The sequence below is a fragment of the Micromonospora sp. DT48 genome, from assembly GCF_049844495.1.
Taxonomy (GTDB): Bacteria; Actinomycetota; Actinomycetes; order Mycobacteriales; family Micromonosporaceae; genus Micromonospora.
This window is the reverse complement of sequence record NZ_JBNCLE010000009.1, coordinates 55,168-169,250: the sequence shown is the minus strand read 5'-3', so window position 1 is coordinate 169,250 and position 114,083 is coordinate 55,168. Positions and strand designations below refer to the sequence as shown.

Annotated in this window: 104 protein-coding genes, 1 pseudogene and 1 riboswitch (2 of these 106 only partly in view); of the genes and pseudogenes, 68 read left to right on the top strand and 37 right to left on the bottom strand. The window is 71.7% G+C overall.

Annotation, left to right across the window (positions count from 1 at the left end; translation table 11 throughout):
* A pseudogene (locus ACLQ2S_RS12850) lies at positions 1-1,068 on the bottom strand (AAA family ATPase); its annotated part reaches 183 nt to the left of the window's first position; the annotation flags it as partial.
* A 194-nt stretch (positions 1,069-1,262) separates the two neighbouring features.
* Between ACLQ2S_RS12850 and ACLQ2S_RS12845 the strand changes: the two are divergent.
* The 5 genes from ACLQ2S_RS12845 (at position 1,263) to ACLQ2S_RS12825 (ending at position 9,771) form a co-directional block, all read left to right on the top strand.
* Positions 1,263-4,136, top strand: coding sequence for a helix-turn-helix transcriptional regulator (locus ACLQ2S_RS12845; RefSeq protein WP_425701739.1), 2,874 nt, complete (start codon positions 1,263-1,265; stop codon positions 4,134-4,136).
* Between the two features lie 183 nt (positions 4,137-4,319).
* Positions 4,320-5,099 (top strand): DUF5995 family protein, encoded by a 780-nt coding sequence (locus tag ACLQ2S_RS12840; RefSeq protein ID WP_155220213.1) that lies wholly within the window; start codon positions 4,320-4,322, stop codon positions 5,097-5,099.
* Between the two features lie 326 nt (positions 5,100-5,425).
* On the top strand, positions 5,426-5,839 hold the full coding sequence (locus ACLQ2S_RS12835) for a hypothetical protein (RefSeq protein WP_425701738.1): 414 nt from the start codon (positions 5,426-5,428) through the stop codon (positions 5,837-5,839).
* Positions 5,840-5,925: 86 nt separating this feature from the next.
* Positions 5,926-8,016 carry an amino acid transporter gene (locus tag ACLQ2S_RS12830; protein ID WP_155220217.1) on the top strand — a complete coding sequence of 697 codons (2,091 nt, stop codon included), beginning with the start codon at positions 5,926-5,928 and terminating at the stop codon, positions 8,014-8,016.
* 192 nt (positions 8,017-8,208) lie between these two features.
* Entirely contained in the window at positions 8,209-9,771 is a 1,563-nt protein-coding gene (locus ACLQ2S_RS12825) for a hypothetical protein (RefSeq protein ID WP_425701737.1), read from the top strand.
* A 139-nt stretch (positions 9,772-9,910) separates the two neighbouring features.
* Here ACLQ2S_RS12825 and ACLQ2S_RS12820 read toward each other — a convergent pair whose 3' ends face one another.
* The 6 genes from ACLQ2S_RS12820 to ACLQ2S_RS12795 all read right to left on the bottom strand — a co-directional run bounded on the left by ACLQ2S_RS12820 (position 9,911) and on the right by ACLQ2S_RS12795 (position 15,155).
* A complete protein-coding gene (locus ACLQ2S_RS12820) occupies positions 9,911-10,117 on the bottom strand; it encodes a hypothetical protein (protein WP_155220219.1) in 207 nt (68 codons plus the stop codon).
* 85 nt (positions 10,118-10,202) lie between these two features.
* Positions 10,203-11,402, bottom strand: coding sequence for a low temperature requirement protein A (locus tag ACLQ2S_RS12815; protein WP_309223557.1), 1,200 nt, complete (start codon positions 11,400-11,402; stop codon positions 10,203-10,205).
* 160 nt (positions 11,403-11,562) lie between these two features.
* Positions 11,563-12,285, bottom strand: coding sequence for a helix-hairpin-helix domain-containing protein (locus ACLQ2S_RS12810; protein WP_425701736.1), 723 nt, complete (start codon positions 12,283-12,285; stop codon positions 11,563-11,565).
* A gap of 225 nt (positions 12,286-12,510) precedes the next feature.
* Complete coding sequence (locus ACLQ2S_RS12805; RefSeq protein ID WP_155220221.1) at positions 12,511-13,860, bottom strand: FAD-dependent oxidoreductase; 1,350 nt, start codon at positions 13,858-13,860, stop codon at positions 12,511-12,513.
* Positions 13,861-13,872: 12 nt separating this feature from the next.
* A complete protein-coding gene (locus ACLQ2S_RS12800) occupies positions 13,873-14,220 on the bottom strand; it encodes a TcmI family type II polyketide cyclase (RefSeq protein WP_155220223.1) in 348 nt (115 codons plus the stop codon).
* Between the two features lie 125 nt (positions 14,221-14,345).
* On the bottom strand, positions 14,346-15,155 hold the full coding sequence (locus ACLQ2S_RS12795; RefSeq protein ID WP_309223559.1) for an AfsR/SARP family transcriptional regulator: 810 nt from the start codon (positions 15,153-15,155) through the stop codon (positions 14,346-14,348).
* Between the two features lie 406 nt (positions 15,156-15,561).
* Between ACLQ2S_RS12795 and ACLQ2S_RS12790 the strand changes: the two genes are divergently transcribed.
* From ACLQ2S_RS12790 to ACLQ2S_RS12735, 12 genes are all read left to right on the top strand, one after another.
* On the top strand, positions 15,562-15,888 hold the full coding sequence (locus tag ACLQ2S_RS12790) for a TcmI family type II polyketide cyclase (protein WP_155220225.1): 327 nt from the start codon (positions 15,562-15,564) through the stop codon (positions 15,886-15,888).
* Entirely contained in the window at positions 15,885-17,585 is a 1,701-nt protein-coding gene (locus ACLQ2S_RS12785; protein ID WP_309223560.1) for an acetyl-CoA carboxylase carboxyltransferase subunit alpha, read from the top strand. Before ACLQ2S_RS12790 ends, ACLQ2S_RS12785 begins: the two co-directional genes overlap by 4 nt.
* Positions 17,582-18,100 carry an acetyl-CoA carboxylase biotin carboxyl carrier protein gene (accB, locus tag ACLQ2S_RS12780; RefSeq protein WP_309223561.1) on the top strand — a complete coding sequence of 173 codons (519 nt, stop codon included), beginning with the start codon at positions 17,582-17,584 and terminating at the stop codon, positions 18,098-18,100. The genes ACLQ2S_RS12785 and accB overlap by 4 nt, the downstream gene beginning before the upstream one ends.
* A gap of 13 nt (positions 18,101-18,113) precedes the next feature.
* The gene (locus tag ACLQ2S_RS12775) at positions 18,114-19,493 is read left to right on the top strand and encodes an acetyl-CoA carboxylase biotin carboxylase subunit (protein WP_425701735.1); all 1,380 of its coding nucleotides are present in this window, start codon (positions 18,114-18,116) and stop codon (positions 19,491-19,493) included.
* Positions 19,490-20,203, top strand: coding sequence for an SRPBCC family protein (locus ACLQ2S_RS12770; RefSeq protein ID WP_155220230.1), 714 nt, complete (start codon positions 19,490-19,492; stop codon positions 20,201-20,203). Before ACLQ2S_RS12775 ends, ACLQ2S_RS12770 begins: the two co-directional genes overlap by 4 nt.
* Entirely contained in the window at positions 20,196-20,594 is a 399-nt protein-coding gene (locus ACLQ2S_RS12765; RefSeq protein WP_155220232.1) for a cupin domain-containing protein, read from the top strand. Before ACLQ2S_RS12770 ends, ACLQ2S_RS12765 begins: the two co-directional genes overlap by 8 nt.
* On the top strand, positions 20,591-21,865 hold the full coding sequence (locus tag ACLQ2S_RS12760) for a beta-ketoacyl-[acyl-carrier-protein] synthase family protein (protein ID WP_425701734.1): 1,275 nt from the start codon (positions 20,591-20,593) through the stop codon (positions 21,863-21,865). The genes ACLQ2S_RS12765 and ACLQ2S_RS12760 overlap by 4 nt, the downstream gene beginning before the upstream one ends.
* A gap of 37 nt (positions 21,866-21,902) precedes the next feature.
* Entirely contained in the window at positions 21,903-23,153 is a 1,251-nt protein-coding gene (locus ACLQ2S_RS12755) for a beta-ketoacyl synthase N-terminal-like domain-containing protein (protein ID WP_425701733.1), read from the top strand.
* Positions 23,150-23,461: an antibiotic biosynthesis monooxygenase family protein gene (locus ACLQ2S_RS12750; protein WP_155220238.1), complete on the top strand. Its 312-nt coding sequence runs from the start codon at positions 23,150-23,152 to the stop codon at positions 23,459-23,461. The genes ACLQ2S_RS12755 and ACLQ2S_RS12750 overlap by 4 nt, the downstream gene beginning before the upstream one ends.
* A gap of 227 nt (positions 23,462-23,688) precedes the next feature.
* On the top strand, positions 23,689-23,886 hold the full coding sequence (locus ACLQ2S_RS12745) for a hypothetical protein (protein ID WP_425701732.1): 198 nt from the start codon (positions 23,689-23,691) through the stop codon (positions 23,884-23,886).
* A gap of 73 nt (positions 23,887-23,959) precedes the next feature.
* Positions 23,960-25,057: an alpha-hydroxy acid oxidase gene (locus ACLQ2S_RS12740; RefSeq protein WP_425701731.1), complete on the top strand. Its 1,098-nt coding sequence runs from the start codon at positions 23,960-23,962 to the stop codon at positions 25,055-25,057.
* An 80-nt stretch (positions 25,058-25,137) separates the two neighbouring features.
* On the top strand, positions 25,138-25,398 hold the full coding sequence (locus ACLQ2S_RS12735) for a hypothetical protein (RefSeq protein WP_155220244.1): 261 nt from the start codon (positions 25,138-25,140) through the stop codon (positions 25,396-25,398).
* Between the two features lie 363 nt (positions 25,399-25,761).
* Here ACLQ2S_RS12735 and ACLQ2S_RS12730 read toward each other — a convergent pair whose 3' ends face one another.
* Entirely contained in the window at positions 25,762-27,198 is a 1,437-nt protein-coding gene (locus tag ACLQ2S_RS12730) for a glycine hydroxymethyltransferase (protein ID WP_155220246.1), read from the bottom strand.
* Between the two features lie 18 nt (positions 27,199-27,216).
* Positions 27,217-27,306: riboswitch (ZMP/ZTP riboswitch) on the bottom strand.
* A gap of 77 nt (positions 27,307-27,383) precedes the next feature.
* Between ACLQ2S_RS12730 and ACLQ2S_RS12725 the strand changes: the two genes are divergently transcribed.
* From ACLQ2S_RS12725 to ACLQ2S_RS12715, 3 genes are all read left to right on the top strand, one after another.
* Positions 27,384-28,253, top strand: coding sequence for a metallophosphoesterase family protein (locus tag ACLQ2S_RS12725; protein ID WP_425701730.1), 870 nt, complete (start codon positions 27,384-27,386; stop codon positions 28,251-28,253).
* A 90-nt stretch (positions 28,254-28,343) separates the two neighbouring features.
* On the top strand, positions 28,344-28,574 hold the full coding sequence (locus tag ACLQ2S_RS12720) for a hypothetical protein (protein ID WP_155220397.1): 231 nt from the start codon (positions 28,344-28,346) through the stop codon (positions 28,572-28,574).
* A gap of 110 nt (positions 28,575-28,684) precedes the next feature.
* Positions 28,685-29,656 (top strand): DNA polymerase domain-containing protein, encoded by a 972-nt coding sequence (locus ACLQ2S_RS12715; protein WP_309223562.1) that lies wholly within the window; start codon positions 28,685-28,687, stop codon positions 29,654-29,656.
* A 4-nt stretch (positions 29,657-29,660) separates the two neighbouring features.
* Here the strand turns inward: ACLQ2S_RS12715 and ACLQ2S_RS12710 are convergent, their stop codons facing one another.
* Entirely contained in the window at positions 29,661-30,167 is a 507-nt protein-coding gene (locus ACLQ2S_RS12710) for an Lrp/AsnC family transcriptional regulator (protein WP_155220251.1), read from the bottom strand.
* Between the two features lie 104 nt (positions 30,168-30,271).
* On the opposite strand from ACLQ2S_RS12710, the gene pdhA reads away from it, so the two are divergent.
* The 5 genes from pdhA (at position 30,272) to ACLQ2S_RS12685 (ending at position 36,003) form a co-directional block, all read left to right on the top strand.
* A complete protein-coding gene (gene pdhA, locus ACLQ2S_RS12705) occupies positions 30,272-31,438 on the top strand; it encodes a pyruvate dehydrogenase (acetyl-transferring) E1 component subunit alpha (protein ID WP_425701729.1) in 1,167 nt (388 codons plus the stop codon).
* Positions 31,438-32,454, top strand: a complete 1,017-nt coding sequence (locus ACLQ2S_RS12700) for an alpha-ketoacid dehydrogenase subunit beta (protein ID WP_155220253.1) — start codon at positions 31,438-31,440, stop codon at positions 32,452-32,454. Before pdhA ends, ACLQ2S_RS12700 begins: the two co-directional genes overlap by 1 nt.
* Positions 32,451-33,794 carry a dihydrolipoamide acetyltransferase family protein gene (locus tag ACLQ2S_RS12695; RefSeq protein ID WP_425701728.1) on the top strand — a complete coding sequence of 448 codons (1,344 nt, stop codon included), beginning with the start codon at positions 32,451-32,453 and terminating at the stop codon, positions 33,792-33,794. Before ACLQ2S_RS12700 ends, ACLQ2S_RS12695 begins: the two co-directional genes overlap by 4 nt.
* Positions 33,795-34,117: 323 nt before the next feature.
* Positions 34,118-35,377, top strand: coding sequence for a L,D-transpeptidase (locus ACLQ2S_RS12690; RefSeq protein ID WP_155220257.1), 1,260 nt, complete (start codon positions 34,118-34,120; stop codon positions 35,375-35,377).
* 275 nt (positions 35,378-35,652) lie between these two features.
* The gene (locus tag ACLQ2S_RS12685) at positions 35,653-36,003 is read left to right on the top strand and encodes an STAS domain-containing protein (protein ID WP_155220259.1); all 351 of its coding nucleotides are present in this window, start codon (positions 35,653-35,655) and stop codon (positions 36,001-36,003) included.
* Positions 36,004-36,099: 96 nt separating this feature from the next.
* On the opposite strand, the gene ACLQ2S_RS12680 is transcribed toward ACLQ2S_RS12685, so the two are convergent.
* Both ACLQ2S_RS12680 and ACLQ2S_RS12675 read right to left on the bottom strand, forming a co-directional pair.
* Positions 36,100-36,477, bottom strand: coding sequence for an FKBP-type peptidyl-prolyl cis-trans isomerase (locus ACLQ2S_RS12680; RefSeq protein ID WP_155220261.1), 378 nt, complete (start codon positions 36,475-36,477; stop codon positions 36,100-36,102).
* 103 nt (positions 36,478-36,580) lie between these two features.
* The gene (locus ACLQ2S_RS12675) at positions 36,581-37,138 is read right to left on the bottom strand and encodes a DoxX family membrane protein (RefSeq protein WP_196222576.1); all 558 of its coding nucleotides are present in this window, start codon (positions 37,136-37,138) and stop codon (positions 36,581-36,583) included.
* A 281-nt stretch (positions 37,139-37,419) separates the two neighbouring features.
* Between ACLQ2S_RS12675 and ACLQ2S_RS12670 the strand changes: the two genes are divergently transcribed.
* Positions 37,420-38,280, top strand: coding sequence for a DUF2726 domain-containing protein (locus tag ACLQ2S_RS12670; protein WP_155220263.1), 861 nt, complete (start codon positions 37,420-37,422; stop codon positions 38,278-38,280).
* A gap of 302 nt (positions 38,281-38,582) precedes the next feature.
* Positions 38,583-39,836: a hypothetical protein gene (locus ACLQ2S_RS12665; protein ID WP_155220265.1), complete on the top strand. Its 1,254-nt coding sequence runs from the start codon at positions 38,583-38,585 to the stop codon at positions 39,834-39,836.
* 140 nt (positions 39,837-39,976) lie between these two features.
* Here ACLQ2S_RS12665 and ACLQ2S_RS12660 read toward each other — a convergent pair whose 3' ends face one another.
* Entirely contained in the window at positions 39,977-40,324 is a 348-nt protein-coding gene (locus ACLQ2S_RS12660; protein WP_155220267.1) for a histone-like nucleoid-structuring protein Lsr2, read from the bottom strand.
* Between the two features lie 273 nt (positions 40,325-40,597).
* On the opposite strand from ACLQ2S_RS12660, the gene lon reads away from it, so the two are divergent.
* Positions 40,598-42,934: an endopeptidase La gene (lon, locus tag ACLQ2S_RS12655; protein ID WP_155220269.1), complete on the top strand. Its 2,337-nt coding sequence runs from the start codon at positions 40,598-40,600 to the stop codon at positions 42,932-42,934.
* A gap of 186 nt (positions 42,935-43,120) precedes the next feature.
* On the opposite strand, the gene ACLQ2S_RS12650 is transcribed toward lon, so the two are convergent.
* Positions 43,121-44,812, bottom strand: coding sequence for a DEAD/DEAH box helicase (locus tag ACLQ2S_RS12650; protein WP_155220271.1), 1,692 nt, complete (start codon positions 44,810-44,812; stop codon positions 43,121-43,123).
* Between the two features lie 239 nt (positions 44,813-45,051).
* On the opposite strand from ACLQ2S_RS12650, the gene ACLQ2S_RS12645 reads away from it, so the two are divergent.
* Entirely contained in the window at positions 45,052-45,645 is a 594-nt protein-coding gene (locus tag ACLQ2S_RS12645; RefSeq protein WP_425701727.1) for a TetR/AcrR family transcriptional regulator, read from the top strand.
* A 31-nt stretch (positions 45,646-45,676) separates the two neighbouring features.
* On the opposite strand, the gene ACLQ2S_RS12640 is transcribed toward ACLQ2S_RS12645, so the two are convergent.
* Entirely contained in the window at positions 45,677-46,573 is an 897-nt protein-coding gene (locus ACLQ2S_RS12640; RefSeq protein ID WP_230462740.1) for an alpha/beta fold hydrolase, read from the bottom strand.
* Positions 46,574-46,759: 186 nt separating this feature from the next.
* Here ACLQ2S_RS12640 and ACLQ2S_RS12635 point away from each other — a divergent pair, with 186 nt between their 5' ends.
* Positions 46,760-47,716, top strand: a complete 957-nt coding sequence (locus ACLQ2S_RS12635) for a DUF5715 family protein (protein ID WP_155220275.1) — start codon at positions 46,760-46,762, stop codon at positions 47,714-47,716.
* Positions 47,717-47,719: 3 nt separating this feature from the next.
* A complete protein-coding gene (locus ACLQ2S_RS12630; protein WP_425701726.1) occupies positions 47,720-49,330 on the top strand; it encodes an asparagine synthetase B family protein in 1,611 nt (536 codons plus the stop codon).
* A gap of 55 nt (positions 49,331-49,385) precedes the next feature.
* Here ACLQ2S_RS12630 and ACLQ2S_RS12625 read toward each other — a convergent pair whose 3' ends face one another.
* The 4 genes from ACLQ2S_RS12625 to ACLQ2S_RS12610 form a co-directional block, all read right to left on the bottom strand.
* Positions 49,386-49,607, bottom strand: coding sequence for a DUF2188 domain-containing protein (locus tag ACLQ2S_RS12625; protein ID WP_155220279.1), 222 nt, complete (start codon positions 49,605-49,607; stop codon positions 49,386-49,388).
* 119 nt (positions 49,608-49,726) lie between these two features.
* Positions 49,727-51,163, bottom strand: coding sequence for an LVIVD repeat-containing protein (locus ACLQ2S_RS12620; protein ID WP_375335357.1), 1,437 nt, complete (start codon positions 51,161-51,163; stop codon positions 49,727-49,729).
* Positions 51,164-51,374: 211 nt separating this feature from the next.
* The gene (locus tag ACLQ2S_RS12615; protein WP_425701725.1) at positions 51,375-52,637 is read right to left on the bottom strand and encodes a nucleotide sugar dehydrogenase; all 1,263 of its coding nucleotides are present in this window, start codon (positions 52,635-52,637) and stop codon (positions 51,375-51,377) included.
* 105 nt (positions 52,638-52,742) lie between these two features.
* Positions 52,743-54,113, bottom strand: coding sequence for a serine/threonine-protein kinase (locus tag ACLQ2S_RS12610; RefSeq protein ID WP_309223566.1), 1,371 nt, complete (start codon positions 54,111-54,113; stop codon positions 52,743-52,745).
* A 339-nt stretch (positions 54,114-54,452) separates the two neighbouring features.
* On the opposite strand from ACLQ2S_RS12610, the gene ACLQ2S_RS12605 reads away from it, so the two are divergent.
* The 9 genes from ACLQ2S_RS12605 to ACLQ2S_RS12565 all read left to right on the top strand — a co-directional run bounded on the left by ACLQ2S_RS12605 (position 54,453) and on the right by ACLQ2S_RS12565 (position 62,047).
* On the top strand, positions 54,453-55,082 hold the full coding sequence (locus tag ACLQ2S_RS12605; RefSeq protein ID WP_425701724.1) for an RNA polymerase sigma factor: 630 nt from the start codon (positions 54,453-54,455) through the stop codon (positions 55,080-55,082).
* 1 nt (position 55,083) lies between these two features.
* Positions 55,084-55,866, top strand: coding sequence for a hypothetical protein (locus ACLQ2S_RS12600; RefSeq protein ID WP_425701723.1), 783 nt, complete (start codon positions 55,084-55,086; stop codon positions 55,864-55,866).
* 275 nt (positions 55,867-56,141) lie between these two features.
* A complete protein-coding gene (gene egtA, locus ACLQ2S_RS12595; RefSeq protein WP_425701722.1) occupies positions 56,142-57,377 on the top strand; it encodes an ergothioneine biosynthesis glutamate--cysteine ligase EgtA in 1,236 nt (411 codons plus the stop codon).
* Positions 57,374-58,708, top strand: coding sequence for an ergothioneine biosynthesis protein EgtB (egtB, locus tag ACLQ2S_RS12590; RefSeq protein WP_309223569.1), 1,335 nt, complete (start codon positions 57,374-57,376; stop codon positions 58,706-58,708). The genes egtA and egtB overlap by 4 nt, the downstream gene beginning before the upstream one ends.
* 19 nt (positions 58,709-58,727) lie before the next feature.
* Positions 58,728-59,474 carry an ergothioneine biosynthesis protein EgtC gene (egtC, locus tag ACLQ2S_RS12585; RefSeq protein ID WP_425701721.1) on the top strand — a complete coding sequence of 249 codons (747 nt, stop codon included), beginning with the start codon at positions 58,728-58,730 and terminating at the stop codon, positions 59,472-59,474.
* Positions 59,475-59,539: 65 nt separating this feature from the next.
* Positions 59,540-60,505, top strand: coding sequence for an L-histidine N(alpha)-methyltransferase (egtD, locus tag ACLQ2S_RS12580; protein WP_425701720.1), 966 nt, complete (start codon positions 59,540-59,542; stop codon positions 60,503-60,505).
* Positions 60,506-60,745: 240 nt separating this feature from the next.
* The gene (locus ACLQ2S_RS12575; protein ID WP_155220291.1) at positions 60,746-61,333 is read left to right on the top strand and encodes a TMEM165/GDT1 family protein; all 588 of its coding nucleotides are present in this window, start codon (positions 60,746-60,748) and stop codon (positions 61,331-61,333) included.
* Positions 61,334-61,409: 76 nt separating this feature from the next.
* Positions 61,410-61,757 carry a DUF1622 domain-containing protein gene (locus tag ACLQ2S_RS12570; RefSeq protein WP_309223570.1) on the top strand — a complete coding sequence of 116 codons (348 nt, stop codon included), beginning with the start codon at positions 61,410-61,412 and terminating at the stop codon, positions 61,755-61,757.
* The gene (locus ACLQ2S_RS12565) at positions 61,757-62,047 is read left to right on the top strand and encodes a DUF1622 domain-containing protein (protein ID WP_196222577.1); all 291 of its coding nucleotides are present in this window, start codon (positions 61,757-61,759) and stop codon (positions 62,045-62,047) included. The genes ACLQ2S_RS12570 and ACLQ2S_RS12565 overlap by 1 nt, the downstream gene beginning before the upstream one ends.
* Positions 62,048-62,054: 7 nt before the next feature.
* On the opposite strand, the gene nhaA is transcribed toward ACLQ2S_RS12565, so the two are convergent.
* Positions 62,055-63,386, bottom strand: coding sequence for a Na+/H+ antiporter NhaA (nhaA, locus tag ACLQ2S_RS12560; RefSeq protein ID WP_309223571.1), 1,332 nt, complete (start codon positions 63,384-63,386; stop codon positions 62,055-62,057).
* Positions 63,387-63,749: 363 nt separating this feature from the next.
* Here nhaA and ACLQ2S_RS12555 point away from each other — a divergent pair, with 363 nt between their 5' ends.
* Complete coding sequence (locus tag ACLQ2S_RS12555) at positions 63,750-65,216, top strand: polysaccharide biosynthesis tyrosine autokinase (RefSeq protein WP_155220293.1); 1,467 nt, start codon at positions 63,750-63,752, stop codon at positions 65,214-65,216.
* On the opposite strand, the gene ACLQ2S_RS12550 is transcribed toward ACLQ2S_RS12555, so the two are convergent.
* A complete protein-coding gene (locus ACLQ2S_RS12550) occupies positions 65,197-65,751 on the bottom strand; it encodes a low molecular weight phosphatase family protein (protein ID WP_155220295.1) in 555 nt (184 codons plus the stop codon). The genes ACLQ2S_RS12555 and ACLQ2S_RS12550 overlap by 20 nt on opposite strands.
* 162 nt (positions 65,752-65,913) lie before the next feature.
* Between ACLQ2S_RS12550 and ACLQ2S_RS12545 the strand changes: the two genes are divergently transcribed.
* The 3 genes from ACLQ2S_RS12545 to ACLQ2S_RS12535 all read left to right on the top strand — a co-directional run bounded on the left by ACLQ2S_RS12545 (position 65,914) and on the right by ACLQ2S_RS12535 (position 69,666).
* Positions 65,914-67,161, top strand: coding sequence for a glycosyltransferase family 4 protein (locus tag ACLQ2S_RS12545; RefSeq protein WP_309223572.1), 1,248 nt, complete (start codon positions 65,914-65,916; stop codon positions 67,159-67,161).
* An 80-nt stretch (positions 67,162-67,241) separates the two neighbouring features.
* A complete protein-coding gene (locus ACLQ2S_RS12540; protein WP_425701719.1) occupies positions 67,242-69,026 on the top strand; it encodes a DUF4012 domain-containing protein in 1,785 nt (594 codons plus the stop codon).
* Between the two features lie 13 nt (positions 69,027-69,039).
* The gene (locus tag ACLQ2S_RS12535; RefSeq protein WP_425701718.1) at positions 69,040-69,666 is read left to right on the top strand and encodes a hypothetical protein; all 627 of its coding nucleotides are present in this window, start codon (positions 69,040-69,042) and stop codon (positions 69,664-69,666) included.
* 85 nt (positions 69,667-69,751) lie between these two features.
* Here the strand turns inward: ACLQ2S_RS12535 and gdhA are convergent, their stop codons facing one another.
* Positions 69,752-71,089: an NADP-specific glutamate dehydrogenase gene (gene gdhA / locus ACLQ2S_RS12530; RefSeq protein WP_425701717.1), complete on the bottom strand. Its 1,338-nt coding sequence runs from the start codon at positions 71,087-71,089 to the stop codon at positions 69,752-69,754.
* Between the two features lie 302 nt (positions 71,090-71,391).
* Between gdhA and ACLQ2S_RS12525 the strand changes: the two genes are divergently transcribed.
* A complete protein-coding gene (locus ACLQ2S_RS12525) occupies positions 71,392-72,342 on the top strand; it encodes a pirin family protein (protein ID WP_155220417.1) in 951 nt (316 codons plus the stop codon).
* 320 nt (positions 72,343-72,662) lie between these two features.
* Here the strand turns inward: ACLQ2S_RS12525 and ACLQ2S_RS12520 are convergent, their stop codons facing one another.
* On the bottom strand, positions 72,663-72,935 hold the full coding sequence (locus ACLQ2S_RS12520; RefSeq protein WP_155220303.1) for a DUF2795 domain-containing protein: 273 nt from the start codon (positions 72,933-72,935) through the stop codon (positions 72,663-72,665).
* A 155-nt stretch (positions 72,936-73,090) separates the two neighbouring features.
* On the opposite strand from ACLQ2S_RS12520, the gene ACLQ2S_RS12515 reads away from it, so the two are divergent.
* Positions 73,091-73,504 carry a DUF2267 domain-containing protein gene (locus ACLQ2S_RS12515; protein WP_155220306.1) on the top strand — a complete coding sequence of 138 codons (414 nt, stop codon included), beginning with the start codon at positions 73,091-73,093 and terminating at the stop codon, positions 73,502-73,504.
* On the opposite strand, the gene ACLQ2S_RS12510 is transcribed toward ACLQ2S_RS12515, so the two are convergent.
* Positions 73,497-74,663: a CaiB/BaiF CoA transferase family protein gene (locus ACLQ2S_RS12510; protein ID WP_309223575.1), complete on the bottom strand. Its 1,167-nt coding sequence runs from the start codon at positions 74,661-74,663 to the stop codon at positions 73,497-73,499. The genes ACLQ2S_RS12515 and ACLQ2S_RS12510 overlap by 8 nt on opposite strands.
* 244 nt (positions 74,664-74,907) lie before the next feature.
* Between ACLQ2S_RS12510 and ACLQ2S_RS12505 the strand changes: the two genes are divergently transcribed.
* The 5 genes from ACLQ2S_RS12505 (at position 74,908) to ACLQ2S_RS12485 (ending at position 79,004) form a co-directional block, all read left to right on the top strand.
* The gene (locus ACLQ2S_RS12505; RefSeq protein WP_155220310.1) at positions 74,908-75,921 is read left to right on the top strand and encodes a TerC/Alx family metal homeostasis membrane protein; all 1,014 of its coding nucleotides are present in this window, start codon (positions 74,908-74,910) and stop codon (positions 75,919-75,921) included.
* Positions 75,922-75,997: 76 nt separating this feature from the next.
* Complete coding sequence (locus ACLQ2S_RS12500) at positions 75,998-76,597, top strand: sulfite oxidase-like oxidoreductase (protein WP_425701716.1); 600 nt, start codon at positions 75,998-76,000, stop codon at positions 76,595-76,597.
* Positions 76,594-77,328 carry a ferredoxin reductase gene (locus ACLQ2S_RS12495; protein ID WP_425701715.1) on the top strand — a complete coding sequence of 245 codons (735 nt, stop codon included), beginning with the start codon at positions 76,594-76,596 and terminating at the stop codon, positions 77,326-77,328. Before ACLQ2S_RS12500 ends, ACLQ2S_RS12495 begins: the two co-directional genes overlap by 4 nt.
* A gap of 12 nt (positions 77,329-77,340) precedes the next feature.
* A complete protein-coding gene (locus tag ACLQ2S_RS12490; protein ID WP_155220314.1) occupies positions 77,341-77,622 on the top strand; it encodes a DUF6510 family protein in 282 nt (93 codons plus the stop codon).
* An 80-nt stretch (positions 77,623-77,702) separates the two neighbouring features.
* Positions 77,703-79,004 (top strand): NAD(P)/FAD-dependent oxidoreductase, encoded by a 1,302-nt coding sequence (locus ACLQ2S_RS12485; RefSeq protein WP_155220316.1) that lies wholly within the window; start codon positions 77,703-77,705, stop codon positions 79,002-79,004.
* An 89-nt stretch (positions 79,005-79,093) separates the two neighbouring features.
* Here ACLQ2S_RS12485 and ACLQ2S_RS12480 read toward each other — a convergent pair whose 3' ends face one another.
* Entirely contained in the window at positions 79,094-80,074 is a 981-nt protein-coding gene (locus ACLQ2S_RS12480; RefSeq protein WP_425701714.1) for a DUF2267 domain-containing protein, read from the bottom strand.
* Positions 80,075-80,288: 214 nt separating this feature from the next.
* On the opposite strand from ACLQ2S_RS12480, the gene ACLQ2S_RS12475 reads away from it, so the two are divergent.
* Positions 80,289-80,591 (top strand): hypothetical protein, encoded by a 303-nt coding sequence (locus ACLQ2S_RS12475; RefSeq protein WP_155220320.1) that lies wholly within the window; start codon positions 80,289-80,291, stop codon positions 80,589-80,591.
* A gap of 66 nt (positions 80,592-80,657) precedes the next feature.
* Here ACLQ2S_RS12475 and ACLQ2S_RS12470 read toward each other — a convergent pair whose 3' ends face one another.
* Together ACLQ2S_RS12470 and ACLQ2S_RS12465 are read right to left on the bottom strand one after the other, a co-directional pair.
* Positions 80,658-81,020, bottom strand: coding sequence for an STAS domain-containing protein (locus ACLQ2S_RS12470; RefSeq protein ID WP_425701713.1), 363 nt, complete (start codon positions 81,018-81,020; stop codon positions 80,658-80,660).
* Positions 81,021-81,094: 74 nt separating this feature from the next.
* Entirely contained in the window at positions 81,095-81,478 is a 384-nt protein-coding gene (locus ACLQ2S_RS12465; RefSeq protein ID WP_425701712.1) for an STAS domain-containing protein, read from the bottom strand.
* A 210-nt stretch (positions 81,479-81,688) separates the two neighbouring features.
* On the opposite strand from ACLQ2S_RS12465, the gene ACLQ2S_RS12460 reads away from it, so the two are divergent.
* From ACLQ2S_RS12460 to ACLQ2S_RS12450, 3 genes are all read left to right on the top strand, one after another.
* On the top strand, positions 81,689-83,443 hold the full coding sequence (locus ACLQ2S_RS12460; RefSeq protein ID WP_309223577.1) for a PP2C family protein-serine/threonine phosphatase: 1,755 nt from the start codon (positions 81,689-81,691) through the stop codon (positions 83,441-83,443).
* On the top strand, positions 83,440-84,471 hold the full coding sequence (locus ACLQ2S_RS12455) for a cobalamin B12-binding domain-containing protein (protein ID WP_309223578.1): 1,032 nt from the start codon (positions 83,440-83,442) through the stop codon (positions 84,469-84,471). The genes ACLQ2S_RS12460 and ACLQ2S_RS12455 overlap by 4 nt, the downstream gene beginning before the upstream one ends.
* A 127-nt stretch (positions 84,472-84,598) precedes the next feature.
* Positions 84,599-85,045: a response regulator gene (locus tag ACLQ2S_RS12450; RefSeq protein ID WP_155220326.1), complete on the top strand. Its 447-nt coding sequence runs from the start codon at positions 84,599-84,601 to the stop codon at positions 85,043-85,045.
* A 21-nt stretch (positions 85,046-85,066) separates the two neighbouring features.
* Here ACLQ2S_RS12450 and ACLQ2S_RS12445 read toward each other — a convergent pair whose 3' ends face one another.
* The 3 genes from ACLQ2S_RS12445 to ACLQ2S_RS12435 form a co-directional block, all read right to left on the bottom strand.
* Entirely contained in the window at positions 85,067-85,933 is an 867-nt protein-coding gene (locus tag ACLQ2S_RS12445; RefSeq protein WP_309223579.1) for a hypothetical protein, read from the bottom strand.
* A 359-nt stretch (positions 85,934-86,292) separates the two neighbouring features.
* Positions 86,293-86,715: an OsmC family protein gene (locus ACLQ2S_RS12440; protein WP_155220328.1), complete on the bottom strand. Its 423-nt coding sequence runs from the start codon at positions 86,713-86,715 to the stop codon at positions 86,293-86,295.
* A 60-nt stretch (positions 86,716-86,775) separates the two neighbouring features.
* On the bottom strand, positions 86,776-87,723 hold the full coding sequence (locus ACLQ2S_RS12435) for a serine/threonine-protein kinase (protein ID WP_155220330.1): 948 nt from the start codon (positions 87,721-87,723) through the stop codon (positions 86,776-86,778).
* 165 nt (positions 87,724-87,888) lie between these two features.
* On the opposite strand from ACLQ2S_RS12435, the gene ACLQ2S_RS12430 reads away from it, so the two are divergent.
* From ACLQ2S_RS12430 to ACLQ2S_RS12400, 7 genes are all read left to right on the top strand, one after another.
* Positions 87,889-88,113, top strand: a complete 225-nt coding sequence (locus ACLQ2S_RS12430; protein WP_425701711.1) for a hypothetical protein — start codon at positions 87,889-87,891, stop codon at positions 88,111-88,113.
* A gap of 115 nt (positions 88,114-88,228) precedes the next feature.
* The gene (locus tag ACLQ2S_RS12425) at positions 88,229-88,972 is read left to right on the top strand and encodes a response regulator transcription factor (protein WP_425701710.1); all 744 of its coding nucleotides are present in this window, start codon (positions 88,229-88,231) and stop codon (positions 88,970-88,972) included.
* 17 nt (positions 88,973-88,989) lie between these two features.
* Complete coding sequence (locus tag ACLQ2S_RS12420; RefSeq protein ID WP_155220427.1) at positions 88,990-90,447, top strand: sensor histidine kinase; 1,458 nt, start codon at positions 88,990-88,992, stop codon at positions 90,445-90,447.
* A 196-nt stretch (positions 90,448-90,643) separates the two neighbouring features.
* Entirely contained in the window at positions 90,644-90,793 is a 150-nt protein-coding gene (locus tag ACLQ2S_RS12415; RefSeq protein ID WP_155220336.1) for a hypothetical protein, read from the top strand.
* A gap of 9 nt (positions 90,794-90,802) precedes the next feature.
* Positions 90,803-92,305 (top strand): class I SAM-dependent methyltransferase, encoded by a 1,503-nt coding sequence (locus tag ACLQ2S_RS12410; RefSeq protein WP_230462741.1) that lies wholly within the window; start codon positions 90,803-90,805, stop codon positions 92,303-92,305.
* Between the two features lie 50 nt (positions 92,306-92,355).
* Positions 92,356-94,392 (top strand): sulfatase-like hydrolase/transferase, encoded by a 2,037-nt coding sequence (locus tag ACLQ2S_RS12405; protein ID WP_309223582.1) that lies wholly within the window; start codon positions 92,356-92,358, stop codon positions 94,390-94,392.
* A 251-nt stretch (positions 94,393-94,643) separates the two neighbouring features.
* Positions 94,644-95,927, top strand: a complete 1,284-nt coding sequence (locus tag ACLQ2S_RS12400) for a citrate synthase (RefSeq protein ID WP_155220338.1) — start codon at positions 94,644-94,646, stop codon at positions 95,925-95,927.
* Between the two features lie 121 nt (positions 95,928-96,048).
* Here the strand turns inward: ACLQ2S_RS12400 and ACLQ2S_RS12395 are convergent, their stop codons facing one another.
* From ACLQ2S_RS12395 to ACLQ2S_RS12385, 3 genes are all read right to left on the bottom strand, one after another.
* Positions 96,049-96,723: a fasciclin domain-containing protein gene (locus ACLQ2S_RS12395; RefSeq protein WP_425701709.1), complete on the bottom strand. Its 675-nt coding sequence runs from the start codon at positions 96,721-96,723 to the stop codon at positions 96,049-96,051.
* Between the two features lie 83 nt (positions 96,724-96,806).
* Entirely contained in the window at positions 96,807-98,903 is a 2,097-nt protein-coding gene (locus tag ACLQ2S_RS12390) for a M14 family zinc carboxypeptidase (RefSeq protein ID WP_425701708.1), read from the bottom strand.
* A gap of 121 nt (positions 98,904-99,024) precedes the next feature.
* Entirely contained in the window at positions 99,025-99,681 is a 657-nt protein-coding gene (locus ACLQ2S_RS12385; protein WP_309223580.1) for a response regulator transcription factor, read from the bottom strand.
* 167 nt (positions 99,682-99,848) lie between these two features.
* On the opposite strand from ACLQ2S_RS12385, the gene ACLQ2S_RS12380 reads away from it, so the two are divergent.
* Positions 99,849-100,295, top strand: coding sequence for a hypothetical protein (locus ACLQ2S_RS12380; protein WP_155220342.1), 447 nt, complete (start codon positions 99,849-99,851; stop codon positions 100,293-100,295).
* A gap of 100 nt (positions 100,296-100,395) precedes the next feature.
* Here the strand turns inward: ACLQ2S_RS12380 and ACLQ2S_RS12375 are convergent, their stop codons facing one another.
* Complete coding sequence (locus tag ACLQ2S_RS12375) at positions 100,396-101,799, bottom strand: glycosyltransferase family 4 protein (protein WP_425701707.1); 1,404 nt, start codon at positions 101,797-101,799, stop codon at positions 100,396-100,398.
* Between the two features lie 360 nt (positions 101,800-102,159).
* On the opposite strand from ACLQ2S_RS12375, the gene glgX reads away from it, so the two are divergent.
* The 3 genes from glgX to treZ are packed head-to-tail and all read left to right on the top strand — an operon-like array spanning position 102,160 to position 108,305.
* The gene (gene glgX / locus ACLQ2S_RS12370) at positions 102,160-104,277 is read left to right on the top strand and encodes a glycogen debranching protein GlgX (protein WP_425701706.1); all 2,118 of its coding nucleotides are present in this window, start codon (positions 102,160-102,162) and stop codon (positions 104,275-104,277) included.
* 1 nt (position 104,278) lies between these two features.
* On the top strand, positions 104,279-106,564 hold the full coding sequence (gene treY / locus ACLQ2S_RS12365) for a malto-oligosyltrehalose synthase (RefSeq protein ID WP_425701705.1): 2,286 nt from the start codon (positions 104,279-104,281) through the stop codon (positions 106,562-106,564).
* Positions 106,565-106,580: 16 nt separating this feature from the next.
* Entirely contained in the window at positions 106,581-108,305 is a 1,725-nt protein-coding gene (gene treZ / locus ACLQ2S_RS12360; RefSeq protein ID WP_425701704.1) for a malto-oligosyltrehalose trehalohydrolase, read from the top strand.
* Between the two features lie 287 nt (positions 108,306-108,592).
* Here treZ and ACLQ2S_RS12355 read toward each other — a convergent pair whose 3' ends face one another.
* The 4 genes from ACLQ2S_RS12355 to ACLQ2S_RS12340 all read right to left on the bottom strand — a co-directional run bounded on the left by ACLQ2S_RS12355 (position 108,593) and on the right by ACLQ2S_RS12340 (position 112,560).
* A complete protein-coding gene (locus tag ACLQ2S_RS12355; protein WP_155220352.1) occupies positions 108,593-109,033 on the bottom strand; it encodes a hypothetical protein in 441 nt (146 codons plus the stop codon).
* A gap of 362 nt (positions 109,034-109,395) precedes the next feature.
* Positions 109,396-110,529, bottom strand: coding sequence for a hypothetical protein (locus tag ACLQ2S_RS12350; protein WP_230462445.1), 1,134 nt, complete (start codon positions 110,527-110,529; stop codon positions 109,396-109,398).
* 95 nt (positions 110,530-110,624) lie between these two features.
* Positions 110,625-111,503, bottom strand: a complete 879-nt coding sequence (locus ACLQ2S_RS12345) for an inositol monophosphatase family protein (RefSeq protein ID WP_196222507.1) — start codon at positions 111,501-111,503, stop codon at positions 110,625-110,627.
* A gap of 103 nt (positions 111,504-111,606) precedes the next feature.
* Positions 111,607-112,560 (bottom strand): DMT family transporter, encoded by a 954-nt coding sequence (locus tag ACLQ2S_RS12340; protein ID WP_155216799.1) that lies wholly within the window; start codon positions 112,558-112,560, stop codon positions 111,607-111,609.
* A gap of 81 nt (positions 112,561-112,641) precedes the next feature.
* On the opposite strand from ACLQ2S_RS12340, the gene ACLQ2S_RS12335 reads away from it, so the two are divergent.
* Positions 112,642-113,574: a LysR family transcriptional regulator gene (locus ACLQ2S_RS12335; protein WP_425701703.1), complete on the top strand. Its 933-nt coding sequence runs from the start codon at positions 112,642-112,644 to the stop codon at positions 113,572-113,574.
* Positions 113,575-113,633: 59 nt separating this feature from the next.
* Positions 113,634-114,083, top strand: the start of a protein-coding gene (gene argG, locus ACLQ2S_RS12330) for an argininosuccinate synthase (protein WP_309223050.1). Its footprint extends 999 nt past the window's final position; 450 of the gene's 1,449 nt are visible here — the first part of the coding sequence; the start codon lies at positions 113,634-113,636; the stop codon falls past the right edge of the window.

Sequence of the window (114,083 nt, the reverse complement as noted above, 5' to 3'; positions counted from 1 at the left end):
CGGGTCCAGCCGATCTTCGCTCGCGCCGGGGCGGTCCACCCGCCGGACCGGATCGATGGCCGCCCCGAGCAGGTCACCCACCGTGTCCAGGGCGACCGCGAGCAGACCGGTGGGCACCACGTGCGTCAACGTGGCCGCGAGTCGGCGACGTACCGTCTCGGGGTCGTCGTCGGCGCGGGCGCGGGCCAGCGCGCGGACCAGGTCGGCGGCGGGCCCCAGCGGCCCGTCCGGGTAGGGCGGGCAGGCCGTCGGATACCACCGCACCGGAACCCCGTCCACCGTGCGGGTGCTGCGGACCAGTTCCCGCAGCAGCCGGCTGCGTCCACTGCCGGGTGCTCCGAGCAGCAGCACCCGACGGGCGCCGCGCCCGCGTACCGCTTCGGCGAGGTGCTCCCGGGCGACGGCCAGCTCCCGTCGGCGACCGATCAGCGGGCCGTCGTGCCGTGGCGGCCGGGGGCGCTCCACACCGGTGGCGTGCCACACGTCGACCGGCAGTGCCTTGCCGGACAGCGTCACCGACGGCACCCGACGCTGCGCGATCAGCCCGGCGACCGCCTGGTGCGTGGCCGGGCAGAGCGCCACCCCGCCGGGCGGGGCGTGCTCCTGGAGCCGGGCCGCCAGGGTGATGACCGCGCCGCTGGCCACCCCATGCCCGCCGTCGTGGCCGACCGAGAGGTCGACCACCGCCTCGCCGGTGGCGACGCCGACCCGGACCCGCAGCCGTGACGACAGGCCCGTCGGATGGCGGTCCAGCGCCTGCTGGATCTCCAGCCCGGCGCGCACCGCCCGGTACGCGTCCCACCCGTCAGCGCGGCGCGCGCCGAACAACGCCATCACGGCGTCGCCGACGTACTTCTCCACCGCACCGTTCCACCGTCGCAACACCGAGGCCACGGTGCAGAAGTAGGCCCGTTGCAGGGCGCGGACGTCCTCCGGGTCGAGCCGGTCGACCAATCGGGTCGAACCGACGATGTCGACGAAGAGGACCGTGACGATCCGCCGCTCCTCCGACACGGGCCAACGGGTCCGCCTGACGGCTATCGGACCTGCGACAACAGAACTGGGCATCGAGATCTGACCTGCCTCTCCCCCCGTGCGTGCCGACGATGCCCCGGAGCCTGTCACCGCTGGTCCGACGGCGGATCGGCAGAACGACGTATGTCGGCCGGACGCAACCTTTGGTCGCAATGTCGACGCGATGAGGAGGACAGAGCCGAGGCACCTGTAGAACGGGGACGGACCCTGTGACTAGGCTGCGAGCCATGGCCAGCGACGTGGACACCGCACGGCTCGTCGGTCGGGACGACCTGGTGGCGACGGTACGCTCGGCGTTGCTCGACGACGTGACGCCCGGGCATACGGCGGCGGTGTTCCTGACCGGCGAGAGCGGCGTGGGCAAGACCCGGCTGCTGCGCGAGGTCGGTGCCCGGTTGGCCGACGCGGGGGCGCTGGTGCTCACCGGGTCCTGTCTGGACATCGGCGACGCGTCGCCGTTGCACCCGCTGCGACAGGCGCTGCGCCGCCTCGACGCCGACCTCGCCCCGCCGGCCGCCGCGTCCGTGCGCGCGCTGCTCGGAGTGTTCGCCGAGGACCGGGCCGGCCCGGACGGCGCGGGCGCGTTGCTGGAGCGGGTGTCCCGTGGGCTGAACGTGATCGCCGGCGGCCGTCCGCTGGTGCTGGTCCTGGACGACCTGCAATGGGTCGACCGGACCACCCGCCAACTTCTGCTCTATCTGCTCGCCGGCCTCGGTGACCTGCAACTGTCGGTGCTGTCCGCGGTGCGGTCGGAGTCGTTGCAGGGCGCGCATCCGTTGCGCCGGGTGCTCACCGAGCTGCGCCGGCTGCGCTCGGTGCGGGTGCTGGATCTGGCCCCATTGGACCGGGCCGGCACCGAGGAGTTGGCCGCCGCCGTGCTGCGCCGGCCGTTGGCGGCCGAGGCGGCCGAGCGGTTGTGGCAGCGCAGCGGCGGCAACCCGTTCGTCATCGAGGAACTCTGCCGGGAGCTGCGCGACGGTCGTGACGGGCTCTCCGACACCCTCCGCGAGGTCTTCCTGGCCCGGGTGGACGCGCTGCCCCGACCGGCCCACCGGGTCGTCCACGCGGTCGCCGCCGGTGTCGAACCGGTCGAGCACTGGCTGCTCGCCCAGGTGGTCGGGCTTCCGGAGCACGAGCTGCTCGACGCGGTCCGGGCGGCGGTGTCGCACCGGCTGCTGGTCGGCTCCGACGACGGCTATCGGCTCCGGCACCGGCTCGTCGCCGAGGTGCTGGAGGACGAGCTGCTGCCCGCCGAGCGGGCGGCTCTGCACCGCCGCTACGCCGAGGCGTTGACCGCCGCGCCGGCGGAGTTGCACCAGGCCCGCTTGGCCCATCACTGGCGACTGGCCGGTGAGCCGGAGCGGGCGTTGCCGGCCGCGGTGGCCGCCGCCGAGGAGGCGGAGCGGCTGTACGGCTACGCCGAGGCGCATCGACACTGGTCGGTGGCGGTGCAGTCGGCCGAGGGACTGCCTGGTGTCGACCGGGCGGCGTTGCTCGGGCGGGCGGCCGAGGCGGCCCACCACTGTGGTGAGTACGCTCGCGCGCTGGCGCTGCTGGAGGAACTGGCCGGCGCCGACACCGACATCCCGGCCTGCGAGCTGCACATCCGGCGGGCCCGTTATCTGGCCGCCGCCGGTCGTTCCGCGTTGGCGGAGGTGGAGTACGAGCAGGCGCTCGCCGTCGCCGACTGCACTCCCGGGCAGCGGGCCACCGCCGCCGCCCGGTTGGCGGAGCTGCTGCTGCAACTGGGCCGGTACGCCGAGGCGGGCGAGCGGGCGCGCGAGGCGCTGGCCCTGGCCGAGCAGGTGGACGGTGCGACCACCGAGGTGGTGCTGGCCAGTGCCGCGCTGGGCTTCTCCGAGGCGTACCGTCAGGATCCGGAGGCGGGTCTGGCGGTGCTGCGGCGGGCGCTGGCCACCGCCGAGCGGGCCGGTCGCCCGGAGGACGTCGCGTTGGCCTACCTGCATCTGGCCGAGCTGCTGACCGGGCCGTTGAACATCCTCGAGGAGGGGGTGGTGGTGGCCCGCCGGGGTGCCGAACGGGTCGCCGAGCTGGGGTTGGGGCGTTCCTACGAGACCCGCCTGCTGGCCATCGCCACCAACGGGCTGTTCCGGGTCGGACAGTGGGCCGAGGCGGAGAAGGTGGTCGCCTCGGCGCTACGGCACCGTCCCTCCGGCGCGGACGCCGTCGAGTTGCTGCTGGCCCGCTGCCGCCTGTCGGTCGGCTACGGCGACGTCGAGGCGGCCGACCGGGACCTGGACGCGGTGGCGACGATCCTGGCCGGCGGTGGTGCCCGGCACGTCATTCCGCTGCTCACCCTGCGAGCGGGGTTGGCGATGTGGCAGGGACGCCATGACGTGGCCCGGCACGCCGTGCAGCGGGGGCTGACCGAGACCCGCTCGGACGACCTGGTCATCCTCGCGGTGCTGGTCTGGCACGGGCTGCGCGCCGAGGCCGAGGCGCACGCCAGCCGTACCGTCGCCGTCGACGACAACGCGGTACGCCGGCTGCGTGACATCGCCGACCGGGTGGCGGCGCGTAGCGAGCGGGCGGCCCGGCCGGTGCGTTACGTGGTCGACGGATATCTGGCGTTGTGCGCCGCCGAGGTGAGCCGGCTCGACGGGGCGGATCCGGAGCTGTGGGCGCGGGCGGCGGCGGAGTGGGACCACCGTAATCACCCGTATCCGGCGGCGTACGCGCGGCTGCGTCAGGCCGAGGCGTTGCTGGCCAGCCGGCGTAAGGCGGCGACCGCAGGCAAGCTGCTGCGCGAGGCGTACCAGATGGCGCAGTCGCTGGGCGCGGTGCCGTTGACCGACGAGATCCGTACGCTCGCCGGGCGGGCCCGGGTGACGTTGGAGGAGCGCGGGGTGATCGGCGCGCCCGAGCCGGACGGGGCGGGCGGTGAGGAACTCGCCACCCTGACCGCCCGCGAGCGTGAGGTGCTGGCCGCGGTGGCCGAGGGGTTGACCAACAAGGAGATCGGCCAGCGGTTGTTCATCAGCGAGCGGACCATCGGCGTCCACGTGTCGCACATCTTCGACAAGCTCCAGGTACGTACCCGGGTCCAGGCCAGCGCCATCTTCCTGCGTAGTCGCGCGTAGGTGTCGGATACGTCGTTCTACTGATGTCCGCGCAGCGGGCGCCTGACAGGCTGGGTCCGACGTCGCAGGGCACGACGACGTCGGCGAGCAGCTTGGAGGGGACATGCGCGAGCGCCACGAGCGGATCACCAGGTTCGGCATTGTGACGCGCCAGATCGGTACTCGGCGCGGCGGGGCGTCGGCATGAGTGGGTGTGGCGAGCCGGTCTGGGGGCCGGTGCACCGGGACATCGTCGACCTGCTGGCCGATCACCCGACTGACGTGCCCGCCGTCGTCGACCACCTGACGAAGCTCCAGGACATGCTGGTCCGGCTGCCTCCGCTGTTCGACAGCTGCCCGTTGGCCGACTTCAACAAGCTGTACCTGACGATCACCACCAGCGTGCTGGACGGGCTCTACTCCGACCGGTTCGTCGACCCGGTCTTCCTGTCCCGGCTGGACGTCGAGTTCGCGGCCCGCTACTTCGACGCGTTGCGGATGTGGAGCGACGCCAGCCCGAGTACGCCCCGGGCCTGGGCCTGCCTCTTCGAGCGGATGCGCGGACCGGACGCCCGTCCGCTGCCCTCGGCGGCGGCCGGCGTCAACGCGCACATCAACTTCGACCTTCCGTTCGCGTTGGTCACCACCTTCGACCACCTGGAGTCCGAGCCGGTCGACGGCAGCGACCAGCATCGCGACTACCTGGAGATCAACAAGATCTTCGCTGACAAGATCCCCGGCCTGCGTCGGGGCTACCTGGAGCAGTGGCAACTGCTCATCGACATGCTCAACGGTCAGATCGACGACTGGTACCAGGGCGAGCTGATCCAGTACACGCGCGATGTCGCCTGGCGCAACGCGCAGCGGATCTGGCAGTGCCGGCACGACCCGCACCAGCACGAGCGCGAGCGCAGGCGGCTCGATGACACGGCCGCCGCGCTCGGTCGGTTGCTGCTGTCGCCCCTCGGGGCGTTCTTGCAGTAACCGGGACGGGGGGTCCCCGCGCCCGGCCCGCCGGCGGGGCGCGGGGACATCGGCCCGGACCGGGCGGCAGGCCACGGGGAAGCACGGGGGACCGACGGGGAACGCGGGGGACTGACGGGGGGAACACGGGGGAACACGGGGGAGCGGGGGAACACGGGGGAAGCAGGGGTCGGCCGGCCCGGGGGGTGTCGGCCGGCCCCTGCGGGGTACGCCGCGCCCATGACCGCTGTGTCCCGGCGCCGTCCCGCCGCCCGGCCGCGACCGCGCCCCGCCACCCCACCCCGCCCCGCGCGCCCGTCAGACCGCGCCGGTCGGGGAGCCCGGAGATGACCGCCCGGGTATTCGAGTTCCGCTTCGAGTCGCGTTTCCGCGGGCCACTGGCCTTGATCGGGGTCCGGCCGGACACCGCCTGGGTACGCATCGACGCGGACCATCTGCTGGTCCGGTTCGGGCCGTGGCGGTTGCGTACCGAGCGGAAGAACGTCGCGGGTACCGAGACCGGTGGTCCGTACCGCTGGTGGCGGGTGATCGGAGCGCACCTGTCCGGCTCCGACACGGGCGTCACCTTCGGCACCACCACCGCCGCCGGGCTCTGCGTCCGGTTCGTGCGCCCGGTGCCCGCCCTGCTACCCGGCGGTTGGCCGCGTCATCCCGGGATGACGGTCACCGTTGCCGAGCCGGCCGAACTGGCCCGAGCGCTGGCCCCACCGACCGGGGCCGACGGGGAGCGGACCGGCTGACCGAGCGACGCGGTCGGGTACCGACCGTCGCGGACGGTGGCCCGACCGAGCCACCACGGGTCGTCGACAACGGTGAGGCGGGGGCAATGGGGGACGGTACGACAGCGCGACGAGGCCGGGACCGCCGTCGCCCGGCGACCGGAGCACCGGAGCCGGGGCTGCGGGCCGCGCGGGATCCCCGGCGCAAGGGGGAACGGGCCGGACGGGCGGTCACCGTCCCGGAGCGGGTGGCCGTGCCGACCGGCCCGGAGGCATCGGAGAGCCGGCTTCGTCGGTGGTTGCTCGTGCACCGGGTGCAGCCGGTCGGACCGGAGACGGCCGAGGGGCAGAGCCGGTCGTACCCCTGGTGGCGGGTGATGTGTCTGACCGGCGTCGACTACTTCTCCACCCTGTCCTACCTGCCCGGTATCGCCGTCCTGGCCGCCGGTGCGCTGTCTCCGGTGGCGACCTTGCTGATCGTGGCGCTGACCCTGTTCGGGATGTTGCCGATGTACCGCCGGGTGGCCCGGGACAGCCCGCACGGCCAGGGCTCGGTGGCGATGCTGGAGCGGCTGCTGCCGTTCTGGCGCGGCAAGTTGTTCGTACTGGTGTTGCTCGGTTTCGTCGCCACGTCGTGGATCGTCACGATCACCCTCTCCTCGGCCGACGCCACCGTGCACGTGTTGCAGAACCCGTACCTGCCGGAGTCGTTCGGCGGGACCGGCGTCGCGGTCGGGGTGACCGTGGTCCTGCTGCTGATCCTCGGCGCGGTCTTCCTGCTCGGCTTCCGGGAGGCGGTGGCGGTGGCCGTCCCGCTGGTGGTCGTGTTCCTCGGACTGAACGCGGTGGTCGTCGGGGTGTCGTTCGCCGAACTCGCCGGTGACCCCCGCCCGTTGGCCGACTGGACCGCGACGTTGACCGCGGGCGGCGGTCCGGGCCAGGTCGCGCTGACCGCAGCGCTGGCGTTTCCGCTGCTGGTGCTGGGTCTGTCCGGGTTCGAGACCGGGGTGAGCATGATGCCGCTGGTGGCGGGGGAGGGACGTGACGCACCGGCCCGGTTGGCCGCCCGGATCCGCAATACCCGGCGGCTGCTCACCACCGCCGCGTTGATCATGTCGGTGTACCTGCTCTCCACCACCTTCGTCACCGCGGTGCTCATCCCGCCCGAGGCGAACGCCTCGGGCGGCGCTGCCAACGGGCGAGCGCTGGCGTACCTGGCGCACGAGCAGCTGGGTGAGGGGTTCGGCACCGTCTACGACGTGAGCAGCGTGCTGATCCTCTGGTTCGCCGGCGCCTCGGCGATGGCCGGGCTGATCAACATCGTGCCGCGTTACCTGCCCTCGTACGGGATGGCGCCGGAGTGGGCGCGCGCCGTGCGCCCGGTGGTGATCGTCTACACGCTGGTCTGCGTCCTGTTGACAGTCGTGTTCCGCGCGGACGTCGACGCGCAGGCGGGCGCGTACGCCACCGGGATCCTGGCGATGCTGGTGTCGGCGGCGGTCGCGGTGGCCATCGCCGCCGCCGGACGCCGGCAGCGGCTGGTCGCCGCCGGCTTCACCCTGCTCACCCTGGTGCTGCTGTACGCGCTGGTGGAGCACGTGATCGCGAAGCCGGACGGGATCGCCATCTCCGGGTTGTTCATCCTCGGCATCATCGCCGTGTCGCTGGTGTCCCGGGTGACCCGGACCACGGAGCTGCGGGCGGAGCGGGTCGAGTTCGACGAGACGGCGCGGCGGTTCATCGCCGATTCGGTGGCCCACGACGGTCGACTGCACGTGATCGCCAACAAGCGGCGCCGCGGGGCGGTCAAGGAGTACACGATCAAGGAGCGGGCGCAGCGAGGGCTGAATCCGGTCCCCGGGGCGACCGATGTGCTCTTCCTGGAGATCGACGTGGTGGATCCCTCCGGGTTCCGTCACGTGTTGCGGGTCTGCGGCGTTGAGGTGGGCGGTTACCGGGTGCTGCGGGCCAGCAGTCCGGCGGTGCCCAACGCCATCGCGGCGATCCTGCTGGCACTGCGGGACGCCACCGGGGTGCGCCCGCACGCTCATTTCGAGTGGTCGGAGGGGAACCCGATCGCGCATCTGCTGCGCTATCTCATCCTCGGTCAGGGGGACACGCCGCCGGTGGTGCGGGAGATCCTGCGCAAGTCCGAGCCCGACCCGGCCCGCCGTCCGGGTATCCACGTCGGCGGTTGAGTCGGGCGGCCGGGATCCCGCGACGTAACCCGAGGGTAGATGTGAAGCCGAATGGCTTACTCATTCACTTATGCCCCGATTCACGCCATGTGTCGCCGTACGGTGGCCTCTGGTGACCGACGCGAGGTCGGTCACCCCGCGCCCGATTCGGTGCGGCCGTGTTTTGCGCACGCACGAGAGGCAGGAACGCTGATGTCCACGTACGAAGGGGGCCGCGGGTCAGCACGACCCGGTCGGCGGTTCCGGTGGTTGCTGGCCGGTGGCCTGGTGGCGGGCAGCCTGGTGGCCGGAGCGGCGGGCTTGTCCGCCGTCACCGCCTCGGCCGCCGACCGTGACCCGGCGGCGCCGAACCCGGGCCAGCCTGTAGCCATGTTTCAGCACGACGTGCCAGGAGTCGACGAGTCACCGCGAGGGAAGGACCAGCAGCGCCCGCAGTGGCGGCACGACCCGGGCACGAATCCGGACCGCGACGGGGCGGCCGACCGGCCGAGTGGTCACCAGGGACGCGCGCGGGACGACACGGTGGTGCCGGTGCCCTGTGACTCCGCCCGGCTCATCGCGGCGCTGGTGCGAGCGAACGCCGAGGGTGGCGCCACGCTGCGGCTCGCGGAGAAGTGCACCTACACCTTGACCCACGCGTTCGCGCAGCCCGACGAGTACGACGGCGGCATCCGCGACGCGCGGGAGGCCGCCGACGCCGCCGAGAACCCCGGTGACGCCGAGGCGCCGCCGCGCAACCCCGCCGACGACAAGGCCGGCCTGCCGGTGATCTACCACCGGATCACCATCGAGGGCTCCGGCGCGACCATCGTCCGGGGAGTCGACAGCCCCGACTTCCGCTTCTTCACCGTCCGTGACGGCGGCGAGTTGACCCTGCGGGACGTGACCCTGCGTAACGGTCGCTCGGCGGCGGAGGGTGGCAGCATCCACATCGTGCACGGTGCCACGGCGGTCGTCGAGCGGGTCACCGTTCTCGGCAGCACCTCGCTGTCCGCCGAGGGCGGTGGCGGTGGCATCTTCAACGACGGGAATCTCCAGATCAGCGACAGCAAGCTGATCGGTAACCGGGCCGCGGGCACCCAGGGCAAGGGCGGGGGCCTGCTCAACGGTGGTGTGATGGTCATGCACCGCACCGAGTTCCGGCACAACAGCGCGGTCAGCTACGGCGGTGGCCTGGCCAACTTCCGGGCCGCCGGCGACGTCTACTCCTCGGCCTTCGTGCAGAACAACGCCGGGCAGGGCGGTGGGATGGCCAGCTTCTCCGCCCGGACCAAGGTCTTCGACACACTGGTGGCGCAGAACAGCGCCGAGGTCGGCGGTGGTCTGGCCAACTCGGACGCGGTGCTGGTACTGCGGCAGCTGACGGTCCGCGACAACATCGCCACCCTCAAGGGCGGCGGTATCTCCACCACCCAGGGTCTGCTGCCGTTGGACGACAGCGTGGTCAGCGGTAACACCACGCGCGGCAACGGTGGCGGTATCCACTCCGAGAAGTCGAACCTGCTCGTGCGCGGCAGCGCCGTCAAGGGCAACGCCGCGGTCGGCAAGCGGTCGCAGGGAGCGGGGCTGTTCGTGACGGCGGGCTCGACCTCGCTCTACCGCAGTCACGTCGTCGGCAACACGTCCACGCTGAAGGCCGGCGGGATCCAGGCCGAGCGGGCCCAGGTCAAGATCGATGACGAGAGCATCGTCGTCGAGAACAACCCGACCAACTGCGAGGGCAGCAAGGTGCCGGTGGCGCACTGCTTCCGCTGACCGCCTCACCGTGCCAGGGGCGCGTCCGGCCGTCGTCCGCGAACCGAGCGGAGTGGCCGGACGTGCCCCCTACGCGTACGACCTCCCGGGACGACCGAGGCCCGTGTCCGACTCGACACGGGCCCGGTTTGCCGGGGGGTCACTGAGACGGCTGGGGCAGCTCGCAGTCGACCTTCGGGTTGGCGCCGACGTAGTTCAGGGGGCCGGCGGCGATGGTCACCAGGATCGTACCGACCTCGGCGCAGTTGGCCTCATCGTCGCTGTAGTAGCCGCGCTGACCGGCGGCGACGGCGCCGATGACGAGCCAGATCACCACGAGGACTCCGAATATCGACGTGCCGCGCATGGTTTCCTCCACGATTCGGGGGTGGGTTGCAAGGTGTGGGCTTTGTACCCAGCCGCGCCGAGCGGCTAACGGAGGACGGCGTGGCCTACGGCGGTGTGGGCAGCTCGGGCGGCCGACCGAGGGTGCGGCGCAGATCGGCGAGCGCCACTGCGGCGAGCACCAGCATGGCGGCGAGCGACGCGGCCAGTGTGGGCAGGAACAGCACCGCCGGCGCGACAGTCGACAGGGCCAGCACGCCGACCGGCCGCGACGGCGACACCCGGTTGAACACCTCGTACTCGAAGAAGGCGCGGCCGGTCAGGAACAGCGCGGGACCGCCCAGGATGACCGCCGCCCAGGCGGCCGGGGTCGGCGTGGGCAAATCGTGCAGCACCAGTTCGAAGCCCGCCGCGGTGGTGACCACCCCGGCCACCATCAGCAGATGGCTGTACGGGGCGGTGTTGAGGAACCGGGCCGAATCCCTCGACAGCCGCAGGGCGAGCGGCAACATTTCCCCGGACTTGTGCACGTAGATCCGCCACAGCAACAGGGTGGTGACGAAGGCGAGCAGGAGCGCGACGGTGTTCTCGGCATGCGCGTGCTCCCGGCTGTAGGCCATGCCGGTGACCAGGATCAGGTCGCCGAGGGCGATGGTGTAGAACTGCTGGTACCGCTCGGCGAGATGTTCGGCGATCACTCGCAGTTGGCTGCCGGGAACGGTGCCGATCCCGGGCACCGGATAGGCCAGCCGGAGCCCCAGATAGTCGATGCCGACGGCGAGCAGCCACAGCGCCATCCGGATGTCGTCCGAGGCGAACGCACCGGCGATCCAGGGCACCGCGGAGAGGGCGAACCAGCAGAGGACCCGGATCGCCCGGCGCTGGATGACCGGGTCGTCGCGCAGCGTCGGCACGAGGATCAGCCCGCGTCCGAGGTGGATGACGACGTACGAGCCGGCGAAGATCAACCCCCGGTCGCCGAACGCCTTGGGGATCGCGGTGCTCATCATCAGCACGCCGAACATCGCCGCGACGAGCAGCACCTTGATCTCGACGCGGTCAGGGTCGTACAGGTCGGCGACCAGAGAGGTGAGGGTCCAGGTCCACCAGACGGCGGCCAACAGGATCAGCCCCTGCCCGGCCTGGTACCAGGTGATCTCGCCGGCCAGGTCGCGCGAGATGAGCGCCAACGCGACGACGTAGACCAGGTCGAAGAAGAGTTCGAGGAGGGTGACCCGGCGTGGGGTGGACGGGCCACGGGTGGGGGGTCGCCGTGGGCCGCCGGGTTGCTGCTGGGCGAACGACACGGACGGCTCCCGGCAACCGGCGACAGTTCGGCGGACCGGCACGGCCGGCGTACTGACCGTAACCGTGCGTTCGTCGGTGCGTGCCCTGACCGCCGCCGATCACCGGAAAGACGTACCGGCCGACGCGGGCTTCGCGAGCCCCACGCCGGCCGGTCGGGTGTCAGCCCTCGGCGTCGGCCTGGGCGGCCAGCACCTTCGCCTGCTGGGGCCAGGTGACCAAGCTGGCCGTGGCGCGCAGCCCGGCGCTCTTGATGGTCGCGCGCAGCGCCGCCTCGTCCAGTTCGGCCAACTGCCGGTAGGTCCGGATCCCCGCGCCGTGCAGCGCCGCCGCCATCTTCGGCCCGACCCCCTGGATCTTGCGGAAGTCGTCGACATCGGTGCCGGCCGCCGCAGTCGCCGTGGCCGGCTCGGCCACCGCCACGGGCTCGGCCACCACCACGGGCTCGGCCACCACCACGGCGGGCTCGGCTGCCGCCACCGGCTCAGCCACGGCGGCGGGCTCGGCCTCCGCCGCGGCGGGCTCGGCCTCCGCCGTGGCGGGCTCGGTCGGTGCGCTGGTGGTCGGCTCGGTCGCGGCGGAGACCGCCGTGGCCTCCGTGAGGTCCGGCTGCGCGGTCGTGTCCGCCGACGGCTGGTCGAGGGCCGGTGCCGGTTGGACATCAGCCGTGGGTGCTTCGACGGGCTCACCGGTCGTCGGCTGTTCGGTTACGGTCGGTTCGGTCGCGGCGGTGTCGGCCTCGGCCGCCGCAGTGGTGTCGCTGGTGGTCGCGCCGCTCGCCGACGCGGGTGGTTCCGTCCGCCGGCGCAGCAGCATCCAGCCCACCGCCAGCCCTGCCAGCAGCGCCACGAGCAGTATCAGCCAGTTCCCGAAGGACTCGCCCACGGTAACCCTCCCTGAGGTTCACGTCCGGATTCGTCGCGAGAAAAACTCGCCGCAGCTTCGCACACGCGCGGCCGGGGCGACAGGCAGGCCGGGTAACAGTCCGTACCGGACGCGTGGGGGCTACGGCAGGTGGCCGACCCTGGACACACCGTGCGGTCGGCGGGAGTCGCGGCTGGACACGCCGCAGCCCCGGCACCGTCGCGGGTGCCGGGGCTGTGATCGGGATCAGTCCTGCTCGCCTCGGTAGGTGTAGAAGTCGTCGACGAACTTGCGTCGCAGCCGGGGGACCCGACTGGTGACCCGGAAGTATCCTCTGGCACCGAGGAGCGCGAGCCGCCCGAACACCGGTTGGTACATGCGGTCGTCGCCGCTGGTCCCGCTGCGCCCGAGCGAGTCGGCGACCCGGGCGAAGCCGTAGGGCACCATCGCCGCCTCGTAGTCGGCCACCGCCTGCACCAGGGTCTTCTCACCGGTGGTGGCGAGGATCAGTTGCCGCCGCAGCAGGTTCGCGTCGCGCAACGCGGTGTTGGCGCCCACGCCCCGCCCCGGCGTCATGGTGTGGATCGCGTCGCCGAGGAGGGTGACCGTACTGCTCTTCCAGGGTGGCACCGGCTCCGAGGTGGACACCCGGATCGGCAGGGCGCTGTCCGGGTCCGCCAGGCTGAGCAGTTGTCGCAGGTGAGGGTGCCAGTTGGCGGTCAGGTCCAGGGCCACCCGGAGCAACTCCGTACCCCGGCGACTCATCACGTCCGACGGGAACCGACGGGCGGTGCTCCACACCACCAGGTTGATGTTGTCGCGGGTGGGGTCGTGGCCCAGCCCCGGCCAGTCGGCGAGCAGTTTCGCGTCGGCCGAGCTGACCTCCGGCTTGAGACGTCCGTCGCGGTCCCACTTGAACTCCATCACGTGCAGCACCCCCATCACCCCGCCGGTGCCGAAGATCAGCGAGATGCCCCGCTGCACGGTCTCCGGCAGCAGGGACCGGGTGTGCTCGGTGAGCGGTACCCGGGTGGCGATGTTGATGGTGCCGGCGTCGCGGATGACGGCGTGCGGCAGATACTGACGCCGCACCGCCGAGTGGGTACCGTCCGCCGCCACGAGCAAGTCACCGGTGGCGGTCGTGCCGTCGGCGAAGTGCGCGGTGACCGTGCCGTCGTCGTGCTGGTCGTACCGGGTGAAGGTGCGGTCGAAGTGCACCACGTCCTCCAGGCCGGTCAGCAACACCTGGCGCAGCGTCATCCGGGCGACGGACCGTTCCGTGTCGACCGGGTGGGTGTCCGGCCGCAGCGGGAAGGACGCCGTGTGGCGCATCTTCTCGCTGAGCACGTTGAAGTAGCGGGGCGAGCGGGCGCAGGTGGCCAGGTAGATCTCGAAGAGCTCCGGCGGCAGACAGTCACGCAGGGCCCGACTGCCGGTGGGACCGATGCCCACCCGGTAGCCGAGTAGTCCCTCGCCCCTGCTCCGGTGTCGCTCGTAGACGTCGACGCTGATGCCGGCCCGGCGCAACCCGTGCGCCAGGCAGAGGCCACCGGTGCCCGCGCCGATGACCAGGACGTGCGGTGCTCGGGGTGCCATGTGCCGGCCCGGTCAGCCGGCCACGCGCGGTGCCGGAACGTCCGCGCCGTCCCAGCGGTAGAAGCAGTTGGCGATCGCGTCGCGTGGTGAGCGCCAGGTGGGCAGGTACGGCGAGGTGTGTGCCGACAGGCGCTCGTTGACCTGTTGGAACAACGGATGGTTACGGGCCGCCGCGAGGGCGTCCGCGCCGACGTCGTCGGTCTCCATGAGGTGTACGCACAGGTCGTGCAGGCAGTACAGGGAGCGGTGGCGTACCCCGGTCAGACTGGGCAGCTCGGTCTCGTCGGACTCGGCGAAGATCTGCGCCACGCGCCCCTCCGCGCCCGGGATGATTCTGCTGACGATGACTAGACGGCTCATCGGATCCCTCTCACCGGTGGGTTCGGCCCGGACGGACACCGGGTCTCGGGCCGGCTGTTTCCCCACCTTGTCGCCCGCGCAGTCACCTCTCCGTCAACGACCGGGAGCGCCACGGTGACGCGTCGTCACCGGTCCTGCGACGGTGTGCGGGTGACCAGGTGACGGTGTGGGCCGCCGGTCGGGCGGCTGGCCCGGCGGATCGGATCGAGGGTCTCGGCGAGCAGCGCGCTCATCGCGGGCGACGGCTCCAGCCGCAGCTCCCGCAGCAGCAGGTCCCGGTAGACGTAGTAGGCGTGCACCGCCTCGAAGGCGTTGCCCTCGGCGAGGTGGATGCGGACGACCAGTCGGTGCGGTGTCTCGCGCAGGGGCTCGGCGGCCATCGCCTCCAGCGCCGCCTCCAGCGCCTCGCCGTGCCGTCCGGCGGCCAGGTGTTGACCGGCGACCTGTTCCAGCATGTGCAGCCGGAGTTGGCGCAGCCGTTCCCGGTCGGCCAGCACCCAGTCGTCGTACCAGCCGGGCAGCAGGTCGTGTCGACCGGCGGCGATGGCCTCCGCGGCGTCGTCCGGAGGGTGACCGTCCCGCACCCGGGCGGCGGTGTCGACGAGCAGGTCGACGTCGACCCGGACCGCCGGGTCGAGGCGGACGGTGTCGGCGGCGGTGGTCAGCGGGCAGTAGGGATCCTGGCGCAGCCGCCACAGCGCGGTCCGCAGTGAGGACAGTGCCCGTTCCTCGGTCGCCTCCGGCCAGAGCAGGCCCGCGAGGTGGGTACGGGTGGCGCCCGGCCGCAGCCCGATCAGCGCGATGATCCGTTGCAGGCCGCGCGGCACCACCACCGGGGTGTCGCCGTGCGTCAGACGGAACCCGCCGAGCAGGTGTAACCGGATGTCGGCGTCGGGACGTGGGCTGGTGGTGGGCGTGGACGGAACAGCGGCCACGGCGGCACCCCCTGCGGAACGCGTCGGTTGCGTGTCTCGGCCGGCTCCCGGTGTGGCCGCCGTGACGCCACTGTCGACTCGCTGGGCCGCCGCACACGGGGCGCGGTGCCGGGTCTGACCGCCGCGAAGATTATCAATCGCAGTTACTCTGGGTCAACAACGTTGTCGGCAATGCAACCCGTCCGACTCTTGTGAGACCGCCTCTGAACTGGACAATCGTGTGGATCATGCTGGTCGTGATCGCTCAGCTGAACCACAGATTGCGTCAACTCAGCGTCACCAACCCTAGGTCTTTCCGAAGGTGTCGGTGACGCCCGGGTGACGCGGTGCTCCGCATCGTGGGCGACAGCCGTCCGGGCACATCCGGTGGCGTCGCCACCGACCCCATGGGGGGGGGAGTACCAGCATGGACCGAACGCTGATCGTCGCGAAGGTGGACCCCGCCGCCGAGTCGGCGGTCGCCGAGATCTTCGCCGAATCCGACACGACCGAACTGCCCCGCCTGGTGGGGGTCCGGCATCGGTCGCTGTACCGCCTGCACGACCTGTACGTGCACCTCATCGAGACCGACTCGGCCGGTGATGGTGCCGTGGAGGCGGTTCGGGAGCACCCCGAGTTCGTCAGGGTCAGTGGCGAGCTGAGCCGCTACATCTCGCCGTACCTGCCGCAGTGGCGTTCGCCCCGGGACGCCATGGCACGCTGCTTCTACCGATTCGACGGGGGTCGGCCGTGACGGCCACCGCGCCGTCGGGCGAGACCCTGTGGTCCCGGTGCGGCGGCTGCGCCGCGCTGCTCTACCGCAAGCGGCTGCGCCGGAACCTCGACGTCTGCCCGGAGTGCGGCCTGCACGCCCGACTCTCCGCGCCCGAGCGGGTCAGCCAACTTGTCGACCCTGGGTCGTTCCAGCCGCTGCCGGACCGCGCCGTCGAGGTGGACCCGATCGGGTTCGTCGACGTCCTGCCGTACCCGCACCGGCTCAGCGCCGCCCGTGCCGACACCGGTCTGCCGGAGGCGGTGCTCTGCGGCACCGCCACGGTGGCCGGGTCGCGCTGCGCGCTCGCGGTGATGGACTTCCGGTTCCTCGGCGGCAGCCTGGGCTGCGCCGTCGGCGAGCTGATCACCCGTACCGCCGAGCAGGCGCTGGACGCCGGTGTGCCGCTGGTCCTGGTCACCGCCTCCGGTGGTGCCCGGATGCAGGAGGGTGCCCTGTCGTTGATGCAGATGGCCACGGTCAGCCAGGCGATGGCCGCGCTGCGCGAGGTCGGGCTGCTCACCGTCAGCGTGCTGACCGATCCCACCTACGGTGGCGTGGCGGCCTCCTTCGCCACCAGCGCCGACCTGGTCCTCGCCGAGAGCGGCGCCCGGATGGGCTTCGCCGGGCCCCGGGTGATCCGGCAGGTGACCGGCCGGAGCCTGCCGGAGGGATTCCAGACCGCCGAGTTCCTACTGCGACACGGTCAGGTCGACATGGTGGTGCCGCGGCACGCGCTGCGTGCCCGACTGGCGACGCTGCTCGCGATGGCGGGCACCGGCCGGCGCGCCACGAGACGGTCCGGAACACCCGCCCCACCGACCACGGTGGCCCGGCCGGTCGAGGCGACCCGGGCACCGGCCCGCGACGCCTGGGAGACGGTACGCCTGGCCCGCCACCCCGGCCGCCCGACCACCCTGGACTACCTGGAGACCTGCTTCGACGGCTTCACCGAACTGCACGGCGACCGGCTCGGCGGCGACTGCCCGGCGGTGGTCGGCGGACTGGCCCGGCTCGACGGCCGGTCGGTGATGGTGGTCGGCCACCAGAAGGGACACACCACCGCCGAGCTGGCGGCCCGCAACTTCGGTATGGCCACCCCGGCGGGGCATCGCAAGGCGTTGCGGCTGATGCGGCTGGCGGCCCGGCTCGGGCTGCCGGTGGTGACCCTGGTCGACACCCCGGGCGCCGATCCGGGCGTGGCGGCGGAGGAGCACGGACAGGCGGCGGCCATCGCGGAGAACATCCTGACCCTGAGCATGCTGCCCACGCCGGTGGTGACCGTGGTGACCGGGGAGGGCGGCAGCGGCGGCGCGCTCGCCCTGGCGGTGGCCGACCGGGTGTTGATGCTCCAGCACGCGGTCTACTCGGTGATCAGCCCGGAGGGCTGCGCCGCGATTCTCTGGCCCGGTCGTACCGCCGCCCCGCAGGCCGCCCGGGCCCTGCGGTTGACCGCGCCGGATCTGTGCCGGCTCGGGGTCGTCGACGAGGTCGTCCCCGAGCCGGACGGCTCGGCCGCCGACGACCCCGAGGCGACCGCGCAGGCCGTCCGCCAGGCGCTGCTGGCGAACCTGCTGCCGCTGCTGGAGGTGCCGACGGAAACCCTCGTCCAACGGCGGCGGCGGCGCTTCCGCCGCTTCGGTGCCGCCCGTTCCGCTGCCTCGGCGGGTGCCCGGTGAAGGCCGCGCCCACGGTCGTCGGTCCGGAACCCGATCGGTGCGTCGACACCGACCCCGCCCTGGTCGAGCTGCGCCGACAGGCCCGCGAGTTCATCGCCGAACTGGCCGCTCCGGTCCGCCGGCTGCGGCTGCGCCTCGGCGACGCCGAACTGGAGGTGGAGTGGGACCGACCGACCGGACCGGACCTGCCGTCGCGCCCGGCCGACGCCACGGCTCCCGCGCCACGGTCACCGACCGATTCCGCCGTGGCGGCACCGCTGCCGGCACCCGCGCCCCGCATCAGCGTGCGCTCGCCGATGGTCGGCACCTTCTACCGGTCGCCGCAGCCCGGTGCCGCGCCCTTCGTGGCCGTCGGCGACCTGGTCCGACCCGGGCAGGTCGTCGGCATCGTCGAGGCGATGAAGCTGATGAACGAGATCGCCGCCGACCGACCCGGCCGGGTGGTCGAGGTGCTGGTCGCCGACGGACAACCCGTGGAGTACGACCAGCCACTGGTCGCCCTGGACCCGGTCTGAGAGCGGGCTGTCGATGTTCTCCAAGGTGCTGATCGCCAACCGGGGCGAGATCGCGCTGCGCATCCTGCGCGCGTGCCGGGAACTGGGCATCCGTACCGCCGTGGTCTACTCCACGGCGGACGCCGACTCGGCGGCGGTGCGGCTGGCCGACGAGGCCGTCCGGATCGGCCCCTCGGCCAGCCGGCGCAGCTACCTCAACGCCGCCGCGGTGGTGGAGGCCGCCCGCAAGGTCGGCGCCGAGGCGGTGCACCCGGGGTACGGCTTCCTCTCCGAGGACGCCGACTTCGCCGAGATCTGCGCGGACAACGGGCTGACCTTCGTCGGCCCGCCACCACACGTGATGTCCACCCTGGCCGACAAGTCCTCCGCCCGTGCGTTGATGAGCCGGGCCGGTCTGCCGCTGGCCCCGGGCGCCGTGCAGCCGGTACCGACCGCCGGCGAGGCCGCCGCCATCGCCGCCGAGGTGGGCTACCCGGTCATCATCAAGGCCGCCGCCGGGGGAGGCGGGCGGGGCATGGCCGTGGTCCGCACCCCGGCGGACCTGCCCCGGGCGTACGCCCGCACCCGCGCCGCCGCCCAGGTCGCGTTCGGTGACGACCGGGTGTACGTCGAGCGTTACCTGACCGACGCCCGCCACGTCGAGGTCCAACTGCTCTGCGACGCGCACGGCAACGGTGTGCACCTGGGCACCCGGGACTGCTCGGTGCAGCGGCGGCACCAGAAGCTGGTCGAGGAGGCGCCCGCTCCGGCGTTGCCCCCGGCGACGCTGGACGCCATCGCCGAGACCGCCCTGCGTGGCGCGCTCGACGTCGGGTTCACCGGTGCGGGGACGGTGGAGTTCCTGGTCGACGCCGAGGAACGGTTCCACTTCCTGGAGATCAACTGCCGGATCCAGGTGGAACACCCGGTCACCGAGATGATCAGCGGCATCGACCTGGTGCACGAGCAGTTGCACGTCGCCGCCGGCACCCCGCTGCGCTGGCGTCAGGAGGACGTCCGGTTCTCCGGGGTGGCCATCGAGTGCCGGGTCAACGTGGAGGACCCGGAGCGGGGGTTCACCCCGACGCCCGGCCGCCTGGACCGGTTCGTGCCGCCCGGCGGGCCGTTCACCCGGGTCGACACCCACGGCCACGCCGGCTACCTGGTCGGGCCGCACTACGACTCGCTGCTGGCGAAGGTCGCGGTCTGGGCCCCGGACCGGGAGCTGGCGTTGAGCCGGCTCGACCGCGCGCTCGGCGAGTTCGACGTCTCCGGACCCGGGATGCGGACCACCATCCCGTTCGTCCGCCGGGTGCTCGACGACGCCGAGTTCCGCAAGGGGCGGCACTCCACCGGGCTGGTGGACCGCCTGCTCGCCGCACCGAAAACCGCAAACCCGAGGAGGAAACGATGACCGTCACCGACGGGCGTTCGCTGACCGCCGAGATAACCGACATCCTGGTCACCAACTGCGGACTCGACCCGGACACCGCCGCCCGAGCGCCGGCCGCCTCGCTGGAGGAACTGGGCATGGACTCGCTCGCCCTGCTCGAACTCTCGGCCGTTGTCGCCGACCGGTGGCAGGTACGCATCCCGGAACAGGCCGCCCAGTTGAGCATCTCCGCCGTGGCCGACCTGGTCGCCCGGCGGACCGACCCGCCCGGGCACACCGAGAACAGCATCGTCGTCGCCGCGCCGATGGACCTGGTCTGGAGGGTGACGAACGACGTGGCGGGCTGGCCGGACCTGTTCACCGAGTACGCCCGCGCCGAGATCCTCGACCGGGACGGCGACACCGTCCGGTTCCGGCTCACCATGCATCCCGACGAGAACGGCGTCGCGTGGAGCTGGGTCAGCGAACGCACCGCCGACCCGGCCACCCGGCAGGTGCGGGCGCGCCGGGTGGAGACCGGGCCGTTCGAGTACATGCGGATCCACTGGACCTACACCCAGGAACCCGGCGGGGTCCGGATGACCTGGGTGCAGGACTTCGCCATGAAGCCGACCGCGCCGGTGGACAACGCCGGGATGACCGAACGGATCAACACCAACAGCGCGGTACAGCTGGCCGTGATCAAGGAGCGCCTCGAACGGCTCGCCGGGACGGGAGCCGACGATGAGTGAGCTCACCCTGGTAGCCGCCCGGGACGTGCCCGCCGACCGCCGTCGCGGCGGCGAACTGCGGGTCCTGCTCGGTCCGCGTACCGTCGGCAGCACCTCGGGGTTCATGGGCGTGGCCACCATGGCGCCGGGGGAGCGGATCGCCGAGCACTACCACCCGTACAGCGAGGAGTTCCTCTACGTCGCCCGGGGCGCCATCACCGTCGACCTGGACGACGAACCGGTGCCGCTGGCCGCCGGTGAGGCGCTGTTCGTGGCCCGCAACGTCCGGCACCGGCTGCGCAACACCGGCCACCTACCCGCCGAGGTGGTCTTCCACCTCGGGCCGCTGGCCCCGCGCCCGGAACTCGGCCACGTCGACACCGAGCTGGTCGACCAGCGGGACGGGTCATGACCACCCGGCGCACCGTGGTCACCGGCGTCGGTGTGGTGGCCCCCGGTGGGGTGACCCGGGACCGGTTCTGGAAGAACATCACCGAGGGACGTACGGCGACCCGACGGATCAGCTTCTTCGACCCGTCGCCGTTCCGGTCGCAGATCGCCGCCGAGTGCGACTTCGACCCGGACACCGCCGGACTCGTCCCCGCCCAGCGGCAGCGCGCCGACCGGTACGTGCAGTTCGCGTTGGCCTGCGCCGCCGAGGCGATCGCCGACAGCGGACTGGAACTCACCGACGCCGAACGCGACCACTCCGGCGTGGTGCTCGGCACCGCGGTCGGCGGCACCACAGCGCTGGAACAGGAGTACGTGACGGTCAGCGACAGCGGCCGGCACTGGTTGGTCGACGCGGCGCTCGGCGGCCCGTACCTCTATCCGGCGTTGATGCCCAGCAGCCTGGCCGCCGACGTGGCGTGCCGCCACGGCCTGCACGGTCCGGCGCAGGTGATCTCCACCGGCTGCACCTCCGGCATCGACGCCATCGGGTACGCCCACCAACTCGTCGCCGACGGCGAGGCCGACATCGTGCTCGCCGGGGCCGCCGACTCACCCATCTCCCCGGTGACCGTGGCCTCCTTCGACGCGATCAAGGCGACCAGTCCGGACAACCACGACCCGGCACACGCCTCCCGCCCCTTCGACGCCGACCGGCACGGCTTCGTGCTGGGCGAGGGGGCGGCGGTGTTGGTGTTGGAGGAGGCGGGACACGCCGCGCGGCGCGGCGCACACGTCTACTGCGAGGTGGCCGGTTATGCCAGCCGCAGCAACGGCTACCACATGACCGGGCTGCGGCCCGACGGACTGGAGATGGGGCTGGCCATCACCGACGCCCTGCGGCAGGCGCGGCTGGCTCCCGACGACGTCTCCTACATCAGCGCCCACGGCTCCGGCACCCGGCAGAACGACCGACACGAGACGGCCGCGTTCAAGCGGTCGCTCGGGTCGGCGGCGCACCGCGTGCCGATCAGCTCCATCAAATCGATGATCGGGCACTCGCTCGGCGCCATCGGGGCCATCGAGATGGCGGCGTGCGCGTTGGCCATCGAGTTCGGGGTGGTGCCGCCGACGGCCAACTGGACCACCCGGGATCCGGAGTGCGACCTGGACTACGTGCCCAACGAGGCACGGGAGGTGCCGGTGGACGTGGCGCTCTCGGTGGGCAGCGGGTTCGGCGGCTTCCAGTCGGCCATGCTGTTCCGCCGGTTGGCCCGGGAGGTGACCCGGTGAGTGGGCGTCGGGTGCGGACAGTCGGCACGGTGACGACATGACCGGCGGACGGGCTGTGGTCACCGGCATCGGGGTGGTGGCACCCACCGGTGTCGGTGCGGAGGCGCACTGGCGATCGGTGCGCGCCGGTCGCCGCCGTACCGGACCGATCACCCTCTTCGACGCCTCCGGGTACCCGACCCGGTTCGGCGGCGAGGTGGCGGACTTCGACCCGGCCCGGTACGCCGACAACCGGGCTCTGGTGCAGACCGACCGGTGGACGCACCTCGGGTTCGCCGCCGCCTCGCTGGCACTGGACGACGCCGGCCTGCCGGAGCAGGCCCCCGACCCGTACGGCTGGGCGGTGACCCTGGCCAGCGCCTCCGGCGGCAACCTGTTCGGGCAGCGGGAACTGCAACGCCTCTGGTCGTCACCGACGCGGACCGTCGGCGCGTACCAGTCGATCGCCTGGTTCTACGCGGCCAGCGTCGGGCAGCTCTCCATCCGGCACCAGGCCAAGGGCCCGTGCGGGGTGGTGGTGGCCGAGTCGGCCGGTGGGCTGGACAGCCTCGCCCACGCGGTGCGGACCGTCCGGCGGGGTACCTCGGTGGTGCTCGCCGGTGCGACCGAGTGCCCGCTGAGCCCGTACGCGCTGGCCTGCCAGCTGCGGTCCGGGCTGCTCAGCGAGGTGGCCGATGCACAGCGGGCCTACCGGCCGTTCGACGCCACCGCCAGCGGCTACCTGCCCGCCGAGGGGGGTGCGGTGTTCGTGGTGGAGGAGTCGGGCCACGCCCGAGCCCGGGGCGCGCGGATCTACGGTGAGGTGACCGGTTGGGGCACCACCCACGACGCGGCGCACACCACCGCGGACAGTGCCGGGAACCCGCACCAGTACGCCCGCGCCATGCGGCTGGCCCTGGGGCGGGCCGGAGTCGAACCGGACGAGGTGGACGTGGTGGTCCCCGACGCGCTCGGGGTACCCCGCTACGACCGCTCCGAGGCCAGCGCGTTGCGTGCCGTCTTCGGTGCCCGCACACCGTCGGTCAGCACCCACAAGGAGCTGACCGGACGGGCGCACCAGGGTGGGTCGGCACTGGACGTGGCCACCGCCCTGCTCGCGTTCGCCCACGACACGCTGCCCGCCTCGGCCGGGCCGGATGTCGTGGCCGAGGGCTGTGAACTGAACTTCCTGCGGGCCGAGCGTCGCCCGCGTACCCGGATCGCGTTGGTTTGCGCCCGGGGCTTCGACGGATTCAACAGCGCGCTGGTGCTGCGTGGCGCGCCACCGGCCGGACAGGAGTGGCTATGACACGAGCACGGGTGGTCTTCCTGGTCCGGGTGCCCGACGAGCGCACCGGGGACTTCCTCCGGGCGTACGAGGCGGTCCGGCATCTGGTCGCCGAGGGGGTGCCGGGCCACCTGGTCGACCAGGTGTGCCGCTCGTCGACCGACCCGGAGCAGTGGCTCATCACGAGTGAGTGGACCAGCCTGGCCCACTTCGAGGCGTGGGAGCGCAGCCCGGAGCACCGCGAGTTGGTCCGGCCGATGCGGGAGTGTTTCACCGACGCCCGGTCGCTGCGTTTTCACATCCACGCGCAGACCCCGGTGCCGGCCTGACCGGCCGGCACGCTCGGTGGCGCGGCGTTCACCAACAGTCGACACACGGATTCGATCATCCTCGCCGGGTGGCCCGGCGACAATCCGGTCAGTCGCCCGTTTTGGGGCATCCATTTGCATGAAGCAATGTTCACCGGGCCTGCCGTAGGGTTCCCGACAGTACCTCGCCGAGGTGACCTGCGGCCCGCACGCACGTCGGTGACATTGACGTTGGGGGTGGAGAGGGCATGACCGGACCGCTGTTCTCGCCGGGCGAGACCGACCGGCGGCCGTCGGTCGGTCTGTCGCCCCCCGCCGCCCCCCGCCTCGACCCGGCGCGCGGTGCCGATCCGCTGGCCCGGCCCGTCGCCGACCGGTCGGCTGGCCGTGGACGGTCGTGGCGATCGGGGGCGTCGGTGTCACCCGAGGTCGACTCGACCGGCTGAACGCGACCGGGCCGCCGGCCCTCGCGCGGACCGCGCTGGCGCACCGGGCCCCGGGTCGGCGATGGTGGACCGCATGGAGATCACGTCCGGTCCGCCCCCGGCCTGTCTGGCCGACTACGCCGGTCTCGCCCGGACGGTGCTGCCGCCGGATGTCTGGGACTACCTGGACGGTGGCAGCGGCGCCGAGGTCACCCTCGGCGGCAACCGCAGCGCCCTGGATCGGGTCGGTGTGCTGCCGAGGGTGTTGACCGGGGTCACCACACCGAGGCTACGGACCCGGTTGCTCGGTCGGGACTACGCGATGCCGGTGGGGGTCGCGCCGATGGCTTACCAGCGGCTGGTGCACCCCGACGGTGAGCCCGCGCTGGCCACGGCGGCCCGGGAGGCCGGGGTGCCCTACCTGGCCAGCGTCCTCGGCAGCACACCGATCGAGCAGGTCACCGCGACCGGTGCCGACGTCTGGTTCCAGCTGTACTGGCTACGCCACCGGTCCGTGGTCTCCGACCTGCTGGCGCGGGTCCGCGCGGCCGGCTGCCGGGCCCTGGTGGTCACGGTGGACGTGCCGGTGCTCGGCCGCCGGTTGCGGGACCTGCGCAACGCCTTCCGGCTGCCACCGGAGTTGGTCCCGGCGAACCTGCCGGGTGGTCGCGACGACCTGGCCCACGGCGGTACGCCGGGCGTCACCCCGCTGTCCGCGTCGCACGACGCGGCCTTCACGCCGGCACTGACCTGGGCGGACCTGCGGTGGCTGCGGGAGCGGTGGGAGCTGCCGTTGGTGGTCAAGGGCATCCTCGATCCCGCCGACGCGGTGCGCGCCGTCGACGTCGGCGCGCAGGCGGTGGTCGTGTCCAACCACGGCGGTCGACAGCTCGACGGGGCTCCGGCCAGCGCCACCATGCTGCCCGAGGTGGTCGCGGCCGTCGGCGGTCGGTGTGAGGTGCTGCTGGACAGTGGGATCCGAGGCGGCGTCGACGTGCTGCGCGCGCTGGCCATGGGCGCCGACGGTGCCCTGGTCGGTCGACCGATGCTCTGGGCTCTGGCGGTCGGTGGGCGACGGGCGGCCGGTGCCGCGTTGACCCTGCTCGCCGACGAGTTGCGGGACGCGTTGGCCCTGGCCGGTTGTGCCGATCCGGCGGCTGCCCGAGCGCTGCGTACGGTGCAGGTGGGCTGACCGCGTGCGGCGACTCATCGCGTTCATCCGTTCGCAATCTGTGACGCCCACCCTGCCGCCGTCCTGCGTGGACGGTCATAATGGTCGACATGGTTGCCTGGGAGTACGCCCTGCTGGTCCGCCGCTACCAGGGGCAGGGCCGCAATTTCCATGTCTCGTTCGTCTGGTACGGCCCCGACGGGTCTCGCAAGGACATCACCGCGTACGGCGACACCGCCATCGCGCATCTCAACCGCGCCGGGCGCGACGGTTGGGAACTCGTCTCCGCCGCCGAGGATGTGAACAACGTGCAGGGCAGCACCGAGGTGCACCGCTACCACCTCAAGCGCCCGCTCGCCTGATTTGCGGGCCGGGTGCTCGGCGTCCCCGAGTGCCCGGCCCCCCGACCTGGTGCGGCCGAGTTCCTGGTGGTTTGCCGGGATGGCAGCGCGCTCTGATCCAGTGCCGTTTGACAGCAACCGAATGTTAGCGTGAACATAGAGGTCAGTTAGTGCAGACCTGTCGGTCGTCGCCGGATGTCCGCGCGCGAACGCCCGGCACGCCTGTGGAAGGACCGGACGTTCTCCGCCCGTCGCCGCGGGTGACCGTGACCGCACCGTCCGGTGAGTCGCCACGTCCGCCGGTGTCGGCGCCCGGCTTGGGCGGGCGCCGACACCGGCGGAACTGGCTGTCACGGTTCGCGAGGTCCTCGACGGCGCTCGCCGTCAGCCCAGCTCGACCTCCGGGTAGAGCGGGAAGCCGCCGAGCAGTTCGCCGGCCTGGCGGCTGACCTTGTCCGCGAGGGCCGGGTCGAGGACGAACTTGGCCTTGGAGGCGGTGCCGTCCGGGTTCGCTCCGGCGCTGGTCTGGCTCAACACGGTGTGGATCAGCTCGGCGGTGGTGTCCATCTCCGCCGTGCCGAGGCCGCGGGTGGTCAGGGCCGGCGTGCCCACCCGGATGCCGGAGGTGTACCAGGCGCCGTTGGGGTCCTGCGGGACCGCGTTGCGGTTGGTGACGATGCCCGAGTCCAACAGCGCCTGCTCGGCCTGTCGGCCGGTCAGCCCGTAGCCGGTCACGTCGATCAGCACCAGGTGGTTGTCGGTGCCGCCGGTGACCAGCGTGGCGCCCCGACGCAGCAGCCCCTCGGCGAGCGCCTGGGCGTTGTCGACGACCCGCCGCGCGTAGTCGGCGAAGTCGGGCCGGCGGGCCTCGGCGAGGGCCACCGCCTTGGCGGCCATCACGTGCGGCAGCGGACCGCCGAGCACCATCGGGCAACCCCGGTCGACCTGGTCGGCCAGCTCCGGGCCGCAGAGCACCAGACCACCACGCGGACCACGCAGCGACTTGTGGGTGGTGGTGGTGACGATGTGCGCGTGCGGCACCGGGTCGAAGTCGCCGGTGAAGACCTTGCCGGCGACCAGGCCCGCGAAGTGGGCCATGTCCACCATGAAGGTCGCCCCCACCGAGTCGGCGATCTCCCGCATGATCCGGAAGTTGACCCGACGCGGGTACGCCGAGTAGCCGGCGACCAGCACCAGCGGACGGAACTCCCGCGCCGCCTCGGCGACCTTGTCGTAGTCGACCAGGCCGGTGGCCGGGTCGGTGCCGTAGCTGCGCTGGTCGAACATCTTGCCGGAGATGTTCGGCCGGAAGCCGTGGGTCAGGTGCCCACCGGCGTCCAGTGACATGCCGAGCATCCGCTGGTCGCCCAGCTCGCGCCGCAGCGCGAACCAGTCCGACTCGGTCAGGTCGTTGACGTGGCGTGCCTGCGCCCGCCGCAGGGCCGGTGCCTCGACCCGGTCGGCGAGGATCGCCCAGAACGCCACCAGGTTGGCGTCGATGCCCGAGTGCGGCTGCACGTACGCGTGCGCCGCGCCGAACAGCTCCCGGGCGTGCTCGGCGGCGAGCGCCTCCACGGTGTCCACGTTCTGGCACCCGGCGTAGAACCGACGCCCGACGGTGCCCTCGGCGTACTTGTCGCTGAACCAGTTGCCCATGGCCAGCAACGTGGCCGGGGAGGCGTAGTTCTCGCTGGCGATCAGCTTGAGCGACTCACGCTGGTCGGCCAGCTCCGCCCCGATCGCGTCGGCGACCCGTGGCTCGACACCTCGGATCACCTCGAGAGCGCTGCGGAAGGCGGCGGATTCGACGTTGCGCGGCATGTGACCTCCAGATGACGTGCGGAAGGCCCAGGCGCTCGGCATGCGTCCTTGTGACGGGGCCGCTCCCCGATGGTTCTCCATCTCCATGCGCCAGTCACGGCCCGAGGGGGATCCTACCGGGTACGCCGACGCAGCGGGTCGCAGCGCCGTCGGGCGCGTTCGCCCGTGTCACTACGATCGATCGCATGGCGGGAACGGACAGTGCGGGCAGGCTCCTGGCCATCAGCGACCTGCACGTGCGGCATCCGGAGAACCGGACGATCGTCGAGCAGCTGCGTCCGGGGACGCCACAGGACTGGCTGCTCGTCGCCGGAGACGTCGGCGACACCGTCGCCGACGTGGAGTGGGCGCTGCGGTTGCTGGCCGACCGCTTCGCCCGGGTCGTCTGGTCGCCGGGCAACCACGAGCTGTGGACACCTCCCGGCGATCCGGTGACGTTGCGGGGTCAGGCGCGCTACGCGCACCTGGTCGAACTCTGCCGTGACCTCGGCGTGGTCACCCCCGAGGACCCGTACCCGGTGTGGCAGGGGCGCGGTGGCCCGGTGACGGTGGCACCGTTGTTCCTGCTCTACGACCACAGCTGGCGACCGGACGGGTTCGACACGCCCGAGGCGGCGCTGGCCGAGGCGTACCGGACCGGCATCGTCTGCACCGACGAGTTCCTGCTGCACCCCGACCCGTACCAGAGCAGGTCGGCATGGTGCGCGGCCCGGGTGGCCGAGACCGCCCGTCGGCTCGCCGAGCGCGATCCGGCGCTGCCGACGGTGCTGATGAACCACTGGCCGTTGGTCCGGGACGTGACGCGCGTGCTGCGGTACCCGATCTTCGCCCAGTGGTGCGGCACCGATGCCACCGCCGACTGGCACGTACGCTTCGACGCCGCCGCGGTCGTCTACGGCCATCTGCACATCCCGCGTACCACCTGGCACGACGGGGTGCGCTTCGAGGAGGTGTCGGTGGGCTACCCGAGGGAGTGGCGGTCCCGTCGCCTGCCTCCGGGCCGGTTGCGGCAGATCCTGCCGACGCCCGACGGGGTGCCGCCGACCGCCTGGTGACGGCATTGCCGCACCTCGGGCGCGTGTGCCTGCCTCGACCGGGGGTATGCGGGCGGGACCGAAACGAGTGGGAGGTGAGCCGTGACCACGATGGTGCAGCGACCGGCCAGCCCGGTGAAGGACAAGAACTACGACCTGATTCACGCGTTGCAGCTGTCCCTGGAGCACATCTGGCGCCTGGAGACCTACATCGCCGATGCGGACGCCCAGGGCGACGAGGAACTCGCCTCCTGGTTCCGCAGGATCCAGGAGAACAACCAGAAGGCGGGCGAGCAGGGCAAGCAGATGCTGGTCGAGCGCCTGCAACGGGAGAAGGGCTGATCCGTGCGACGCCGGGTGGGCCGGGTGCGGTTGCGCACCGACCCACCCCGGTCACCCGAACAACCGTCGGTGACCCGCCCGGCCGGCCACCGCGTCGTACGCTCTCAAGCGTGGCGACGGCGGCGAAGGAGATCCAGGTCGGGCGGCGGACCGTCCGCGTCTCCAGCCCGGACAAGCCGTACTTTCCCGAGCGGGGCCTGACCAAGCTCGACGTGGTGCGCTACTTCCTCGCCGTCGGCGACGGCATCCTGCGTGCGCTGCGCGACCGTCCGACCATGCTGGAACGCTGGCCCCGGGGCGTGTTCGAGGGCGCGACCGTCGCCACCCGGCAGGACGGTGGCGGCGACGCGTTCTACCAGAAACGGGTACCCGCCGGGGCGCCCGACTGGGTGGGCACCGCCCACATCACCTTCCCCAGCGGACGCACCGCCGACGAGATCGCCCCGGGGGAGTTGGCCGTGGTGGTCTGGGCGGTCAACCTGGGTACGCTGCGTTTCCATCCGTGGCCGGTGACCCGGGCCGACGTCGAGCGCCCGGACCAGCTGCGCATCGACCTGGATCCACAGCCCGGTGTCGGGTTCGACCAGGTGGTGCCGGTGGCGCAGCAGGTACGCGCCTTCCTCGACGAGTTGGGCCTGGTCGGCTATCCGAAGACCACCGGCGGGCGTGGGCTGCACGTCTACGTCGCCATCGAACCCCGGTGGAGCTTCGGCGACTGCCGCCGCGCGGTGTTGGCGCTCGGGCAGGAGATGCGCCGACGCCGACCGGACCTGGTCACCACCACCTGGTGGCGCAAGCAGCGGGACCGGCCGGTCTTCGTCGACTACAACCAGATGGCCCGGGACCACACCATGACCTCGGCGTACTCGATCCGGCCGACGCCCGCCGCGCTGGTCTCCGCGCCGCTGGACTGGTCGGAGCTGGACCACGCCCGGCCGGAGGACTTCGACGTGACCACCATGCCGGCCCGCTTCGCCGAGCGCGGCGACCCGCACGCCGGCCTGGACGAGCGACGCTACTCGCTGGAACCGTTGCTGGAGTTGGCCGACCGGGAGGGCCTGGAACCACCGCCCGAGCGTTGAGCGGTCACGCCCACGGGCTGCGTACCCCGTCGTACTCCTCGAAGACCAGCCAGCTGCGGGTGGCGAGCACCCCGGCGATGTGTTGCATCCGGTCCAGCACCACGTCCCGCAGGGTGGCGTTGTCCGGCGCGCGGACCAGCGCGAGCACGTCGTGCTCGCCGCTGAGCAGCGCGACGTGCTCGACGTAGCGCACCTGGGCCAGCTCCGCCGCGACCTCCCGCCAGGTGTTCTGCCTGATGGTCAGGGCGATGTACGCCGAGGTGCCCAGACCGGCCGCCTCCGGGGCGACCCGCGCGGCGAACCCGGTGATCACCCCGTCGCGCAGCAGCCGCTCGACCCGGGCGTACGCGTTGGTCCGCGAGACGTGCACCCGCTCGGCGAGGGTTCGGATGGAGAGCCGACCGTCGCGGGTCAGCTCGTCGAGGATGCGCCGGTCGACCTCGTCGAGGCCGACGGCCGAACGTCCCGTTCCGACCCGCCGGTCGGCTTCCTCGGCGACCTCTTGGCCCATCCCAACCTCCTGTTGAAGCCAATCATCCCGCGTTTACCGGGCATCTTGAGTCAATCATCCATCAGCAGGAGCATAGGGCCACCACACGTCCAGGAGGTTCCGCCGTGACCACGACCCCCCAGGCGGCCCGCAGGGCATCACCGCGCAGTCGCCGGCCGGCCACCCGTACCGCGCCGAACCCCGCCGCCGGTCTGCTGCCCGAGGCGGAGCCGGTCCGGTTGCTGAACCCGGACGGCACCCTGCTGCCGTCCCGCGCCGACTACCCCGAGCCGCCCGTCGAGGCGCTGCGCGAGATGTACCGGCGGATGGTCGTCGGCCGGCGCTTCGACGCACAGGCCACCGCGCTGACCAAGCAGGGTCGGCTCGCCGTCTACCCGTCCTCCCGGGGCCAGGAGGCCTGCCAGGTCGGGGGCGTCCTGGCGCTACGCGACGACGACTGGGTCTTCCCGACCTACCGGGAGTCGATGGCGTTGACCGCCCGTGGCATCGACCCGGTCGAGGTGCTGACGTTGCTGCGCGGCGACTGGCACTGTGGGTACGACCCGGCCGCGCGGCGCACCGCACCACAGTGCACGCCGCTGGCCACCCAGTGCGTGCACGCCGCCGGGCTGGCCTACGGCGAGTCGTACCAGGGGCGCGACACCGTGGCGCTGGTCTACATCGGCGACGGCGCCACCAGTGAGGGCGACTTCCACGAGGGCGTCAACTTCGCCGCCGTGTTCAAGGCCCCCGTCGTCTACTTCGTGCAGAACAACCGGTATGCCATCAGCGTCCCGTTGTCCCGGCAGACCGCCGCCCCGTCGCTGGCCTACAAGGGCGTCGGATACGGCATCCCCAGCGAGCAGGTCGACGGCAACGACCCGATGGCCGTGCTCGCCGTGCTCACCCGCGCGGTCGCGCACGCCCGCGCCGGAAAGGGACCGTTCCTGGTCGAGGCGCACACCTACCGGATGGAGCCGCACACCAACGCCGACGACGCCTCGCGTTACCGCGACGCCGACGAGGTCGAGGCGTGGCGCGAGCGTGACCCGCTCACCCGGCTGGAGACCTACCTACGCGGTCGGGAAGCGCTCGACGACGCGGCCGTCGCCGACATCGCCGAGCAGGCCGAGACGTACGCCGCCCAGCTGCGTGACCGGATGAACAGCCAGCCCACGGTCGATCCGCTGAGCCTCTTCGAGCACGTCTACGCCGAACCCACCGCGCAGTTGGTGGAGCAGCGGGAGCAGGTGCGCGCCGAACTGGACGCGGCAGCGGAGGGGGACGCCTGATGGCCACCATGACCATGGCGAAGGCGCTCAACGCCGCGCTCGCCGACGCGATGCTCGACGACGAGCGGGTGCTCGTCTTCGGTGAGGACGTCGGCCAGCTCGGCGGGGTCTTCCGGATCACCGACGGGCTACAGGCCCGCTTCGGCGACAAGCGCTGCTTCGACACCCCGCTGGCCGAGGCCGGCATCGTCGGCTTCGCCGTCGGGCTGGCCATGTCCGGACTGCGTCCGGTGGTCGAGATGCAGTTCGACGCGTTCGCGTACCCGGCGTTCGAGCAGATCGCCTCGCACGTGGCGAAGCTGCGCAACCGCACCCGGGGCGCGTTGAGCGTGCCGATGGTGATCCGGGTTCCCTATGCCGGCGGCATCGGCGGCGTGGAGCACCACTGCGACTCCTCGGAGGCGTACTACGCGCACACCCCGGGTCTGAAGGTGGTCACCCCGGCGACCGTCGACGACGCGTACTCGCTGCTGCGGGAGGCGATCGACGACCCCGACCCGGTGGTCTTCATGGAACCGAAGAAGCTCTACTTCGCCTCGGCCGAGACCGCGCTGCCGACCCGTACCGAGCCGTTCGGCCGGGCGGTCGTGCGCCGACCGGGCCGCGACGCCACCGTGGTGGCGTACGGTCCGGCCGTGCCGGTCGCGTTGGAGGCCGCCGAGGCCGCCCGCGACGAGGGGTGGGACCTGGAGGTAATCGACGTACGCACCATCGTGCCGTTCGACGACGCCACGATCGCCGCCTCGGTACGGCGTACCGGGCGGTGCGTGGTGGTGCAGGAGGCGCAGGGCTTCGCCGGGGTGGGCGCGGAGATCGCCGCCCGGGTCCAGGAACGCTGCTTCCACGCCCTGCACGCCCCGGTGCTGCGGGTGTCCGGGCTGGACATCCCGTACCCGGCGCCGATGCTGGAGCACACCCACCTGCCCTCGGTCGACCGGGTGCTCGACGCGGTGGCCCGGTTGCAGTGGGACGACCAGCCCGACCGGCGCTGGCTGACCGAGGGCAGTGCGGCATGACCGAGAAGGTCTTCCTCCTGCCCGACCTCGGTGAGGGACTCGCCGAGGCGGAGATCGTGCAGTGGCGGGTGGCGGTCGGTGACACGGTCACCGTGGACCAGACCGTCGTCGAGGTCGAAACCGCCAAGGCGGTCGTCGACGTGCCCTGCCCGTACGCCGGTCGGGTCGTCGCCCTGCACGGCGCCGAGGGTGAGGTACGCCCGGTCGGCCAACCGCTGATCACCATCGCCGAGCCGGTCGCCGAGCGGGCCGCCGCCACCGAGCCGGCCGGACACGCCGTCTACCGCGAGGAGGAACGGGCCGGCTCCGGCAACGTCCTGATCGGCTACGGCACCGGACACGGCGGTGCCCGGCGGCGACGTCGGCCCCGGCTGGTGGCCGTCGACGCGCCGACCACCCCGGCGAGTGCGCCGGCGGTGGCCGGAGCGCTGCCGGCGCTGGTCATCTCGCCGATCGTGCGGCGACTGGCCCGCGAACACGGGGTGGACCTGCGCACCCTGCGGGGCACCGGCCCCGGCGGTGTGATCAGGAGGGCCGACGTGCAGGCGGCGGTCGACACCACCGCCGACCCGGGCCAAGGCCCGGCGACGCGGTCCGAGCCGGAGCCGCGTACCGGCGGGCCGGCGCCCGTGGGCGCGACCGACGTGCGCGACGTCGTCATCCCGTTGACCGGGATCCGCCGGGCCATCGCGGACAAGCTCTCCCGGAGCCGCCGGGAGATCCCCGAGGTGACCATCTGGGTCGACGCCGACGCCACCGCACTGCTCCAGACCCGAGCCGAGATCAACGCCGCCCGGCCGGAGCAGCCGGTCAGCATCCTGGCCCTGCTCGCCCGGATCTGCCTGTCCGGTCTGCGTCGGTACCCGCAGCTCAACGCGCGGGTGGACACCGAGGGGCAGCGGATCGTCCAGTCCGCCGGGGTGCACCTGGGTATCGCCGCCCAGACCGACCGGGGGCTGGTGGTGCCGGTGCTGCGGGACGCCGAGCGGCTCACCACCACCGAACTCGCCGCCGAACTCGCCGCCACCACCGCCGCTGCGCGGGCCGGTGAGCTGCCACCGGCCCGGCTCACCGGGGGCACCTTCACGCTGAACAACTACGGGGTGTTCGGCGTCGACGGTTCCACCCCGATCATCAACCACCCGGAGGCCGCGCTGCTCGGCATCGGCCGCATCGTGGACAAGCCGTGGGTCGTCGACGGCCAGCTCGCGGTCCGGAAGGTGACGCAGCTGAGCCTCACCTTCGACCACCGGGTCTGCGACGGCGGTGTGGCCGGGGGGTTCCTGCGACACGTGGCCGACTGCGTCGAGCAGCCCGCGTTGCTGATCGCCACCGTCTGACGGCGGGCGTCGACCGAGGGGCTCGCCGACCCGTCCCGCTGGGGACGGGTCGGCGTACCCCGCGCGTCTGAGTCCGCCGACCGCGTCCGAGTCCGCCGCCCCGGCTGACGCGAAGGTCGTCTCGTGGCATGGTGCGGGACAAAGCGCCACAAGCGCACGCAATCACCCGCAACGTCGTCGTCGGCATTTTCCGTTCGCCCTTGTGCGATTACGGGAAAAGGTCCTTCACATCATGTCCCCGCTTTGGTCGAAACCACGAAAACGTCGACGTCGGCCTAGAGAGAATGTGGCGGAGGAAGCGGCGATAACGGGGGAGACGCATCATGATGTTGAGGCGGCGACTGACGCTGTTGGCGGTGAGCGTCGCAGCGGCACCGTTGGCGCTCGGGGCATGCACCGGCGACGGCCGGGCGGGGCAGGGCGCCGAGGCGCGAGCCAACCCGGAACTGGTCGTGTCACCGGCCGAGGGAACCCGCGACGTGCCGCTCAGTGGGGAGATCGGCACCGTGGTCAAGCACGGTCGGGTCACCGACGTGCGGATCACCGACGACAAGGGTGCGACAGTACCGGCGGAGCCCCGCGAGGACGGCACCAGCTGGGTGCCGAGCAAGACGCTGGAGCCGAAACGGACGTACACCGCCGAGGTCACCGCGACCGGCGACTCCGGAAAGACGGTGACCCGTAGGACGACTTTCACGACGCAGTCGAAATCGTCCAAACCGGCGGTCGTGAGCACATTGTATTTCGGTGACAAACGGACGTACGGCACGGCGATGCCGGTGACCGTCGCCTTCGACCCGCCAATTCCCAAAGAGGCGCGAGCGGATGTGCAACGCCGATTGTTCGTCAAGACGGACCCGCCGCAACCGGGCACCTGGTCCTGGGTCTCCGACGGCAGCCAGGTCTACTACCGGGCACCTGACTTCTGGCGGCCGGGCACGACGATCAAGGTTCGCGCCGCACTGGAAGGCCTGCCGATCGGCCGGGAGAGCGTCGGTGACGCCGACCGGCGGGCCACCTCGAAGATCGGTCGGCACGTCCAGTTGGAGATCGACAACGCGAGCAAGCAGATGTCGGTGATCCAGGACGGCAAGCTGCTGCGCAAGCTGCCGGTCAGTCTCGGTAAGCCGAGCACCCCGACGTCCAGCGGCAAGATGGTGATCATGGAGAAGCACGACTTCACCACCTTCGACACGCGGGGCTCGGCCGACCCGTACGTGGTGGACGTGGAGGACGCGCAGCGACTCACCTGGGGTGGCGAGTTCATCCACGGCGCACCCTGGTCGGAGGGGGACCAGGGGTACGCCAACGTGTCGCACGGGTGCACCAACCTGTCGGCGGCCAACGCGGACTGGTTGATGGGCGTCACCCAGGTCGGTGACCTGGTGACCGTCAAGGGCACCGAGGTCCAGCTCACCGAGGGCAACGGCTGGACGGCGTGGAACGTCAGCTGGGAGGAGTTCGTCAAGGGCAGCGCGCTGCCGGTGCCCGCCGATCTGCGGCCCGCGCCGGCTCAGGCGCTGGACCCGGGGGCGGTGGCCGGCGAGTCGCCCGAGCCTCAGCCGTCGGCGAGCGGCGGCTGACCCGACCGGGGTGCCGGGCGCCCCGGTGCGGGGCGTTCCGGCACCCCGTCCCGCCCTTGAACGACCGGTCCGGCCCCGCGTCCCGGTCCCGGATCGACGGGTCCGGCCCCGGGCCCGGCGGCACCTCCGCACCCGCCCGCCCCGGACGGTGTCGCCCGGGGATGCGGGATGGTCCCTAGGGTGGACGCGACCGGCGTGCGGGTCATGCCCTGGGCTTACCCGGAACCCCACTCCAGCAGGGTGGAAGTGTCGGTGGTGGGGGATAGGTTCTCGATATGCGACAGCGCGAGGAGCGGTTCCACGTCGAGACCAGCGTCTCCGACGAGGCGGTGTGCGTCCGCGTCGTCGGCGTGATCGACATCGCCACCGTCGCGGCGTTCCGCGCTGCTCTGTGGGCGGCTCCCACCCGCACCGAGCTGCGGGTGGATCTCTCCGAGGTCCGGCTGCTCTCCGCAGCCGGGGTGCGCACGCTGGTCGCGGCCCGACTCTGGGTGCGGTCGCAGGGTGGTGAGCTGGTGCTGGTCGACCCGCCGCCGGTGGTGGAGCGGGTGCTGCGGGCCACCGGCCTACGGCGCGTCATCCCGGTCGTCGACCACACGCCACAGCGGATGCTCGCCGCAGTGTGACACGTCCGCCGCGCCGTCGGTGGGCGACGTGACCGGAACGGGGGGCGAGCATCCGTCCGGCGCCGGGCACGGGGCCGGCGCCGGACGGGTGCTCGGTCAGCGGACGCCGAGTAGATCGACCACGAACACCAGGGTCTCGTTGGGCTTGATGACGCCACCGGCACCCCGGCTGCCGTACCCGAGGTGCGGCGGGATGGTCAGGCGGCGTCGGCCACCGACCCGCATACCCACCACGCCCTGGTCCCATCCGGCGATGACCCGTCCGCCGCCGAGCGGGAAGTCGAACGGCTCGCCCCGGTTCCAGGAGGCGTCGAACTCGGCGCCGGTGGAGTGCGACACCCCGACGTAGTGCACCCGGGCCACCTGCCCGGGCTCGGCCTGCGGGCCGTCGCCCACGGTGATGTCCTCGATCACGAGGTCGGCGGGCGGGGCGCCCTCGATCGGGCCGATCTCGGGCTTCGCTGCCTGGTTCATGGAAACTCCTGGTGCCTCGGTTCTGGTCAGCACAATCCTGCCGTACGTGTCACGGCGGGCGTCACCGGTAGGTGACGCCCGCCGAGGGGGAGGGTGAGCAGGGTCAGCGGAGCCAGCCGAACCGACCGACGATCGGCAGCCGGGCCCAGGTGCGGCCGAGGCCCCAGGTGTCACCGGCGTTGGTCACCGCGAGCAGGGCCAGCACACCGGCGTAGACGAGGTGGTCGTCCATGAAGGGGTTGTTCGCCGGAGGCAGGACGGCCGTCCACATCAGCACCAGCAGCAGACCGCCGGCCGCCGCGGCGAGTCGGATCCCGATACCGAGCAGCAGTGCCGTACCGATCGCGGCCAGCCCGAGCATGAAGAGCCAGTCGGCCCAGGCCGCTCCGGCGATGCCGTTGTAGAAGCCCTGGAACGGGCCGGCGGTGCCGAAGGTGAGGAATCCCTTGGTCGGGCTGCCTCCGTTGAGCCAGGCGTTCTTCGCCTCGGTGGCGAAACCCAGGCCGAACAGCTTGTCCAGGAAGGCCCAGAGGAAGATCCAACCCAGCGCCAGCCGGAGACCGGCGAGCAGGTAGCGGGTGGCCCGCGTCCGGTGGTTCTGCTCCCGGCCGGTCTCGGCCACCGGGGCCTTGGCGGTGTTCCGCTCGATCATCGCGGTCATGATGTCCACGTCCCTTCTCTGCTTCGCACCGCGTGTCCCGGTGGCACTTCTATTGGACGCCCGCGCGGCGCGCCGGGTCAGGGTCGGCGGGCCGGTGCCGACCGGGACCTTCGACCTGTCTTCACCGGGACCACGACCGCTCCAGGGGAGCCGTCGTCATGATCGTCGCCCTAGACTCGGTCGGCCGGTGCGAGGGAACCCGTGTCGACCTGTTCGCGCGACCGTCGTCCGACGCCGGCAGCCGGCCGACAGGGAGAGGCTGAGGACTCATGGGTACGACGATGACCGCTGACCACGACCGTGCGCTGTCCCCGGTGCCGCCGGAGGCCGGGCGCGGACCGGTGTTGGTCCGCGCGGCGCAGCGGGTGCACGCCGGGCTGCGGCTGGGCGAGATCGTCCGGCGTCGCCCACCGGGCCTCACCGCGAGCCAGTGGAACACGGCCAGCCGGGCAGTTCTCGACCATGTGGTCTGCTCGGCGGCGAGCGGCCTGCCCGAGTTCGCCGTCGAGTTCCGGTCGCCGTCGACCGACGCCACCACCAGGCGGGCCGAGCGGACCACGCAGGCCGTGGCCGCCGCGATCGGCCTGCCGCTGCTGCGGATCGTCTCCGCCACCCTGCGCGACACCGGACACGGCCCGCGGATCGTCTCGTACGTCGTCGACGCCCGCCGTTACGCCATCGGTGCCGCCGGTTCGGACGTGCCGGCCGTCGGGTTCCGGGACATCGTCGGTCGGCTGCCCGACGGGCGTGAGGGTGCGGTCAACGACCTCGGCGCGCTCGCCCGCGCGGAGGCGGTGGAGGCGTACGTGGCGCGGCGGCTGACCGACCCGATCCTGCGGGGGCTGCACGTGCGCTGGCGCGGCGGCCCGGTCGAGGGCTGGAGTTGGGCCGAGGTCCGCCCGGGCGAGGTGCTGGTGGAGCGGGTGAGCGTGCGGGTTTTCGACCTCTGCTGCGGCGTCGATCCCGCCCGGTTCGCCGAGGACCTCGCCGTTCTCGCGGTCGGGGAGCGGCTGCGGACGATCGAGACCGATACGCCGTCGCTACTGCCGCGTGGGGATCTGCTCACTGACATTCGGCGGCTGCGGGATCGCCACGAGGAACTCGTCGGCGACTTCGCCTACGAGCATCTCTGCCAGGAGTAAACCGGTTCCGCAGCGTCGCCCGGTCGAGCGGGCGGACGGTGACCGGCCGGACGCGGAAAGAAACATCGGAAAAAATTCGGCCGCCTTTGAACCGCTGTCGGAGCGGACCCGTACCTCACCGGGAATGGACAGGATCTCCCCAACCCGCACCGGCAGGCGCGGGAGACGGTGCGGAAAGGGCATCGTCGTTTGTCGACGTGCCACCGGCGCGTTCAGGCGGTCCCCGTCGAGCGTGCCACCACGATTCCGTTCGGTCCGTCGAGTCACGAATCAGGAACCGGATCGAGAAGGAGAGCAATTCGATGCGCAGGTCAACCCGGTCGCGCCGACCATCCGGTAACGCGCGGACCAAGCGACTTCTGGCCGTCGGTGCCACGCTCGCTGTCTTCGGCGGCGTCGTCGCCGTGACCCAGATCTCGTCGGCCGGCGACCGACGGTCACACCAGCAGAAGCGACCCGTGGCCGCCGAGTGTGTCGCACCCAGCCCCGGTGCCACCGCGCCCACCGCCCGCGGCGCCACCACCACCCGCACCTGGCAGAACGGTCGCTGGGTGGTCAACCACTGGGGCGACGGGCAGCAGACCATCGAGGAGTGCCAGGAGACCCGCAACGGCGGCGGAGCGACCGCCGGGGCCTTCGCCGTGGCCTGCCCGGACGTGGTCAGCCGACTGCCGCAGGTGCCCGACCGGGCCCGCGCCGAGGTGGACCGGAACCTGAACGCGTTGCAGACCCAGATCACCGAGGCGGACGCGCGACTGGCCGCAGAGGGCAATCGCGGCCAGCAGTTCATCCGTAACGCCATTCTCAACCCGCTGGCCAGCAAGCGTCGGGCGACCCTCGACCGGATCACGATCGCCATCGACCGATTCGGTCCCCGGCCACGCGGTCTGGCCAATCTCGCCACCTGCCAGGTGCAGCCGGTCGACAACAACAACGGCGGCGGCAACGGTGACGGCGGCGACAACGGCGGCGGTGGCGACAACGGCGACAACAACGGCGGCGGCAACAATGGACTCGACGTGCTGGCGAACAACTGCGACAACAGCCAGCTCCAGGCGCACGACGGTTTCCAGAACGGCAACCGGTGCATCAGCACCGCCTTCGGCGAGGTCGGTGCCGCGGCCAACAACCCGTCCCTGCTGATCACCGACTTCCCGCAGCAGATCAACCGCAACGAGGGCTTCTCGATCCGGGTCAGCACCCGCAACCTGGTCCGGGACCGGTTCCTGCCGGCCGGTCAGGGCGGCTACTACCTGGAAAGCTCGCTGCTCGACGGGCAGGGGCTGACCCGGGGACACTTCCACACCGCCTGCCGGATGCTGAACAACACGAACGAGGCCCCCGCGCCTGACCCGGTCCCGGCCTTCTTCGTGGCCACCGAGGACGGTGGCGGCGGTGCCGAGCCGGACGAGGTGACGATCCAGATTCCGGGTCTGCCGGAATCCGGTACCGCACAGTGCGCGGTCTGGGCCGGCGACGGTTCGCACCGCATCCCGATGTCGGAGCGGGCCAACCAGACCCCCGCCTTCGACGCGGTGCGCATCCAGGTCAACTGACACGCGGGCGGAGGCCGTGGGCCGACGCCGAACACTGCGGGGCCGCCCGGATCAGTCCGGGCGGCCCCGCCGCATGTGGAAGAACTGGTGTGACTCGTGCCAGAACACCGGCACCAACCGCGCCAGGTGGCATCGACGTATCAGCGGTTCCGGTACGCCTCGACCACCTCGACCGGGATTCGACCGCGTTCGGAAATCTTGTAGCCGTTCCGGAGCGCCCATTCGCGGACGGCGCGGTTCTGCTCACGGTTCATTCCTGAAGTGCCCGAACCGACACCGCGACGTGGGTTACGGCCAGTGTCGGCGGCGCCACGCCCCAGACGCCGACCCGCATTGATAAACGGATCCAACGCCTTGCGCAGGACACCCGCGTTCTCGTCGGAAACGTCGATGGTGTACGCCACGCCATCCAGGCTGAACTCCACCGTACGGTCGGCCTTTCCGCCGTCGAGGTCGTCGGTCAGCACCGTGATTACTTGTTTAGCCATCGTTCATTACTCCCTGTGTCTGACGGGGTGTGCTCAAAGTTTGACTGATCATCCGCCAATTGCGCAACAAAAGTGTGTGTCGCAGCGGTTCGCGTTTTGCGTCGCATCGAAATCCCGATTCTGGATCTGCCCGCCGTGGCACGGTGAGCCGATGGCGAGATCACCATCCGCGTCCGTACCGCGCCGGGGTGTGCTGGGTCACACCGAGGAACAACCTGGTCGTGCTGCGACTTGAGCCTGACACGCTCAACTCAATGCGATAGCAGGTGTTCGATGGCAACTCTCCCGGTACTTCCACTGACCGACGCCGTACTACTGCCCGGCATGGCCATTCCGGTGACCCTCGACCCGACCACCCAGGCCGCGGTAGACGCGGCCCGTGCCACCGGCGATCGCACGCTGCTCGCCGTGCCGCGCCTGGACGGCGAGTACGGTTCCGTCGGCGCGATCGCCACCATCGAGAAGGTGGGGCGACTGCCCAGCGGTGAACCCGCCGCCGTCATCCGTGGCCTCGCCCGCGCCCGTATCGGCTCCGGGGTGCCCGGTCCCGGCGCCGCCCTCTGGGTCGAGGCGACCGAGATCGACGAACCCGCTCCGGCCGGCCGGGCCCGCGAACTCGCCCGCGAGTACCGCGCACTGGTGACCTCCGTGCTCCAGCAGCGGGGCGCCTGGCAGGTCATCGACGCGATGGAACGGATGACCGACCTCTCCGAGCTGGCCGACTCGGCCGGCTACGCGCCCTGGCTGAGCCTGGGACAGAAGACCGAACTGCTGGCCGCGCCGGACGTCACCGCCCGGCTGGAACTGCTCGTCGGCTGGGTCCGGGAGCACCTGGCCGAGCAGGAGGTCACCGAGCAGATCAACTCCGAGGTCCGCGAAGGGCTGGAGAAGTCGCAGCGGGAGTTCCTGCTGCGCCAGCAACTCGCCGCGATCCGCAAGGAACTCGGCGAGGACGCCCCGGAAGGCTCGGCCGACTACCGGTCCCGCGTCGAGACCGCCGACCTGCCCGAAAAGGTACGCGAGGCGGCGCTGCGCGAGGTCGGCAAGCTGGAACGGGCCAGCGACGCCTCACCGGAGGCGGGCTGGATCCGTACCTGGCTCGACACGGTGCTGGAGATGCCGTGGAGCACGCGTACCGAGGACAACACCGACCTGACCGCCGCGCGGGCCGTGCTCGACGCCGACCACGCCGGGCTGGCCGATGTGAAGGACCGCATCCTGGAGTATCTGGCGGTGCGCAACCGGCGCGCCGAGCGTGACCTCGGTGTGGTCGGCGGCCGTGGTTCCGGTGCGGTCCTGGCCCTCGCCGGTCCGCCCGGGGTCGGTAAGACCAGCCTCGGTGAGTCGGTCGCCCGAGCGCTCGGCCGCAGGTTCGTCCGCCTCTCCCTCGGCGGCATCCGCGACGAGGCGGAGATCCGGGGCCACCGGCGCACCTACGTCGGCGCGCTGCCCGGCCGCATCGTCCGGGCGTTGCGCGAGGCGGGCTCGATGAACCCGGTGGTGCTGCTCGACGAGGTCGACAAGCTCTCCGTGGGGTACGCCGGAGACCCGGCCGCAGCCCTGCTGGAGGTGCTCGACCCGGCCCAGAACCACACCTTCCGGGACCACTACCTGGAGGTCGACCTCGATCTGTCCGATGTGCTGTTCCTGGCCACCGCCAACGTGGTGGAGGCCATTCCCGGCCCGCTGCTGGACCGGATGGAACTGGTCACCCTGGACGGGTACACCGAGGACGAGAAGGTCGCCATCGCCCGTGACCACCTGCTGCCCCGGCAACGGGAGCAGGCCGGACTGACCGCCGACGAGGTCGACGTGGACCCCTCGGCGCTGGGCCGCATCGCGGGGGAGTACACCCGGGAGGCCGGCGTACGGCAGTTGGAACGGGCCCTCGCGAAGATCATGCGCAAGGTCGCGGTGGCGCTCACCGACGACCCGGCACCGGTCCGCGTCGGCGTCGACGACCTGGTCCGCTACCTCGGTCGGCCGAAGCACACCCCGGAGTCGGCGGAACGCACCGCGACCCCGGGCGTCGCCACCGGCCTGGCGGTCACCGGCGCCGGGGGAGACGTGCTGTTCATCGAGGCGACGAGCATGGAGGGCGAACCGGGACTGACCCTCACCGGTCAGCTCGGCGACGTGATGAAGGAATCGGCACACATCGCCCTCTCCTACCTGCGCGCCAACGGCCGTCGCCTCGGCCTGGACCCGAACGCCCTCGCCGGGCGGCGGATCCACCTGCACGTCCCGGCGGGCGCGGTGCCCAAGGACGGCCCCAGCGCCGGCATCACGATGGTCACCGCCCTGGCGTCGCTGGCCAGCGGTCGCCCGGTACGCCCCGAGTTCGGGATGACCGGCGAGGTGACCCTCTCCGGTCGGGTGCTACCCATCGGCGGGGTGAAGCAGAAGCTCCTCGCCGCCCACCGGGCCGGCCTGACCGAGGTGATCATCCCGGCCCGGAACGAGCCGGACCTGGACGACCTGCCGACCGAGGTACGCGAGGCGTTGACCGTGCACGTGCTGGCCGACGTCGCCGACGTGCTAGCCCTAGCGCTGCGACCGGCCGAGATCGACCCGGCATCACTGCCCAACCACCACCTCACCACCACCTGATGTGGAAGGAAGGGCACCTTATTAACGCCTGCGGTAGAGCAGGGGCCCCTTTTTAACAGGATCGTTCGGCGACTGGCGCCACCTCGGCAGGGGTGGCGCCAGTCGCCGAACGGCTGGGGTGGTGTGGTGAGAAGGGTTCCCCTCTATACACCAGGCGTTAATAAGGTGCCCTTCCTTACTCCCGGCTCAGCGGCGGTCGCGGCGGACGGTGGCCTTGCGGCCTTTGATGGTGCTGCCACGCAGCCCGGCGATCACCTCGTCGACCACCGCCACGGGCACCTCGACCAGCGAGAAGCGGTCGGCGATCTCGATCGACCCGATGTCCCGGCCCCGGACTCCGGTCTCCCCGGTGATCGCGCCCACCAGATCCTGCGGCCGCACACCGGCCCGCCGGCCCACGCCGATGAACACCTGAGTGGTGCCGGCGGTGCGGGGACGCGACGGCCGACGCTCGCCCCGGCTGTCGTACCCACCCGGCCGACCTTCCCGAGGCGGACGGACCGCGACCTGCGGGATCTCCTCCTCGGCCTCGTCGGAACCGGGCAGGGTCGCCTCGTGAGCGAGCTTCACCGCGGCGAGCGCCACCTCCATCAGGTCGAACTCGTCGCTGAGCGTCTCGACGATCACCCGGAACGGGTCGAGGTCGTCCTCCAGCAGGCTCTCCCGTAGCGCTGCCTGGGTCAGCTCCAACCGACGAGTCCGCAGATCGGCGACCGTGGGGATCTTGTCGATGGTGATCCGTTGCCCGGTGACCCGCTCGATGGTCTTGAGCATCCGGTGTTCCCGGGGCTCCGCCAGGGTGATCGCCACACCCTCGCGTCCGGCCCGACCCACCCGGCCGATGCGGTGCACGTACGACTCCGGTGCCGACGGCACGTCGAAGTTGACCACGTGACTGAGTTGCTCGACGTCGAGCCCACGGGCCGCCACGTCAGTGGCGACCAGCAGATCCGCGGTGCCGGCACGCAGCCGCCCCATCACCCGGTCCCGCTGTTCCTGGCTCATGCCGCCGTGCAGCGCCTCGGCCCGGTAGCCGCGACCGTTCATCGTCTCGGTGAGCCGGTCGACCTCCTCCCGGCTGCGGCAGAACACGATCGCCGCGGTGGGCGACTCGACGTCCAGCACCCGCCCCAGCGCCGCCGGCTTGTGTGCCCGCGCCACCAGGTACGCGCTCTGCCGCACCCGGGGTGCCTCACCGGCAACCGGCTGCTCGCGGGCGATGAGGATGCGTACCGGGTCGGTCAGGTGGGCGCGGGCCATCCCGTCGATCCGGGCCGGCATGGTGGCCGAGAACAGCACCGTCTGCCGCTGCTCGGGGGTGTGTTCGAGGATCGCCTCGATGTCCTCGGCGAAGCCCATGTCGAGCATCTCGTCGGCCTCGTCGAGCACCACCGTGGCGAGGTTGCCCAGCCGCAGGGTGCCCCGGGCGATGTGGTCCAGGGCGCGGCCGGGAGTGGCCACCACCACGTCGATGCCCCCGTCCAGGGCCCGCAACTGCCGACCGATCGGCTGCCCACCGTAGATCGGCAGCACCCGCGCGCCGAGGTCCTTGCCGTAGCGGTGGAACGCCTCGGAGACCTGCACCGCGAGTTCCCGGGTCGGCACCAGGACCAACGCGAACGGGTCGTGGCCCGCTCGGTCGTCCGGCATCCGCTGCAACAGCGGCAGCGCGAACGCCGCCGTCTTGCCCGTGCCCGTCGCCGCCTGGCCGAGCAGGTCCCGACCGGTCAGCAGGGGCGGGATCGCCTCGCGCTGGATCGGGGTGGGCTCCTCGTACCCGAGCGTGGCGAGCGCGGCGAGCAGTTCGGGCCGTAAGCCGAGATCGGTGAAGGCGGACGGCTCGGCGGGCGGATCGGGCAGCACGTGCGTGGAACTCATGGGGTCAAGCCTTTCACTACGTCCAGCGGTCCGCTGCGGCGACCACCCGAACTTGTGCGCGGGGTCGCCGACGGCGACCCCGCACGCCCGCCCGGGCCCGTCACCCGGTGAGCAGCGCCAGCATGATGGTGACGCCCAACACGACGTCGATGACCGCGCGGCACTCGACGTAGGCTCGCGGCACCAACCCGTCGGTGCTGGTCCAGAAAGGTGGATCGGCCCTGACCTAGCATCGGGTGGTGACAGTCACCGTGCCGGCCGACGCGCCGCAGGAGGCTCTCCTGCGGCGGGTGATCGCGTACTTCGCCGTCAACGGCGTCGGCGACACCAGCCTGCGTACGCTCGCGGCGGAGATCGGCACCAGCCACCGGATGCTCCTCTACCACTTCGGCTCCCGCGAAGGGCTGCTCACCGCGATGGTCGAGGCCGTCTGGCGGGGCCAGCAGGAGCTGTTCGACTCGCTGCTCCGCGAGGCGGTTGACGACCCCTACGACGGCGCCTGGCGTTTCTGGCAGCGGCTCGCCGACGACCGGGCGTTCGCGCCGCTGTTCTTCGAGATGGCGGCGGCGGCGATGCAGGGGCACGCGTGGGCCAGTGCGTTGCGCACCTGGATCACCATCTGGACCGATCGGCTCGGCTCGTTCTTCGAGGAGGTGGGGAACCCGCCGGAGCAGGCACGGACCCAGGCGCGGATGGCGCTGGCGATGACCCGGGGTGTCCTGTTCGAGCTGGCGCTCACCGGCGACCGGGCGACAGCCGACGCCACCATGGCGGCCTTCCTGGATTCCACCCGGCCGACCAGCCGAGCGGGTGACGCGCCGCAACGGCGCTGACCGGCGGTGCGTCCGGGCCAGTGGGCGGGGCTCAGGGGCGCGGGCCGCGCACCTCGGTAGTGACGAACCGGACGAGCTCCGCCGCGAGCCGGCGGGGTTGGTCCTCGGGTACCAGGGTGTAACTGTCGTCGATCTCCACCAGCCGACCCCGGGGAAACAGCGCCGCCAGCCGGGGCCCGTGCGACGAAGGCATGAGCTTGTCCTCGCGGGCCCAGGCCACGAGCACCGGACGGTCGAATGACGCCAGCCGGCTCGGCAGGGCCCGCAGTTCCGCCTTCGACGGGGTGGACAGCGCGAAGCTGCGCAGGTCCCGTCGGATCGCCCGGTCCTGCCGCGCCGGTCGGAACCAGGCGTCCATCACCTCGTCGGGGATCGGGTACTTGCTCATCCATCCCCAGGCGCCGGGGGCACGCCGGAACCAGCCGAACCGTTGGAGTTGCATCGACAGCCACAGCGCGCCGGGAACCCGCGCGCTCATCGCCACCGCCTTGCCCGGCTTTCCGGGCGGGAAGTTGTCGAACGCCTCGCAGGCGACCAGCGCCAGACCGGCGATCCGGTCGGTCGGACCGTCGGCCACGAGGAACTGGACGCCACCCCAGTCGTTGGCGACCAGGGTCACCTCACGCAGGTCCAGTGCGTCGAGCAGTTCCCCCACGAGCGCGGCGACGCCCCGGTGGGTGACCAGTTCCGGCCGATCCATCGGTCGCCGGTGGCTGCCGAGCGGCAGGGTGGGACAGACACAGCGCACCGTCGGACCGACTTCGGCGACCACCCGACGCCACAGACTCGCGTCCATGTTCACCCCGTGCAGCAGCACCATGACTGGTCCGTCGCCGCCGGTATCGGTGTAGTCGATCGTTCCCGCGGTCAGGCTGATGGTCGGCATCGACGTCCCTCCCGTCGACCGCACCTCCTCGGCGCGGCGCATGTACCAAATGGTACATGCAGTTGTCCGGCGAACCCCGCCTGGTCTGGGCACCGCCGGGGCGACCAGCGCCTGTCCACGAGGTCTGCCATGCGTTAGGGGGATACGGGAGTATTGCTCGTACTAATCCGGATTGGTGTGGTTACCGTCTGTCGCAGGCGATCATCGCGGCGGCAGAGAGGACCGATCATGCGAGTGCCCAGCCGAAGTCCGGGACACCGGCCCGGTCCTCCCGTCACTCCGGCCCGCCGCCGCCCACGAGGTACGGCGCGCCCGCTCATCGTGGCCGCGCCCGACCTGGCGGCCTACCGCGACGCCGTGGCCGAACTCCTGGTCGAGGTGAGCGCACTCGCCGGGACGGGCAGCACGAAGGCGCGGCAGGTGCTGATCGACCAGCGGCTGCGGGAACCGGCCATCATGCAGGTGCTGGAGGCCACCTCCCAGGGGCTGATCGGCGCTCGGGAGACCCTGCTGCTGGAGATGGCCCGGTACCAGCCGAACGAGCGCAGTTCCGCCGGTGACCTGACCGCGTTGGTGCGCATCTACCTGCTGTCGCGCATCGACGTGATGTGGTGGCGCGACGCCACCACCTTCCTCACCGACGAGGAGGTCAACCACAGCGTCGAGCTGGTCGACCTGGAATGGCTGCGGCGGCGGGGACTGCTGCGCTTCCAGTACACCGAACAGCCCCGCACGGTGGTCGGTCGGGGCGTACGCGCGCTGCGCCGCCGGATGCTGCCCGACGCCACTCCGCGTACCGCCGGGTTGCTGTTCCGGCGGGCCCGCCGTGAGGTCGTCGCCCTGCTCAACGACATCGGTCGGGAGTTCGCCGCGGCCACCCCGGCGGGCACCCCGCCGCTGTGGGTGACCAGCCTGGTCCGCAGCGCCGAACACCAGTACCGGTTGCGGCGTCTGGGGTACTCCGCGATGGTGCCCAGCGGTCACTGCCTGGGCTGGGCGGTGGACGTGGAGATGGCCTGGTTCGACCGCTTCGGAGCCCGGGACACCCTGGCCGGGCTGCTGCTGAACCGGCAGCGGGCAGGCGAGATCAACGTGGTGGACGAGGGGCAGGCGTGGCACGTCTGTCTCGCACCGGCGGCGACCCTGCGGCTGCGCCGGGCGTACGAAGCCGAGATGGGGATCTGACCGATGTGCGGGATCATGCTCTGCGTCGGCCCGGAGGCGGATCCGGCGATCTTCCGGCGGATGCTCGGCACCCTCGTGCCCCGGGGTGAGGTGACCGAGACCCGGCACGAGAGCGGGCTGCTCGCCGGGGTCCGGCGGCTGCGCGTGGTCGACCGCGAGCGTGCCGTGCAGCCCTGGGTCTCCGCCGACGAGCGCTGGCTGCTCTGTTACAACGGCGAGGTCTTCAACCATCACGAACTGCGCTCCGAGTTGACCGCGCTCGGTCACCGGTTCCGCAGCGCCAGCGACACCGAGGTGGTGCTCGCCGCCTTCGAGCGCTGGGGCGAGCAGGTGGTCACCAGGTTGCGTGGCGAGTACGCCTTCACCGTGGTGGAACGGGCCACCGGGCGGGTGTACCTGGTCCGGGACCCGCTCGGCGTCAAGCCGCTGTACTGGGCCCGGACGCCGGGATGCCTGCACCTGGCCAGCGAGGTCAAGGCACTCGTGCGGCTGGGCGCGCCGGTGACCGAGGTGCCACCGGGGCACCACGGCTGGGCCGACGCCGACGGCGAGCCGCAGCTGCGGCCGTACGTGGATCTGCTCGCCCTCGGTGCGGGCGCGCCGGTGGTGGCGGACCCGGACGAGGCCGCCCTGCTCGTCCGTGCCGCCCTCACCGACAGCCTCCGGGCGCGGCTGGACACCGACCTCACGGTGGGTGTGGTGCTCTCCGGCGGACTGGACAGCTCACTGGCGCTGTTGCACACGGCACAGCGGCACCCCGACTGTGTCGCCATCACCGTCGGGGTGCCGGAGAGCCCGGACCTCGCGTACGCCCGGCGGTTGGCGAAGGACCTCGGCGTGGCACACGAGGTGGTGGAACTGCGCCCGCGCGACATCCGGCTCGCCGACGTGCGGGAGGCGATCCGGATCTCCGAGCTGACCGAGTACGGCGACATCATCAACGCGATCGTCTCGGTGCCGATCTTCCGACGGCTGCGGCAGCTCGGGGTCAAGGTGGTGCTCACCGGCGACGGCTCGGACGAGCTGTTCGGTGGCTACCCGATGTACCACCAGGTCGGCCGGGAGGCGTCCCGCCGACTCTTCCTGCACAAGATCCGCAACCTGTGCCGGACCGAGTTGCAGCGGGTCGACCGGACCAGCATGGCCTTCGGCGTGGAGGCGCGGGTGCCCTTCCTCGACCTCGCGCTGGTCGAGCTGGCGATGCGGCTGCCGATCGAACTGAAGCTGCGGGACGGTCAGGAGAAGTGGATCGTCCGGCGGGCCTTCGCCGACATGCTGCCCGACTACATCCGCCGCCGGCCGAAGAACCCGATGTCGTACTCCTCGGGCTTGCACGAACGGGCCCGGCTGTACAAGCCGCTCTTCGCCCGCGTGCACCGCTCGTTCGGTTACCACCTGCTGGAGCCGGTCCGTCGGGACTTCGACAGCGTGTTGACCCGTTGTGGCAACGACCTGGACGCGGCGCTCGCCGCCGGTCGGGCCAGACCCGACTACACCGTGCTCGAACACGCCCGTGACCTGGTCGGCGCGGCGAAGTGGAACGCCACGCCGATCGTGCGCCGCCTGGTGTCTCCGCGCCGCAACCGGGGCGACGAGGCCCCGCTACCCGGCTGAGTCGTCGCCGGCACCCGAGCGGTGCCGGCGACGACCGGTCGCCTCGGGTCGGCCCTCAACCGGCGGGCGGGTACGGGTCGTCCTGGTAGGTGTACTCGGTCTCGATCCGGCCGTCGGCCGTGTGCACCACGAGCTGGCTCGGCTCGTTGCCGTGCGCCACCTCGCGCCCGGCCTCGATCGCCCGCTGCTTCGTGTCGTACGTGCCGACGACGGTGCCGCCTCCCTCGACCTTCCAGCCGTCGCCGTCGGGCACCACGTGGTACTCGTTGCGCGCCATCACCGACTCCTTTCCTCCGTGACGCACGAGGTACCCGGGACGGATGGGGGAAAACGCGACCCATGTGATCGGGCCCGGCCACCCCTGCGGGGAGGCCGGGCCCGGTCGACGCGTCGGCCCTACCAGCTGAGGTAGCTGGGCTGGGTCTGGACGTTCAACTCGCGGAAGGTGACCAGCTTGGCCGTCAACGTCCGCCAGTCGTTGAGTTCGAGCACGTCGAGCCCCTTCTGGATGTCGGAGGAGTAGATGTGCCCGTTGTAGTAGTAGGCCGACCAGGAGCCGCCCACGATGAGCTGGCTGTCCGACAGCGGGCCACGCTCCCAGAAGCCGATCTCCTTGGGCTTGCGGGAGTTGGTGAAGTCCCACACCGAGACGCCGCCCTGGTACCAGGCCTGGACCATGATGTCCTTGCCGAGCACCGGGATCAGCGAGCCGTTGTGCGCCACGCAGTTCTCGGTGTCGCCGTTGGTCCGGGGGATCTTGAAGTAGCTGCGGAACTCCAGCTTGCGTTTGTCGCCCCGGCCGGTGAGGTCGTAGATGGCGTTGGCGCCACGCTCCGGGCCCACGGCCTCGTTGCAGGTGGCACCGCCGCCACCGCCCAGTTCGTCGGTGAAGACCACCTTGGTGCCACGGTTGTTGAAGGTGGCCGAGTGCCAGAACGCGAAGTTGGTCGTGTCCCGCACCGTGTGCAGCACCCGCGGTGCCTCGCGCTTGCTGATGTCGAGCAGCACGCCGTCACCCATGCAGGCACCGGCGGCGAGGTCCTTCGCCGGGTACGCGGTGATGTCGTGGCAGCCCGACGTCGCCGAGCCGCCGGTGCGACCCTCGTAGCCACCGTCGGGGAAGAGGTTCGGTGTGGCGACGACGGCCGCGTCGGTCGGCTTCTTCAGCGGCACCTTCACGATGGAGATCGAGTCGTGCGGCGGTTGGCAGTCCGGGAAGGTGTCGTTCGGGCTGTACGAGGAGACGTACAGGTAGACCGACTTCTTGTCCTTCGCCGGCACCAGGGTGTGCGTGTGCGATCCGCAGGCCGTCTCGACCGCCTTGATGTACCGGGGGTTGGCCTTGTTCTTGATGTCGAAGATCTTGATGCCCTCCCACGATTCCTTGATGGTGGCGGGCTGGGAGACGCTGCTGCACGAGTCGTCGCTGCGGGACGCGTCCGTCGACAGGAACAGCAGGTCGCCGTAGACGGAGATGTCGTTCTGCGCGCCGGGACAGAGCACCTGGGAGACGATCTTCGGCTTGCTCGGCTTGGCGATGTCGTAGATCACGAAGCCGTCGTAGTTGCCGACGAACGCGTACTTGCCCTGGAAGGCGATGTCGGTGCCGAGCGCCGCGGTGGTGTTGAACGGCGCCTGCTTCGGCAGGTTGGCGATCAGCTTGAGGTTGGGGCTGCTGGCGATCTCGTCGACACCGAGCGGTGCCTCGACGGCCGTGGCGGCCTCGGGGGCCGCGTGCGCGTTGCCGGGGGAGGCAACGGCGATGCTGGCGAGGAGGAGCCCGGCGGCGGCCACACTGACGATACGCAGTTGCCGCCCCCGTGGCAGGGTCATTCCGACCATCGGCTACGCCCTTCGAGAGGGAAAGTGACGTTGGCCGTACACTACTCGCAGTCGAGACTCATCGATGTGACATGGATCACATTCAGTGGCCGGGGTCGATGGCGATGATCGCGGCGACCTCGGCCCGGACACGGTGTCGCATGACCGACCGGCCCGATCGAATGCCCGCCCCGTCACATCGCCGCGGGTTGGCTCCCGGCGTTCAGAGCCGCTCGACGTTGGCCCCGGTGCAGCGGTTGCGGGTGTCGAAGACGTACCGGGCGTGCCGGACCACGAGGTCGTAGTCGAACACGTCGTGGTCGGTGACCACCACGACGCCGTCGGCCGCACGCAACTCGCGCTCGGTCAGGTCCACGATCAGCACCCCGTCGGGCAGGTGGTGCGCCTCGGCGTACGGCTCGACCGCCCGGACCTCGGCGCCGAGTTCCCGTAGCCGCCGGGCGACCTCGACGGCCGGTGAGTCGCGCATGTCCCCGGTGTTGCGCTTGTACGCCAGGCCGAGCAGCAGCAGTCGCGCGCCCTTGACCGCCCGCCCGGAACGGTTCAACCCGGCCATCACCCGCTGGGCCACGTGTTCGGGCATCTCGTGGTTGACGTCGTTGGCCAACTCGATGAAGCGGAACTGTCGGCCGAGGCGGCGCTTGACCTGCCAGGACAGGTAGCAGGGGTCGATCGGCAGGCAGTGCCCGCCGACGCCCGGACCGGGCCGGAACGGCATGAACCCGAACGGCTTCGTCTCGGCCGCCTCGATGGCCTGCCACACGTCGATGTCCAACTGGTGCGACAGCATCGTCAGCTCGTTGACCAGGGCGATGTTGACCTGGCGGAAGGTGTTCTCGATGAGTTTGGTCAGCTCGGCCACCCGGGTCGAGTCCACCGGCACCGTCCGCTCCACCAGACGCCGGTAGAACGAGTCGACCCGGGCCAGCGCCTGCGCGTCGACCCCGGAGACCACCTTCGGGGTGTTCGCCAACCGCCAGGTCGGGTTGCCCGGGTCGATGCGTTCGGGGCTGTAGCCGAGGTGGAAGTCTCCGGGGCTGCGCAGTCCGCTGGTCGACTCCAGCAGCGGGCGGAGCAACTCCTCGGTGGTGCCCGGGTAGGTGGTGGACTCCAGGATCACCGTGCAACCCGGGCGCAGGTACGGCCCGATCCCCGTACCGGCCTGCTCCACGAAGCTCAGGTCGGGGGTGCCGTCGCGCAGCGGCGTGGGCACGGTGATGACGCAGATGTCGAAGTCCTTGGCATCGGCGTACTCGCTGCTCGGCTGGTACCGGCCGCTGGCCAGGGCCCGGCCGAGCCGGTCGGCGGGAATGTCGGACACGAACGACTCGCCCAGCGCCAGTCGCTTGACCCGGTCGGCGTCGACGTCGAGGCCGACCACGTCCAGGCCGGCTTCGACGGCCTGCATGGCCAGCGGCAGTCCCACGTAACCCTGGCCGACGACGACCAACTTCTCCACGCTCACCCGAACTCCCGAACAGTAGGAGATAACTGCTGGTGAGGAGCCTAGAGGGCGGTACGGTGCCGTACGTCCGTTTCGGGGATTTAGGGAAGGTTGAGGCTGCTGGGGTCAGCCGCCCTCGCCCTCGCCGGTGTCCGGCGGCTCATCCGCGGGCGCGGTGGTCGGTGTCGATGAGGTGGCCGATGCCGACGGTGTGGGGTTGCTGGGCGGATCCGACGGCTCCGTGGTGTCGGGGGCGGAGGGGCTCGGCGACTCCGGCGTCGTGGGTTCGCTGGACTCGCTGGGTTGCGGCGAGGGCGGCTCCGGCGACGGGGAGTCGGTGGCCTGAGTCGTCGAATTGGCCGGGCGCAGCGACGGCGCCCGCACCGGAGCACTCTCCTGGGTGCTCGGTGGTGCCGCCGCGTCACTGGGAAGGACGGTCGGTGCGGTGGTGGGTACCTTGACCGCCGGCGTGTCGGCCTCCTGGGCGGCGCCCAGCGCCACGCCGAGCGCTGTCATCCCGACCAGCACGGCGGTCATCGCGCCGACCAGCTTGCCGCGGCGACGTCGACCCGCCAGCGGTGCGTCGATCGCCGGCATTCCGGTGCGGGTGTCCGGCCCCGCGTCACGCAGTGCCGCGGCCATCGGGACCACCGTGGTGGGCAGGGTGCCATCCGACACGGCCGTCCGCGCCGCCTCCGCCATCGCCGCGCCGCTGCTGAACCGGTCGGCCGGATCCTTGGCCAACGCCCGTTCGACCAGCACTCGTACGGCTTCGGGGATCTCGTGCGGCAGTTCCGGCGGAGGGTCGTCGAGATGCCGGACGGCGACCTGGAGGGGATTGTCACCGGTGAACGGCGGGCTGCCGGTCAGGCAGCAGTAGGCGACCGCGCCGAGCGCGTACAGGTCGGTCGCCCCGGAGACCGGCCGCCCGGCGGCCTGCTCCGGTGCCATGTAGAGCGCGGTGCCCGGGACGGCGTTGGTGCTGGTGATGCTGGTGACGTTCGTCGAGCGGGCCACCCCGAAGTCCACCAGGACCACGGTGCCGTCCTCCTGCATCAGCAGGTTGCTCGGCTTGACGTCACGGTGCACGATCCCGCCGAGGTGGGCGGCGTGCAGCGCCTGGGCCGCCTGCGCCACCACCGACATGGTCACACCCACGTCGAGGCGTCCCTCGGCCTCGATCCGCTTGGACAGCGGCTGACCGGTGACGAACTCCATGACCAGGTAGTCGGCTCGGCCACCGCCGGGCAGGTCGTCCTCTCCGCAGTCGAAGACCTGCACGATGCCCGGGTGCCGCAGCGCCGCCATGATCCGAGCCTCGGCGCGGAACCGGGCGATGAAGTCGGGGTCGGAGACGAGTGACGGCAGCAACACCTTGACGGCGACCTGTCTCCCGAGGATCAGGTCGGTCCCTCGCCAGACGTCGCCCATGCCACCGGTGGCGATCCGCTCGTCCAAGCGGTACCGACCGCTGAGTACGACCTCCGAAGACAACACGGCACCACCGTACCCACTGTCGGCTGGTCCGGCGCGACGGCGGGTGGCCCGCGCCGAGCGATGACGGCGAGTGACTATCGAGGCGCTGCTCCGGGTGATCATGGCGTGACAGCGGGTCGGTGTAGCCGCCACGTCGCCGCGGTGGAGATCGTGCGGTGCGATTCAGGTTGTGGTCCTCGACGTTGTCGGCGAGAATCCGCTACCGGGCCGTATGGCCCGGTTCGGTTCGGGCGACGGGGGCGGTGTGCGAATCGAGGTCCGGCGCGTGAAACGGGCCGAGCCGACGCCTGCCCGCCCGGCGTACGTCCGTGCCGTGGCCCGGTCGGGGGCGGTACGGCGGTGAGCGGCGAGCTGGACCAGCAGGTCGAGGCCGCCCGTAGAGGTGACGAGGATGCCTTCCGTCACCTCTACCGCAACCTCCAGCCGGGACTACTGCGGTACCTGACCGCCCTGGTCGGGGCCGATGCCGAGGACGTCGCGTCGGAGACCTGGTTGCAGGTGGCCCGCGACCTGCCCAGCTTCACCGGTGGCGAGTTCCGGGCCTGGGCCGTCACCATCGCCCGTAACCGGGCCATGGACCACCTGCGTCGCCAGCGCCGCCGCCCGGCGTTGGCGGTGCCGGTGCAGGAACTCAGCGAACTGGCCGGTGACTCCGACACCGTCGAGCGGGCGGGGGAGAGCATGGGTACCGAGGCGGCGCTCGCGATGATCGCCAGCCTGCCACCCCGGGAGGCCGAGGCGGTGCTGCTGCGCACCGTGATCGGGCTCGACGCCGAGACCGCCGGACGGGTGCTCGGCCGCCGGGCCGGTGCGGTGCGTACCGCCGCGCACCGTGGCCTGCGTCGGCTCGCCCGGCTGCTGGACCAGCGAGCCGCCGCCGCGGCCGCGCGGGACGACGTGCCCACCATCGACGCCCGGCCGTGCCAGCGTGCCGGCCTGCCGCCCCGGACCGAGCCGGTGGACGGCTGACATGCGCGGACTTCGGCTGATGTTGCGCCGGTCGGCGCGCGGCTACCACGAGCGACTGCTGGACGCCGTCGTCGACACCCGGCGCGGGCAACCGCCGACGGGTCCGGTCGACCCGCTCGCCGAGCTGTTGCGGGCCGCCGCCGCGCCGGCCCGGGATCGGGAACTGGCCGGCGAGGAGGCGGCAGTCGCGGCGTTCCGCAGCGCCCACCGGCCGGCGGCATCGACACCCCGGCGGCGACGACACCGGTTCACCGCCGGTGCCGTGGCCTGGATCGCCGGGCTGGCGGCCACCGCCACCGCCGGTGCCGCGCTGGCCGCCGTCGGTCTGGACCGCTCCGGTCCGCCGCCACCGGTCGCCACCAGCCCGGCCGCGCCGCCGTCCACCACGGTGGTGGGCACCCCCACCGGCGAACCTGCCACGACGTCGGCCGCGCCGACCGCCTCGGCCGCGCCGACCGCCTCGGCCGCGCCGACCGCCTCGGCCGCACCGAGCGCCTCGGCCGGTGCCGCGACCGTCGTCCCCCGCCGGCCGACGCCGAGCGCCTCGCCGCCACCGGAGCCGGTGGCCACCTCGCCCGTCGGTCCCGGCAACTCCGACAACACCGAGGACCGGCCCGGCCTCTGCCAGGCCTACCTGGCCATGCCGGAACGACAGCGGGAGCGGGCGCTGCGCACCCCCGCCTTCCGCGAACTGGTCGTCGCGGCCGGCGGCGCGGAACACGTCGAGGAGTACTGCCGGGGTCTGCCGGCCGAACCGGACGCGAACCCGCCCGCCGAGCCCTGAGCGACGGCGTCCCGTCCACCGGGTCGGCACCTGCGGCGACGAAACGTGGCCGAGTCGTGAATTTCGTTCGACGTGCCGGATGCTCCTGCTACACAGATCGTGGCGGGAGTCGTCCGTGGCCGAGGCGGGTCAAGCCCCTCGTCAGGCGGTTGCCGACGGCGATGTGCCGGCGGGCGAAAGACGGTGCGTCGGTGCCGTGCGGTTCACATTCACCACGGTTCGATGTCAGTGGGCTGGGTTACCGTGGCGACGGATCCGATCGGAGGGAGCCACACGTGGTGATGTCACCGGAGGTGGAGCGGATCCCGGTGCTGCGGGACCGCGCCGCCGCTGCCCGACACCTCGCCCGGATCTGCTTCAAGACCGGTCCACCCACCCTCACCGGGGTCGAACTGGAATGGACGGTCCACGACGCGGCCGATCCGACCCGCCCCGTCGACGCCGCACGGCTACGCGCGGCACTGGGGCCGTACGCCCCCACCACGCTGGACCCGACCAGCCCCGCCCTGCTCCTGCTCCGGGGCGGCGCGATGACCGTCGAGCCCGGCGGGCAACTGGAGATCTCCACCCCACCGCACACCCGGTTCGCCGCGCTGATCGAGGCCACCCGTTCCGACGCGGCGCAGGCCACCAGATTGTTGAGCGCCGCCGGGCTGACTCTCGGCCAGGCCGGCATCGATCCGTACCGACATCCCCAGCCGGTCATCGACACGCCCCGCTACCGCGCCATGCGCCACGCCTTCGACCGCCACGGGCCGCACGGGCGGACGATGATGTACAGCACCGCCGGCTTGCAGATCTGCCTCGACGCCGGGCAGCCGGATCAACTCCCGGCGCGGTGGCGACTGGCCCACACGGCCGGACCACCCCTGCTCGCCGCCTTCGCCACCGCCGATCGACACGCCGGCCGGCCCACCGGTTGGACGTCAGCCCGGATGGCCGCGTGGTGGCGCATCGATCCGGCCCGCACCGCCCCGGTCTGGACCCCCGCGCAGGCCGACCGGGATCCGGTCGCCGCCTGGACGGCGTACGTGCTGGCCGCGCCGCTGCTCTGTGTGCGGGAGGCCGGTCCGGACTGGGCGGCCCCGCCGGACGTGACCTTCGCCGACTGGCTGGACGGGGCGCTGCACCGGCCGCCCCGCGTCGACGACCTGGAATACCACGTCAGCACGCTGTTCCCACCGGTACGCCCGCGCGGCTACCTCGAGATCCGCTACCTCGACGCGCAACCCGGCACCGACTGGATCCTGCCGTTGGCGATGCTCAGCGCGCTGTTCAGCGACCCCGACACGACCTCGGCCGCGCTGGACGTGACCGCACCCGTCGCCGACGCCTGGCACCGCGCGACACGGTACGGCCTGCGGGACGTCACCCTGGCCCGAGCCGCCACCGGTCTGTTCGATCTGGCTCGCGGCGCGCTGCCCCGGCTGGACCTGCCGCCGTCCCTGCACCAGGAGATCGACCACGGATTACGACGGCGGCGCGACGCCGCGGAGAGGAGTCAGCGGTGACCGACATCGGCATCGACCGCGACACCGAGGGGTTGCGCGACCGGATCGCGGCGGAGTTGGAGCGGACCCGGGCCCGCACCGCCCTGCTGACCGAGGCGGTGGACGACGCCGACCTGGTCCGGCAGCACTCGCCGTTGATGTCCCCGCTGGTCTGGGACCTGGCGCACGTGGGAAACCAGGAGGAACTCTGGCTGGTCCGCGACGTCGGCGGGCGGGAACCGCTGCGGTGCGACATCGACGACCTGTACGACGCGTTCAAGCAGCCACGTCGGGACCGTCCCTCGTTGCCGCTGTTGCCGCCGCCGGAGGCTCGCGCCTACGTGGCCACGGTCCGGGAGAAGGTGTACGACCTGCTGGACCAGGTCACCTTCGAGGGTCGTCGGCTGGTCACCGACGGCTTCGCCTTCGGGATGATCGTGCAGCACGAGCAGCAGCACGACGAGACGATGCTCGCCACCCACCAGTTGCGCTCCGGTCCCGCCGCGCTGCACGCGCCGCCGCCACCCGAGCCGACGGTGCGGGTACCCGCCGAGGTGGTGGTGCCCGCCGGTCCGTTCGTGATGGGCACCGACACCGACCCGTGGGCGCTGGACAACGAGCGCCCGGCCCACCGGGTGGACCTGCCCGCGTACGTCATCGACGCCGCCCCGGTGACCAACGGCGCGTACCGTGCGTTCATCGCCGACGGTGGCTACGACGACCCGCGCTGGTGGACCGAGGCGGGGTGGCGGCACCGCCAGCAGGCCGGGCTCAGCGCGCCGATGCACTGGCGGCGGGACGGCGACGACTGGGCCTACCTGCGGTTCGGCACCTGGGCCCGGGTCCGCGACGACGAGCCGGTGGTGCACGTCTGCTTCCACGAGGCACAGGCGTACGCCAGCTGGGCGGGCAAGCGACTGCCCACCGAGGCGGAGTGGGAGAAGGCCGCCCGCTGGGACCCGGCGACCGGCCGGTCCCGGCGCTACCCGTGGGGTGACGACGACCCCACCTCCGCGCACGCCAACCTGGGCCAACGGCACCTGACGCCGGCACCGGTCGGCGCCTACCCGGCGGGTGCCTCGCCGCTCGGCGTGCATCAGCTCATCGGTGACGTGTGGGAGTGGACCGCCACTCCCTTCCGGGGCTATCCGGGCTTCGCCGCGTTCCCGTACCGGGAGTACTCCGAGGTCTTCTTCGGCGACGACTACCAGGTGCTGCGGGGCGGGTCGTTCGGCACCGACCGGGCCGCCTGCCGTGGCACGTTCCGCAACTGGGACTACCCCATCCGGCGGCAGATCTTCAGTGGCTTCCGCTGTGCCCGTGACGCCGGTGCCGACGAGGCCCAGCGGTGACGATCCGGCAGGTCGGCTGATGTGCCGGCACCTGGCCTACCTGGGCCCGCCACTGACCCTGCGGGAGCTGCTGTTCGATCCGCCGTACTCCCTGTTCCGTCAGTCCTGGGCACCACGCGACATGCGGGGCGGCGGGACCATCAACGCCGACGGTTTCGGCATCGGGTGGTACCCGGACGGTGCCGCGCCGGTGCGGTACCGCCGGGCACAGCCGATCTGGAGCGATCCGACCATCGCCGAACTGGCGGCGGTCACCTCGGCGGGCGCGGTGCTGGCCGCCGTCCGCTCGGCCACGGTCGGCATGGCGATCGTCGACGCCGCCGCCGCGCCGTTCGCCGAGGGGCGGTGGCTGTTCAGCCACAACGGCGTGGTGCGGGGCTGGCCCGACTCGATGGTCCCGCTCGCCGCCGAGCTACCCGTACGGGACCTGCTCACGCTCGACGCGTCGACCGACTCGGCGTTGCTGTGGGCGCTGGTCCGGCACCGGTTGCGCGCCGGTGTCGCACCGGCGCGGGCGGTCGCCGAGACGGTGACCTCGGTCGCCGCGGCGGCGCCCGGATCCCGGCTCAACCTGCTGCTGACCGACGGACACACGGTGGTGGCCAGCGCGGCCGGGCACGCGCTGTCGATGCGGGTCACGCCCACGTCGGTGCTGCTGGTCTCCGAACCACACGACGACGGCCCGGGTTGGCGTGTGGTGACCGAGGGGCAACTCGTCCAGGCCAGCGCGACCGAGGTACGCCAGCGGGACCTGACGGCGTGGTGAGCCGCCGCGCCACGGCCCGCCCGGATCCCGACACACCAGCCATACCCGACGGAAGGGGACAGTAGATGGGCGCCGAGCCACTGGAGATCCACCTCGACGACCAGGACATCCACCACAGCCTGCGGCGGGACGTCCGCGTCGGGCTGACCGCCTCGGCGAAGTGGCTGCCGCCGAAGTGGTTCTACGACTCCCGGGGCAGCGAGTTGTTCGACGAGATCACCCGCCTGCCCGAGTACTACCCGACCCGGGCCGAGCGGGCCGTCCTGGCCGAACAGGCGACCCGGATCGCCGAGTTGACCGGCGCGAAGACGCTCATCGAGCTGGGCTCCGGGTCCTCGGAGAAGACCCGCCTGCTGCTGGACGCCTTCACCCGACGCGGAGGGCTCGGGACGTTCGTGCCGCTGGACGTGTCGACCAGCGCGCTCGCCGCGTCCACCGCCGCCCTCGCCGCCGACTACCCGGGGCTGCGGGTACGCGGCATCGTCGGGGACTTCACCCGCCACCTGGCGCAGCTGCCGACCGGCGGGCGGCGGCTGGTCATCTTCCTCGGCGGCACGATCGGCAACCTGCTGCCGGTCGAACGGGCGGAGTTCCTCACCGGGATGCGGGCCGCGCTGGAGGTGGGTGACTGGCTGCTGGTCGGCACCGACCTGGTCAAGGATCCGGCGGTGATCGTGCCCGCGTACGACGACGCGGCCGGCGTGACCGCCGAGTTCAACCGGAACGTGTTGCGGGTACTCAACCGGGAACTCGACGCCGACTTCGATCCGGCCGCGTTCGCCCATGTCGCGCTCTGGAACCCGGAACACGAGTGGATCGAGATGCGGCTGCGGGCGGAGCGCCCCATGCGGGTGCGGGTGCTCGACCTGGAGGTCGACTTCGCCGCCGGGGAGGACCTGCGGACCGAGGTGTCGGCGAAGTTCCGCCCGGAGGGCATCGCCGACGAGTTGGCCGCGGCGGGTCTGCGTACCGAGCGGTTCTGGACCGACCCGGGTGGTCTGTTCGGGGTGACCCTCGCCCGTGCCGAGTGAGCGGGCTGACCCGGCCGACGCCCGTCCTCGCCGGGCCCCGGTGATGCCTCGGGGGCGATCGGCTAGGCTGGGTCCCGCGAAGGGGAGTAGCCCATAACGTCGTGGTCGACATACTGGTGCCTCGTGCATCCGGCCACCCGGCCTCGTTCCGACGAGGCGGGCGAGACCTTCGACCAGGCTGTCGCAGCCGGGTCGAGGGCGTCCCCACACCTCCTCCCGGCCTGATCCGGGAAGGACATCATGGACGGGTTCCTCGCCGCGCTGGTGATCAGCTTCGGCGTCATCTTCGTCGCCGAGTTGGGAGACAAGTCCCAGCTCATGGCGCTGGCCTTCGCCACCCGATACCGCACGATGCCGGTGTTGATCGGCATCACCGTGGCCACCGCCGTGGTGCACCTCGCCTCGGTGGCGATCGGTCACGGCCTCGGCGCGGCACTGCCGACCGGTTGGATCTCGCTGCTGGCGGGTGTCGCCTTCCTCGGGTTCGGCGCATGGACGCTGCGTGGCGACCGGCTCACCGAGGAGGACGAGCGCCGAGCCGCCCGGGGCGGCAGATCGGCCGTGATCACCGTCGGTGTCGCCTTCTTCCTCGCCGAGTTGGGTGACAAGACGATGCTCGCCACGATCACCCTGGCCACCCAGTACGGCTGGTTCGGCACCTGGCTCGGTTCGACGGTCGGCATGGTCGCGGCGGACGCGCTGGCCATCGTCGCGGGCCGGCTGCTCGGCCGGAAGCTGCCCGAACGAACCATCAGGTACGGCGCGGCCGTCCTCTTCGCCATCAGCGGCGGGTGGCTGATCCTCGACGCGGTGAACCAGCTGCGCTGAGCCCGACGGCCGCGCGTTGCGGTGCCCGTGGGCCCCGGCGTCGACTACCCGGCTGCTGGCCGGGTAAGGCGCCGGGGTGGACGTCGAGGTGATCCTCCAGCAGGGCCACCACCTGCTGGTGACCGCGGTGGAGATCCTGGGCGCGCTCGTCATCGCCATCGGTGCGGCCCTGGCCGCGCTGCGGTTCGTGGTCGACGGGGTGCGCCACCACGACGCCGCGGTGTTCACCCGGATCCGGCTGTCCCTGGGGCGCTTCCTCACCCTGGGTCTGGAGTTCCAGCTCGCGGCGGACATCCTGCGTACCGCGCTCTCGCCGACCTTCGCGCAGATCGGTCAGCTGGCGGCCATCGCCGCCATCCGGACGGTGCTGAACTACGTGCTGGGTCGGGAGATCGAGCACGAGAAGCGGCAGGTCGAGCGTTGATGGGGACGCTCGTGGCCGCCGTCATCACGGCGCTGGCCGTGCTCGCCGCGATGGTGGTGCTGCTGGCCACCGGCTCCCGCGCGACGGCCCTGGGGGTGCTGCTCGACCTGCTGCTCGCGGCCGGTCTGGTGCGGTTGACCGGGAACCAGACCTGGACCGAGATCGTCGTCCTGGTGGCGATCGTGGCGGTGCGCCTGTTGGTGCGTACCACCCTGATCGAGGATTTTCGGCGGTGGTCGCCGGATGCCGGCCGCCCGGCCGAGCGGGCCGGCCGGGCGGCCGAGGCGTGAGCGGCGGTCAGACGCCAGATTTCTGGTAGACGTCCGGTACCCCGTCCTGGTCGAGATCGAGTTGTTCCTTGATGGCGATCGCCCGGTAGATCCGGTTGCGTCGCCGCAGCACGATGGTGGCCAGCAGCGCCGAGATCAACGAGCCGGCCAGCACGGCCGCCTTGACGTTGGCTCCGTCGGTGCTCTCGGAGCCGAAGGCCAGTTCGCCGATGAGCAGCGACACGGTGAAACCGATACCGGCCAGCAACGACAGGCCGAACAGGTCGGACCAGCTGATGTCGTCGTCCAGGCGGGCCCGGGTGAACCGGGCGAGCAGGAAGGTGGAGCCGAGGACACCGACGCACTTGCCGACGACGAGGCCGAGCACGATGCCGAGAACGATCGGGTCGGTGACGATGGCACCGAGGTCCGCCCCGCGCAGCGACACCCCGGCGGCGAAGAACGCGAAGATCGGCACCACGAAGCCGGCGGAGACGGGCCGCCACACGTGCTCCAGACGTTCGGCGAGACCGGGCATCGGACGGCGACCGTCGCGGTGTGGGCGGGCGAGCACGGGCACGGTGAAGCCCAGCAGGACGCCGGCCACCGTGGCGTGCACCCCGGAGGCGTGCACCAGGGTCCAGGCGGCCACGGCGAGTGGGATGAGCGCCCACCACCAGGTGCGGCGGCGCTGCACCAGCAGACCGAACAGGGCGATCGGGGCCAGGGCGCCGAGCAGTGGGAGCAGGCTGAAGTCGTCGGTATAGAAGATCGCGATGACGGTGATCGCCAGCAGGTCGTCGACCACGGCCAGGGTGAGCAGGAAGGCCCGTAGCCCCTGCGGCAGGTAGGCCCCGATCACGGCCAGCACGGCCAGCGCGAACGCGATGTCGGTCGCGGTCGGGATCGCCCAGCCGCGCAGGCCGTTTCCACCACCGGCGAGGGTGACGGCCACGAAGATCAGTGCCGGGGCGGCCATACCGCAGACCGCCGCCACCACCGGTAGCGCCGCCCGTCGTGGATCACGCAGTTCACCGGCGACGAACTCGCGTTTGAGTTCCAGGCCGACGACGAAGAAGAAGATCGCCAGCAGTCCGTCGGCGGCCCAGGTGGCGAGGTCGAGGTCGAGATGCAATGCCGCGCCGCCGGAGAACGGCACCCACCGCCCCAGTTCCGCGTAGGAGTCGCCCCAGGGGGAGTTGGCCCAGACCAGCGCGATCACGGCGCCGAGGAGTAGCAGGGCGCCACCGACGGTCTCCGTGCGTAGTACGTCGGCCAGGAAACGCGCCTCCGACCAGGAGGTACGCCTGAAGAGGCGGCCTACGCCGCGGCCTGCTGGGCGTGGGGTCTGGTCGGTCACGGGTGGCTCCGCCTCGTCGATCGAAGGGCAACGCACATCAGCGCCGACCAGGCTTCCCGGCACACCAATGCCGGGACTCTACCCACTGCTGGCAGTCGTTGCGAGTGCGGCGACGCGACCTGTTCGCCGCGGGACGAGTCACAGGAGCGCTCGGTGGGGACAGCGCAATTTTTTCCGGGCCGGAGCGATTCCGACGGACCGTCGGCCCGGTTGGTCACTGCGGGCGCGATCCGCCATTAAGAAAATACCTAACTCCGGACATAAGCCGCATGAGCCGCTTTAATGGTTTCACGAGATTGAGTCGACCTTGGGGGTTTTCGTGAAGTTCTTTGGCGTTACCGGCCCGGTACGGAGGCCCGCCTGATGGACCTGTACCGCCAACTACGCCTGGTACGCCGGCACTGGTGGATCGTCCTGGTCACCTTCATGGTGGCGCTGGGCGTCACCGCGCTGGTCACCGTGCGGGCCCAGCCGCGCTACGTCGCCTCGGTGACCTTCTTCGTCACCACGCCGAGCCAGGGCGTCACCGACGCCTACCAGGGTGGGCTCTTCCTCCAGCAACGGGTGAAGTCCTACGCGGAACTGCTGACCAGCGACCGGCTGGCCCAGGCGGCGGTGGCCGACAACCAGCTCGGGCTGACCGCCGAGGAGATCCAACGCCGGGTCAGCACCTCCACCGAGACCGGCACCGTGCTGCTGCGGGCGTCGGTGACCGACACCGACCAGACCCGGGCGTTGCGGGTGACCGAGGCGCTCTCGGCGAAGTTCGTCGAGCTGGTGCAGAAGGTCGAGACGCGACCGGACGGCAGCCCCGGGCCGATCAAGATCGAGGTGGTGAGCGGTCCACGGGTGACCCCGACGCCGGTGTCGCCGCAGCCGGTCCGCAACACCATGATCGGTGCCCTGCTCGGCCTGCTGGCCGGCGTCGGTCTGGCGATCCTGCGGGGCATGGCCGACGTGCGGTTGCGCGACGCGGCCGGCCTGCAACGGGTGACCGGCAGCCCGCTGCTCGGTGAGATCCCGATCGACGCCAGTGCCCGCTCGGCTCCGTTGATCGTCGGTGACGCCACCACCTCGGCACGGGCCGAGGCGGTCCGCAAGCTCAGGACGAACCTGCGTTTCGTCGACGTGCACGAGCCGGCCCGGGTCATCGCGGTGACCAGCGCCCTCCAGGGCGAGGGCAAGACCACGCTGTCGTGCAACCTGGCGATCGCCCTGGCCGAGGCGGGCTGGCGGGTGCTGCTGGTCGACGCCGACCTGCGCCGCCCGAAGGTGGGCGACTACCTGGGCATCGACCAGGGGGTCGGGCTGACCGACGTGCTCGTCGGCGACGTGCAGGTGGGCGACGTGGTCCAGCGTTGGGGAGACAAGTCGCTGCTCGTCCTGCCCAGCGGTTCAGCCCCGCCCAACCCCAGCGAGCTGCTCGGGTCGAAGGCGATGTCCGACCTACTGCTGGCCCTGCGCGAGTCCGCGGACATCGTGATCATCGACACCGCGCCGCTGCTCGCGGTCACCGACGGCGTGGTGGTCGCGGTGCAGGCCGACGGTGCGCTGCTGGTCACCCAGCAGGGGCGTACCTCGCGGGCCCAGGTGGCCGCTGCCGCGCGGGCGCTGCACTCGGTCTCGGTGCGGTTGCTCGGCTGTGTGCTCAACATGGCCCGGGTACCCAAGACCGAGGCGTACCAGTACGAGGCCTACCGGGTGGTGGCAGCCGCCACCGGTGCCCAGTCGGTCCCGACCGACGCGAGCCGGACCGGCCGGCACGCCGAGCGGGCCCGCGCCGGCGAGGTGAGCGACCACACCCAGGAACTCACCCGGCTGTCCCGATGAGCGTCGCCAGAGGGCGCAGCGCCCGCTCGATCTCCTCCGCGCAGCGTCGGAAGTCCTCTGGGGTGCCCCCGACCGGGTCTCGTAGGTCGTCGTCGTCCCCGGGGGCGGGCTGCAACCGCCCCCGGGCCAGGGCGGCGGCGGCCACCGCGGCCCGCACCGGATCGTCCTGCTCGTCCGGCGGTGGTTCGGCCGCCGTCGCGAGCCGGCCGAACTGGCGCAGGGTGAACGTCCGGTGCAGCGCCGCCGGCGCCAGCGCGGTGCAGATCGAGCGCTGGCGCCGGGTGGCGGTCAACACCAGCACCGCGTCGGTGAGGTGTTCTGGCAGCAGCCGCCGGCTGCGGAACGACGTCGGATCGTCGCCGGTCTCCGCGGCGATCGCCGCCGCGTACGGATGCATCGCCAGCCCCTCGACGGCGTCGGTGCCGGCGCTGGCCACCGTCACCGGCGCTCCGGCGAGCAGGCTACGCGCGCGGAACTCGGCCATCGGCGACCGGCACAGGTTCGCGTGGCAGACGAACAACAACCCGCTGAGCATGTGGAACCCCCTGGACGACGCGGTCGCGGGCGGCGGCGCCGCGACGAAGGGCGGTCGCCGACGGCGTCCGACCCGTGAGGGGTTGTCGAGATCGTACGCAGTAGTCGCCGCCACGGTCCCGGGCGGCACGCCGAACCACTGGTCGGGGACGGGGGTGTCCCGGTGCGAATCGGGATCCTGACGTTCCACTTTCCGCCCGAGCCCGCGTTCATCCCCGGCAGCCTCGCCGAGGAGTTGGCCGCGCGGGGCCACGAGGTACGGGTGCTCACCGGCTTCCCCGACTATCCGGGCGGGCACATCTACCCCGGCTGGCGGCAACGCTGGCACCACGAGACCCGCAGCCGGGGGCTGACCGTGCGTCGGGTGCCCCGGTACAGCGCCGCCGACGCGACCGTACGTGCCCGGATGGCCTCCTGGCTCTCCTTCGCCGGCAGCGCGGCGCTGGTCGGTCGCCGGTTCCTGGCGGGTGTCGACGTGCTGTACGTGCACCAGCCGCCGGCCGCCGCGTTCGCCTCGGCGGCCCTGCTGCGGCTGCTCGGCCCGGTGCCGCTGGTGTTGCACGTGCCGGACGTCTGGGCCGAGCAGGTTCCCGACTCCGCCGACGACGGCCGGTGGGCGGAGCGGGTGCGGTCGGCCATGGTGCGTACCTACCGGGCCGCCGGTCGGATCGCGGTGACCGCACCCTCCCTGCGGGACACGCTGGTGGCCGACGGGGTCGACCCGGAGCGGATCCGGGTGGTGCTGAACTGGACCGACGAACGGATCTTCCGCCCGGCGTCGGCCAGCCCGGCCGCACGCCGGCTGGTCCGCCGCGACGAGCGGTGTGTGGTGATGCACGCCGGCACCATCGGGGCACGGCAGGGACTGGACACGGCGGTACGGGCGGCGGCGACGCTGGGTGACACGGTGGACCTGGTCCTGGTCGGCTCGGGCCCCGACGAGCGACGGGTGCGCGGGCTCGCCGCCGAGCTGCGCGCCGACAACGTCCGGTTCGTGGACCGGCGGTCCCCGCTGGACATGCCCGAGCTGTACGCCGCCGCGGACTACCAACTGGTGACGGTGCGCGATCTGCCGCAGCTGCGTGGCAGCGTGCCGGACAAGCTCCAGGCCGCCCTGTCCTGTGGCGCACCGGTGGTCGCCTCGGCCGGCGGGGACACCGCGCTGCTGGTCGAGCGGGCTCGGGCCGGTCTGTCCTGTCCGCCCGAGGACTGGGCCAGCCTGGCCGACCGGTTCTGGCTGGCGGCGCAGATTCCCGCGCCGACGCGGGTCGAGATGGGGCGACGGGGCCGGGAGGCGTACCTGCGGGACATGTCGCTGCCGTCGGGTGTGGACCGGATCGAAGGGCTGTTACGGGAGGTCGCCGCGACCGGACGTGACGCAAATGGTGAACGAACCTTTCATAACGCCTGATGTCGTTATTACCGCACCAATTTGTCCGTTAGGTGTTAAGAACAATGTGGTCTTCTGTCCGTTTTCGGAAGAGGTGAGATGTGACGGAGAGCGAAAGCCCTCGACGGCGGCGTAGCCGTTCCCGCCGTCGCCGGCGCGCGCGGCTGCGTCGCATCCTGCTGACCACGTTGGTGGTCGGCTCGCTGCTGCTGGGTCTCGGTGGCTGGGTCGGTTTCCGAGGCTGGCAGGCCCGCGCCCACCTGGTCAACGCCGCCGGCCTCGCCGGTGAGTTGAGCGCCCACCTGGTCGGTGGCGACACCGCCCGCGCCCAGCGGACCCTCGCCGCGTTGCAGGAGCAGGCCGGTGCGGCGCGCCGGGCCACCGGCGACCCCGGCTGGTGGCTGGGCCGGCAGACCCCGATCGCCGGGGCGAACCTCACCGCGATCCGGCAGATCGCCATCGCCATCGACGACCTGGCCCGCCAGGCGTTCCCCGCGCTGCTCCGGGTCGACCTCGGCGGACTGGTGCCGCAGGAGGGTCGGCTGGACCTGACCGGCCTGCGCGCCGTCGCCGACGAGCTGGTCGCGGTGCACGACACGGTGCAGCAGACCCGCACGCGGCTGGTCGAGGTCCCGGACGACCGCCTGGTCGGGCAGGTTCGGCAGGCGTTGGCGGACCTGCGCGGCGAGATCGACCGGCTGGCCGCGATGACCTCGGCGGCGAACAAGGCCAGCAAACTGCTGCCGCCGCTGCTCGGCGTCGACGGGGCGCGCACGTACCTGCTGGTGTCGCAGAACTCCGCCGAGCTGCGCGCGACCGGCGGCATGTTCGGCGCGTACGCCGTCATCGAGGCCAACAAGGGTCGGGTGAAGATGGGTGCCCAGGGCAGCAGCTCGAGCTTCGGCCGGTTCACCGATCCGCTGAAGGTTCCCGCCGAGGTACGTGCCCTGTGGGGGGAACTGCCCGGCATCTACCCGGCGGACGTCAACCTCAGTCCGCACTTCCCGACGGCCGCGTCGCTGTACCGGGAGATGTACCGCCGGCACAGCGGGGAGACGGTCGACGGCGTCCTGGCCGTCGATCCGGTGGTGCTGTCGTACCTGCTGAAGGCGACCGGCCCGGTGCGGACGCCGGGTGGGGTGGCGCTGAGTGCCGAGAACGCGGTCCAGACCCTGCTCAGCGACGCCTACCAGCGGATGAGTCCGAAGGAGCAGGACACCTTCTTCGCGGCGGCGGCGGCCGCGGTGTTCGACACCCTCTTCGCGAGGAACGTGCACCCGAATGGGTTGTTGTCCGCATTTGACCGCTCTATACGGGAACGTCGGATACTGTTCTGGAGTGCCCGACCGGAGGAACAGCGGACGTTCGACGACAGTCGGATGGCCGGGACGCTTCCGGAGAAGGACACCGTGCCGACGGTCGGCGTGTTCCTCAACGACGGCAGCGGCGCGAAGCTCGGCTACTACCTGCGACAGTCCGCTGACCTCACGGTCGGTGACTGTCACGCCGACGGCCGTCGGGAGCTGAACCTGCGGGTGACGCTCCGGTCCACCGCACCGGCCTCGGGGCTCAGCGAGTCGGTTCTCGGCCTCGGCCGGGCCGGGGATCCCTACACCGCCCGGACACTCGTGTCGGTGTACGCCCCGACCGGCGGGGCGGTGCTCGACACCCGTCTCGACGGTGCCGAGACCTCGGTGGGCAACGGCACCGAGCGGCGACGTCAGGTCGCCGTCGTGAACGTCGAGATCGGACCGGGCGGGACTCGCACGTTGGAGATCTCGCTGCTGACCGGGAAGACGGAGAGCGGGACGGCTGAGCTGTGGCTGACCCCGACCGCCACCCCATGGACCACCCATGTTGTTACCGCACCAAGCTGTTCTCAGTAGGAGGGAACGAACCATGCGGCTTTCCCGCATCATCATGGCGCTCACGGTCGGTCTGGCCGTGGTGGCCGTGCCGACCGCGGCGGGGGCGGCCCAGCCGCAGCCGACGCCATCTGTCGACGGTACGCCCCAGCCACCGCCCTATCCGCCGGTGCTCGCCTCGCTGACGGTGAACCGACCCACCATCTTCCTCGGTGAGACGGTCATCCTGACGGGCCGCAACTTCGGGCCTAACGAGACGGTGGACATCGTCGTCTCGGTGACGCCGTTGGCCGCACCGGCCGCCGGTACGGCGCGTCGCAGCGACGGCAGCACGGTCGCGATGACGCCCGTGGCCTTCCAGGCCAGCGCGCCGTTGAGCTTCACCGCTCGGACGAACGCGCAGGGTGTCTTCACCCGGCGGTACACGCCGTCGGTGACGGGCCTGCTCACCTTCACCGCCACCGGCCGGGAGTCCGGGCGTACCGCCACGAGCGAGCTGCGGGTGCTGCACAAGAAGAAGCCGCACCTGCCGGTCACCGGCAGCAGCCTCGACACGCCGATGAAGGTCGGCGGCGGGCTGGTCGCCGCCGGTGCCGTCCTGCTGCTCGGCACGCTCGCCTGGCGGCGGCGGAACCGCTTCGGTGCGGGTGGCGCCAACTGATCCACCATTCCGGGCAGGGCCCGGAGAAGACAGGTACCGGTGCCCGCCGCTCGGCGACGGGCACCGGTACCTGTCTGTCCAGCCCCTACACCAGGCCGTGCGCCAGCATCGCCTCGGCGACCCGGCGGAAGCCGCTGATGTTCGCGCCCGCCACGTAGTCGCCCGGCAGGCCGTACTCCTCCGCGGTGGCCCAGCAGCGGGCGTGAATGTCCCGCATCGTCTCCTGCAACCGCCGTTCCGACTCCGCGAACGTCCACGACTGGCGGCTGGCGTTCTGCTGCATCTCCAGAGCACTGACCGCCACACCACCGGCGTTGGCCGCCTTGCCGGGCGCGAACCGCACGCCGGCCCGCCCGAGGATGCGTACCGCCTCGGGCGTGGTCGGCATGTTCGCCCCCTCCACCACCGCGGTGCAACCCCCGGCGACCAACTGGGCGGCCTCCGCGCCACCGATCTCGTTCTGGGTCGCGCAGGGCAGGGCCAGGTCGCACGGCACCTCCCAGGGGGTCCGGCCGGGGACGCTCACCGCGTGCGGGACCTCGGCCACGTAGTCGGCGAGCCGGCCGCGTCGCTGTTCCTTCAGCTCCCGCAACACGTCGAGGTTGACGCCTTTCTCGTCGAGCAGGTAACCAGTGGAGTCGGAACACGCCACCACCCTGCCGCCGAGCTGGTGGACCTTCTCGATCGCGTAGATGGCCACGTTGCCGGAGCCGGAGACCACCACCCGCCTGCCGTCGAGGCCGTCCCCGGTCTGCCGCAGCATCTCCTCGGCGAAGAACACCGCGCCGTACCCGGTGGCCTCGGTGCGTACCTGCGCGCCGCCGTAGGCCAGGCCCTTGCCGGTCAGGACACCCGACTCGTACCGGTTGGTGATCCGTTTGTACTGGCCGAACAGGTAGCCGATCTCCCGGCCGCCCACCCCGATGTCGCCGGCCGGCACGTCGGTGTGCTCGCCGATGTGCCGGTACAGCTCGATCATGAAGCTCTGGCAGAAGCGCATCACCTCCCGGTCCGAGCGGCCCTTGGGATCGAAGTCCGCGCCGCCCTTGCCGGCGCCGATCGCGAGCCCGGTCAGCGCGTTCTTGAAGATCTGCTCGAAGCCGAGGAACTTGACGATGCCCAGGTACACCGAGGGGTGGAAGCGGAGGCCACCCTTGAACGGGCCGAGAGCGCTGTTGAACTCGACCCGGAAACCCCGGTTGACCTGGATCCGACCCCGGTCGTCCTCCCAGGGCACCCGGAAGATGACCTGTCGTTCCGGTTCGCAGATCCGTTCGATGATCTGGGCCTCGGCGTACTCCGGGTGCCGGGCCAGCGCCGGTCCGATGCTCTCCAGCACCTCCCGTACGGCCTGGTGGAACTCGGGCTCGCCCGGATTGCGGGCGACCACGCTCGCGAACACCGACTCGACTGTCTCCGGCATCACCGACACGTCCTTTCCGGTTCAGGGCCGGCGCCGTTGCCGGACCCTGGCGACGACCTGCGTCGACCCCCCCGGAACACGGTTCCCCACCTTGTTCCGGTTCATCGCGCCCGGGTGGACCAACGTGCAGTCGAATCCGGCGTCGGGTCCGGTGGCCCGTGGTGCCGTCTGCTCTCACGTGGCCGTCGAAGGGATGCCGATGGCCGGATCGGTGCAGAACGGACAGGGCCGGGTCGGCTCGCCGACCGGCGGGCGGGTGCCCGGAGCGGGCGTAGAGTCGAGCCGTGGAGCGTGCCGAGACGATGCCTGCCGAGACCCGTCCGCCAGGTGTGGCGACCGCCGACCCGGGCAGTGTGCTGTTGCCCGGTCACGACGTGCCGCTGGGCCGCTACACCACGGTGCGCCGGTTGCTGCCGCAGCGCACCCGCCGGATGGTCGGCGCGTGGTGCTTCGTCGACCATTTCGGACCCGACGACGTGGCCGAACGCCCCGGCATGGAGGTGCCCCCGCACCCGCACACCGGTCTGCAGACCGTGACCTGGCTGCTCGACGGCGAGATCCTGCACCGGGACAGCCTCGGCAACAAGCAGCCGATCCGCCCCGGTCAGCTCAACGTGATGACTTCGGGCCACGGCATCGCCCACTCCGAACGCTCACCGGCGGCGCACCCACCCCTGATGCACGGGGTGCAGCTGTGGGTGGCGTTGCCGGACGAGGCCCGTGGCGGTGCGCCCGACTTCGTCCACCACGCGGAGTTGCCCCGGTGGCGCGATGCGGACCTGGACGTCACCCTGCTGGTCGGGGAACTCGCCGGGGAACGCTCACCGGCCCAGGTGTACACCCCGTTGCTCGGCGCCCAACTGGAACTCGTCGCCACCGAGGCCGGGCTGCCGCTGCGGCCCGACTTCGAGTACGCGTTGTTGGCCCTCGACGGCACCGGCGAGGTCGACGGCCTGCCGCTGACCCCCGGGACGCTGCTCTGGCTCGGCACCGGGCGGGAGGCGCTGCGGCTGCGCGGCACGCCCGGCAGCCGGTTGATGCTGCTCGGCGGCGCGCCCTTCGAGGAGCCGCTGGTGATGTGGTGGAACTTCGTCGGCCGTGACCACGAGGAGATCGTCGCCGCCCGGGAGGACTGGATGGCCGGACGGCGGTTCGGAGTGGTCGCCAACGACCCGGACCCACCGCTGCCCGCACCGGCCCTGCCCACCGTCCGGCTCAAGGCCCGTGACCGCACCGGCGGCTTCCACGACTAGCGCCTGCGTACCGGCCCTGGCCGGTGCCCTGACGGGGTCGCGCCGGAGGAGGTTCGGACGCCCGAGGCGGCGGATGAAACCGTTCGACGGCACCCACTGTCCGTTCGGCTGATGGCGTGCGGTAAACTCGCCGCAGTAACAGCAGTCGCCCGGTGCGGGTGGCTGTCGCCGCCTGGTGGTCGCGACCCGGTTCGGGCGTTCCGCCGCCAGGGCAGGCGGTTACGCAGGGGCGCCCCCGGCTGCGGTTCGTGGTTGGGGCGCCCCCCTGCATCGGCCCCCCGGGTGCGCCCGCCCGATCCGACGGGCCGGCCCGGTACGGCTCAGATGCCACGCAGATGCTGTGACACCCGTTGGTGACGCTTGTCGCGTGCCTGGGCGGCGCGCTGCGAATCGGTGATCCCGTCAGCCGCGTCGATGCCGGCCGAACGGGCCACCTGGTTGCCGTTGGCGTAATCCACCGGAGGCAGCGCGCGTAGGGCCTGCAACACGTCTGGCGGGGCCCCTTCGCGTTCGGCCTCGCGTACCACCTCGTCCTTGCCCGCGGGGTAGTCCAGGCTGGACAGGTATTGCAGGACGTCGGCGTAACTCGCCATGGTGTCGGCTCCTCCCGGCTTCGATCCGGCCACGACCGGGCGCGGATACCCGACCCGGGGCCGCTCACGCACTCGGGTCCGGTGGGAAAAACCGCCGGCGGCCGCCGTTTTCCCCGCAGGTCGGGTGGGTAAGCGCCGGCCGGAGGGGATGGCCGATGAACTACGACACCTTCGTCGACCAGGTCGCCCAGCGCGCCGGGACGTCGTCGTCGCGGGCGGTGGAGCTGATCCGGGCGACGCTGGAGACGCTGGCCGAGCGGCTGACCGGTGGCGAGGTGCTCGACCTGGCCGTACAACTGCCCGCCCCGCTGCGGCTGCCGCTGCGTCCCACACCGGACACCGAGGCGGCACAGCGGTTCGGCGCGGCCGAGTTCGTCGCCCGGGTGGCCCTGCGCGCCGGGATCGAGGAGCGGGCCGCCCGGGACGCGGCCCGTGCGGTCTTCATCACGCTGCGGGAGGCGGTGACCGGCGGAGAGTTCGACGAGTTGGTGGTCCAGCTGCCCCGCGACTACCGCGACATGGTCGAGCCCGCCCTGGCGCCCGGGGCGACACTGCGCCGCGCTACCTGACCGCCGCCGTCGCCCGGAGCCGGGTGATCCGGTCCTGGTCGAAGCCGATCTCGGCGAGGATCTCGTCGGTGTGCTCGCCCGGCCACGGGGGTGGCCGGCGGATCGCGGTCGGGGTGGCGGAGAACCGAGGCGCCGGCGCCGGCTGGACGACGCCGTCGCGGAGCACGAAGGTCTCCCGGGCGGCCAGGTGCGGGTGCTCCGGTGCCTCCCGCCAGTCCAGCACCGGCGCGACGCAGGCGTCGGAGGTGGTGAGCAGCGCCGCCCACTCGTCGCGGGTCCGGGTGCGGAACAGGCGCGCCCAGGCCGCCCGCAACGCCGGCCAGTTCGCCGGGTCGGTCCGGTCGACCGGCTCGTCCGGGGGGAGCGGGAACCCGGTGAGCCGGACCAGTTCGTCGTAGAAGCGCGGCTCCAACGCGCCCACGGCGAGGTAGCGCCCGTCGGCGCACTCGTAGGTGTCGTAGAACGGGGCGCCCCCGTCGAGCAGGTTGACCCCGCGCGGTTCCTGCCACATGCCGAGCTGGCGCAGCGCGTGGATCTGGGTGCTGAGCACGGCGACACCGTCCACGATGGCGGCGTCGACGACCTGGCCGGTGGCCCCGCCGCGCACCGCGTACAGCGCGGAGACGACACCCAGCGCGAGCATCATGCCGCCGCCACCGAAGTCGCCGAGCAGGTTCATCGGTGGCACCGGCGGCTCACCGGCGCGGCCGATGCCGTGCAACGCGCCGGTCAGCGCCAGGTAGTCGATGTCGTGCCCGGCGTACGGGGCGTTCGGGCCGTCCTGACCCCATCCGGTCATCCGGCCGTAGACCAGCGCCGGGTTGACCGCGTGGCAGTCGGCCGGGCCGACACCGAGCCGCTCGGTGACCCCGGGCCGGAACCCCTCGATGAGGGCGTCGGCGCCGCCGACCAGGGCCAGCACCACCTCGCGCCCCTCGGCCGACTTCAGGTCCACCCCGATCGAGCGGCGTCCCCGGTTGAGCAGGTCGGGGTGCGGGGTGCCGAAGGCGCTGGTGTCCACCTCGGTGGCCCGGTCGACCCGGATCACGTCGGCTCCCAGGTCGGCCAGCATCATGGCGGCGAACGGCCCCGGTCCGATCCCGGCCAGCTCCACCACGCGTACGCCGGCCAGCGGGCCGGTCGGCAGGTCTGCGCTCACCCGGTCACGATAGGCGCTTGCCGTGGTGCTGCTTTCCGGGGCTGTGACCTGCGGCATCCGGTACCGCGACGCCCCGCATGGCGGGCGGGATCGGGCTGCCCTAACCTTGTCACCACGAGGGGAGTACTTCCTACGAACCATGCCGGTCAGTACGGCGCGCCCGGAGCGTGCCTCGGGTGGTTGCCCACGAAATCGTGGGTGAAGGAGACCTCGAACATGACACGGTGTTCGAGGAGGCCCCCCTATGTCCGATTTGTCGCTCGCGGCTGGTCTGCAGACCATCGGCACGCCCTCGCTCTGGGCGATCACCCTCGCCGGGGTCGTCGCCCTGCTGGTGCTCGACTTCGTGGTCACGCGTCGCCCGCACGAGGTGTCACTCAAGGAAGCGCTGGGCTGGTCGGCCTTCTACATAGCCCTGCCGCTGGCCTTCGGCGCCTGGGTCTGGTCCCAGTACGGGCGGCAGGAGGGCATCGACTACCTCGCGGGTTATCTCGTCGAGAAGTCGCTGTCGGTCGACAACCTCTTCGTCTTCATGCTGCTGCTGGCGGCCTTCGCGGTGCCGTCCGTGCTGGCCCAACGGGTGCTGCTGTTCGGCATCACCGGAGCGTTGGTGCTGCGCGGCATCTTCATCGCCCTCGGCGCGGCAGCCCTGCAGACCCTGGACTTCGCCTTCCTGATCTTCGCGCTGATCCTGCTGTTCACCGCCGCAAAGCTGCTCCGCGACGCGTTCACCGGACACGAGCAGTCGGTGGACATCGGCACCATGCGTTCGGTGCGTCTGCTGCGCCGCTTCATGCCGGTGGTCAACGAGTACCACGGCACCAAGATGACGGTGCGGGTCGACGGGCGGCGGGCGCTCACCCCGCTCGCGCTGGTGGTGGTGGCGGTGCTCGCCACCGACGTGGTCTTCGCCGTCGACTCGGTGCCGGCCGTGTACGGCATCACCGAGGACCCGTACCTCGTCTTCGCCACCAACGCCTTCGCCCTGCTCGGCCTGCGGGCGCTGTACTTCGTGCTGCACGCGGCGCTGAGCCGCCTGGTCCACCTCACCTACGGTCTGGCGATCATCCTGGCCTTCATCGGCGTCAAGCTCGGTCTGCACTGGGCGCACGGCATCTGGGAGGGCGTGCCGTTGATCCCTACCGAGATCTCCCTCGGGGTCATCGTCGTGGTGCTGACCGTGGTCACCATCACCAGCCTGCGGGCGACCCGCAACGTGGTGCCGGGCTCCAAAGAGGTCGTCACCGAGCGGAAGTGAGTCCTCCGGACCGCACGGGCCGCCCGGGTGGGTCGAACCGACCCGGGCCCGGTGATCGCCGTGGTAGGACTGAGCGGTGGGTATCGTCACGCCGGGCTTCACGGGTCGACCCCGCGCCGAGGCACCGGATCTGCCTCCCGGCCAGTATCTGACGCCGGACTTCCCGGTGCTCTCCGCCGGCCCGACCCCACGGGTGCCACGTGACCAGTGGGAGTTCGTGATCAGCACCGAGACGGGTACGGAGCACCGGTGGAGCTGGGACGAGATGATGGCGCTGCCGCAGCAGACACCGACCGTCGACATCCACTGCGTCACCCGCTGGTCGAAGCTCGGCACCACCTGGCGGGGCGTCTGCCTGGACACGCTGCTCGACGGCGTGGACACCGCCGCCGACTACGCCCTGGCCCACTCCTACGGCGGCTACACCACCAACCTGCCGTTGGCGGACCTGCGCGACGGGCAGGCCTGGTTGGTGCACACCTACGACGGCGAGGACCTGCCGGCCGAGCACGGTGGGCCGGCCCGCCTGCTCGTACCCCACCTCTACTTCTGGAAGTCCGCCAAGTGGGTGCGCGGCCTCCGCCTCACCGTCGAGGACACCCCCGGCTTCTGGGAGACCGCCGGCTACCACGACTACGGCGACCCGTGGCGTGAGCAGCGGTACCAGGGCGATTGAGCGGTCGGACGAGCTGGCGCGCGGCCCGGTTGGTGGACCACCGGGCCGAGACGCCGACCGCGCGGACCCTGGTGCTGGAGGTGCCGGGCTGGCCGACCCACCTGCCCGGCCAGCACGTCGACATCCGGCTCACCGCGCCGGACGGCTACCAGGCCGCCCGGTCGTACTCGCTGGCCGACTCCGCCGACGGCGACCGGATCGAGGTGTGCGTCCAGCGGGTGACCGACGGCGAGGTGTCGCCGTTCCTGGTCGACGACTACCGCGTGGGTGACCCGGTCGAGGTACGCGGGCCGATCGGCGGCTGGTTCGTCTGGCGGCCTCAGCAGACCGAGCCGGTGCTGCTCGTCGCCGGTGGATCGGGGGTGGTGCCGCTGATGGCCATGATCAGGGCACGTCGGGCGGCCGGGAGCCGGGTTCCGTTCCGGCTGATCTACTCCGTACGCACCCCCGACGACGCCTTATACCCCGACGAACTGCGGCGACGGGTACGCGACGACGCCGGGCTCGACGTGGCGTACGCCTACACCCGGCGGACGCCCGACGGGTGGCGCGGCGAACCCCACCGGCTCGGCCTCGCCGACGTCAACACGCACGGCTGGCCGCCGGAGCTGGAGCCGTCGGTGTACGTGTGCGGACCGACAGGGTTCGTGGAGGCCGTCTCCGACCTGCTCGTCGGCCTGGGCCACCCGGCGCGCCGGATCCGCACCGAACGCTTCGGCCCGACCGGCTGAGAGGAGACGCGGATGACCGCGCTGCCCTATGTGGACGGCAACATGCTCGACGGCCCGTTGGGGGAGGTGTTCGCGGTCGACCTGAGCACCGCCACCGGCCGATGCGCCCACTGCGGCACCCCCGGCCCGATGGCGGCGCTGCGGGTCTACCCGTACGCGCCCGGCCTGGTGGGTCGCTGCCCGACCTGCCTCGAGGTGATGCTACGGCTGGTCCGTGCCCCGGACCGGGCCTGGCTGGACCTGCGCGGAGCCACCGTCCTTGAGTTCCCGATGCCGCTCGACCGGCCACGCTGACGGTAGGCCGCTCGGGGCCCACGGCCCGATCGACTGGGCGGACGACGTTTGTCGGCACGTACGGCGGGAACCGGGCCGAAATGACGAAGCCTCGTGTGGTGATCGTGGGGGCCGGGTTCGCCGGGTACCACGCGGCGAAGACGTTGAGTCGGCTGGCCCGCGGCCGAGCCGAGATCGTCCTGCTGAACTCGACCGACTATTTCCTGTACCTACCGCTGCTGCCGGAGGTGGCGGCCGGGGTGGTGGAGCCGGGCCGGATCGCGGTGCCGCTGGCCGGCACGCTGGACGGCGTACGGGTGGTCATCGGTGAGGCGGACAGCGTCGATTTGCAGAACCGGTGGGTCGGCTTCACCCAGCCGGAGGGCGAGCGCAACCGGCTGGCGTACGACCGGCTGGTCCTGGCCGTCGGCAGCGTGAACAAGCTGCTGCCGATCCCCGGCGTGACCGAGTACGCCCACGGCTTCCGTGGCCTGCCCGAGGCGCTCTACCTGCACGACCACGTGGTCCGGCAGATCGAGTTGGCCGAGCAGGCCGAGGATCCGGCCGAGCAGCAGGCACGAGCCACGTTCGTGGTGGTCGGAGCCGGCTACACCGGCACCGAGGTGGCCGCGCACGGCATCCTGTTCACCGACGAACTCGCCGCCCAGCGCCCCCATCTCAAGGTCCGACCCCGGTGGATGCTGCTGGACGTCGCCCCCCGGGTGCTACCGGAGCTGGACCGTCGGATGTCGGTCACCGCGGACCGGGTGTTGCGTCGCCGTGGGGTGGACGTGCGGATGGGCACCTCGGTCGCGGTCGCCACCTCCGACGGGGTCAAGCTCACCGACGGCGAGTACGTGCCCACCTGTTCGCTGGTCTGGTGCGTGGGCGTACGACCTGACCCGTTCGTGGCGGAACTGGGTCTGCGGACCGAGAAGGGACGGCTGGTCGTCGACGAGTACCTCAACGTCCCCGGGTTCCCCGAGGTCTACGCCTGCGGTGACGCCGCCGCGGTGCCCGATCTGACCCGCCCCGGCGAGATCTGCACCATGACGGCCCAGCACGCGCAGCGGCAGGGCAAGCTGGCCGCGCACAACATCGCCGCCTCGTACGGGCAGGGACGTCGTCGGCCGTACAAGCACCACGACCTCGGTTGGGTGGTGGACCTCGGCGGCAAGCAGGCGGCGGCGAACCCGCTGAAGGTGCCGCTGTCCGGCCTGCCCGCCAAGGCGGTGACCCGTGGCTACCACCTGCTCGCGATGCCCGGCAACCGGGCCCGGGTGAGTGCCGACTGGGTCCTCGACGCGGCGTTGCCCCGGTCGGCGGCACAACTCGGACTGATCTCCGCTGCCGCCGTACCGCTGGAGAGCTCGTCACCCGAGATGCCGGCGCGGGTCCACTGACCTCGGGTGGCCCCTCGCCCGCGTCGGCACGCGGGTTCGTGCGGTCGTGGGCGCCGCGCCCACGACCGCACGAGCGACGTCACGCCGACTCAGCCGGCGGCCATTCCGGCGCCCGCCTCGTCGACGGCGTCATCGACCGCGTGTGCCAGGTCGATGTCGCTCGCGGTCACCGCCCCGGCGTTGCCGGAGGTCACGGTCAGCACCGCGGTGGTCGGGTCGGCCCGGCCGATCCGTGGCCCGCGCCCCAACTGCTGGCGGAGCAGGTCGAGCCGGTCCAGGACCCGGTCGAGGTTGCTCGGCGGCAGCTCCAGGGTGCGCGACAGCGCGTTGCCGTCACCGGACCAGTAGGGCAGGTCGGCCAGGGCGGCACGCAGCTCGGCCGCCGACAACGGCGGGGTCGAACCGACCACGCCGACGACGCCGCCACCGGCCGGCGGTGGCTCCAGCAGCTCCCGCAGCTCGTCCGGTACGTGCAGCGACTCGATCAGGTCACCGTCGTGCTCGGCGAGTGCGGCGAGCGTCGCCTGGGCCTGATAGCGGGCCTGCTCCGGGGTGCGACCACTGATCCGGGCCACCTCGGACAGGAAGCCACCCAGATCCTGGTGCCGCTCGATGCCGTCCACCGGGACCACGTCGTGCAGTGTGGTGGGGACGGCCTCCAGCAGCCGACGACGTTCGCCGTCCTGGAGGGCCCAGGCCAGGACGAGCACCGTCGACTCGACCCCGACCTTGGCGGTGCGGAAGTCGACGCCGGAACGGCGGACGACGTCCTCGACCAGGTCGCGGTAGCCCACCGTGGTGATGCCCGGCGCCGACAGACCCGGCTCTGGAAGGGGCCGGGGCGCCTGCGGGACCCCGGCGGGCGGAGGAGCGGGGCCGCCGCGAGTGGTGTCCGGTTTGTGGCGGGCACCGGCCGGCGCGGGGCCGGCTCGCCGGCTCTGGTCGAGGTGGGTGAGCTGCTTGGACGCGCTCAGGCTGGCCCCGGTGTCGGCGGCTCGCATACCACGTTCCCGGGCCTGCCGGGCCAGGGCCCGACGGCGCTGGTTGTCACCCTCCATCTGTTTACGCATGGCGTACCTCGCTTCCGTTGGTGTCGGCCGCTTCGTCGATGGCCTTCCCGGCCGCCGCCGGGGCGAAACGGCCGGGGCGCAGCGGGCAGGGTGGCCCTCGGCCGGTGTCGGCCGGGCTTCATCCCGCCCGGGTGAGGGTCCGTCACCCGGGCGGGGCCGACGATCGTGGTGGCCGGAGATCTTCCGAGAGACCCGGCGGAAGGGCAGGTCCGTGATGAAGCGGATAGTCGAGATCGTCCCTGCTCGACCCGGTTGGTACTCCCGGTGGCAGGTGGAGCCCGAGCGCACCCGCTGCTACCCGGTGAGCCTGTGGGCGCTGGTGGAGGAGAGCGACGGTGGGGGTCGCGAGGTGATCGGGGTGGACTGCGTCGGTCAGTGGCCCGGAGCACCGGACGACGGGACGGATGCCGAGTTCGTCCGCTATCTGTTCAGAACTCCCGATTCGGGCCCGCCGGAGGACGCGGAGCCGACCACCGAGCCCCACCGCGTGGGTCCGTACCCGGTCCCGGCCCCCTGAGCCACCCTCCGGCCCCCGACCCCTGGTCCCAGGGTCGGGGGCCACCCCTCGGGTGGCCCGGCCGGCTCAGCCGGCCGCCGGCACGTCGCTGTCCCCGACGACGTCGGATCCGGTGGCCGGCGGAAGCTCCAGCAGGTCGGCGAGGCCGGTGCGGTCCAGCAGGTGGCGCAGCGCGGCGTTGACACCGGTCAGTCGCAGCGGCGCCGAGCCGCCTCGATGCGCCAGCACGAAGGCGCTGAGCCCGGAGGAGTCACACAGACCCACCCCGGTGAGATCGATGACCAACTGCCGGTAGCCGTCGCGGCGCAGCGCGTCGACGGCGTCGACGAGCTCCGGCGCGCTGTCGAAGTCCAGGTCGCCGGTCAGCCGCAACTCGGCCCGCCCCGCGTCGCGCCGGTCGATCTCGATGACCAACAGCTGTGCCGACATGACTTCATGCTCCCAGGACGCCGACCGGGCGCAAGTCGCGGGGTGGGACAGGCGGCGGTGCCGAGGAGACGTCGCTACGCGGTGGCCGGAGACTGGTCGTCGGGCGCGGCGTCGGTGGGCTCGCGGGCCAGCAGGCCGGTGACCCCGGTCATGTCGAGGATGGCCTGGAGGAACCGGGGGACCGCGCGCAGCCGCAGCCGGGTGTCCCGCTGCTGCCCCTCACGCCAGGCGTGCACGATCACGCTGAGTCCGGTGCTGTCGACGAACTGGAGGCCGCCGAAGTCGAGCACCAGCGTGGCCGGGGCGGTGCTCACGATCTGGTCGATCTCGCGCCGCAGCGACTCGGCGGAGGCGTACGCGAGGTCACCGGCGACCCGGATCACGGGTGCGTCGGGGTCGGACCGGTCGACGGACACGCTCAGCGGCGAGGTCTCGGGTCTGCGACCGTGGGACAGCAACGATCACGCCTTCCGCAGGTGGCGGGCGGGCAGGGGCGCTCGGATCGTAACAACGTCGAGCTGAGCCGCGTGTCAGGCGGTCGTCAGCGTCCGACGGCCGCCTCAGCCGGGTGGCACCACCCGCCAAGCCGCGTAGGCTGGGTGCGGGACATGACCAAGCAGGCCGCTCGACGCGGCTGCGGAACGCGACAAGGAGCGAGGCTCAAGCTGGTGACAGGTGCCGACGTCAGGGACCTCGACCCCGGCGACGGACGGTCTTCCACACCGAGTGTCGCCCGGGCCCCGGCCTGGCGCGCGTCCACCTCCCGTCCGGCTGCCGGGCTGCCCGCGCTGGACCGGCCCCAGGGCCAACTCGCCGCCGACTGGCCCGACGTCGCCGAGCATCTCCGCGAAGGCGTGGTGGTGTGCGGCCCGGACGGTACGGTCCGGTACCTCAGCCCGGTGGCGCAGCGGCTGCTGCCGGAAGTGGTCGTCGGCGGCACCCTCGCGGTGGTCGAGCGGCTCGCCTCGGCAGATCCACACCTGCGCCATCACGGCCGACGGTTGCGGGTGCGTCGGGTCGCCCTGTCCGCCGGGCGGAGCTGCTGGTACGTCGAGGACGTCAGCGACAGCGAACAGCGGGCCGAGGAACTGGCCGCCGAGCGGGCCAGGTCGTCCTTCCTGGCCGTGGTCGGCGACAAGCTGGGCAACCCGCTGCACCCGGATCGGGCCGCCGCCGCGGTGGTCCGCCTCGCCGTACCCACCCTGGCGGAGGTGGCGGTGCTGGTGTTGGCACCCCGCTCCGGCCGGGCCCGATGGTGGCGTGCCCGCCAGGGCCCGGACGCCACGCCCACCGTCGACCACGGCGTACTCGGCGCGACGGAACTTCCCCCGGCGATCGCCGAGAGCCTGCGGGGCACCCAGCCGCAGACCGTGGACTGGCTGGTCGAGCAGAGCATCGACGCGGGTTGGCTGCCCGGTGTCGCCGCCACCGAGGTGGCTGCCCGCCTGGTGCCGTTGCCGGGCCGGGACGGGCCCGCCGGGGTGCTGCTGGTCGCGCGGGGATCGGGTGACTGGTACGGCGAGGACGACGTCGACCTGGTCCGCGCCTTCGCCGGCCGGGCCGGTGCGGCGTTGACCACCGCGCTGCTCTACCGCGAGCAGGCCGAGGTGGCCGACATGTTGCAGGCCAGTTTGCTGCCCGTCGAGCCGACACCGGCACCGGGTGTGCAGTGGGGTACGGCGTACCGCCCGGCGCAGGCCAGTCTGCGCATCGGCGGTGACTTCTACGGCTCGCACCGGCTGCCCGACGGCGGTTCGGTGTTCTACCTCGGCGACGTCTCCGGCAAGGGGGTCGAGGCGGCGGTCTTCACCGGGCAGCTGCGTCAGTGTCTGCACGCGTTGCACCGGGTCGAGCACCAGCCCGCCAAGCTGTTGCGGCTGCTCAACGACGCCCTGCTGGAGACGACCCTGGCGCACGGTCAGGGTCGGTTCGCCACCATGGTGCTGGGGGTGGTCCGTCCTGACCGCGACGGTGGCCTGTCGCTGACACTGGCCGGCGGGGGGCACCTGCCGCCGCTGGTGTTGCGTAACTCCGGCGAGGTGGAGCAGGTGCCGCTGAACGGCATGCTCATCGGCGTGGTGCCGGACCCACGGATCGGCCAGGTCACCACCCGGCTGGCCCCGGGCGAGACCTGCCTGCTCTACAGCGACGGAGTCACCGAGGCGCGGGGCGGGCGGCGGGGTGAGGAGCTGCTCGGCACCGATCGCCTGATCCAGGCGCTCGACGGGTGTCACCGGATGCCGGCACCCGCGCTGGCCGAGCGGATCGAGCAGATCACCTGCGACTGGCTGGCCCAGCGGGACCACGACGACATCGCGGTGCTGGCGCTGCGCGCCGCCGGAGCGGGTGGCCGCCCCCAGCGGCACCTGCACGCGGTCCCGACAGCGGTCGAGTCGCAGCCGCAGGAGAGGATCGCCCGGTGACCACCGCGACGAGGGACACCGTGCCCGGGGCCGTCTACCAGGATTACCTGCACTGTCTGGCCGAGGCCGACGAGTACGGCGCGATCGAGGTGGCCCGCGGACTGCTCGCCACCGGCGTGGCCGCCGATCGCGTCCTGCTGGAACTCGTGGCACCGGCGCAGGCCGAGGTGGGGGAGCGGTGGGCCCGCAACGAGTGGAGCGTGGCCCAGGAGCACGCGGCGACGCACATCAGCGAACGGGTGGTGGCGGCGGTCGCCGCGTACGCGGACGTCCGTCCGACCCGCCCCCGGATCGTGGTGGCCTGCATGGACGGCGAGTGGCACGCGCTGCCGGCGCGGCTGGTCGCCGAGGTGCTCCGGCTGCGCGGTTGGCAGGTCACCTTCCTGGGCGCCAGCGTCCCGGCCGCCCACCTGATGTCGTATCTGCACCGGTACGACGCCCACGCGGTGGCGCTCGCCTCCGCGCTGCCGATGCGGTTGCCCCACGCGCACCGGATGATCGAGGCGTGCCGGCGTTCGGACGTGCCGGTCCTGGTCGGCGGGCGGGGCTTCGGCACGGACGGCCGGTGGGCGCGGCGGCTCGGCGTGCCGTGGGCCGCCAACGCCGTCGACGCCGCCGCCCTGCTCGACGACGAGCGGGCCCTGCGCGCGTCGACACCGGCGGCCCTGGCGCACCTGGGCGACGACGAGTACGCCGGTCTGGTCAACCGTCGTGGCGAGCTGATCGACTCGGCGCTGGTCGAGTTGGCGCGGCAGTTCCCGGCCATCGGCGGCTACCGGCCCGCCCAGCTGGACTCGACGATCAGCGACCTCGGGTACATCCTCGACTTCCTGGCCGCCGCGCTCTACGTCGACGACGGATCGCTGTTCGCCGAGTTCATCGAGTGGCTGGCCACCATCCTGGACAGCCGTGGGGTGCCGGCCGCGACGGTGGACGCCGCGCTGGCTCACTACGGGCGGGTGTTGCACGACTTTCCCCGGGCGGTGGAGCACCTCCAGGGTGGCCGCGCGGTGCTGTCGGCAGGTTGACCGAACCGGGCGCGACCCGGCTGCGACACGCCGGACCCCGGCGGACACCGACCGTCCGACGATGGGCTAGATTTCCGCCAGCGCGGGGCCGGCAGGTTCCGTCCTGGCCGACCTGAGGCAGGTAGAGATGGGCGCACACACCCTCGCTCCGGTTCGTATTCTCGTCGTCGACGACGACCCGGGCGACGTGCTCATGATCGAGGAAGCGCTGGCCACCTCGGACGTCGAGAAGGTGATCGACGTGGTCGGTGACGGCCAGGAGGCGATGGAGTTCCTCCGCCGCGAGGGCCGTCACAGCGACGCGCAGCGGCCGGACGTGATCCTGCTCGACCTCAACATGCCGAGGATGGACGGGCGTCAGGTGCTCGGAGAGGTGAAGGGCGACGAGGATCTGCGGACCATCCCGATCGTCGTGCTCACCACCTCGAACGCGGACACCGACATCATCAGCAGCTACACGTTGCAGGCCAACGCGTACGTGACCAAGCCGATCGACCTGGACGACTTCAACGACGTGGTGCACCGCATCGACGAGTTCTTCGGTCGGGTGGTGGTGTTGCCCAAGCGGAGCTGAGTCGCCGTCTCCGGCTTCGGCTCAGGTCAGTGCCGCCACGACGGTCGCGGCCCGCTCCTCGTGCTGGGCGTAGGCGTACGGGTAGGCGGAGATCTGCACGGCCTGGGCGGCCAGGGTCAGGCTCATCTGCTGCCAGCCGGGCACCTCCAGCAACGCCTCGTAGAACGCGCGGGCCGCGTACGCCGGCCGCATCAGGTCCCGTACGGTGCCCCACCCGCTGCTGGGCCGCTGCTGGAACAACCCGACGGAGTCGTGGTCCCAGCCGATGGCCTGGTGCGGGTAGTTCTGCGACTCGGGCAGCACGCCGCTGGCGTAGTTGAGCAGGGTGCTCTCCTGCATCGCGGTGGCGACCGCGATCACCAGCCCCTGGCGGGGGATCTGCATGTCGACGCCGACGTCCACGATCGTCTTGGCGTTGTCCATCTGTGCCTGGCTGAGCCCGGCGACCGGCCGGGGGCGCGGTGGCTTGGTGGGGGCCTTCTTCTTCGTCGCCTTCGGCTTGGGACTGGCCGACGGCTTGGCGGTCGGGGAGGCCGACGGGCTGGCGCTGGTCGACGGCGGCGTGGGGCTGCGGTCGAGGGATCGGGAGGCGGCCTCGTCCTGGGCGGCCAGGGCGCGGTCGGTGAGTGCCTCGGTCACCTGCCGTGGCGGTGCCTGCTCGCCGTCGGACCGGGTCGCCACCACGGCGGTCGCGCCGAGGCAGCAGGTCACACCGGTGGCCAGGGCGACCCGGACGGGGGTGGAGGTGAGCGCCGCGCGAAGGCCGCGACGTGGCGTCGGTACGGCGCGATGTCGCCCCATCGGCTGTTCGGTGGAGGGATGATCGGCCGATGGGGTAGCCGATGCTTCGGGGGTCAGCGTCTGGTCGATGTCGTCGTCGGGATGCACCCGCCGAGGCTAGAAAGTCAACGGCCGACTGCCATCGGCCCGGTTGGTGGCATGCGCCACATTTTGTGGCTATCCGCCAGGTGATTCTCCGTGGCGAGTATCAAACCGGAGGAGTATCTCTTGTCCGTCCCAGGGTAAATATCCGAAATACCCCTACAAAACAGGGCTAAAACTGGATCTTGCGGGCCGTTGTGGGTGCTGCCGGTGGCCTCCCCCGAACGGACGACGCGAGGTCGACCCGGCCGTGCGCCCGGGTGGGACGGTCGGGCCACACCGCCGATGATCCGCCTGGTACGGCGGCGTCCGACAGGCGGGGCGCTCCGGCGACGGCGACGAGCGCGCGACGCGCGCTCCCGGGATCAGTGTCGGCCGTTCTCCGCCGGGCTGACGGTGAGCCGGTGCCGCCCGTCGTCGACGCTGGAGAACGGCCACAGTCGGTCGGCGTGCTCGACCAGTTCGGCGAGCTGCTGTCGACTCAGCCCCACCGACGAGATCGAGGCGTGCACGTCGGCCCGGTACCGGCCGTCGTCGTCGCGTCCGAGTTTCGCCTCCGCGCGTACCTGCACGGTGTGCGCCTCGTCGGTGATGCCGCTGGCCGCCTCGACTGCCGCGTGGTGCAGGCAGGACGCGAACGCGGCGGCCAGCAGCTGCGACGGGGTCAGCCCGGTGCAGTGCGGTGCCAGCGGCGAGGCGAGGGCGGTCGACAGCGCCTCGTCGTCGGTGTGGATGTGACCGCCCTCGGCGGTCGCGGCGGCAACCTCGTTCAGCCAGGAACTCGGCATCGCGTTCCTCCCGTCACTCCCCGCCCGGCTACCCGGGGCCGGTCGGGTGAAACCGGGGAATCACCCGCCGTGCCGACTCCATACCGCGCCGGCCGCGGCCTCGGTGACCTCGGCCGCCGCGCGATCCGTCCACGGGCTGACCACCGGCCGTCGCTGCCGTGGCATCAGCGGCTCGTGCATCGGCACGTACACCCGGGCGTCGACCGCCTCGGCCAGCAGCAGCGCGGCCACCAGGCTGCTCGGCCGCCGGGTCGGGTCGTCGGCGAGGCAGCGCAGGCACAAATCGGCCACCTCGGTGGGCAGCCCGGGCAGGTCGGGCAGGGGGCGCGGCGCCTGGCGTCTCTGCCGTCCGAGCAGCTGAGCGACGGTGTCCGCCGCGTGCGGCAGGCGTCCCGCGAGGCAGTAGTAGAGCAGGACGCCGAGGGCGTAGATATCCGCCGCCGGGGTCACCGGTGCCCGGTGCAGCTGCTCGGGCGCCAGGTACGCGGGCGTACCGACCACGACGCCGTCGGGCGCGGTGTCGGCGGCACCGGCCGGGGAGGCGATGCCGAAGTCGAGCACCTTCACCCCGGACGGGGTGAGCATCACGTTGGCCGGCTTGATGTCCCGGTGCACGATGCCGTGGGCGTGTGCCGCGGCCAGCGCGGCGCTCACCTCCGCACAGACGCGCACCGCGATCCGCCAGTCCAGCGGGCCGGCCCGCAGGTGTGCGGCCAGGTTCTGCCCCTCGGCCAGCTCCATCACGATGTACGGCAGTTCCTGCCCCACCCCGGTGCCGCAGGTGCCGAAGTCGTGCACGCTGGCCACGTTCGGATGGACCAGGCGGGCCGCGGAACGGGCCTCGTCGCGGATCCGCTCCACCGCGGCCGTACCGTCCGGTTGACCGGGCAGGACCAGCTTCACCGCCACCGGGCGGTCCAGCACCGTGTCGTGTGCCCGCCACACCTCGGACATCCCGCCGATGCCGATGCGCCGTTCGAGCCGGTAGCGCCCGTCCAGCGTACGCATCGACCGCCTCCTGTCCTCGTGGTGCTCCACCCTTGGCGTGCGACACCGTGGCCTCGGCACGGTACCCCACCTCCGATCAGGGCAAACCCGCCTCGGACGGCGGCTGGTGCGTTAGCGTGCGAGCCGGGACGCCCGACGCACCGGGCGAGCTGGAGGCCGATCGTGATGAGTGAGGTGACCGTACGTTTCGTTGGTGGTCCGGCCCACGACCTGGTCCGGTCGTTGCCGGCCGGTCCGGACGGCACTCCGCCACGGCTATGGGTGCTGCGTCGGCCGCAGGAGGCGCCGACGTCGGCGGCCGACCACCTCTACGTGCGGCAACGACCCGACGGATCGGGTACCTGGTCCATGCGCTTCGTCCGTACCGATCCGGTCGGCGTGACCGAGTGATCCCGTGCCGACCCCGTCCGGCAGTGACCACGGCGGCCCGTCCGGCCGTGACCACACAGCCGGCACACAGCAGCCGCACAAGTGGGATCCAGTACGCGGCACCACCATGAGAACCATGACCATCGAGGGGGAGGCCACGCCGGGCCGGGTGGAGCTGCGGCGGCCGAACGGTGAACCGGTCCGGGTGCTGGTCGTCGACGACGAGCCGACCCTGACCGATCTGCTGTCCATGGCGTTGCGCTACGAGGGCTGGCAGGTGCGTACCGCAGGAGACGGCATGGCCGCGGTGCGCGTGGCCCGGCAGTTCCGACCGGACGCGGTGGTGCTCGACGTGATGCTGCCCGACCTGGACGGCTTCCAGGTGTTGCGCAGGCTGCGGGCGGACAACGAGACCGTGCCGGTGCTCTTCCTGACCGCCCGGGACGCGGTCGAGGACCGCGTCGCCGGGCTGACCGTCGGCGGCGACGACTACGTGACCAAGCCGTTCAGCCTGGAGGAGGTCATCGCGCGGCTGCGCGCGCTGCTGCGGCGCTCCGGCTTCACGGTGGCCCGGCCGGACGCGGTGCTCACCGTCGGCGACCTCACCCTCGACGAGGACAGCCACGAGGTGCGCCGGGACGGCCGGCTGATCAACCTGACCGCCACCGAGTTCGAGCTGCTGCGCTACCTGATGCGCAACCCCCGACGGGTGCTGAGCAAGGCGCAGATCCTCGACCGGGTGTGGAACTACGACTTCGGCGGCCAGGCCAACGTCGTCGAGCTGTACATCTCGTACCTGCGGAAGAAGATCGACGCCGGTCACCAGCCGATGATCCACACGCTGCGCGGGGCCGGGTACCTGCTCAAGCCGGCCGAGTGACCGGCGTGCGTCGCTGGCTGGCGGGTTGGTCCCTGCGGGCCCGCCTGGTGGTCACCCTGGTGGCGCTGCTCGCCGTGGTCAGCCTCGCCATCGGCGGTTTCACCACCGTGGCGCTACGCCAGTTCCTGATCTCCCGGGTGGACGAGCAGCTCAGCTTCACGTCCGGCGGCCGGCCCGCCGTGGTCTGGGAACCCGGTCGCGGCCTCGGAGCCTGGGGTGACGTGCGGGTGCCGCGCGGCTTCCCGCCCGGCACCATCAGCGCGCAGGTCGTCGACGGCCGGGTCACCGAGGCGTGGACGCTGGTCGGTCGGCAGGAGCAGGCGGTACCGGTCGACGAGGTGGGTCGGCTGGCGACGGTCCCCACCGACGGTCGGGCCCACACCCTCAGCCTGGGGGAGCGGGGCAGCTACCGGGTGGTGGCCCGGCGGACGGTGACCGGGGCCGTGCGGGTGCTCGGCGTGCCGCTGGCCGACGTGCAGGACACCGTCTGGGCGATGGTGGCCGCCCAGGCCGGGATCACCGTCGTCGGGCTGCTCCTCGCCGGGGGTACCGGAGCGATGATCATCCGGGCCACGCTGCGTCCGCTGCGGCGGGTCGCCGCCACCGCCGCGCGGGTCAGCGAGTTGCCGCTCGACCGGGGCGAGGTGGCGCTCTCCGAGCGGGTTCCGGCCGCCGACACCGATCCACGTACCGAGGTCGGACAGGTCGGCTCCGCGCTCAACCGGCTGCTCGGTCACGTCGCCGCCGCGCTCGCGGCCCGACAGGCCAGCGAGACCCGGGTACGCCAGTTCGTCGCCGACGCCAGCCACGAACTGCGTACGCCGCTGGCCGCGATCCGTGGTTACGCCGAGGTGGCGCGTCGGGGGCGCGACGAGGTCCCGCCCGACGTGGCCCACGCCCTGCGCCGGGTCGAGTCGGAGAGCGCCCGGATGACCAGCCTCGTCGACGACCTGCTGCTGCTGGCCCGGCTGGACTCCGGTCGCCCGCTCGCGGTCGAGTCGGTCGACCTCACCGCGCTGGTCGTGGACGCGGTCAGCGACGCGCACGTGGCCGGCCCCGAGCACCACTGGCAGCTCGACCTGCCCGACGAGGTGGTCCGCGTACCCGGCGACCCCGAGCGACTGCACCAGGTGCTGGCCAACCTGCTGGCCAACGCCCGGGTGCACACCCCACCCGGCAGCACCGTCACCACCAGCCTGCGGCGAGCCGACGACGCGGTGGCGCTCAGCGTCACCGACGACGGCCCCGGCATTCCCCCCGAGCTGCGACCCGAGGTGTTCGAACGCTTCGCCCGGGGGGACGGCTCCCGGTCCCGCGCGCACGGCAGCACCGGCCTCGGCCTGGCCATCGTCGCCGCCGTGGTGGCCGCGCACCGGGGCACCGTCACCCTGACCTCCCGCCCGAACCACACCGAGTTCACCCTCCACCTCCCCACCACCCCGCCCCGCACTGACGCACCCACCCCACCGCGTTGATCAAGAAGTTTTGGTCGCCCAGGGAGATCACCTTGGACGAAAACTTCTTGATCGACGTGGAGGAAAGCGCGGTTGTGCCCGACAGGGGAGAGTCGGCGGCGTACGGTGGCATAAGTCCGGCATGGCCCGCTCGCATCGTGAATGTGAGTAATGGCGCTGATGTCGGAGTCGTGACGGCAGAGGGAAGGAGCGGTCGGTGAACCACCTGGCCTACCTGGACGCGGGATCCGGCAGCCTGATCGTGCAGGCGGTGGTCGGCGGGATCGCCGGGGTCGCGGTGGCGGCCAAGCTCTACTGGCGCAGACTCGTCAGCCGGTTCCGCCGCCAGCCCACCGACCAGAGCTGACCCGACGCGATGGTGTCTCCACACCTGGGCCGGTCGACCCGACCGGCCCCGCTCGACATCGACCCCCAACCGGCCCCGCTCGACGTCGACCCCCGACCGGAGCCCGGTTCCTTCCGCGACCCGGCCAACCGGGTGTTCCACGCCGGCGACGACGTGCTGCGCGCGCTCGACCGGACCGCCGCCGCCCACTGGCGGGCCCTCGCCGCCAGCAGCTTCTTCCCGCCACTGCTCGCCGCCGGCAAGGTCTGCGGCACCGAGGAGGTGCCGACCGGGTCGCCGTGGCGGGAACTGCCGACCCACTCGTCCTCGTCGGACTGGGCGACGGTGCTGCGCCACGAGCGCGTCCCGTTCGTGTCGCATCCGTACGAGTGGTCCTTCGCGATGCTGCGCGACGCCGCGTTGCTACACCTGGAGATCCTCCGGGACGCCATGGCGGAGGGCTTCACCACCAAGGACGGCTCGGCGTACAACCTCCAGTGGCGTGGCACCGAGCCGATCTTCATCGACGTCGGGTCCTTCGTCCCGCTGCGCGACGGTGAACCCTGGGCCGGTTACCGGCAGTTCTGCCAGACACTGCTCTACCCGCTGATGCTCGGTGCCCACCTGGGGCTGGCGTTCCAGCCCTGGCTGCGGGCCCAGGTCGACGGCATCTCCCCGGAACAGATGGGTCCGCTGTTCCGGGGCACCCGCCGACTGCTGCCCGGCGTGCTCACCCATGTCCACCTGCACGGCTCCGTGCAGCGCCGCAGCGCCGCCACCAGCACCGCCGACGTACGCGCCCAGCTGCGCGACGCCGGCTACACCCGGGAGCTGGCCCTGGCCACCGCGCGAGGGCTGGAGAAGCTCGTACGCCGTCTGGACCACCAGCCGCCGTCCACGCACTGGGTCGACTACCAGCAGACCTGCGGCTACTCCGGCGACGACCGGGCGGGCAAGGAACGCTTCGTGGTCGACGCGCTGAGCTGCGCCGACCGGCGTCGACTCGTGCTCGACCTGGGTGCCAACGACGGCCGGTACGCCCGCCTCGCCGCCCGGCACGCCGACTACGTGGTCGCCGTCGAGCAGGACCCGTCGGTGGTCGACCGGCTGTATCGCACCCTGCGAGGTGAGGGCCAGCGGCGGGTGCTGCCGTTGGTGATGGACCTGGCGGACCCGTCGCCGGGCGGCGGCTGGCGGGGGATCGAGCGGGCCTCGTTCGCCGCGCGGGCCGAAGCGGACACCGTGCTCGCCCTGGCCCTGGTGCACCACCTGGCGATCGGGCGTAACGTGCCGCTGCCGGAGGTGGTGGACTGCCTCGCCGGTCTCGTCGCGCCCGGCGGCCGGCTGGTGGTCGAGTTCGTCCACCCGGAGGACCCGATGGCGGCCCGGCTGCTGGCCAACAAGCCCGACGGCATCTTCCCCGACTACCGACGGGACGCCTTCGAGGCGCTGCTCGCCGAGCACGGCATCGTGGAAGACCGGCTCGAACTGCCCTCGGGCACCCGCACCCTGTACCGGGTGACCCTTCGGTGACCGACCGTCCCGTCGCCGAGGCCGGCGACGCCGGGACCAACGACGGCCCGGTGTCGCAGGCTGGCGCCGCCGGGCAGCCGGTCGACCGCCGCCGGTGGTGGGGGTGGGACGGCTGGCGGGCCGAGGGCCGCCGACTGCTGGAGCTGACCGCGCTGGTCGGGCTGGTGGTCACCCAGCCGCTGCTGGACGTCCTGGGCCGCAGTCCGGACTTCTTCCTGTTCCACCGGGCCGACCGGGGCGAGATCCTGTTGCTGGTGGCCCTGGTCGCGGTGGTGCCGACGGTGGCTCTCGGGCTGCTCGGGCTGCTCGCCAATCTGGCCGACGGCGCGGCGCGGCGGGCGACCCACAGCCTGCTGTTCGGGCTGCTGATCGCCGCGCTGGCGGTGCAGGTGGGTCGGCACACCACACCGCTGCGCGGCGTACCGTTGCTGCTGGCGGCGTCGGCGGTCGGTGCCGCCGCAGCCGTCGCCCACCGGCGGTGGACGGCGCTCGGCCGGGTGGTGCGGTTCGCGGCCGTCGGACCACCGATCTTCGTGGGGTTGTTCCTGTTCGCCTCGCCCACCGGACCGGTGGTGCTGCCGATCGGTGACGGCGGCGTGGCCGGCACCGCGACCGGCAACCGGCACCCGCCGGTGGTCATGCTGATCCTCGACGAGCTGCCGCTGGTCTCCCTGCTCGACGCCGCCGGTGGCATCGACGCGACCCGGTTCCCGCACTTCGCCGAGTTGGCCGCCGCCTCGACCTGGTACCGCAACGCGACCGGGGTCAGCGGCTGGACGCCGTACGCGTTACCGGCGATGCTGACCGGCCGCTACCCGACGGAACCGTCCGCGCCGCACTACTCGCACCACCCGGACAACCTCTTCACCGCCCTCGGCGGCCTGTACGACATCCGCGCCGAGGAGAGCATCGCCCGGCTCTGCCCACCGAGCCGCTGCGAGCAGCCGGTCACCCCGGAACAGGGGATCGGCGTGCTGGTCCGGGAGACGGGCAAGCTGCTGCGTCAGGTCACCGCGCCGTACGACAGCCGGATCGACCCGGAGAACGCCTACCGGGAACGCACCGCCGAGGAAGTCGGCATCGACGCCGCCGAGCCGGTGCCGACCGACCCGAAGTTCCGCTGGGACAGCCTCAACGTCAACCAGCCGGCCCGGTTCACCGCGTTCCTCAACGGCCTGACCCCCTCGCCTCGCCCGACCCTGCACTTCCTGCACCTGTTGATGCCCCACTCGCCGTGGGCGTTCCTGCCGTCCGGGGCGCGGTACGAGGCACCGGAGGACTTCCCCAACGAGGGTGACGGCTGGGTGGACCTGGCTCGGGCCCGGCACCTCGCCCAACTCGGCTACACCGACCGGCTGATCGGCGAGACGATGCGTACGCTGCGCGCCACCGGGCTGTGGGACGAGGCGCTCGTGGTGGTCACCGCCGATCACGGGGTCAGCTTCACCAAGGGGGTGCAGGGGCGCGGCGAGGACGCGATCCGGGCCGCCGCCGACGAGGTGGCCTGGGTGCCGCTGTTCGTCAAGTCACCAGGCCAGCGGGTCGGGCGGGTCGACGACCGCAACTGGGAACACGTCGACCTGCTGCCCACGGTCGCCGACGAGGCCGCCGTCCGACTGCCCTGGCCGGTCGACGGTCGGTCCGCCCGGCAGACGCCCCGCACGGAGGCGGGCAAGGTGTTCTACGACCAGCCCGCCCAACCGATCTCGATCGGCGGTGGGGTGCCGTCGGCGTCACCACCGGCGGCCCCGCACCGGCTGGTCGGCACCGCCGTGGGCGCGGTGCCGACAGTGGGCAGCGCCCGGGTCGGCGGGCTGAACGCCTTCCGCGCCGTCGACCCCGACGCGGGCGTGCTGCCCGGCATGATCTGGGGCACCGTGGACGAGGACGTCGCCGACGGCACCGAACTGGCGGTGGCCGTCAACGGCACCGTCGCGGCGGTGGTCCCCGTGGTCGCCCCGGACCCGGGCGGCCGGCGCTTCGCGGCGCTGCTCGCCGACGACCGGCTCTTCCGGGCCGGTGCCAACCGCCTCGACCTCTACCTGGTCGGCGACGACGGCGGGCTGCGGCAGCTGTCGATCTCCTGACCGGTCCGCCCTCACCGGGCTGGCGCGTGCAGTCCCGGTCCACTGTCGCGGGCGGATCGTCCGCCGGTTCCACGCTACGTGCGTATTTCGTACCCGTCTGTGCCGGTCGTCGGGGTTTCCCGGCGCTTCGGTCGGGAATCGGGTGACGCATGCCTCACCGCTGAACCACGAGGAGCGGTGTTGCCGCAACCGCAATTACGGTAGAAGCGAAGGCAATTCAACGTAGATCTGCCGGCGAAGCGAGGAACCACATGACGGAAGTCAAGCTCGATCACCCCGGCGGGCAGCTGTCGATGCCGGTACATTCCGCGGTCGAGGGCCCCGCCGGTGTCGGTGTGAGCAAGCTGCTCAAGGAAACCGGCCTGACGACGTACGACCCCGGGTTCGTCAACACCGCCGCCTGTTCGTCCGCCATCACCTACATCGACGGTGACGCGGGCATCCTGCGCTACCGCGGCTACCCCATCGAGCAGCTGGCCGAGAAGAGTTCCTTCCTGGAGGTCTCCTACCTGCTGATCTACGGTGAGCTGCCGACCACCCAGCAGCTCACCGAGTTCACCGAGCGGATCCGCCGGCACTCGCTGCTGCACGAGGAGATGCGGCGCTTCTTCGACGGCTTCCCCCGGGAGGCCCACCCGATGGCGGTGCTCTCCTCGGCCGTCAGCGCCATCTCCACCTTCTACCAGGACAGCCTCGACCCGTTCGACGCCGAGCATGTCGAGATGTCCACCGTCCGGCTGATGGCGAAGGTTCCGACCATCGCCTCGTACGCGTACAAGAAGTCGATCGGGCAGCCGCTGCTCTACCCGGACAACTCGCTGGGCTACGTGGAGAACTTCCTCCGCATGACGTTCGGCGTGCCGGCGGAGCCGTACGACGTCGACCCGGTGGTCGCCCGGGTGCTGGACATGCTCTTCGTGCTGCACGCCGACCACGAGCAGAACTGCTCCACCTCGACGGTGCGGCTGGTGGGCTCCAGCAACGCCAACCTGTTCGCCTCGGTCTCGGCCGGGGTCAACGCGCTGTTCGGTCCGCTGCACGGCGGCGCCAACCAGGCGGTGCTGGAGATGCTGGAGCGGATCCAGGCCGACGGTGGTGACGTGCAGTCGTTCGTCCGCAAGGTGAAGGACCGCGAGGACGGCGTCAAGCTGATGGGCTTCGGCCACCGGGTCTACAAGAACTACGACCCGCGGGCCGCGATCGTGAAGCAGGCGGCGCAGGACGTGCTCGGCCGGATGGCCAAGCCGGACCCGCTGCTGGACATCGCGATGCAGCTGGAGGAGATCGCCCTCGCCGACGACTTCTTCGTCTCGCGCAAGCTCTACCCGAACGTGGACTTCTACACCGGCCTGATCTACAAGGCCATGGGCTTCCCGACGAAGATGTTCACGGTGCTGTTCGCCCTGGGTCGGCTGCCGGGCTGGATCGCCCAGTGGCGCGAGATGATCAACGACCCGGAGACCAAGATCGGTCGCCCGCGGCAGGTCTACACCGGCGCTACCGAGCGGAACTACCTCCCCGTCGAGCAGCGCTGACCCGATGTAAGGAAGGGCACCTTGTTAACGCCTGCTGTATAGGAAGGGCCCCTTCCTAACGCGTCACGCGACGACGGCCGCCGCACCCGGATCACCCGGGTACGGCGGCCGTCGTCGTTCCCTAGTGCGCTGGGTGGCCGTCGTCGTCCTGACCCGCGGTGGTCGGCAGGTCGCCGAGCACCGCGTTGATGACGTGGATCCGGGCACCGACGGCCCGGTAGTCGGCGCACACCGTCTCGGCCCGGTCGTCGAGGCGGGCCCCCTGCCCCACGCCGGTGACGGACAGGCGGGTGCCGGCGACGGTGGTCACCGTGCCGGCGGCGACCAGGTCCGCCACCGGCAGCGCCCCGGCGACCAGATGGTCGCGCACCAGGCCGCGCAGTTCGTCGGTGTCGCGCAGGAGCAGTTCGTCGAGGGTGGTCCGGGAGAACTTGGCGGCGAAGGCATCGTCGGTGGGAGCCAGAACGGTCACCTCGCCCGTCAGCTCCTCGGCCAGGCCGGTGGCGCGTACCGCCGCCTCGAAGGTGGTGAGCACGGGAATCCACTGGAGAGCCCGGTCGGCGGGCTGGTCGACGAGCGAGGCGGGATCACCCGGCTCACCGTCGCTGGGCAGCAGGTCGCACAACGGCCCGGTCACGGTCACGGTGGCCAGCGTGCCGTCGCCCGCGCCGGTCGCCCCGGTCGCCCCGGTCGTGCCGGTCGTACAGCCGGTGAGCAGCGTCGAGGCCAGGGCGATACCGGTCAGCAGGATCCGGCGCGCCGGTGGCCGTGGGGCCGCGAGGTCGGAGTCGGTCACGGTCGCTCCACGTGTGTCAGGGGCGTACCGGTGGGCCGGCGGGGGTCCGGCCCACCGGTACGCAGGGGGTGGGGTTCAGTGGGTCACAGGCGTGCGCACTGGTGCGACCGTGGGCCGCTGACCGCGTTGGCGACCGCCAAACTGACCGGCGCGACGGCGTTGCCGGCGCAGCCCAACGGGCCGTTGACCGTGTTGCCGGCCAGCAGCGGGGCCCCGCCCGTGCCGTCGACCACGTTGACCGGGCCGCTGATCTGGTTGCCGACCAGCAGGACCGGGCCGGTGGTGCCGGTGACGTTCACCGGGCCGTTGACGGTGCCGGCGGTCAACACGAATCCGGCCGCGCCGCTGGCGTCCACCGGGCCGTTGATCGAGCCGCCGTTGACGATCAGGGTCGCGCCGGGCTGGACCCGGACCGGACCCCGGACGGTGGCGTCGGACAGGCACGCCACCCCGCTGATCGTCAGCGGACCGTTGTGCGTACCGGTCAGCGTCGGCGCGACCCGTTCCCCGGCGACCAGGCCCTCGGCGGCCTGCCCGTCGAGCAGCAGCGGCACCAGTCCCCGCTCCGGCTGCGACAGCGGTACGAGATACCCGTCGGCCACCTTGACCACCGCCCAGCCGTGCGCGGCGAGCCGTTGCGCCACAGTGGTCTGCCGTCCGGCCGGGCCGTCGGAGCGTGCGCCGTGGTACTGCTCCTCGGTCAGCTTGTACGCGCACGGCGGCTGCTCCAGGATCTGGTCCTGCCGGGGAGCGTCCAGCGGCGGCGGCGTGTCACCCGGGTGCGGGGCCGGGTACGCCTCGATCGGGCGGGAGCCCCGGAAGACGATCCGGCCGGTGTTGGCGGACTGGAACGTGATCGCCTCGGCCCGGGTGGCGGTGAGGGCACCGAGGTTCGCGCCGTGGTACGCCATGAACTGGTGGAACGTCCACAGTGCCGAGTAGGTCTTGCGGCGGCGGTTGTTGGCGGTGTTGCCCTCGTCCGGCCGGGTCGGCCCACCCGAGCTGCGCAGCTCCAGCAGCGAGTTGACCACGTTCTTCAGCCCGAGGGTGTTGCGCAGGATGGTCTCCTCGCCCAGGCCCACGTTGGCCCCGGTGCATCCGTACGGGCAGGCCCACCAGCCGGCCTTGGCGCCCTGGGTGTACATGTGACCCTCGATCATGTCCTGCGACCGGTCGAAGATCCCCTGCGCCACGTTCTGGTGCCGGGGCGGCAGCATCGGCAGGTCACCGGTGTTGGTGTTGCCGTACTCGTGACCGTCGTAGCTGGCGATCGGCCGGTAGTCGCGGACCATCTCCACGAACGCCTGGGTCTCCGGCTGGCGGATCAGCGAGTAGTCCCGGTTGAGGTCCTGGCCGGTGGAGTTGCCCCGGCTGTTGGCCGCCCGGCCGTCGCCGTTGATGGTCGGCACGATCAGCATGGTGGTCTTCGACAGCAGGCCGAGCGTGGCCGGGTCGTCGGTGAACGCCAACTGCCGGGCCATGATCAGGCACGCCTCGCGGTCACCTGGCTCGTTGCCGTGCACGTTGCAGTTGACCACGAGCGGGTTCGTCGCGGCCACCGCCTCCGGGGTGGCGGGCGGGGTGGGATAGCCGATGACGAACATGTTGATCGGGCGGCCCTGCACGGTGCGGCCGATCTCGACCACGCGTACCCGGTCGCTCAGCTCGTCGATCGCGGCGGTGTAGGCGTACTCGTTGATGTCGGTGGTGTACTGCGCGCCCAGCGTGTCCTCCCACTGGGTGCGCAGCCCCTGCCCGGGGATGTCCGGGTCGCCCCAGTGCGGCCGGGTGGTGTCGCTGACCGGTGCGGAGAAGGGCTGCGCGTCGCTGCCGAGCCGGGCGCGGACCCGCCACTGGAACCGGTTGCCGGGGGCGAAGCCGGCGTCGGCGAAGGTCGGCTCCGAGTTGTTGATCTGACGGTTCGGCCGCCACAGGCCGACGATCACGGACGCGCCGGTGGCGCTACCGTCCTCGGCGACGGGGGTGCGCTCGATCTGGTAGTCGGTGGCCCCGTCGACCGGGGTCCACGCCAGCGTCGCGTATCCGTCGCCCTGGACGACCGTGAGGCCCTGCACCTGGTTCGGCTCCGCCTGCTGGGCCTGGGCGGGTTGGGCGGTCGCCGCAAGGACGACCGCGAGCAGAGCGGAGAAGACACCGGCCGTTGTCCGTCTGTATCTCAAGGGGATCTCCAAACAGGAGGGATGGCTGGGGTACGCACAGCACACCCGCCCTGACCGGGCCACGGGGCCGCGAGCTGGGATTCTTGAGAATGCTCTGAGGTTGCGTTTACTGAGTGGTGAGTCAGCTGACCCGGAGGCGGTAGCCGACTCCGCGTACCGTCTCCACCAGACGCGGGTCGTCGAGCTTGCCGCGCAGCGCCGCCACGTGCACGTCGAGGTTGTGCCGGGTCGCCCAGGTGGTCTGCCAGACCTCGAGCTGCAACCGGTCCCGAGGCACCACCGTGCCCGCCTGCCGGGCCAGCGCCACCAGCAGGTCGAACTCCTTGCGGGACAGACCGACCTCACGGTCGCCCAGCCACACCCGCCGGGCGTCCACGTCGATGCGCAGCGCGCCGACCCGCAACGTGGTCACCGGCCGGACGGTGCGGGCGGTGCGCCGCATCACCGCCTCGATGCGGGCCTGCAACTCCACCATCGAGAACGGTTTGACCACGTAGTCGTCGGCACCGGCACGCAGCCCGGCCACCCGGTCGTGTTCCTCGCCGCGGGCGGTCACCGCGATGATCGCGACTCCCTCGTCGTGCTGGCGGATCCGGCGACAGACCTCCAGCCCGTCCCGGTCGGGCAGATTCATGTCGAGCAGCACGAGATCGACCGGATCGGCCTCGACCGCCTCGGCGGCCGTCACCGCCTGGAGCACGTCGTGCCCGCGCCGCCGCAACGCCGAGGCGAGACCCGCCGAGACGCGCAGGTCGTCTTCCACCAGGAGCACCCGCACCCGCGCCCTCCACAGACCTAGCCGTCGCCGGATGCCTGCGAGTGTGTCGGATGCGAAGCCGCGCTGACCAGTGCGGATACAAGATCGTAACGACAGAGTGAACTGTCCGAACGGGCATGGCGGGCTCTGGTGGTCACCAGCTACCGGGCAAGCGGTACGGTGCGCGTATGAGTCAGCAGGTTCAGGCCCGCCCGCTGTCACTCGGCGGGCGGATGGTGCTGGCGGCCCAACTGCTGCTGCTGACCGCCGCACTGGTCGGCAGCCTCGGCGTGTTGCTCGCGGCCGCATCGCGGGTCGGTGACCTTCCCGCACTGCTGGACCCGGGGCTGGAACGGTTGGGTGATCCGAAGGACTCCCTGCCGCCGCTCGGCCCCGACTCGGCGTGGAACCCGCTGCTCTGGGTCTTCGAACTCAGCCGCGTGGTGGCGATGTTCGTCTGGCCGCTCGCCACGGTGGCCGTGCTGCTCGGGGCGGTGGCCCTCGTCCGCACCTGGCGGGTCGGCGACCGGCAGACGTTTCGCCGGCTCACCGTCGGCACGGCGCTGTGGTGCGCGACGGCGGTTGTCGCGCTGACCCCCTACGGCACCCAACTGCACCGCTGGCTGCTCGACTGACATCTGCCCGGCAGGCGACCCCGACCCGGGTCGGGGCCGGGTCGGGGCCGTGGCCACGCGGACGAAAGTCGCTCCGGCCGAGGTGGCGGCGGGAGAAGGGTCAGCGCAGCCCGGCGGCGGCGAGCAGGTTGCCCTCCGGGATCGCCGGTAACGCCCGCCCGTGCGCCATCTGACGCGCCGCGCGTTCCGCCGCGAACGCCGGTGCCTGGGCGATCGCCGAGGCGTACGTCGAGGCGGTGCGGCTGGCGATGGCGGCCCAGCCGTACTGCTCGTGCACCATGATCCGGGCCCGCCGGGCCAGCGTCCGGGCCCGTTCGGCGTCGGAGAGCAGGGTGTGCACCGCGTCGGTCAACGCCTCCGGATCACGCGGCCGGAAGGTCACGCCGGTGACGCCCGGCTCCACGATCTCGGCGAGCCCGCCGGTCTCGGCGACCGCCAGCGGCGCACCGGCGGCGGCACCCTCCAGCGCCACCATGCCGAACGGCTCGTAGATGCTGGGCACCGCGAAGCAGTCCGAGGCGGCCATCACCGCAGGAAGATCCGTGCCGCCGAGGAACCCGGGCAGGCTGACCGTGCCGGTCAGGCCGAGCCGGTGCACGTCGGCCTCCAGTTCACCCCGGTACGGCCCGTCGCCGACGATCACCGCGCGCAGCCCCGGGTGCCGCTCCCGCAGCCGGGGCAACCCGGCGATCAGGTGCTGCACCCCCTTCTCGTAGACCAGCCGGCCGGCGAAGGTGACCAGCGGACCGTCCCCGGCGAACCGGGCGCGTGCCTGCGCCACGGCGGCGGCGGAGACCCGCCAGCGGTGCGGTTCCACCCCGTTGGGCACCACGTCGACGCGGCCGGTGGGCACCCCGAACAGGCCGGTCACCTCGTCGCGCATGTAGCCGGAGCAGACGATCACCCGGTCCGACTCGCCGCCCAGCCAGTGCTCGACGCCGTGGATGGTGCGGTTCATCTCCTCCGGCAGCCAGCCCTGGTGCCGACCGGCCTCGGTGGCGTGGATGGTGGTGACCAGCGGCAGGTCGAGGTGGTCGCGCAGGGTGATGGCGGTGTGGGCGACGAGCCAGTCGTGGGCGTGGATGACGTCGTAGTCGCCGGTGGTGGCGGCGTGCAGCGCGGCGCGGGTGAGGGTGTGGTTGAACGCCATCGTCCAGGCCAGCAGCGAACCGGTGGCCAGGGGGAAGGTGACCGGGTCCTCGGCGGCGCGGACGACGCGTACGCCGTCGACGTGTTCCTCGAGCGGTGCGCCGTCGGCGTGCCGGGTGACGACGGTGACGTGGTGACCGGCGGCGGCCAACGCCACCGACAGCGCGTGCACGTGTCGGCCGAGACCACCGACGAGCACCGGCGGGTACTCCCACGACAGCATCAGGATGCGGCGGGCCTGCGACCCGGCGGTGGCGCCGGACTGCGTCGGCACCTGGGGGCGCGAGGTGAGCGTGGGGCGGTGGACGCGGTCCGGAGCGGTGGCGCTACGTCCACCGACCCGCAGGGTGGTCACATCAGTCTCCGTCCGTGCAGGGAGGAACGCGCCGACATCGGTGGCGGCGAGAGGGCAGGGTTGGGTTTCGGACACGCGTGGACGCGCCCGTGGTGCGAGGATCTCCATAGGCGCGCTGACACACGCCCGCGAACAAGGAAACGTCATGACGGCCGATCCCGCATCTCGAACAGGGCCGCAGTGACCGACGACACCGCAGGGTTCAGCTCAACTCAATCGGGCGGATATCGGACATTCACCCGATCGGATGGATTGGTGATGGGCCGTGCGGGGCATTACCGCCGCGCGCATCACCGGGCCGCCCCGGCGGGTGCGCTCATGGTGCGGGCGCGCTCATGACACGTGGGCCGAAGGAGCGACATGCAGGTCTGGCCGGGCGAGCGGTACCCCCTCGGCGCCACCTACGACGGGATGGGCACCAACTTCGCGATCTTCTCGGAGGTGGCGGAACGGATCGAACTCTGCCTCTTCGACGAGTGGGACACCGGCGCCGAACGCCGGGTCGAGCTGCGGGAGGTCGACGCGTACGTCTGGCACGCCTACCTGCCGGGGATCGGGCCGGGCCAGCGGTACGGCTACCGGGTGCACGGGCCGTACGACCCCGGCAACGGGCTGCGCTGCAACCCGGCCAAGCTGCTCATCGACCCGTACGCCAAGGCCATCGACGGTGACGTGCAGTGGGACCCGGCGGTCTACGACTACCACCATGACGACCCGGAGCGGATCAACACCGACGACTCGGCGCCGTTCATGCCGAAGTCGGTGGTGGTCAACCCGTACTTCGACTGGGGCAACGACGCGCCGCCGCGCATCCCCTACCACCACTCGGTCATCTACGAGGCCCACGTACGCGGGCTCACCATGCGGCTGCCCGGCATCCCCGAGGAACTGCGCGGCACGTACGCCGGCATCGCCTCACCCCCGATGATCGAGCACCTGACCCGACTCGGCATCACCGCCATCGAGCTGATGCCGGTGCACCAGTTCGTCAACGACCACCGCCTGGCCGACCTGGGCCTGCGCAACTACTGGGGTTACAACACCATCGGCTTCTTCGCCCCGCACCACGCGTACTCGGCCCTGGGACACCTCGGCCAGCAGGTGCAGGAGTTCCGGGGCATGGTGAAGGCGCTGCACGCCGCCGGCATCGAGGTCATCCTCGACGTGGTCTACAACCACACCGCCGAAGGCAACCACCTCGGACCGACGCTGAGCTGCAAGGGTGTCGACAACCCCAGCTACTACCGGCTGTCCGAGGACGACCGCCGCTACTACGTCGACTACACCGGCACCGGCAACAGCCTCAACGTACGCAGCCCGCACTCCCTCCAACTGATCATGGATTCGTTGCGGTACTGGGTGACCGAGATGCACGTCGACGGATTCCGTTTCGACCTGGCCGCCACCCTGGCCCGGGAGTTCTACGACGTGGATCGGCTGTCCACCTTCTTCGAGGTGGTCCAGCAGGACCCGGTGGTCAGCCGGGTGAAGCTGATCGCCGAACCGTGGGACATCGGCCCCGGCGGCTACCAGGTCGGCAACTTCCCACCGCAGTGGACCGAGTGGAACGGCAAGTACCGCGACACCGTGCGCGACTTCTGGCGCGGTGAACCGGCCACCCTCGCCGAGTTCGCCTCCCGCATCTCCGGCTCCGCCGACCTCTACCAGGACGACGGGCGTCGCCCCTTCCACAGCATCAACTTCGTCACCTGCCACGACGGGTTCACCCTCGCCGACCTGGTGTCGTACAACGACAAGCACAACGAGGCCAACGGCGAGGACAACCGCGACGGCGAGAGCCACAACCGCTCCTGGAACTGCGGCGTCGAGGGTGACACCGACGACCCCGGGGTACTCGGCCTGCGCGCGAGGCAGCGACGCAACCTCATCGCCACCCTGCTGCTGTCGCAGGGCGTACCGATGATCGGCCACGGCGACGAACTGGGCCGCACCCAGCGCGGCAACAACAACGCCTACTGCCAGGACAACGAGCTGGCCTGGATCGACTGGGACAACGTCGACGGCGACCTGCTCGACTTCACCCGCCGGCTGGTCGAGTTCCGCCGCCGGCACCAGGTGTTCCAGCGTCGCCGCTTCTTCACCGGCCTGCCGGTGCGCGGCCGCGGCGTCGACGAGCCGCTGCCCGACCTGGCCTGGTACACCCCCGACGGGCGGGAGATGACCAGCGAGGACTGGGGCAACGACTTCGGCCGCTCGGTGGCGCTGTTCGTCAACGGCGAAGGCATCCGGGAACGTGGCCAGTACGGCCAACGCCACCACGACGCCTCGTTCTGGCTCTGCTTCAACGCCCACGACGCGCCGCTGGACTTCACCGGACCGCCGGTCGAGTTCGGCCAACGGTGGGACCTGGTGATCAGCACCGCCGAACCGGACCAGGACAAGGGCACCACGGTGGAGGCCGGTGGCACGATCTGCGTACCGGACCGCTGCCTGGTGGTGCTGGAGAGGACGGCCTGACATGCCGGCCAAGCCCGTCGTCGCCACCTACCGGGTGCAGGTGCGGCCCGGCTTCGACCTGGCCGCCACCGCCGGTCTCGCCGGTTACCTCGCCGACCTCGGCGTCACCCACCTCTACAGCGCGCCGCTGCTGGCCGCCGCCCCGGGCAGCGCCCACGGCTACGACGTGGTCGACCACCGGCAGGTCAACCCGGAACTCGGCGGCGAGGCCGGCCGCCAACGGTTGCTGCGGGCCCTGCGCGACGCCGGCCTCGGGCTGGTCGTGGACATCGTCCCCAACCACGCCGGGGTGGCCGTGCTGGCGGCCAACCCGGCCTGGTGGGACGTGCTGCGCCGGGGGCCCGACTCGGCGTACGCGAACTGGTTCGACATCGACTGGCAGCGGGGGCGGCTGCTGCTGCCGGTGCTCGCCGACACCCCCGACGCCCTCGACGATCTCAAGCTCGCCGACGGGGAGCTGCGCTACCACGAGCACCGCTTCCCGATCGCCGACGGCACCGGCGACGGCAGCGCCCGCGAGGTGCACGACCGGCAGCACTACGAGCTGGTCTCCTGGCGTCGGGGCGACGCCGAACTGACGTACCGTCGGTTCTTCGCCGTCTCCGGCCTGGCCGGGCTGCGGGTGGAGGACCCGGAGGTGTTCGCCGCCACCCACGAGCTGATCCTGGCCTGGGCGGCGGCCGACGAGGTCGACGGCATCCGGGTCGACCACCCCGACGGGCTACGCGACCCCGCCGGCTACCTGGCCCGGTTGCGCGCCGCCGCGCCGGACGTCTGGCTGGTCGTGGAGAAGATCCTGGAGTACGGCGAGGAGTTGCCGGCCTGGCCGGTCGACGGCACCACCGGCTACGACGCGCTGGGCGCCGTCGGTGGGCTCTTCGTCGACGGCGACGCCGAAGCCGACTTCACCGCCCTGGACACCCGACTCGTCGGCCGGGCCACCTCCTGGGCCGACCTGACCCACGACACGAAACTCGGTGCCGCCACCCGCCTGCTGGCCGCCGAGCTGAACCGGCTGGCCGCGCTCGCCCCGGACGTGGCACCCGAGGCGGCCCGCGCCGCCCTGGCCGAACTCGCCGCCGCGTTCGCCGTCTACCGGGGTTACCCGCCCGACGGTGCCCGGCACCTGGCCAACGCCCGCGCCGAGGCCGGTCGTCGACGCAGCGACCTGACCGGCGCGCTGGACGCGATCACCCGCCGGCTCCGCGACCCCGACGACGAGCTGGCCCGCCGCTTCCCGCAGTTCACCGGGGCGGTGATGGCCAAGGGCGTCGAGGACACCGCCTACTACCGGTGGAGCCGGTTCGTCGCGCTCAACGAGGTCGGTGGCAGCCCCACCCACTTCGGCACCCGGCCCGGCCGCTTCCACCGCTTCGCCGCCGCCCGCCACCAGCGCTGGCCGACGAGCATGACCACCCTGTCGACCCACGACACGAAACGCGGTGAGGACGTCCGGGCCCGCCTCGCCGTCCTCGCCGAACTGCCGCGCCGCTGGGCCGAGGCGGTCACCGGCTGGATGGCCGCCGTGCCGCTGCCCGACGCGGCCCTGGCGCACCTGCTCTGGCAGACCGCCGTCGGCGCCTGGCCGATCGAGCGGGAGCGCCTGCACGCGTACGCCGAGAAGGCGGCCCGGGAGGCGGCGGTCGCGACCAGTTGGATCGACCCCGACCCCGCCTTCGAACGAGCCATGCACGCCCTGGTCGACGCCATGTACGACGACCCGACGGTCTCGTCGGAGCTGGCCGCCCTCGCTGCCGTGATCACCCCGCCCGGCTGGTCGAACTCGCTCGGGCAGAAACTCGTGCAGCTCGCCATGCCCGGGGTGCCCGACACCTACCAGGGCACCGAACTGTGGGACAACTCCCTGGTCGACCCGGACAATCGCCGTCCGGTCGACTTCGGCGTACGCCGGGAACTGCTGGCCCGGCTCGACGCCGGCTGGCAGCCGGAGGTGGACGACACCGGCGCGGCGAAGCTGCTCGTGGTGTCGCGGACCCTGCGGGCCCGCCGTGACCTGCCGGAGCTGTTCGGCGACTACCAGCCGGTCGTGGTGCGCGGCCCGGCGGCCCGGCACGCCGTCGCCTTCGACCGGGGTGGCGCGGTCGCCGTGGCCACCCGGCTGCCGCTGCGCCTGGCGGCGGCCGGTGGGTGGCGGGACACCACCATGTCACTACCCGTCGACGAGATGTCGTGCCTGTTCACCGGTCGGGTCTACAGTGGCTCCCAGGTCCGTCTCGCCGATCTGCTGACCAACTATCCCGTCGCGTTGCTGGTGCCCACCACCTGACCCGGGAGGCTGCGTCATGACCGAGTTCACCGTCTGGGCGCCGGAGGCGAAGCGGGTGCGGCTGCACCTTCCCGGCACCGCCGACCACGAGATGCGCGCCGGACGGGACGGGTGGTGGCGGGTCGAGGTGCCCGACGCCGTCCGCGACTACGCCTTCCTGCTCGACGACCACGAGCAGCCGCTGCCCGACCCGCGCTCGCGCTGGCAACCGGCCGGGGTGCACGGGCCCAGCCGGATCTACGACCATTCGGCGTTCACCTGGAGCGACGGGTCGTGGACCGGGCGGCAACTGCCCGGCAGCATCCTCTACGAGCTGCACGTCGGCACCTTCACCCCGGAAGGCACCTTCGACGCGGCGATCGGCAAACTCGACCACCTGGTCGACCTCGGCGTCGACCTGATCGAACTGCTGCCGGTCAACGCCTTCAACGGCGAACACAACTGGGGGTACGACGGCGTCTGCTGGTACGCCCCACACGAGCCCTACGGCGGACCGGACGGCCTGAAACGGCTCGTCGACGCCGCCCACGCCCGCGGGCTGGGGGTGATCCTCGACGTCGTCTACAACCATTTCGGGCCCTCCGGGGCCTACGCGCCGAGGTTCGCGCCCTACCTGTCGGAGCGGCACACCCCCTGGGGACAGGCGGTCAACCTGGACGGACCGCACTCCGACGGGGTACGCCGCTTCATCATCGACAGCGTCCTGATGTGGCTGCGCGACTACCACGTCGACGGGCTGCGCCTCGACGCCGTACACGCCATGCCGGACAGCCGCGCGGTGCACCTGCTGGAAGAGATCGCCGTCGAGGTCGAGTCGTTGTCTGTGCACCTGAATCGACCGCTCTCCCTGATCGCCGAGTCCGACCTCAACGACCCCCGGCTGATCACCCCACGCGAGGCCGGCGGCTTCGGCCTGCACGCCCAGTGGAACGACGACGCCCACCACGCCCTGCACACCCTGCTCACCGGCGAGCGGCAGGGGTATTACGGCGACTTCGGCAGCATGGAATGCCTGGTGGAGGTGCTGCGCGGCGGGTTCTTCCACAGCGGTAGCTGGTCCAGCTTCCGCCAGCGTCAGCACGGCCGCCCGGTCGACAGACGCACCCCCGGCCACCGCTTCGTCGCGTACCTGCAGAACCACGACCAGATCGGCAACCGGGCGGTCGGTGACCGCCTCTCGGCCACGCTGTCGCCCGCCATGCTGCGGGTGGGGGCGGTGCTGCTGTTGACCGCCCCCTTCACCCCGATGCTGTTCATGGGGGAGGAGTGGGCGGCGTCGACGCCGTGGCAGTACTTCGCCTCGCATCCGGAGCCCGAGTTGGCCGCCGCCGTGGTCACCGGCCGCCGCGCGGAGTTCGCGTCGCACGGATGGTCCGCCACCGAGGTGCCGGACCCGCAGGACCGGCAGACCTTTCTGCGCTCCCGGCTCGACTGGGCCGAGCTGGACAAGCCCGACCACCGGGCGATGTACGACTTCTACCGGCGCTTGATCGCGCTGCGGAAGTCACGGGCAGAGCTGTCGGATCCGCACCTGTTCGCTGTCGACGTACGGCACGGCGACCGGTTCCTGGTGCTGCGACGAGGCGGCTGCCTGGTAGCCGCCAACCTCGCCGACAAACCGCAACTGGTGACGCTTCCCGGGGTGGCCCGACGAGTTCTGCTGACCACCGGCGAAGGCGTCACCGTCCAACGCGACCGCATCGAGTTGCCTGCGGAAACAGCAGCGATAGTGGCGCTGTAGGCAACCGCTTCCGCGAGCGTGACAGTCCTCAGAACTCTGATTTCACCGTGACCTCAAAATGGACCTACTTCCGGCGGGCGATCCGGCCGAGGCGGTGGCCCCTGGCCGGGGTGGGCCGGATGCTGGTCGCGGCGGCCGAGGGCCGGGTGCGGCCTTCGACGCGTACCCTCCTCGGCGAGCGTGCCCGCACCCGACCCGCACCCCCCGGCGTGGCCCGCCTGGCCACCCTCGTCGGCTGCCCCGGTCGTTGGACCGATGATTCGTCCGTCAGGCGGTGCCGGACCGGATCAGAAGTACCGTATTGCGCTCTTCGAGTACGTGGTGTACTGGTTGCCCGGGTAGAAGGTTGATCCGTACACAACGACCTCAAAGTCGGTGAGGCCGTAGCTGGAGTAGAGGGTGCCGGTAAAGGTCTCGCAGGCTTGGTAGTAGACGGTGTGGTCGGCCATGGCGGTTCCCCATTGGATGGTCACGCGCGAACTCGGATAGGTGTTCTGCCCACAAAGCGTCACCGAGTAGCTCGCCTGGCCGCCCCCCTTCACCCCCGTCATGCTGCCACTGGCGGTGCCGAGGGGAACGGTGTTGTTGTAGCCGCCTTTGACCGACACGGTGAACGTGCCCGTGCCCGCCTGGGCGCTGGCTGCGGGAAGCATGGCCACTACGCCCAACGCGCCAGCGGCAGCTGCGGCCAAAAGGCGGACGAAGCGGGAAGAACGAACTTTGGGCATGCCTACTCCAGACGTAAAGGAAAGATGCGCTCACGGTGTGAGCCGACTGTGAACCCAATGCTAGACGGACTAAGGCTCGAAAGCACCAGTCAGATAGAGATCAACCTATGGGTATGTGCTGCGCGGCTAATGCTCTACCTCAATGTCACCATTTACACGACGCATGATGAACGCAAGCATCCTCAAATCGAACGACCTCTTCCTGACCGATGACCCTATTGCGATGCATCGAATAGTGCAGGGCAGGCGCTTGGTGCAAAGCAGTCACAGTCGGCACGACCGGCCGCACTGATCTCGTCGGCTCGTACCCTGCTGACTGAGCCTGCCCGACGACGGCCCGAGCGTGACCAGGCCCGAGGATCTCAGCGGCCGGCGCGTTTCCAGGCGCGGTAGAACTCCTTGTAGAGGAAACGCTGCACCGGTGTGCCGGCGGCCGATACCTGTTTGCCGAGCGCGCGTGCCCCGATCCACATGCCGGCGACCTTGGGTACACCGGGCACCGACTCGGTCACCGAGGCCACCCCGTTCACCAACTCCTGTTCGACCGGCGAGAGTGCCACCCGGCGCAGACCGAGCCGTTCCAGAAGCTGTCGTTTCGCCCCGTTGATGTCGCGGGCGAGGCGAAGGTGGTCCTCGTCGGTGACGCAGCGAGCGACGGCGGCCCGCAGCTCGGCTGCCTTGTCCCGGTAGTCGGCGATCCGGGTGACGACCAGGTCGATCCAGTCGCGTTCACCGAGCCGGCCGGTCTCGTCCGCCTGCCAGAGGCGACCGCCGAGCAGCGGTAGCTCGAGTTCGAGGAGTTGTACGCGGTGGCTGTCGCTGTCGTCCGCCGCCGTGACGAGGGACTCGTGGATCCCCCGGATAGCCTTGATGACGTCGAGTACCACGGTCTCCGTCGCACCCTCGGTGGAGAGGTCGAAGGTCAGCAGGAAGTCACGCCGGACGGGATGGGCCTGGTAGGACCGGCTGGTGGCGTCCGCTCGCGCCTGGTACTTCAGCCCACGCGCGAGGGTGGCCGCGACGTAGACCTCCTCGCCTGGCGGTGCCATGGCTCTCAGCGAGCCACGTAGCACGATCGAGGCCGCTCGCGCCCAGGTGCCGAACGGATCGTCCTCCACGCCGTCGGAGGTGTTGATTCGATCCGCGTGATGACCGGCGATCCGGACGTTCGCCGCCTGGAAGGCACACCAGCCGTGAATACGCTTCGACAGCGAGTTTCGCGCGTGGGGAAGGGCGTCGTCGCAGGTGACAGCTTGCTCGATGAACTGGCCGAGGACCTGGTTTCCGCGCCAGCTCTGCAACTCGTGCAGCGCCGTCTCCTCGGCCTCGCGCACCCGGCCGATCTCATTGTCGGTAAGTTGCAGAGGGTGCAGCAGTCCCGCGTCGGTCAACGCCCGGAGGAGATACGGCCTGGCACCGAAGTCGGCGGCTGAAGGGTGGGCGAGTACCGGGTGCGCCACCCACACCCGTTCCATGAAGATCAAGGATTGGATCAACTCGACAAATGCTTGACGGGCGAACGGATCATCGGGCCGAGTCGAACGATTCTGCGCGACGACGAAATCTTCCGCGCTGATGATCGACGTGACGTCTACGAGGACTTCGGTGTTCCGGTGCGGGAGTCCCCGGCTAGCTCCACGAACCACTCGACGGCCTCCGGGCGACCCATCACGGTGCTGGCGAAAGTCGGCTCTGGTTGGGCAAGCGTTTCCATGGGCACCGGCAGATGCCGTTTCCCCTTCACATCTGTGGACATTAGACCGACGATCTCACCGAGGCACAAGCCTGCGAGGCCGTCCCAGACCTTCTGTCGAGGGCGGTAGAAGAGGTCGAAACGCGGTGCGTTCGTCGCGAAACCGGTGAGATTCAGGGCGGTACGCACCATGTCCAGCGTTTGTGACGTGGTCCGGGTCTTCAGGGCGTAACCGGCCTCGGTCATGGCGGTCTCGTGCGGCGGGGCTTCCGATCGGGCGCTGCGGGTCAAAGATGCGACACGAACGGGTCCGGTGTTGTATGCCGCTGGTCTGCCGTTGACCGTGATCGTGCCGTCGGCTCGGCTGCCGACCACCACGATGGGATTGCCGTCGTCGCCCAGCTCCGGCGCGACGATGAGCGCGGCGACCGGCTCCCGCCGCTCCAGCAGACAGACCACTGAGCAGAACTCGACGCTGCGCGGATTGACGAACTCGGCGGTGCCGTCGATCGGGTCGATCACCCAGATCCGCTCGGGTTCCTCGTCCTCACCGGGCCGCCACGCACCGCTGCCCGACTCCTCTGCCAGCACCCGTGCCTCGGGGTCCACCGCGCGGATCCTGGTGATGACCATGTCTTCGACCGCGAGGTCGGCCTCGGTGAGCAGGGTTCGGTCGGTTTTCTCCCGCACGTCCAACTCGGCTATCCGGGATCGGTACGCGGCAAGGATGTCCAACAGCTCATTCGTCAGGTCGGTCCACAACGGGTCAAGGTTCATCGACTCGACACTCCTCGCGACCGGCTCCGCACCGCCCTCGATCGATGTGGCCATCATTCCACGCACATGTTCATCGGCCGGGCAGCGGGCCAGCAGGGCGGTGTCAGCGACGTGTGGCGAAGACGACGCCGGTCAGGCAGAGCGCGCCGCCGAGCAGCGCCAGGGGTGCCGGTACCTCGCCGAGCAGCGTCCAGGACAGCAGGACGGTCACCGGCGGGACCAGGTAGGTGGCGGCGGTGGTACGGCCCGCCGTCCAGCGGGACAGCACGTAACCCCAGGTCAGGAAACCGATCGCGGTCGGGAACACGCCCAGGAACAGCACGCCCAGGGTGGCCGGCGGCTCAGCTGCGGCGAGTTCCGCCAGCAGGGTGGGGGTGAACGGCAGCAGGGCCACCGTCCCGGCCAGCGCGCCGAGCCAGGTCATCGTGGGCGCGTCCATCCGCGCCAGGAGACGCTTCTGGAGCAGTACGCCGAAGGCGTACAGCAGGGCGGAGAGCACCGCCAGCGCGACGCCGAGCTTGTCGGCGTGCCCGGTGAAGCCGCTGGCCGCGATCAGGGCGACCCCCACGAAGGCGACCGCCACCCCGACACCGAGCCGGCCGGTTAGCCGCTCGCCCAGCACGAGGACCGCGGCCACCGCGACGAGGATGGGCGCGACGGCCACCAGCAGGGCCGCCGTCCCGGCGTCGACGAGCCGCTCGGCGGCGTTGAGCGCCACGTTGTACCCGCCGAACCAGGCGACTCCCCAGAGTGCGACGAGCCCTAGTGTTCCGCGACCGGGTAGGGCGATCCGGCGGGGCGGTTGTGCGGTGACCGCGACGAAGACGGTCAGCGCGACCGACGCCGCCATCATGCGGCCCAGTGCCATGGCGCCGGGGGAGTAGTCGTGCCCGGCGAAGCGGATGCCCACGAACGCCGAGGCCCACAGCAGAACGGTGGTCCCGGCGGCGGCGACGATCGGCCAGGACCGGGGTCGCTCCTTGCGCGGCGTGGTGCCGGTCCCGCCATGGATGGTCGGGATCGGTGCGGCGGGTCCGGTCGTCGACGGGCTGCTCATGGGGCGATTCTCGGCCGCCCGAAGGTTCAGCACCAGCGAATGTTTCTTCACAACTGTTTAGTCGCGCTTTATTGTTGTGTCGTGCTCGACGTGCATCGCCTCCGGGTCTTCCGTTCCGTCGTGGCCTCCGGGTCGGTCCAGGCCGCCGCCGCCAACCTCGGCTACACGCCGTCGGCCGTCAGCCAGCACCTCACCGCGCTGCAACGCGAGACGGGTCTCACCCTCCTCGCCCGAGCGGGTCGGGGCCTGCGGCCCACGGCCGCCGGGCACGCCCTCGCCGCCGAGGCGGATCGGGTGCTCGCCCGGGTCGGCGCGGCCGAATCGCTCATCGCGGACCTGCGCACCGGTCGCACCGGGGCACTGTCCATCGCCTACTTCGCGTCGGTGGGCGCGGCCTGGATGCCGCAGGTGGTGCAGGCCATCCTCACCGAACTTCCCGGGGTGCGGCTCGACCTGCAACTGCGCGAACACATTCCCGACAGCCGGGAGGAGCGCGCCGACGTCCAGGTGGTCGTGGCGGGCGCCGATTTCGACCCCGGGTCGGGTTTCACCGCCCACCACCTTCTCGACGACCCGTACGTTGCCGTGGTGCCGGCCGGGCACCGCCTCGACGGCACGCTGGAGACGGATCTGGCCGACCTCGCCGACGAGCGGTGGGTCGACAACGACTTCGCCCGGGGCTGGTGCCGCGCCGCCCTCATCGAAGCCTGTACCGCCGCCGGGTTCAGCCCGGCCTTCCGGGTCGAGGCGCACGACTACCGGACGGCGCTGGCCTTCGTCGCCGCCGGCATCGGTCTCACGGTGTTGCCCGCGCTCGGCGCGGCGCAGCTGCCGGAGGGCGTGACCTGTGTCCGACTGCTCCGCCCGACGCCGACCCGGTCGATCCACGTGGTGGTGCACGACGCGGTCGAGCACACCCCGGCGGTCCGGATGGCGGTCGCCGCGCTACAAGACGCCGCCCGCGCCGCCCGCGCCCCGGTCAGTCCCGCGTCTGCCGGATCGCCACCGGGCTGACGGCGGCGATCCGGGACTCCGGCTTGCATGGGTATGCGTGCTGGTGCATACTCTTCCTTGTGTCCAAGGTTCTGACCTCCCTGCCCATCGGTGAACGTGTCGGCATCGCCTTCTCCGGTGGCCTCGATACCTCCGTCGCGGTCGCGTGGATGCGCGACAAGGGCGCCATTCCATGCGCCTACACCGCCGACATCGGCCAGTACGACGAGCCCGACATCGCGTCGGTGCCCGATCGGGCGCTCCGCTACGGCGCCGAGGTCGCCCGGCTGGTCGACTGCCGTGCCGCCCTGGTGGAGGAGGGTCTGGCCGCGCTGACCTGCGGCGCCTTCCACATCCGCTCGGGCGGTCGGGCGTACTTCAACACCACGCCGCTGGGCCGGGCCGTCACCGGGACGCTGCTGGTCCGGGCGATGATCTCCGACGACGTGCAGATCTGGGGCGACGGCTCGACCTTCAAGGGCAACGACATCGAGCGGTTCTACCGCTACGGCCTGCTGGCCAACCCGCAG

Coding starts and splice junctions, on each gene's coding strand:
- ACLQ2S_RS12845 (WP_425701739.1), top strand. CDS start 1,263: ATGGCCAGCGACGTGGACACCGCACGGCTCGTCGGTCGGGACGACCTG.
- ACLQ2S_RS12840 (WP_155220213.1), top strand. CDS start 4,320: ATGAGTGGGTGTGGCGAGCCGGTCTGGGGGCCGGTGCACCGGGACATC.
- ACLQ2S_RS12835 (WP_425701738.1), top strand. CDS start 5,426: ATGACCGCCCGGGTATTCGAGTTCCGCTTCGAGTCGCGTTTCCGCGGG.
- ACLQ2S_RS12830 (WP_155220217.1), top strand. CDS start 5,926: ATGGGGGACGGTACGACAGCGCGACGAGGCCGGGACCGCCGTCGCCCG.
- ACLQ2S_RS12825 (WP_425701737.1), top strand. CDS start 8,209: ATGTCCACGTACGAAGGGGGCCGCGGGTCAGCACGACCCGGTCGGCGG.
- ACLQ2S_RS12820 (WP_155220219.1), bottom strand. CDS start 10,117: ATGCGCGGCACGTCGATATTCGGAGTCCTCGTGGTGATCTGGCTCGTC.
- ACLQ2S_RS12805 (WP_155220221.1), bottom strand. CDS start 13,860: ATGGCACCCCGAGCACCGCACGTCCTGGTCATCGGCGCGGGCACCGGT.
- ACLQ2S_RS12800 (WP_155220223.1), bottom strand. CDS start 14,220: ATGAGCCGTCTAGTCATCGTCAGCAGAATCATCCCGGGCGCGGAGGGG.
- ACLQ2S_RS12790 (WP_155220225.1), top strand. CDS start 15,562: ATGGACCGAACGCTGATCGTCGCGAAGGTGGACCCCGCCGCCGAGTCG.
- ACLQ2S_RS12775 (WP_425701735.1), top strand. CDS start 18,114: ATGTTCTCCAAGGTGCTGATCGCCAACCGGGGCGAGATCGCGCTGCGC.
- ACLQ2S_RS12770 (WP_155220230.1), top strand. CDS start 19,490: ATGACCGTCACCGACGGGCGTTCGCTGACCGCCGAGATAACCGACATC.
- ACLQ2S_RS12765 (WP_155220232.1), top strand. CDS start 20,196: ATGAGTGAGCTCACCCTGGTAGCCGCCCGGGACGTGCCCGCCGACCGC.
- ACLQ2S_RS12760 (WP_425701734.1), top strand. CDS start 20,591: ATGACCACCCGGCGCACCGTGGTCACCGGCGTCGGTGTGGTGGCCCCC.
- ACLQ2S_RS12755 (WP_425701733.1), top strand. CDS start 21,903: ATGACCGGCGGACGGGCTGTGGTCACCGGCATCGGGGTGGTGGCACCC.
- ACLQ2S_RS12750 (WP_155220238.1), top strand. CDS start 23,150: ATGACACGAGCACGGGTGGTCTTCCTGGTCCGGGTGCCCGACGAGCGC.
- ACLQ2S_RS12745 (WP_425701732.1), top strand. CDS start 23,689: ATGACCGGACCGCTGTTCTCGCCGGGCGAGACCGACCGGCGGCCGTCG.
- ACLQ2S_RS12740 (WP_425701731.1), top strand. CDS start 23,960: ATGGAGATCACGTCCGGTCCGCCCCCGGCCTGTCTGGCCGACTACGCC.
- ACLQ2S_RS12735 (WP_155220244.1), top strand. CDS start 25,138: ATGGTCGACATGGTTGCCTGGGAGTACGCCCTGCTGGTCCGCCGCTAC.
- ACLQ2S_RS12730 (WP_155220246.1), bottom strand. CDS start 27,198: ATGCCGCGCAACGTCGAATCCGCCGCCTTCCGCAGCGCTCTCGAGGTG.
- ACLQ2S_RS12725 (WP_425701730.1), top strand. CDS start 27,384: ATGGCGGGAACGGACAGTGCGGGCAGGCTCCTGGCCATCAGCGACCTG.
- ACLQ2S_RS12720 (WP_155220397.1), top strand. CDS start 28,344: ATGGTGCAGCGACCGGCCAGCCCGGTGAAGGACAAGAACTACGACCTG.
- ACLQ2S_RS12710 (WP_155220251.1), bottom strand. CDS start 30,167: ATGGGCCAAGAGGTCGCCGAGGAAGCCGACCGGCGGGTCGGAACGGGA.
- ACLQ2S_RS12700 (WP_155220253.1), top strand. CDS start 31,438: ATGGCCACCATGACCATGGCGAAGGCGCTCAACGCCGCGCTCGCCGAC.
- ACLQ2S_RS12695 (WP_425701728.1), top strand. CDS start 32,451: ATGACCGAGAAGGTCTTCCTCCTGCCCGACCTCGGTGAGGGACTCGCC.
- ACLQ2S_RS12690 (WP_155220257.1), top strand. CDS start 34,118: ATGATGTTGAGGCGGCGACTGACGCTGTTGGCGGTGAGCGTCGCAGCG.
- ACLQ2S_RS12685 (WP_155220259.1), top strand. CDS start 35,653: ATGCGACAGCGCGAGGAGCGGTTCCACGTCGAGACCAGCGTCTCCGAC.
- ACLQ2S_RS12680 (WP_155220261.1), bottom strand. CDS start 36,477: ATGAACCAGGCAGCGAAGCCCGAGATCGGCCCGATCGAGGGCGCCCCG.
- ACLQ2S_RS12675 (WP_196222576.1), bottom strand. CDS start 37,138: ATGACCGCGATGATCGAGCGGAACACCGCCAAGGCCCCGGTGGCCGAG.
- ACLQ2S_RS12670 (WP_155220263.1), top strand. CDS start 37,420: ATGACCGCTGACCACGACCGTGCGCTGTCCCCGGTGCCGCCGGAGGCC.
- ACLQ2S_RS12665 (WP_155220265.1), top strand. CDS start 38,583: ATGCGCAGGTCAACCCGGTCGCGCCGACCATCCGGTAACGCGCGGACC.
- ACLQ2S_RS12660 (WP_155220267.1), bottom strand. CDS start 40,324: ATGGCTAAACAAGTAATCACGGTGCTGACCGACGACCTCGACGGCGGA.
- lon (WP_155220269.1), top strand. CDS start 40,598: ATGGCAACTCTCCCGGTACTTCCACTGACCGACGCCGTACTACTGCCC.
- ACLQ2S_RS12650 (WP_155220271.1), bottom strand. CDS start 44,812: ATGAGTTCCACGCACGTGCTGCCCGATCCGCCCGCCGAGCCGTCCGCC.
- ACLQ2S_RS12640 (WP_230462740.1), bottom strand. CDS start 46,573: ATGCGCCGCGCCGAGGAGGTGCGGTCGACGGGAGGGACGTCGATGCCG.
- ACLQ2S_RS12635 (WP_155220275.1), top strand. CDS start 46,760: ATGCGAGTGCCCAGCCGAAGTCCGGGACACCGGCCCGGTCCTCCCGTC.
- ACLQ2S_RS12630 (WP_425701726.1), top strand. CDS start 47,720: ATGTGCGGGATCATGCTCTGCGTCGGCCCGGAGGCGGATCCGGCGATC.
- ACLQ2S_RS12625 (WP_155220279.1), bottom strand. CDS start 49,607: ATGGCGCGCAACGAGTACCACGTGGTGCCCGACGGCGACGGCTGGAAG.
- ACLQ2S_RS12620 (WP_375335357.1), bottom strand. CDS start 51,163: ATGACCCTGCCACGGGGGCGGCAACTGCGTATCGTCAGTGTGGCCGCC.
- ACLQ2S_RS12600 (WP_425701723.1), top strand. CDS start 55,084: ATGCGCGGACTTCGGCTGATGTTGCGCCGGTCGGCGCGCGGCTACCAC.
- egtC (WP_425701721.1), top strand. CDS start 58,728: ATGTGCCGGCACCTGGCCTACCTGGGCCCGCCACTGACCCTGCGGGAG.
- egtD (WP_425701720.1), top strand. CDS start 59,540: ATGGGCGCCGAGCCACTGGAGATCCACCTCGACGACCAGGACATCCAC.
- ACLQ2S_RS12575 (WP_155220291.1), top strand. CDS start 60,746: ATGGACGGGTTCCTCGCCGCGCTGGTGATCAGCTTCGGCGTCATCTTC.
- ACLQ2S_RS12565 (WP_196222577.1), top strand. CDS start 61,757: ATGGGGACGCTCGTGGCCGCCGTCATCACGGCGCTGGCCGTGCTCGCC.
- ACLQ2S_RS12555 (WP_155220293.1), top strand. CDS start 63,750: ATGGACCTGTACCGCCAACTACGCCTGGTACGCCGGCACTGGTGGATC.
- ACLQ2S_RS12550 (WP_155220295.1), bottom strand. CDS start 65,751: ATGCTCAGCGGGTTGTTGTTCGTCTGCCACGCGAACCTGTGCCGGTCG.
- ACLQ2S_RS12535 (WP_425701718.1), top strand. CDS start 69,040: ATGCGGCTTTCCCGCATCATCATGGCGCTCACGGTCGGTCTGGCCGTG.
- gdhA (WP_425701717.1), bottom strand. CDS start 71,089: ATGCCGGAGACAGTCGAGTCGGTGTTCGCGAGCGTGGTCGCCCGCAAT.
- ACLQ2S_RS12525 (WP_155220417.1), top strand. CDS start 71,392: ATGCCTGCCGAGACCCGTCCGCCAGGTGTGGCGACCGCCGACCCGGGC.
- ACLQ2S_RS12520 (WP_155220303.1), bottom strand. CDS start 72,935: ATGGCGAGTTACGCCGACGTCCTGCAATACCTGTCCAGCCTGGACTAC.
- ACLQ2S_RS12515 (WP_155220306.1), top strand. CDS start 73,091: ATGAACTACGACACCTTCGTCGACCAGGTCGCCCAGCGCGCCGGGACG.
- ACLQ2S_RS12505 (WP_155220310.1), top strand. CDS start 74,908: ATGTCCGATTTGTCGCTCGCGGCTGGTCTGCAGACCATCGGCACGCCC.
- ACLQ2S_RS12490 (WP_155220314.1), top strand. CDS start 77,341: ATGACCGCGCTGCCCTATGTGGACGGCAACATGCTCGACGGCCCGTTG.
- ACLQ2S_RS12485 (WP_155220316.1), top strand. CDS start 77,703: ATGACGAAGCCTCGTGTGGTGATCGTGGGGGCCGGGTTCGCCGGGTAC.
- ACLQ2S_RS12480 (WP_425701714.1), bottom strand. CDS start 80,074: ATGCGTAAACAGATGGAGGGTGACAACCAGCGCCGTCGGGCCCTGGCC.
- ACLQ2S_RS12475 (WP_155220320.1), top strand. CDS start 80,289: ATGAAGCGGATAGTCGAGATCGTCCCTGCTCGACCCGGTTGGTACTCC.
- ACLQ2S_RS12470 (WP_425701713.1), bottom strand. CDS start 81,020: ATGTCGGCACAGCTGTTGGTCATCGAGATCGACCGGCGCGACGCGGGG.
- ACLQ2S_RS12450 (WP_155220326.1), top strand. CDS start 84,599: ATGGGCGCACACACCCTCGCTCCGGTTCGTATTCTCGTCGTCGACGAC.
- ACLQ2S_RS12440 (WP_155220328.1), bottom strand. CDS start 86,715: ATGCCGAGTTCCTGGCTGAACGAGGTTGCCGCCGCGACCGCCGAGGGC.
- ACLQ2S_RS12435 (WP_155220330.1), bottom strand. CDS start 87,723: ATGCGTACGCTGGACGGGCGCTACCGGCTCGAACGGCGCATCGGCATC.
- ACLQ2S_RS12430 (WP_425701711.1), top strand. CDS start 87,889: ATGAGTGAGGTGACCGTACGTTTCGTTGGTGGTCCGGCCCACGACCTG.
- ACLQ2S_RS12425 (WP_425701710.1), top strand. CDS start 88,229: ATGACCATCGAGGGGGAGGCCACGCCGGGCCGGGTGGAGCTGCGGCGG.
- ACLQ2S_RS12410 (WP_230462741.1), top strand. CDS start 90,803: ATGGTGTCTCCACACCTGGGCCGGTCGACCCGACCGGCCCCGCTCGAC.
- ACLQ2S_RS12400 (WP_155220338.1), top strand. CDS start 94,644: ATGACGGAAGTCAAGCTCGATCACCCCGGCGGGCAGCTGTCGATGCCG.
- ACLQ2S_RS12380 (WP_155220342.1), top strand. CDS start 99,849: ATGAGTCAGCAGGTTCAGGCCCGCCCGCTGTCACTCGGCGGGCGGATG.
- glgX (WP_425701706.1), top strand. CDS start 102,160: ATGCAGGTCTGGCCGGGCGAGCGGTACCCCCTCGGCGCCACCTACGAC.
- treY (WP_425701705.1), top strand. CDS start 104,279: ATGCCGGCCAAGCCCGTCGTCGCCACCTACCGGGTGCAGGTGCGGCCC.
- treZ (WP_425701704.1), top strand. CDS start 106,581: ATGACCGAGTTCACCGTCTGGGCGCCGGAGGCGAAGCGGGTGCGGCTG.
- ACLQ2S_RS12355 (WP_155220352.1), bottom strand. CDS start 109,033: ATGCCCAAAGTTCGTTCTTCCCGCTTCGTCCGCCTTTTGGCCGCAGCT.
- ACLQ2S_RS12345 (WP_196222507.1), bottom strand. CDS start 111,503: ATGAACCTTGACCCGTTGTGGACCGACCTGACGAATGAGCTGTTGGAC.
- ACLQ2S_RS12340 (WP_155216799.1), bottom strand. CDS start 112,560: ATGAGCAGCCCGTCGACGACCGGACCCGCCGCACCGATCCCGACCATC.